This window comes from Nocardia sp. GTS18 (assembly GCF_013839555.1).
Lineage (GTDB): Bacteria > Actinomycetota > Actinomycetes > Mycobacteriales > Mycobacteriaceae > Nocardia > Nocardia rosealba.
On record NZ_JACBIU010000022.1, the window covers coordinates 1 to 83,929 of the forward strand.

Here is an 83,929-nt window from a genome sequence, read left to right on the forward strand (position 1 = left end):
CCCCCACACCTATCCCCACAACCCCCTCACCTGGCGCGACCCCCTCGGCCTCATCCCGGACTCGTGCGACAGCGATTCGTCCGACGACGACACGCCCGATCCCAACACCGTCAACCCGCCGGACCCCACACCCACGCGACCGACCGCCGACACAGGGCAACCCCGTACCACACCGGATACAGTTCCCGATCCGAACGCCGACGCGGGCACTACGCGTCCGGGATCGAGCGACACAGGTCCGACGACTACCAACACCCCACGAGGCCATCAAGACCCGTTCGGCGACCGCCGCGATGCGGTTCGCGACCGGATCACCCCACCACGACGGGTCGTCGACGGACCCGAACTGGACCCCACCAATCCCGACCACGCGAATACGCGTGGCACGCTTCGCCCCGATGACTATCCGCTCCCCGTGCCGGACGGCCCCCCGACGCGAATTGTCAACGGAACAACCGATTCCGACACCCGGTACACCGACACGATCTACGGAGACCCACCGAACCACACAGTTGTTCGCGATTACCATCCACGCTCAGTCGAATACCCCTCGCGTGGCGGTGGCACCTTCAGAGCCCTACGCCACGAACAACACGTCATATTTCCCCGGGATGCGAACGGTGACGTCCGATCGGTCTCGCGATCCCAAGTCGGCGACAACGTGGTGCGCACCGAGTCTCATAACGGCCGCCACGTCTCCACCGAAGGTGTGATCCGCCACGACTTCTCGCGAGGAGACAGGGTCGACCGCGACAAGGACAGCGCTGAAAGTACGGCTGCTACCAACACCGGTCGTGAGGGCATCGACCCGACGGGCACAGGACTGAACTACGATGGCGGGCATGGGTCCAGCTACCGAACCACCCTGGACAGGGGGCTGGTCAATCTGTTCGCGCAAGAGCGGGTATTCAATCAACGACAATTCCGTGTGCTGGAGAACGCTATTGCTGATTGGCCGACGTCACGTCCCGGTCGAGAAGCACGCATATACTTCGAGACCGATCCACCCGGTGCCGAAACACCCGAAACTGTTGACGGAACCGTGAGATTGATCGATGCCAAGGGCAACATATTCCGGGATCTCGATATCGATTTCGACAATCGCGGCGGGAATACGTTCGAACGAAAAGATCACAAGATTCAACTCAAAGACTATCGAGCGTATCACGAATAGCAGACAGGAGTGAATATTGTCCGATTTCGATGAAGTAGAAGTCACCACTACCCTTGTGCAAGCGACTGGAGAAGCGGCCGCCGTTGCTTATCCGGATTGGACCTACGGTGTTTCGACGAGGGTCCTCCCTTCACGAGGTGTTGGAACCACGATCGTGGTCGCCTATCAAAGCAGCGAAGGAAAGGTGGCGGACCTGTGGGATCATCGCGACCTCAAACGGCTGATCCGCAAATCCTCGACCGCGCTGCTTGATGCACAAGGGGTCGAGTGCATGGGACTGAAATGTACCGTTGCACGGTCGGGCCAGTTCCGGATCGAGTATTCCTACGACATCGACGAAGCGATCAAGTGGGCGAACGAGGTCTTCAGCGGGCTTCCGCCTGCGGAACTCGTGGAAGTCCTGCGGCCACGTGACCTATGAGTGGTCGCACGAGGCCGTGCGCAGTACGCATGGTGACCGGCCGTTCCGATTCGGGGACAGTGGATGAGTGAAGTAGCGGTGGTGGCCCAGCGCATCCGGGATACGTTGGTGGACAGGGGATTCGAGCCGATATTGCGGCGCGGGTCCGGGGAAGTCGGCCGGTACCAGGAGTGGACCGGCGTGCCTGCTCCGGCCGAGGTTGCCGAGTTGTGGTCGGTTCTGGCTGGTCGGGACATTCTAGGGATGTGCCTGGAAGGCCCGGATTCCGCGGGGCAGTACGTGGCCGCGCGGGCGAACGAGGCCGAGTCCAGTGATCCGGGAGAACCTTTCGAGGAACTGGACGGCTCGACGGACGGTGCGGTGCGAAAGGTGTGGTGGGACCGCGGCTGGTGTGCCCTGTACGCGACGGCCGATCTCGCGATCGCAGTCGATTCGCATCCTGGCGCGAAAGGGCAGGTCGGGCAGGTCGTGTACTGCGAGATGGACATGTACGGCGACCGTGAAGCGGTATGGGAGTCGGTCGAGGATTTTCTCCGTGACCTGCTGGCGGTGGTTTCCTCGGACGGGTTGATCGTGGAGGACGGGTTCGGGTTGCTGGCGGGGACGGATGGTGACCGGTACCTGGTGTCGACGGCTGTCCTCGAGATGGGGCAGGCACGTCGCGATGGCCGCCCCGTTCCGCTGGTTGCGTTCGCCGACGACCGGCATTGAACAGGCGACCGCGGAACGCACGAAGGCCCCCTTCGGCACGAACCGGTGGGGGCCTTCGAACAGGTCGACTCAGAATGCTCGGCAGGAGCGGATGTCGGTGGCGAGGATCGCCTTGGCGCCGAGTTCGGCGAGGCGGTCCATCAGCTCGTTGCCCTGCTTACGGGGGACCAACGCGCGGACGGCGACCCAGTCGGGGTCGCGCATGGGCGAGACGGTCGGTGATTCCAGGCCGGGGGTGATGGCGGCGGCTTGGTCGAGCAGCGACTTGGGGCAGTCGTAGTCGAGCATCAGGTACTGCTGGGCGAACACCACGCCCTGGATGCGGTTGATGAGCTGGTTGCGGGCGCGGTCGTCGCGGTCGGCGCCCGTGCGTTCGATGAGCACGCCCTCCGAGTCGCACAGCGACTCGCCGAAGGCGACGAGGTTGTGCTGGCGCAGGGTGCGGCCGGAACCGACCACGTCGGCGATGGCGTCGGCGACGCCCAGCTGGATGGAGATCTCGACCGCGCCGTCGAGGCGGATCACCTCGGCGTCGATGCCGAAGCGTGCCAGGTCGGCGCGCACCAGGTTCGGGTAGGAGGTGGCGATGCGCTTGCCCGCGAGGTCTTCGACCTTCCAGTCCTCGCCGGCGGGGGCGGCGTAGCGGAAGGTCGAGCGGCCGAAGCCCAGGGAGAGGCGCTCGGTGACGGGGGAACCGGAGTCCAGGGCCAGGTCGCGGCCGGTGATGCCGAGGTCGAGCTCGCCGGAGCCGACGTAGATGGCGATGTCCTTGGGCCGGAGGAAGAAGAATTCGACCTGGTTGGCGAGGTCGAGGACGGTGAGGTCACGGGAGTCGGTGCGTTTGCGGTAGCCGGCCTCGCTGAGGATGGAGACGGCGGATTCCGACAGCGAGCCCTTGTTGGGAACTGCGACGCGCAACATGGAAGGTGGTCCTTTCGGGGATGACGGGAGCAGTGTCGAATCGGACGGATCAGCCGTCACAGATGTCGGTACACGTCCTCGAGCGTCAGCCCGCGACCCACCATCATCACCTGGACCCAGTACAGCAACTGGGAGATCTCCTCGGCGAGGGCCTCGTCGCTCTCGTGCTCGGCGGCCAGCCAGATCTCACCGGCCTCCTCGAGCACCTTCTTCCCCTGGAAATGCACGCCCGCGTCCAGCGCGGCCACGGTGCCCGACCCCTCGGGACGGGTCTTGGCACGCTCGGTCAGCTCGGCGAACAGGGACTCGAAGTTCTTCACGGTGACCGATTGTTTCACACCGTGCACAGCGGTTTTCCCGCGCACCACGGCCGGGGTGGGCCGGGGTGCGCGGGACACCGATCATGCCGCGAGCAACTCGCGCAGTTCACCAACCGCCGTACGCAGGTGGTCGGCGAAGGCGTACATCTGGTCGGCCACCGACTTCGGCGTGGCCAGGTAGATGTTCCAGCGGTCCGGCAACAGCACGTAGGCGATGCCGATACAGCGCGGACTGGTGGATCCGAAACCGAAGTAGCGGATGTACTGCGAGGGCGCCGAGCTGGTCGACAGGTAGTCGTCACGCATGACGGTCCAGCCGGGGCTGTCGAACAACGCGATCCGCTCACCGTCCACGCCGAGCTCGGCACCGCGGCGGCGCTGGATCCACTCGAGCTCCCACAGGTGCTGCTCGGGTGCCTGGCCCGCCTGGCATTCCTTGGCGCGGTTCACGTGCGCGGCGGCGGCGGTCCGCGCCGCGGCGAGCTTCGTCTCCTGGTCGACCTCGGGGTCGACCATGGCGTCGACGAAGGCCACCATCTCCGGCGTCACCACCCGCATGGCCTCGGTGCGGCCGTTGCGGAACTGGCGGGTGGCGATGGACTCGTAGGTCGCCCCGGTGATGCCCTTGCTGCGCCGGTGCGCGAGCTGATAGCTCAACTGCGCGAACGCGTCCGGCGAGATCCCCAGCTTCTTGGCGTCGGCGGTGCCGAAGTCGTCGAACGACACCAGCGAGGTGGCGGTGTCGGCGGCGAACTTCGCGAAATCCGCTCCGGCGGCGGCGATATCGGCCCGCGCCGCCGAGTCGAGTTCGAACTCGACCGGCTCCACGGCGGGCAGTCCCTGGGCCTTGGCGCCGCTGGTGGCGGCGTGGTCGTCGGCGCCGCGTTCGAGCAGCGCGTCGACGAACGACAGCACGGTTGTGCCGTCGAGCCCGCAGTGCTCGATATTGATGCCCGCCTGGCCGTCGGCGAAGACGATGAACGACACCGACTTGTCGAAGTAGCGGTTGCCACTGTCACCGTGCAGGAGCTGATCGCAGGCGTGCAGTTCGTCGCGGGGCGCGAAGTCCTCGAGGCACACGGAGAACAGTGCGGTCTCGATGGCGTCGAACGCCGCAACATTGGCGGGCACGGTGCGCAGGGCGGCCCGGCTGCGGGCCCATTCGGCGCGTGCCTTGGTGGTGAGATGGCCGACCGAGGTATCGGTGGCGGCGGGCTTGGTGCCCGCCTTGATCACCGCACGCAGCCCGTCGACGATGTCGGAGAACGCGTACGGCGCGCCGTCGGCCCCGACCACGTCCATCCGGAAGATGTTGCCGCGGTAGAAGACCGCGATGTGGCGGGCGTCGGAGGGCCCGGGCCATTCGTCGCTGTAGGGCTTGCGAACGGAGTCCTGCACCTCGCCCGGAATCCGGGTCTCGGAGAACAGGTACTTGTTCTGCCACATCGACAACTGCTGTCCACGCTGGGTGACCGGCGGGATCTTCTCCGCGTCCAGTGCCAGCTTGTAGTCGACAGCGGCGCCGATGAGCGCGGCGGCCCGCTCGGCCTGCTCCCCCACCGTCGACGACGCCAGCGGCGTGTCGTCGCGGAACAGGAACACGAAGTTGGCGTTGAGCGCGATCCGGTCGCGGCGGCCCAGGTAACGCGAGGGCCAGAACTCGTCGAGCCAGCTGCCGACACCGGGTGTGGCGTCGTATTCGGCCAGCGCGGCGTGCAGGGTGCGCCCGGCCCCACCGGGGCGCAGCAGCTCGGCTACCGCGCCCTCGGTGGTGGCGTATTCCTCGGCGCCGAGCAGCGGAGCACACCACTGCAGGAACCGCGCGCAACTGTCTTCCAGTGTCGGCAGCGGAACCCTGGGCAGGGTGTCTTCGGCGGCGAACGTGGGTTGGTTCAATCCAGATCCTCAGGTCTCGATGGGATGCGGGCGGGACAGGAACAGGTTGGCGTAGAGCCAGCCTTCGGCTTCGTGATCGGTGGTGTCGATTCCCTTGGCCGCCAACGCATCGAGTACCTGCTGACGTTCCTGCGCCGAGGCGAAGCGACGCTGCTGGAACATACCGGGCCGCTGCTCACTGCGATAGCCGAGCGCGGCGAGTTCGGCGGCGATGGGATCGAAGTCGAACATCCGCAACACGAAGTGCGCCATCCACGGTCGCTTGTGTGGATCGGCTTGCGCGACCCTGGACAGGGTTTTCTCGGTGATGTAGCCGACGCATCCGGTGGAGATCACCAGATCGGCGGAGGCGAGCACACGTCGCTGTGCCTCGGTGGGCTCGGTGGCCTCGAGGTCGGCGTGCACGTAGTCGTGCAGGAGTCCGGCGGCGTGGGCGTAGGTCAGCGCCGGGCGTGCGGCGTCCATCCCGATGAAGCGTACGTCGGGCATCAGGTCGATGCGTAACCGCTCCCGGTCCGCCGCGAGGAGGCCCACGCGATCGGTGTCGGCGTGGTCGCGGTAGTGCGTGGCCAGCTCGTCGACGGTGGTGTCGGTCCGCAGCAGCGCCGCGTTCACTCCGTAGGAGCAGCCCAGGTCGAGCACCGTCGGGATGCGGTCCGGGCGCGCGGCGCGCAACTGGCGCAACTGCTCGGCGAAATGCGGCTTCGCCAGTTCCGGGATCCGGTAGTCCAGCTCGTTCATCCGCGCGAAATACGCACGCGGATCCGGACTCTCGTAGATGTCGTCGAAGGATGCTTTACCGGTGGTGTGCAACGGAACGGACATGGGTTCCTCTCAGTCGAGCAGTCGGTCACCTCGGACGGCGGCGGCCGCGGCGGCCACGTGATCGGGTAGCACACGGCCGAACAGCTGCCTGGTGCGTTCGACAGTGCCGATCACCCCTGGCCGGTCCGTGTAGGCGAAGATCGCCGAATGTCGTTGTCCGGCACCGGTCACCTCGGTGACGCGGTGCAGAGAGAAGCGGCCCTTGAACAGTTGCAGGTCGCCGGGGCGCAGCTCGAGCGCCCGGATGAAGCGCCCGCCCTCGCCGGTGAGCACGGCCCGCACGTCGTCGAGATTCTCGGCGTGCGGATCGCGGATGTTCGGGCAGTACTCGAAGACACCGCCCGAGTCGGGGCGGCGGGTGAGCATGCTGACGGTGAATTCGTTGGTGTCGAAATGCCAGGGGTGCGACATGCCCGGCTCGACCACGTTCAGGCACAGCCCGGCCAGCGGGTCGGCGAATTCGTGCAGTTCGTCGAGTTCGAAGCAGTCGGCGACGAAGCGCTGGAACACCGGGTCGGTGTAGAGGCGCTGGATCAGCGTGTCGGTGGGGATGTGGTCGCGGGCGACGAAGGCGTTGCCACGGTCGAGCACGATGCGCGCCGGGTGATCGGCGGGCAGGTCGGCGTCGAGCGGGATGTTGTAGGCGTTGACCCGCTCCACCTTGTAGTGGGCGTGCGGGGCGATGGCCTCGCCCTCGGCACGCAGGGTGTCGAGCAGCTGCGGGCGGATGAATTCCCGCAGCACGGTACAGCCGTCCTCGGCGAGTTCGGCACGGGCCGCGTCGATCGCGGCCTGTCTACCCGGATCACCTGGATCGGTGAGTGGATACCGTGCGATGTCGACGATTTCGTCAAGCCCCCGCGTGCCTGTCATGGAAACAGTTTGCGCGAAAATTCCGTGACACGCCCGGGATTCGGTCGAATCGGCCAATCCCGAACAGATCACAGGGAGGTGAATTCATCTGCGCCACAACAGTTTTCGCACATTCCATCCCGATGACGGAATTATCACGGTAGGCTATTACGCCCTATCACGCGGTGGCAGTGGCCCGTTCGTCCCGTGCGGCGAAGGCGGCACGCAGGTCGGTCACCGACAATCCGATCAGTGACTCCCTGAATACCCGCCCGGCGACCTCGGGAACCTCGATTTCGCAGGGAATCACGATCACCGCGCAGCCGGCCCCCTGCGCGGCCAGCGCACCGGTCGGCGAGTCCTCCAGCGCGACACAGTCGGCGGGATCGACACCGAGCAGCTCGGCGGCCCGCAGGTAGACATCGGGTGCCGGCTTGCCGTGGGCCACCTCGTCACCGCAGACCGACAGGTCGAAGAAGTGCCTGCCGAGGGTGTCGAGACCGTATTCGGTGAGCGAGCGTTTGGTATTGGTCACCAGCGCGCAGCGCAGGCCCGCGGCGCGCACCATGGTCAGCGCGTCGAGCGCGCCGGGGCGCCACGGGATGGGGCCGAGCATCAGTTCGCCGACGCGGCGTTCGAGGAACTCCCCCGCCGCCGCGATCACCTGCGGGGTGGCGGTGACGCCGATGCCGTCGAAGAGCATGCGCAGGGCATTGGGTCCGGAAGCGCCGATGAGGGAGTGGCGCAGCTCGTCGCTCATCTCATGCCCGTGTTCGCGGGCCAGCTCACGCACCGCGATGTCCCACAGCTTCTCCGAATCGAGCAGCGTGCCGTCCATATCCCACAGCACCGCGGCCGGTCGCACGCTCACGTCTTCACTCGCCTCGTTCTCGTCGTCTCGCGGCCACCAGCACTCGCGGAGCCCGGTCAAGCCTAACGGGTTCGACCTATACGCCTGATCCGGCGATCTGGAGGTTGCCCGCGTCGCCGGTGACCTGGATCCACCGGTTCTCCGAGCTCACCGACCCGTTGGTGAGGTGATAGGTGAGCGAGACGACGGCCCGGTCGGGGCCGCTGGGGGTGATCGATCCGACAGTCACCGAGCGCACTGTCGACCAGAACGACGAGTACTGGCCGAAGCCGCCGGTCTCGGCCTGGTAGCCGGGGGCCAGGCGCGACCAGGCGCCGCTGGTGTTGCCGGGCAGCATCCCGTAGTAACCCGCGATGAACTGGTTGATGCGTTCGGGCGTCGGTGGGCCGACCGGTGTCGTGGTGACGGTGGTCGTGGTGGGGCGCGGGGTGGAGGTCGCGCTGCTCGTGGCCGGGGTGGAGGTGGGTGCGGTGGTGACCCCGGACGGTGCCGGCGCCGAGACGGTAATCGTCTCCTGCTCGGGCACGATCACGACGGTGCTCACCTTGCCGTCGACCATGGTGGTCACCGTGACGGGCGAGGGCGGGTCCTGCGCCTGCTGTCCGGCGTCGCCGCCGCGGTCGCGGGTGACCACCAGCACTACCAGCATCACCGTGAATGCGGCGACGGCGGCGGCAAGCAACAGCACGGCGCGGTTGTTCGACGAATCGGTCCGCGGCGGCGCGACAGGGAAGGCGGGCGGCCTGCCCGACGAATGCCCGCCGGTATCACCTACACCACCGATGAATTCGGTCGCGGCGGCGGAGTCGATGTCGTTCGCCGAGGCCTCGGCGTCCTGGACACGCGGTTCGGCCGGGGGCGGTGGTCCGACCAGGCCCCCGGTGGGGCTCGACGATCCGCCGGTGATCGCCGAGCGAGCCGCCTTCGCGAGAGCCAAACCGCTGCCGAGCAAGCCGGCGGCCTTCACTCCCCCGCTCTCGGGTGCGGGCGATTCGGCGGGCGTCGCACCGAGCGCGAGCACCTTGGTCGCGGTGGCGGGCAGGGCCGGAACACGTCCTGCCGCAACGTCTTCCAGTGCGCGCCTGGCCTGTGCCATGGTCGGGCGTTCGGCGTCGTCGGCGGTGAGCAACCACATCAGCACCGGTCCGAGCGGGCCCGCCTTCTTCGGTTCGGGCACCACCCCGCGCGCGACGGCGTGCAGGACGGCGAGGGGATTGTCGCCCTCACCGAACGGCGGCGCGCCTTCGACGGCGGCGTAGAGGGTGGAGCCGAGGGCGAACACGTCGGCGGCCGGTTTCGGGTTGTCACCGCGGGCGATCTCGGGCGCCAGATAGGCGGGCGTGCCTGCCAGGAACCCCGTCGCGGTGACGGTGACGTCGCCGGTGGCATGCGAGATGCCGAAGTCGGTGAGCTTGACGGTGCCGTCGTCACCGACGAGCAGGTTGGCCGGTTTCACATCGCGGTGCATGATCCCGGCGTCGTGCGCGGCGGACAACGCCGCCGCGGCCTGCGCACCGATCCCGGCCACCTCGATCGGTGACAGCGTCGCTCCACCGGAGATCTTCACCGCGAGGCTCGGCGCGTTCATGTATTCCATGACCAGCCAGGGCTGGCCGTCCTCTTCGGCGACATCGAAGACGGTGATGGCGTTGGGGTGGTGCAGGCGCGCGGCGATGCGACCCTCGCGCATGGCCCGCAATTTCGCTTCCAGCGCTTGGGTTCCGGTGAGGCCCGGCGCGAGCAGTACCTGCTTGACCGCGACGGTGCGCCGCAACCGGACATCGGTGGCGCGCCACACCACCCCCATCGCACCCGTGCCGATCGGGTCGGTGAGTCGATAGCGTCCCGCGATCAACCGATCCGATGTCATAACGTGTGCCCCTCCTGCTTACCGCCGAGTCGTCCAGCCCTCCGCGCCACAGCGGGATGAAACTTTCGAAAATCCTACGTGCCTCAGTGCTGCGATTCCGTTGCCAACCGTCGACCACCATGGTCTACCCATCGCGTTCGTGATCAGATTCACAACGGGCACAGGGCGAATCGGGCCGGTCCGCGGTGGACCGGCCCGATCACCGAACACCGAAGTCAGGCGTTGAAGTACTTCGCCTCGGGATGCAGCAGGACGAAGGCGTCGGTGGACTGCTCGGGATGCAGCTGCAGCTCTTCCGACAGCGTCACCCCGACCCGGCCCGCGTCGAGCAGGTCGACCAGTTTCGCCCGGTCCTCGAGGTCCGGGCAGGCACCGTAGCCGAAGGAATACCGCGCACCCCGGTAGCCGAGCTTGAAGTAGTCCTGCACATCGGCCGGATCGCTGTCGGCGACCGACTGCCCGTCGATGCTCAGTTCCTCACGCACCCGGCGGTGCCAGTACTCGGCCAGCGCCTCGGTGAGCTGCACGCCGATACCGTGCACCTCGAGGTAGTCGCGGTAGCTGTCGCCCGCGAACAGGGCGTTGGCGAAGTCGGCGATGGGCTGACCCATGGTGACCAGCTGGAAGGGCAGCACGTCGACCTGACCGGCCTCGCGAGCCTTGTCCCGCGAGCGGATGAAGTCGGCGATGCACAGGAACCGGTCGCGCTGCTGACGCGGGAAGGTGAACCGATACCGTTCGGGCGCATCGGGTTCCGGCTCGGTCAGCACGATGACCTCGTCGCCCTCCGACACCGCCGGGAAGTACCCGTACACCACGGCGGCGTGCTGCAACACGCCCTCGGTGGCCAGCCGGTCGAGCCAGTACCGCAGCCGCGGACGGCCCTCGGTCTCGACCAGTTCCTCGTAGCTCGGCCCGTCACCAGCACGCTGCCCGCGCAGACCCCACTGCCCGAGGAACAGCGCCCGCTCGTCGAGCAGACCCGAATACTCCGCCAGCGGAAGGCCTTTCACCACACGCGTGCCCCAGAACGGCGGAGTCGGAACCGGCTGATCGGCCGCCACGTCGGAACGCTCGGGCACCACGATGGGCGCCTCGGCGGCCTTGCGCTCGGCGGCGATCCGCTTGGACCGTTCGTGGCGGGCCTTGCGCTCGGCGGCTTTCTTCTTCGCCTCGATCGCCTCGGGGCTGTCGGGGTCGAGGCCACCGCCGCGCTTGACGGTCATGATCTCGTCCATCAACCGCAGACCCTCGAAAGCGTCACGCGCGTAATGCACCTCACCGTCGTAGACCTCGGTGAGGTCGTTCTCGACGTAGGAGCGGGTGAGCGCGGCACCACCGAGGAGCACCGGGAACTGCTCGGCCACGCCCTTGGCATTGAGCTCGGCCAGGTTCTCCTTCATCACCACGGTGGACTTCACCAGCAGGCCGGACATGCCGATCACGTCGGCCTTCTTGTCCTGGGCGGCGTCGAGGATGGTGGCGATGGGCTGCTTGATGCCCAGGTTCACCACCTCGTAGCCGTTGTTGGACAGGATGATGTCGACCAGGTTCTTGCCGATGTCGTGCACATCGCCCTTCACCGTGGCCAGCACGATGCGACCCTTGCCGGAGTCGTCGGTGGCCTCCATGTGCGGTTCCAGGTGCGCCACAGCGGTTTTCATCACCTCGGCCGACTGCAGCACGAACGGTAGCTGCATCTGGCCCGAACCGAACAGCTCGCCGACGGTCTTCATGCCCGACAGCAGTGTCTCGTTGATGATCTGCAACGGCGGCACCGATTTCATCGCCTCGTCCAGATCATCGCCGAGACCGTTGCGTTCACCGTCGACGATGCGGCGTTCCAGGCGTTCGAACAGCGGCAGCGCGGCCAGTTCCTCGGCGCGCGAAGCCTTCGAGGACGCGGTCGACACGCCTTCGAACATCGCCATCAGCGTCTGCAGCGGGTCGTAGTCCTCGCCGCGGCGGTCGTAGATCAGGTCGAGGGCGGTCTCGCGTTGCTCGTCGGGAATCCGGCTCATCGGCAGGATCTTGGAGGCGTGCACGATGGCCGAGTCGAGACCGGCCTCCACGCACTCGTGCATGAACACCGAGTTCAGCACCTGCCGGGCGGCCGGATTCAGGCCGAAGGAGATGTTGGACAGACCGAGGGTGGTCTGCACCTGCGGGTGGCGGCGCTTGAGTTCACGGATCGCGTTGATGGTCTCGAGACCGTCCTTGCGCGATTCCTCCTGGCCGGTGCCGAGGGTGAAGGTCAGCGTGTCGATGATGATGTCGGACTCGGCCAGCCCCCAGTTGCCGGTGATGTCGGCGATCAGCCGCTCCGCGATGGCGACCTTGTGCTCGGCGGTGCGGGCCTGGCCCTCCTCGTCGATGGTCAGCGCGACCACGGCCGCACCGTGCTCGGCGACCAGCGCCATGATCTGCTGGAATCGCGACTCGGGACCGGCACCGTCCTCGTAGTTCACCGAGTTCACCGCGCACCGGCCGCCCAGGTGCTCGAGCCCGGCCTGCAGGACCGCGACCTCGGTGGAGTCGAGCATGATCGGCAGGGTGGACGAGGTGGCCAGGCGCGAAGCCAGCTCGTTCATGTCGGCGGCGCCGTCGCGGCCCACGTAGTCGACGCACAGGTCGAGCATGTGGGCGCCGTCGCGGGTCTGGTCCTTGGCGATCTCGAGGCAGCGCTGCCAGTCGGCGGCCAGCATCGCGTCGCGGAAAGCCTTGGAGCCGTTGGCATTCGTGCGCTCACCGATCATCAGGATCGACGCGTCCTGCTCGAACGGCACGGCGGTGTACATGCTCGATACCGCGGGCTCGTGCTCCGGGTGACGGCGATCGTCGATCGGCGGCAGCGTCTTCTCGACCTCGCGCACCGCCTCGGCGACCTGACGGATGTGCTCGGGCGTGGTGCCACAGCAACCACCCACCATCGACAGCCCGAACTCGGAGACGAAACCGCTCATCGCGACGGCCAGCTCCTCGGCGGTGAGCGGGTACTCCGCCCCCTTGGCACCGAGCACCGGCAGACCCGCGTTCGGCATCACCGACACCGGAATGGTGGCGTGACGCGACAGATGGCGCAGGTGCTCGCTCATCTCGTCGGGCCCGGTGGCGCAGTTCAGGCCGATCATGTCGATACCGAGCGGTTCCAGCGCGGTGAGCGCCGCACCGATCTCGCTGCCGACGAGCATGGTGCCGGTGGTTTCCACCGTCACGTGGGTGATGATCGGGATCCGGCGACCGGCGGCGAGCATGGCCCTGCGGCTGCCGGTGATCGCGGCCTTGACCTGCAGCAGGTCCTGGCAGGTTTCGATGAGGATGGCGTCGGCGCCGCCGTCGAGCATGCCGAGCGCGGCCTCGGTGTAGGCGTCACGCAGCGCGGCGAACGGGGCGTGGCCCAGCGTCGGCAGCTTGGTGCCCGGGCCCATCGACCCGAGGACGTAGCGCGGGGTGCCGTCGGCCGAGGGGCCCATCTCGTCGGCCACCTCGCGGGCGATGCGGGTGCCACGCTCGGACAGATCGCGGATCCGGTCGGCGATGTCGTAGTCGGCGAGGTTGGGCAGGTTGCACCCGAAGGTGTTGGTCTCCACCGCGTCCGCGCCCGCCGCGAAGTACGCGCGGTGGATCTCGGCGAGCACATCGGGGCGGGTGTCGTTGAGGATCTCGTTGCAACCCTCGAGGCCGCGGAAGTCGTCGAGCGTGAGGTCCGCGGCCTGCAACATCGTGCCCATCGCACCGTCGCCGATGACGACACGGCGTCGCAGCGTGTCGAGGAGCGTGGTATCGAAAGTGGTGGGCAAGGACGCAGGCATGGTTCAAGACTAGTGGGCGCCTCCGACACACGAGACCACTGTCGGTGATCCAGTGGCCCGGGCCACACAACACGCAACCCTGCCGGTCGCCACAAAACAATTGGCACAAGACACTAGGCTGACCTGGTGGATGCCAGTGAGACCCCCGAGACGGAACTGCCGACGTTGCGCAATCCCGTGCTGGTCGCGGCCTTCGAGGGCTGGAACGACGCCGGAGATGCCGCCAGTGGCGCGGTCGAACATCTGGAGTTGCTCTGGGACTCCGAGCCGCTGGCCGAACTCGACTCCGAGGACTATTACGACTACCAGGTGAACCGGCCGACCGTGCGTCAGGTCGACGGGGTGACCAGGGAGATCCAGTGGCCCTCGACCATGCTGTCGGTGTGCTCCCCACCCGGCAGCGACCGCGACGTGGTACTGCTGCGCGGGATCGAACCCAATATGCGCTGGCGCAGCTTCTGCAACGACCTGCTCGAGTTCATCGAACAGCTGGGCGTGGAGACGGTGGTGATCCTCGGCGCGTTGCTGGCCGACACGCCGCATACCCGGCCGGTGCCGGTCACCGGTTCGGCCTACAGCCCGGAGGCCGCCGAGCGATTCAATCTGGAACAGACGCGCTACGAGGGTCCGACCGGCATCACCGGTGTCCTGCAGGACCAGTGCGTGAAGGCAGGCGTGCCCGCCGTGTCGTTCTGGGCCGCGGTGCCGCACTACGTGTCGCAACCGCCGAATCCGAAGGCGACGATCGCGCTGCTGCACCGGGTGGAGGAAGTCCTCGACATCGAGGTGCCGCTCGGCGAGCTGCCGGCTCAAGCCGAGGAGTGGGAGGCCGCGGTGAACGAGATGACCGTCGGCGACGAGGAGATCAGCGAATACGTGCGCTCGCTCGAGGAACGGGGCGACGCGGCACTCGATCTCAACGAGACGATGTCGAAGATCGACGGTGACGCGATCGCCGCGGAGTTCGAGAAGTACCTGCGCAGGCGCGGGCCGGGAAGCTTCGGGCTGTAGACCCGACGCACCGGCCCGCTCGGGCCGCTGCCGTCAGGATGGTGGTTCGGTATCGGAGGCCGCCATCTCAGCGCTCCAGGGTGAGGACTTGGGCGGCGGCCTCGTGCGCCAGCTTGGCGATCAGCATGTCGCGCGGAATCGTCTGCCCGGCAAGGTGATCGAGCGACGGGACCACCACGTGGTGCGCGTCGGCCCGCTTCAATTCCTGGGTGAGCTCGGCGAAGGCCGCACCGTCACCCGCGGTCGATTCATGGAACGTCGCGGCGAAACACATCCCCGCCGTAGCCGCGAGGCTGCGTAGCGCATCCTCCAATTGATCGCCCTGGCCCTCGGCCAGATCGTCACGCAAGTATCCATAGATCAACGCTTCCACCCGAACCTCCGTTGGATTGGGATCGCTGTTCTGTTGTCGGATCCCCCCGCGCGGCGCCAGCCGCCGCGCGGGGGTACTGCGTTGCCTCGCAAGCTCTCCTGCGGGGCGGGTGATCGGTCCGGCCGAGCACCTACTTACAGCATGCGCATTCGTGCTCCGTTGTAGCAGATGTCAAACCGATGACATCTACGTGCCCTATCCGGGACGCCGAACGTTAACTGGTGGAATACTACGGCCGTGACCGCAACTGATGATCGACCCGTCTGGGCTGTCCGGATGCGCTCGGAACGTGACGCGAGGGGATGGTCGCAAGCCGACGCCGTCCGCGCGATGCGTGCCAAGTCCTCACACAACCTGCCGACGGACAGTACTCTGCTGCGCAATTGGCGCCGCTGGGAGTCCGGTGAATCACGACCCGACGAGTTCTACGCGCCGATCATCGCGGCCGCGTTCGACACCGTCCCCGCCGCGTTCTTCCCCAAGTCCCGTCCCAACCGCGATGACGAGCTGTTATCCGCAACCGGTATGGACACACTCGAATTCATCGGCAGGCTACGCATGTCCGATGTCAACAGCGCCACCCTCGACGCGGTGCGGATCACCGCCGAACGGTTGTGCTGCGAGTACGCCTATGCCGACCCGCACGAGCTGCACGCCGAGGGAACCGCGTGGTTGCGCCGGATCACCTCGCTGCTCGACGGCCGACTCACCCTGAGCCAGCATCGGGAAATCCTCGTACTGGCCGGCTGGGTGGCGTTGCTGGTGGGTTGCGTCGACTACGACCTCGGCCACCGCGCGGGCGCGGAAGCCACTCGGCGGGCGGCGGATTCGCTCGGCCGCGAGGCGGGCAACCCCGAGATCGTCGGCTGGGCGGCGGAGATGTCGGCGTGGTTCGCGTTGACCCAGGGCAATTTTCGCGGCGCCATCGACGTCTCCGAGAAGGCGATGGCGGGGACCACGTCGATGGGTGTCGGGGTGCAGCTGGCCGCGCAACGCGCCAAGGGCTGGGCGCGCCTCGGCGATCGCCGGGCGGTACAGACCGCGCTCGACGAGGGCCGGGCGATCCTGGCGCGGATGGGCCATCCGGCCGATCTGGACAACCACTTCGTCGTCGACGCAACGAAATTCGACTTCTACGCCATGGACTGCTGCCGGGTGGCCGGGCAGGACCGGTTGGCCGAACGCTATGCCCAGCAGGTGATCAAGGATTCGACCCGGCCCGACGGCAGCGTGCGCAATCCCATGCGCGTGTCCGAAGCCCGGCTGACGCTCGCCGTGGTCGCGGTGCGTGATCGCGATCTGGAGCGGGCGGTGGAGGAAGGGATCGCGGCGTTCACGGCGGGCCGCAAGTCGCTGCCGTCGCTGGCGTGGATCGCGGGCGAGGCGGCGCGCGAGATCATCGAACGCTTCCCCGGTGATCCGCGCACCCAGTCGTTCCTCGAGCAGTTGCGCTCGCTCAACGTCGGGTGAGCGCGGCGGCGATGCCACGCCGATCCGGGACGGGTCGGACGGAGCAGGGGTCGGTCACCACTAATCTGTCTACGGTGACCGACCACCGCGCCGACGGCCTGCCCAGCGCCGTCCCTGCCCTGTGGGACGAGCGGCTGCGGTTGTTCTCGTTCGCCACCGCCGAGAAACGCGCCGACTACCTGCGGGTTCTGCGCGCCTTCGACAGTGCGCGCGCGGCATACGTGGTGTTGCTGCACGCCGATGATGTCGCCGAGTGGATCGCCAAGGCCGAGGCGGGCACGCAGGGGCCCGCTCCGGCGGGGGTGCCGCTGTCGGCGGCCGAGATCGGTCCGCTGCTCGAGCAACTGCACCGCTGGGGTGTGCTCGAGCGCAGTTACGACGGCACCCGGGCGGCCACGCTGGCCGAGTACCGCAACCGGCACTACGTGTACCAGTTCGCGCAGGCCGGTTTCCAGGCATATCAGGCAGTGGCCGGGGTGCTCACGGCCCGGATGGAGGACGCGTCGCTGTCGCGGCTGGTGCTCCCCGAACTCCTCGCGGATCTGCGCACCCTGGCGACCGCCAACCGCGAGGGCGACGCCGAGCGGGTCTACACCACGCTGCGCCGGCTCGACGCCGCGCTCACCGACATGGCGGCCCGCGCCGCGCATTTCTATCTGTCGCTGGGCGACCTGGTGCGCACCACCGAGATCACCCCCGAGTCGTTTCTCGCGCACAAGGACGCGCTGCTCGCGCACATGCGCGAGTTCAGCATGGATCTGGCCCGGTTCGCGCCACGTCTGGCCGCCGCGATCGGCGAGGTGGAGGACACGGGAGTCGACGCGCTGATCGGCCGGGCGGCCGGGTGCGACGAGCGGGTGCTGCTGAGTTCGGTGGAGCGGGAGGCGGATTGGCGAGCCCGCTGGGACGGGTTGCGCACCTGGTTCGTCGCGGGCACCGAGCCGGGCGAGTCGTGTGAGGCCGACCGGCTGCGGGAGGCGACGATGAGCGCCATCGCGGCCGTGTTGTCGCTGTTGCGCCGGGTGACCGAGACCCGCCGGGGCGGGATCAGCCGGGAATCGGCGTTGCGTCACCTGGCGGCGTGGTTCGTCGCCACCCCCACCTCGGGCAGTGCGCACGCCCTGTACGACGCGGTGTTCGGCCTCGGCAAACCACGGCACCTGTCGCTGGAACATCCCGACGCCGACCTGGTCCGCGCCGGCCGGTCCTGGTGGGAAGCACCACCTTTGGAGATCTCGCGCACACTCGCCGAGACCGGTCGCGCCCCCGCTGCGGGCGCACCCGCCCGGATCTCACGCAACGACGCCGGCGTGCGCCGCCTGCGCGAAGCGCAACTGGCCGCCCAGCGCGAACGCGCGGCAGCGGCCGCCTCGCTGGCCACCGGCAACGTGCACGAACGAGTACTCGACCAGCGCGAGACCGAGGTGCTGTTGCGTCTGCTCGACGCGGCTTCCACGGCCTGGGTGCCGGTGAGCGGGCGGGTCGAGGGCACAACGGGTTCCGACAACGGCGTCACCCTGACGGTTCGCCCGTGCGACGGATCGACCGTCATCCGCACGGCGGCGGGATTGCTCCACTTGAACAACCGCCGCCTCGAAGTACAGGGTTCGACACGGCGGGGTGGGAAGCGATGACCGCGAGCATCGGCGCCCGGCCTGGTTCACACGGTGGGGCGGACCGCGGGATGCCCTGGAAGCCTCGGCGGCTACCGGCGCCGTGCTGCGGCGTTGTTCCGGTGTTGCGGCACACCGCGCTGAGCGACGGCGGCACGACGACGGCGCGCATCGGTGTGCTGAGCCTCGGCCGATACTCGATCCCGCATCCGGAGATCGACGGCTCTTGCTGTGGTGCGGTGCGGCAGGGGGTGGCTGCGTGAAGCGGCAGCGAATCGATGCGCTCGCGCTCGACAGTTACCAGCGGGCGGTCCGGGTGATACTGGCGAATCACCTTGTCACACGGGTGTATCCGGATCGGATCGCGTTGCCGCTGATCCGGCGGTGGGCGACCGAACTGCGCGAGGACATGGCCGAGTTGTTCGGGTATCGGGTGGAGATCACCGAGACGACGGCACGGCTGTATCCGGTGCACGATCGGCTCGAGGATGCCCGGCCCGCGCGCAGTGTGAACGATCGGGTGTTCGATCGGCGGCGCTACGCCTATCTGTCGCTGGCGCTGGCCGCGTTGGGGCGGGCCGGGGATCAGATCACCCTGTCGGAACTGGCAGAGCATGTCGCCGATTACGCGAGCCGCATCGATGGGCTCGAATTGTCCACCGAGCGGGCCGCCGATCGTGACGCCTTCGTCGATGCCGTCGGCTGGCTCGGCGCGCGCGGCGCGTTGACCCTGGCCGACGGTGACGCGGGCGGGTGGGCCAGCGACCCCGACGCGGGTGAAGCGCTCTACGATATCGACCGCCCGGTGGTTTTCGCGCTGTTCCGGCCACCGCGGGCATTGCAGCACCTGCACAGCGTGCGCGGTCTGCTGGCCGAGGACACCGAGGTGGCGGCCGACGTGGCGCGTCGGGTCCGGCGGGCGCTGGTGGAGCGACCGGTCGTGTATCTCGCGGATCTGACGCCCCCAGAACGGGCGCTGCTCGGCCAGGAGCGCCTGATCGGTGAGGTGGAGTACTGCACCGGGCTGCGGGCCGAACGGCGGGCCGAGGGTGTCGCCCTCATCGACACGTCGGGTCGCCTGTCGGATACGCGGTTCCCGGGCACCGGCACTCTCGCGCAGGTGGGGCTGCTACTGATCGGTGAGATCGCGGATGCGGTGCTGGATCTGGACAACCCGCTGCCGCACCGCCCACTGCCCGACCTGGATCCGGCGGAGGAACTGCTCGACCAGCTCGACACCGCGATCCCCGAGGCAGGCGTGTTCGTCCCGCTGGCCGACGAAACACCCGACCCGGCAACGGATTCCGACGACGAGGTCACCGAGGAACCCGACACCTATCCATTCCTCGACGATGCGTGGGTGCGGACGACCGTCACCGCCCTCACCGATCGCTACGGTGCCACCTTCGCCGCGCAATGGCAGGCCGACATCGGCGGCCTCACCGCCGAGGTGCTGGCCTTGCTGACCAAGTTGCGGCTGATCCGGCCCGTCGAAGACGGTCTGCTCGTGTTGCCCGCGCTGGCCAGATACCGGGGCGCGGTCGTCACGGTACGGGTGCGCAAGACCGAGGAATTGTTCGTCACCGCCGCGGATGTCGGCACCGGAGTGGGAGGGAGCTGAGCAGATGACGCTCATTCACGGCGGAGTGCGATTCGTCCCGACCCGCGCGGGCATCGTCAACCTGTGGGACTACCGCGACCAGGAGTTCTGTTTCGCCGACGGACGCCTGGTGCTGCGCGGACCCAACGGTTCGGGCAAGACCAAGGCCCTCGAGGTGCTGTTCCCGTTCGTGCTCGACGGGCGGATCGAGCCGCGCAGGCTCAACCCGTTCGCCGGTGAGGAACGCACCATGAAGTCGAACCTGCTCTACCGCAAGCAGGAATCGGCGTACTCGTATGTGTGGATGGAATTCGCGCGCGGCAGCTGGGAGGATCCCGAGGTCGTCACGGTCGGTATCGGGATGCGTGCCACCCGGTCCTCGGACAAGGTGACGCGCTGGTATTTCGTCGCCGACGGCCGCGCGGGTGTCGATTTCTCGCTGATCGGTCCCGACGACCGCCCGCTCACCCGCAAACAGCTCGCCGAGCAGATCGGCAGCGACGCCATCGTCGACCGCCCGGTCGAATACCGGGCCGCGATCGATGCGCGCATGTTCGGGCTCGGTATGCAGCGCTACGACCAGCTCATCAACTTGATCCTCACGCTGCGCCGCCCGCAGCTGGCCAAGAACCTCGATCCGCGCGGGTTGTCGCAGGCCCTCACCGACGGTCTGCGCCCCCTCGACGAACAGCTCATCCTCGACGCGGCACGGTCGTTCAGCGATATGGAGGAGGTCGGCCGCACCCTCGACGGACTGGTCCAGGCCGATACCGCCACCCGGCGCTTCGTCGATGTGTACCGCAAATACCTTGCGGTACAGGCGAAGTCGGATGTCGATCAGGTTCGCACGCGACTCGAAGCCGTCACCAACGCCTCGACCGCACTGTTCGCCGCGACGGCCTTGCGCACCCGGCGCGACGCCGACCGCGCCACCGCCGAGGCCCGTGCCGAGGAGGCCGACCGCGCCTACGAACAGGCCATCGCCGACCGCGAGAACCTGCAGCGATCCAGCGCCTACGAGGGCAAACAGCAACTCGACGACCTCGCCGACGCCGTCCGCAGGCTCGAAACCTCCGCCGCCGTCCACCGCGACAAGGCCGCCGAAGCCGCCCAGACCTTGCAGCGGCGCGCCGAGGAAGCCGAGAAGGCAGCCGAAGCCGTGCGCACGGCCGCCGCCGCCCTGGTGCGCGGCGAAGAAGCCCTCCGATCGGCCGCCGAGGAAGCGGGCATCGAGTGGACCACGCCCGGCACCGACGGCCGCGGCGACCAGTTCACCGCAGCCGTCCGCGGCCACGCCGAGGAACGCGACGCCGACGTGCGCGCGGTCCGCAAGGCGGTGAGCAAGTGGGAATCCGCCGCCGCCGACCGAACCCGCGCCGAACGCCTCACCGAACGCGCGACAGAACTGCGCGACGCGGCAGCCGCCGAAGTCGCGCATGCGGAAGCCGCGGTCGCGTTGGCGCGCAAGGATTCTGCGGCGAACCTGCGCGCCTGGTGGAAGACCAACTCAGCCCTCCTTGCGGGCATCGCGGAATCCTCGGTGAACGCCCAAGCCGCCGAAGCAGTCATCGACGGGGGCGACCCTGCCCAAGGCATCATCGGGGCGCGAGCCGATCGGACCGGGGCTGATGACGGCGGACTGTTCGAGGCGCTGGAGACAGCCTTCGCCGGTGCCGGAGTTGAGGACATCCCCTCTGCCGCAGAGGTTTTGGCGGAGCGGATCGAGCCGCTACGCGAGCAGATCCGCACCCGTCGGCAGGAGTCGCGGGCGCGGGCTGATGCTGCGGCCGCGCGCCGCGACGCACTGACGGCCGAACGCAAGCAGATCGCTGCCGAACACGATGACGCCCCGCCGTCGTCGTCGGCCAGAACCGGTATGCGCGAGGGACTTCCGGGCGCTCCGCTGTGGAAGCTGGTGCGGTTCGGGGATGGGGTGTCCGCGCAGGAGGCGGCGGGGATCGAGGCCGCGCTTCAGGCCGGAGGTCTGCTCGACAGCTGGATCTGCGGGCCGACCCTGCCCACCGAGGTCGAGTCGGACCACTTCCTGCTCCCACTGCCCGTCGACCAGCGCCCGACCGGTCGCACCCTCGCTGATGTTCTTGTGGTGGAGGAGAATACGACGGAGGTCGAGGTCCCGAGGGACACGGTCGCTGCCGTGCTCGCCTCCATCGCCCTCGACGAACTCCGTCCTGACTCGGACAGCTCCGCCCCTACGGCAGCCGACGACCACTCAGGGTACGAAGCCGCCGAGACACACCCGGCGCCGACCACGCCGGCCCGAGCAGACTCCGCACCAGGCGCAGGCGGAGCGAAATCGACGACAGTCGCGGCGATGGGTGCGGATCGCGCCGGTGTTGCGGACGGCGGAGGCATGGGACGGACCATGCCGGGCGCCACGCTGAGTGCGCTGACCGCCGAGGCCTGCCCCGTGGTGATCGGACCAGCGGGCCACTATCGACTGGGTGTCCTGGTCGGCAGGCATCACAAGACCGAGGCCGAGTTCATCGGTGCGACCGCGCGAGCGCGCAGGCGAGCGTTGCGGCTCGCCGAGATCGAGGCGGCGATCGAGGCGGCCGGCGCGGAATACGAGGCGGCTCGGGCCGAAGAGTCTTCGGCGGCAGCACAATCGGCTGAGCTCACCGCTGCGGCGAAGTCGTTGCCACGACCTTCGGCGGTGACCGCCGCACTTCGGGCGGTCGCGGAGACCGCCGGACTGATGCGGTCGCGGGTGGAGGCGGCGGCGCAGGCCGAGCGGGAGCTCGATCAGGCCGTGGCCGAGGTGGCTGCTCAGGACAAGAAGGTGCGGGCAGCCGCGCAGGCGCACCGCACGCCGCGGGAGGCGCGTGAACTCGATGCGCTGGCCGCCGCGATCCGGCATTTCGAGAACACCGGCACCGGACTGCTGCGGTTGCGCGCCGAGCACGAACGGGAACGGGAACGCGAGCGGGAGGGCGCCGATCGGCACGACGAGGCCCGCGCCCTGGCCGAGGCGTTCGCCGAGGAGGCCGAGGCGGCCCGCGCCGGATACACCGAGCAGCAGCGCAAGCTCGAAACGCTGCGAGAAGCCTTGGGCGCCAGTGCTGCCGACATCGACCGTGAGCTGGACGCGGCGCGCGCGGCCATCGAAGCCGCCAAAGCCGAGCAGCGGGCCGCGCGCAAGGCGGCCAATGCGGCGATCGAGGCGGTGGGTGACGCGGAAGCGGCATATCGCACGGCACACGAGGCACTCGCCACGGCGCTCACCGAGGTGCTCGCCGAAGTGCGGTCGCTGGCTCCGTACGCGCGGCCCGACCTGCTGAGCCTGCTCGGCGCTTCGGTCGAACACCGGTGGCCGAGCAGCGAGGCCGCCTGGTCGACTCCCGAGCAGCTGCAGTACCGCATCGTCGCCGCCGGCCCGGAAACCGATCCGGTGGTCTTGCCGGACGAGGTCGCGGCCCTGTTCGCCGACCTGGATGCCGCCACTGCCCAGGTTCGCGCCACCGAGGCCGGGCGCAAGTCCACCCGTTCAGCGGTGACGAGCGCGCTTCAGGAGTTCGACGCCGCGCTCACCGCGTCGGGCCGCGATTACCGCCTGCACTGGGACGCCGCCGACGGGCTCACCGTGGTGGCCGTACACGACGAGAACGGTCAGACCGCACTCGCCGATTTCGCGGCGCGCATCGATGCCGCGCGCCGCGATCAGGAACTGTTGCTCACCGACGCCGAACGCCGCATCCTCGAGGACGCGCTACTCACCGGCTTGGCCCAGCAGATCCACGAACGGACAACGGACGCACGCGAACTGATCTCCCGGATGGGCGCGGAGATGAAGCAGCGGCGGATGTCGTCGGGCAACACCATCGGTGTGCACTGGGTACTGGCCGACGGCCTGTCGGAGGCGGCGCGCGCCATGTGCAAGCTGCTCGACCGCGACACCTCGGCACTGAGCCCGGACGATCTGGGTGCGGTGCGCGCGCATTTCGCGGCCGAGATCCGGGCCGCCCGCGCCGCCCACCCGGAACGCTCGTATCCCGAGATCCTCGCCGCCACCCTCGATTACCGGTCGTGGCGGGTGTTCTCGTTCACGCTGATCTCCGGGGACGGGTCCGAGGACAAGCTCACCGTCGCCCGCCACAGCGCGCTCTCCGGTGGTGAGCAGTCGGTGTCGCTGCACCTGCCGTTGTTCGCCGCCGCCCACGTGATGCTCGATTCCGCCGACCCGCAGGCACCGCGCCTGCTGGCGCTGGACGAGGCGTTCGCCGGTGTCGACGACAACGGCCGCAGCGAATTGCTCGGCCTCAGTGTGCAATTCGACCTCGACCTGTTCATGACCGGCTACGACCTGTGGATCACCTACCCGCACGTCCCCGGCTGCGCGCACTACGACCTGGCCCACTCCACCGCCGAGAACACCGTGAGCGCAACCCTTCTGGTGTGGGACAGCGGCGAACTCCTCGCCGAACACGACGGCGGCGACCTCACCACCGCCCTCGGCTCCCCCAACCGCCGCCGCCTCCCCAACACCATCGAGGGCGGCCTCACACTGGAAGGGATGCCAGGGGAACCAGCACCGGTCGGCTGAGATCACCGCCGGGGCGCCGACCGGCTGAGGCCTCGAGCTCCATGAGGCACCACTGGCCGCGCGGGAGCGGAGGGCAGCCGGTGCGATCGTCGGCATGGGATGCACCCGTGCTTACGGTGGGAGTTGGCTCGCAACAGCCGGCCCCGGCCGTCGCGGGGCCGACACGGTGGGCGCGCTGTGCCGCCGACCTGCCCTGAAGTGCTAGTCAGGAAGACCCTGCCCTGTGGCTGATGGTCCCGTGTCGGCCGCCCAGTACCGCACGGGCGAGTACGCGAGGATTCCGCCGGGGCATGTTGCCGGTGAATGTCTGAGCGCCTCAGGACGACCGGTAGTGAGCGGCGAGCATGGTCGCGCGGTCGCGCAGGGTGGTGCGCAGCCATTGCGGCGCAAGGATTTCCGCGTGGGTGCCGAGTTGCCAGAGTGCCCATTCGGCATGACGCGGGTCTTGGAAGGTCAGCTCGAGGCGGAGCCGGCCGTCGGCCTCGACCGTTTCGGAGCTGAGTGTCACCGCCGTGCCGATGAGTTCCGCACGGCGGGTGGGGTTCACCCGGACCTCGACGGCTACCTGGTCGCTGCCGGCACGGAACCGGGTGCTGCGTTCCTTCCAGGCCTGATTCAGGTCGATGTGCTCCGGTCGCTGCGCGGGTTCGGGCAGTTCCTCTGCGTCGAGGATGCGCGACAGGCGGTATGTGCGGTCCTCCCCTGACCTGGTCGCAAGCAAATAGCTCTGGTCGGCGACGGTGACCAGGCCGATCGGGTCCACGGTTCGCCACTGCGCGGACTGGTCGACGGCGGCGTAGTTGATGCGCAATCGGTGACCGGTCAGCACCGCGCGACGGACCTCGGCCACTACGGCGTCGGGCAGGTCCTCGGGCACGACGCGACGCGACAGGAGGTCGGTCTCGGGGTCGACGAGCAGTCGACGGGCGGCGCCGGTCGCGGTGTCGCGATAGCTCTCGGGCAGTGCGTCGACGACCTTGCGCATGGCCGAGGACAGGGCGCCGCCGAGGCCGAAAGCTTGTGCCCCGCGCCGTGATCCGGCCACCAGTAGCGCCAGCGCCTCGTCGTGATTCAGCCCGGTGAGTTCGGTTTGGAAACCTGGGAGCAGGGCGAATCCACCGTGCCTGCCGCGTTCTGCGTACACCGGCACGCCGGCTGCGGAGAGCGCCTCGATATCGCGCAGCACAGTGCGAGTGGAGACCTCCAGCTCGCGGGCCAGCACGTCCGCGGTCAGTCGGCCGTGTCTGCGCAGCAGCAGCACGAGGGAGACAAGCCGGTCGGCGCGCACTCGCGAAAGATTACCCGCAATACACGACAGAGGATGTCGTGTATTGCTGACAGGCTCATCTGCGTCACGACAATCCATCACAGGAAAGGTGCCTGAACATGGCGCACACCATCGTCAACCCCGACGGCCTGCACAACCCGGTTCCGTTCGGCTACAGCCATACCGCCGCCGTCCCGGCGGGCACCGATCTGGTCTTCGTCTCTGGCCAGTACGGTTCCGACACCGACGGCGCGGTCGTCTCCGGCGACTTCGCCGACCAGGTGAAGCGGACATTCGACAACATCGCCACCGCCCTGGCAGCCCACGACCTGGAGCTCAGCCACGTCGTCGCGCTGCGCACCTATGTGGTGAACCACGATGTCACGAAACTCGGCCCGATCGCCGGTGCCGTCGCCGAGCACTGGGGCACCACCCCGCCCACCCAGACGCTCATCGGTGTCGCGGCGCTGGCCACCCCCGATGTGCTGTTCGAGGTGGAAGCGGTCGCGGCCCGACCCTGACGCGCCTCTCACCCCACTGCGTGCCCGATGCGCTCCGCCATCGCACGCAGTCGCGCGGACAGTTCGGGCGAGTCGTGTACCCGGAACGCGACTCCGAGCGAAACCAATTGCCGGGCAAGCCAATCGGGGTCGTCATCGCGGACACCGGTGAGGCGGCAGGTGGTGGCACCGGTGGAGTGCAGGGTGGCGGGGTCCTCGCCGAGTCGGCCGGTGACCCGGGTACGCGGGGCGTCGATGGTGACATCGGCCCGGTACGGGGCGGTGGGCCAGTCGGTTCGACGTCCCGCCACATAGTCGGCGGCGTCGGCCGCGGGTAGCTCACGCGCGATGATCCGGGCACCGGTCGGGTGCGGGTGGGCGATACGGTCGGCGCGGTAGGTGCGCCAGGCATCTCGGTCGAGGTCGTAGGCGACGAGGTACCAGCGCCGGCCGGACGCGACGACGCCGACCGGTTCGACATGGCGACGTGACTCGGCGCCGTCGGCGTCGAAATAGCCGAAGCGCAGTCGTTCCCGGTTGGTGACGGCCGCGGCGAGGGTGGTGAGCACCTCCGGCTCCACGGTGGGCCCCTCACCCACCCGGACCGCGACCGCCGCGCCCACCACCCGCACGCGCCTTCGGAGCTTCGCGGGTAGAACCTGCTCGAGTTTGGTCAACGCCCGCACCGACGCCTCCTCGATTCCACCGACCGCCTGCCCGGTGGCGACCCGCAGGCCGACGGCCACCGCCACCGCTTCGTCTTCGTCGAGCACCAGCGGCGGCAGCGCCGACCCGGCGGTGAGGCGGTAGCCGCCGCTCGCACCCAGCGCGGCGAGCACCGGGTAGCCGAGCTCGCGCAACCGGTCGATATCGCGGCGCACGGTGCGGTCGGTGACGCCGAGCCGGTCGGCGAGTTCGCTGCCGGGCCATTCGCGTGGCATCTGCAGCAGTGCGAGCAATCGGAGCAGCCGCGCGGCGGTGTCGGTCATGATTTCGATTCTCGCGCAAATCTAGGACCGATCCTGTCCTATATGGCTCGTAGCGTCGGGTTCACACCGATCACGAGGAGTTCCGAATGACTGTCCGCCCCTTCCACATCGACATCCCGCAGGCCGATCTCGACGACCTGCGCGACCGGCTGGCCCGAGCCCGATGGACGCCCGAACTGCCGGGCGACGGCTGGGAGCGTGGCGTGCCTGCCGCGTATCTGCGCGAGCTCGCCACCTACTGGGCCGACGAATTCGATTGGCGGGCACAGGAAACCGCACTCAATGCCTTCCCCCAGTTCCAGACGACCATCGACGGCCTCGACGTGCACTTCGTCCACGTCCGCTCCCCCGAACCCGATGCGGTGCCCCTGCTGCTCACGCACGGGTGGCCCAACACCTTCGCCGAATTCACCCGTGTGATCGGTCCGCTGACCGATCCACGCGCTCACGGTCTCGATCCCGCCCTCGCCTTCGACGTGGTTGTCCCGTCGGTCCCCGGCTTCGCCTTCTCCCAGGCTCCGCGCGAGATCGGAATGACCACCGCACGGGTGGCCCGGATGTGGACCGAGCTCATGGACCGGCTCGGCTACCAGCGCTACGGGACCCAGGGCGGCGACCTGGGCGCCTACATCGCACCGGAGATGGCGCTCGCGGCGCCGGAGCACGTGATCGGGGTGCATCTCGACGGCGGTATCGGCATGCCGACCGAGGCCGACGTGCCCGCGATGTCGGACGAGGACCGCGCCGAGTGGGACCAGATGCAACTGTGGATGACCGGTGGCATCGACCACCACACCCTGCTGCGCGCCGCACCGCAGACCTTCGCGCTGGGCTGGAACGATTCACCGGTCGCGCTGCTGGCGTGGATGATGCAGAAGTTCCAGGAGTTCACGCCGATGGCCGACCTCGCCGAGGACGTGATCGACCGCGACCACCTGCTCACCACGGTGTCGCTGTACTGGTTCACCCAGACCACCGGCACCTCCTCGTGGCCCATGTACAACGGGCTGCGCAACGGCGGTTTCGGCTGGCCGACCGGCCAGAATCTGGTGCCGACGGGCGTCTACGGTGGCGGCTCACCGCTCATGCGCAAGCTTGCCGAACGCGACAACAAGATCACCCACTGGCCGTCGGGCAACCCCGGCAACCACTTCGTGGCGATGGAGGAACCGGCGGCACATGTCGCCGACATCCGGACGTTCTTCGCAGCCCTGCACTGAGAGACAAGACCGCGCCGGTCGACCTAGCGCATGCTCGCGTCGGGCACGGTCGGCGGGCACGGCGCTCCCGGCACCGTCACCAACTCGAAGTGCCACCATTCGTTGTCGAAAGTCCGGCACAGCCCCCAGCGGTTGCCGTTGGTCTCGAGCCACTGGGCGCCGATCTGCGGGCCGACGTCGACGGCATGGCCGGAAACGTGGGTCGATTCGGCGGGTGGGAGGACCCAGCGGCGGGCCTCCTCCGGGGTGCCGTGGGTGGCCAGGCCGTCCTGCCACAGCGCTTCCTGCTGTTCGGGGGTGCGGTAGCCAGAGGTGACCGACAGCGGCACGCCCTCGGCGTGGGCCTGCTGTTCGGCCAGGGTGTAGGCCAGGGCGAGCGGTGGGTCGAGGCCCTCGGTGCCCGCGGCGGACTGGACCTGTTCGCGCTGATCGGGGTCGGCCGTGGCGGTACCGGTGGCCGTCATCGCGGCGACCGCGCTCACGCCGACCAGGATGCGGAGAACAGAGTGCATGCCGGAATCCTATCGACCCCGGCTCGGCGCGGTTCGGCTCACCCGGATCGGCGCCACCGGTCGATCTCGCGGCCGACCTCGGTGACGGGTGGCTCGTGGTAGAGCCATTCGCGGGCCAGCAGGTGCCAGTTCGCGGTGGCCCGCAACTGGCCGAGGGTGGCGAAGGTGAACAGGTCGGCCCGGCGGGAGAACACGTGCTCCGGCGGCAGCAGCTGTCGGTGCATGCCGTGGAATTGCGACGAACGCGGGTCGACCGCGAGCAGCAGTGCGCCGGTGGCCAATTCGGGGGTGATGGTGACGTCCTCGTCCAGCAGGTGCCACCCCGTGGCGGCCCACACGTAGGCCAGGCTCTCCTCGACCGACACCCCGGCGCTGGGGTCGATGATTCCCCGGTCGACCCACGCGGCGTACAGGTCCTCACCGCGCCCCTCGGCGGCCGCACGCAGCACGTCGCGCTCGAAATCGACATGCGCCGGGTCCATCCGCTTGTACAGGCCGAAGTCGACGAAGGCGAGCTTCCCGTCGGCGGCCAGCAGCATATTGCCCGGATGCGGGTCGCCGCAGAACTCGTTGTCGACGAACAGGCTGGAGATGTAGAACCGGTAGATCAGTTCGCCCAGGTGGTCGCGGTCGGCGTCGGGCAGCGTTCGCATGTGCGAAAAGGGTTGCGACTCGACGTATTCGGTGACGAGCACATTGTGCGAGCAGTGTTCGACGATCGCGTCGGGCACGGTGATGAACGGGTGACCGCGATACCGCCGCGCCACCCGATGCTGGGTGCGGGCCTCGCGTTCGTAGTCCAGTTCGCTGCGCAGGTTGTCGGCGATCTCCTCGAGCACGCCGGTGTCGGCCATGCTCGGCAGCACGGATCTGCCCATCTTGCTGAGGAATTCGAGATTGCCGATATCGGCGTGGACGGCGCGCTCCACCCCGGGGTACTTCACCTTCACCGCGACCACGCGCCCGTCGCGCAGGGTGGCCCGGTGCACCTGACCGATCGACGCGGCCGCGATGGCGGTCTCGTCGAAGTCGGCGAAGACGCCGCCGAGCGGTCCGAGATCCTCCTCGATCACCGCACGCATGGTCGGGAACGCGACCGCGGGCGCCTTGTCCTGCAGTGCGGCCAACTGGGCCCGGAAATGTTCGCGATGCGATTCGGGCACGAAGTCGAGGTCGAGCACCGAGGCCATCTGCCCCAGCTTCATCGCCGACCCCTTCATGCTGCCGAGGACCGTGACGATCTGCTGCGCGGTCGTCATCGCCGAGCGCTCGGCCAGGACTTGCCTGGCCTCCTCGGTGCGACCGATCATCGACAGTCGTCTGCCGACCCCGCGCACCGCTTGGCCCGCGGCGAACTGTCCGAGCTTGGCGCCGCGCGCCACCCGGCCCCCAGGAATTCCAGCGGGCATAGCCACCCCGTTCACCGTATGTCGCCGGTCACGTTACACCGCGACGGCTGGACGCACGACCAGAAGACCCGGGGAGCGGGTCTCTACACCCGTTCCTTGGAGCGGGTGCGCACGCGCAGGGCGATCGGCTTGGAGGTCTCGGCGAAGAAGTCGTTGCCCTTGTCGTCGACGACGATGAAGGCCGGGAAGTCCTCGACATCGATCTTCCAGACCGCCTCCATGCCCAGTTCGGGGTACTCGAGCACCTCGACGTTCTTGATGCAGTCCAGAGCCAGACGCGCGGCCGGGCCGCCGATGGAACCGAGGTAGAAACCGCCGTGTTCCTTGCACGCCTTGGTGACCTGAGCGGAGCGGTTACCCTTGGCCAGCATGATCATCGAGCCGCCCGCAGCCTGGAACTGGTCGACGTAGGAGTCCATGCGACCGGCGGTGGTCGGACCGAACGAGCCGGAGGCGTAGCCCTCGGGGGTCTTGGCCGGGCCCGCGTAGTACACGGCCATGTCGCGCAGGTACTGCGGCATCGGCTCGCCCGCGTCGAGGCGTTCCTTGATCTTGGCGTGCGCGATGTCGCGGGCCACGACCAGCGGGCCGGTGAGCGAAAGCCGGGTCTTCACCGGGTATTTCGACAGCTCGGCGCGGATCTCGTCCATCGGGCGGTTCAGGTCGATCTGCACCACGTCGCCGCCGAGGATGTCCTCGGTCTGCTCCGGAAGGTACTGCGCCGGTTCGGTTTCCAGCTGCTCGAGGAAGATGCCGTCCTTGGTGATCTTGGCAAGGGCCTGGCGGTCGGCCGAGCACGACACGGCGATGGCGACCGGGCAGGAGGCGCCGTGGCGGGGCAGGCGCACCACGCGCACGTCGTGGCAGAAGTACTTGCCACCGAACTGGGCGCCGATGCCGAACTCACGGGTGAGCTGGAACACCTCTTCCTCGAGCTCGAGATCACGGAAGGCGTGACCGGTGATGGAACCCTCGGTCGGCAGGTTGTCCAGGTAGTGCGCCGACGCGTATTTCGCCGTCTTCAAAGCGAATTCGGCGCTGGTGCCACCGATGACAACGGCCAGGTGGTACGGCGGGCAGGCCGCGGTGCCGAGCGAGCGGATCTTCTCGTCGAGGAACTCGAGCATGCGCTCGGGGTTCAGGACGGCCTTGGTCTCCTGGTACAGGAACGACTTGTTGGCCGAACCGCCGCCCTTGGCCATGAACAGGAACTTGTAGACCGGGTTGTCGGCGTCGCCCTCGGTGGAGTACAGCTCGATCTGGGCGGGCAGGTTGGAACCGGTGTTCTTCTCCTCCCACATGGTGATCGGCGCGAGCTGGGAGTAGCGCAGGTTCAGCCGGGAGTAGGCGTCGAACACGCCGCGGCTGATCCACTCGGCGTCGTCGGCGCCGGTGAGCACGCCCTCGCTCTTCTTGCCCATCACGATCGCGGTGCCGGTGTCCTGGCACATCGGCAGCACGCCGCCCGCGGAGATGTTGAGGTTCTTGAGCAGGTCCAGCGCCACGAAACGGTCGTTGCCCGAGGACTCCGGGTCGTCGATGATCTTGCGCAGCTGACGCAGGTGGGCCGGGCGCAGGTAGTGGCTGATGTCGTGGATCGCCGTCTCGGTGAGCAGGCGCAGGGCTTCGGGCTCGACCTGCAGGAAGGTGCGGCCGTTGTGCTCGAAGGTGCTGACCCCCTCGGTGGTCAGCAGGCGGTACGGCGTGTCGTCCGCGCCGATCGGCAGCAGATCGGAATAGCGGAACTCCGGCGCGGTCACGGATCGCACTCCTTCAGGCAGGTGGGCAGAGCATCGCAGAGCCTATCCACCACCGGGCGCCGACCTGGAGATTAGGCAATCCTTACTCAAGATGAAGTAATGTCGAGGTTGCACGTTCAACACAAACGGTGCTACCCATTCTCCCGGGCGGTGGTGGGCGTGCGCCGTTCAATCCGAAGCTTGCACCGGCGAATCTGGAGCTCGATCGTGACCGATCCACAGTGGCTCGATGATGTCGAAATGCGCGCCTGGCTGGGCTATGTCCGTACCCGCGACCTGATCGCCGCGGCGATCGGGCGTGACGCCGGCCGGGCGGCGAATCTCAGTTATGTCGAATATTCCGTGCTGGTGTACCTAGCCGACGCACCGGGCCAGCGTTTGACCTTCGCTGACCTGGCGGGTGCGCTGGAATGGTCGCAGAGCCGACTCTCACACCAGATCACGCGCATGCAGAAGCGTGGACTCGTGGTGCGCGAAACCATGCCGCACGACCAGCGCCGCACCGTCGCCCGGCTGACGAGCGCGGGCGGCCAGTTGCTCACCACGGCGGCCCCGGCCCACGTGCGCAGCGTGCGGCGGCACATGATCGACGTCCTCGACCGCGCGCAACTCGCCGCGCTCGCCGAGATCTACGACGTCCTGATCGACCACCACCGCAGTGCGGCACGGGAACTCGGCCCTCGCATGCCGACCAAGGAACCGACTCCCGCCGCGGACCTGGCGTGAGTCAGGACCCCGAACTGCCACCACCGCTCGAGTCGGGCCGCTGGCCCAGCCCACCGCGCAGGACCGTTCCGCCCGCGACCGGTGCGCCACGGTCGTAGACGTCGCCGGTACTCGGCCGGAGGAAACTGCCCGCCGCCAGCACGATCGCGGCACCGACCGCCGGGTACACCAGCGTGTCGGTGTGCTTGTACCAGAACCGTTTATAGCTCGCGTCGGACGTGTCGCAGCGGTCGTCGGCCACCCGCTTGTTCGTCGCCGTCTCCACGCAGACACCCACCGAGGCCGGGCGGGCGGCGGTGCTGGTGGTGGTGGTCCGCGGGGTGGTGGTCACCGACGCGCGGGTGGTGGTCGTCGGGCGCTGAGCGGTGCTCGGGGCACTGCAGCCGGCCGACACCAGCGCCACCGCGACCAGGGCAGGCAGGGTGAAAGTCACACGGCGCGAGCGCATTACCCGAACATCCACGACTTCCCCCTCCGACGACCACAGGTCAACGCTCGACCATAGCGACCGGTCCCCGCCCGGACAACCCGTGCGGCCAAGGTGAAATACCGCTTACCGCAATACCTTTTCGGCGATGTGGGCGGTGTCGGGGATGCCGAGGGCGCGTTCGAAACCTTCCGGGACCACGATGTCGTCGCGGGTCAGATCGGTGACCGAGGTCTTGCGCAGCCCGAGCAGGGCGGAGTCGATGCCGCCACGCAGAATGTCGAGGACATTCTCGACGCCCGCCTGGCCGTTGGCCGCCAGACCCCACAGGTAGGCGCGGCCGATGAGGACCGCGCGGGCACCGAGCGCGACAGCCTTCACGACATCGCTGCCGCGCCGGATACCACCGTCGAGCAGGACCTCGATCTGGTCGCCCACGGCGTCGGCCAGTACCGGCAGCGCACGGATGGCGGCAGGGGTGCCGTCGAGGTTGTTGCCGCCGTGATTCGACACCGAGATGCCCGCGACGCCCGCGTCGACCGCGCGCAGCGCGTCGTCGACCCGCATCACGCCCTTCAGCAGCACCGGACCGTCCCACTGGGCGCAGATCCAGGCCACGTCGTCCCAGTCGGGGGCGGGCGTCTGCATCCACTCGCCGTAGGCGCCGAAGAAGCCGGGCGCGGCGCCGCCGCCGACGGACATGTTGGGTGCGGTGAGGTCGGGGATGGAACCGGAGCGCAGGTAGGTGGCCAGCCAGCGCGGGCGGGCGAGGGTCTGCGGTGCGAATTTCATCATGGTGCGCAGGTTCAGCGATTCGGGGATCTGCGGGCTGCCCCAGTCGCGACCGTGCGAGAAGGACCAGTCGAGGGTGAGGATCAGCCCGACCGCACCGGCGTTCTTCGCCCGTTCCATCCGTTCCAGGATCTGGTCCTTGCTGCCGCACCAGTACAGCTGGAAGAAGGTGGCGGGGTTGGCCGCGATCACCTCTTCGACCGGCTTGCTCGCGAAGGAGCTCAGGCCCATGGCGATGCCGCGGGCGGCCGCGGCCCGTGCCACGGCGACCTCACCGTCGGGGTGCACCGCCTGCACGCCGGTCGGCGAGATCAGCACGGGCATCGAAACCTGTTGCCCCAGCACGGTTGTCGATTGGTCACGGTCCCCGATGGGGCCCGCGCAGTGCGGTGCGAAACCGAGTTCGGTGAACGCGGCCTGGTTGTCCTCGATGGTCTGGCCCCGTTCGGAACCGGCGATCAGCGCGCCGTACACCGACTTCGGCAGTCGCTTACGGGCGCGACGCTGCGCCTCGGCGACGGTCTCGAACCAGGGGTTCATCGACGTGGTCCTTCCTCGTTGTCACCCGGCCACCAACGGCCGAGGTCGTGCAGGAGCGCGGCGGTCGCCGCACTCAGCAGTTCGGCGCCCGCGGCGGCATTCGCCCCGGTCGGGTCGCCGAGAATTCCGTTGTGGCTCACCGCGGCCACCCCGCCCGTGCGCAGCAGCGGCAGCACCTCGGCGAGCGGGCGGGTGTCCCCCGGTTCGGCCAGCTCGGTGCGCACCCGGTCGGGCGCGAGGGCGAGCTGGAGGGAGGTTTCGGTGTGGCCCGCGTGCGCGTCGCCGCCGTAGCCCGGGCAGAACAGGCGCACATCGCGTGATTCCGAGCGCAGCAGGGTGACGGCCCGGCGCAGCGCCTCGACATTGCCGCCGTGGGCGTTGACCAGCGCGATCCGCTCGAAAGTCGCGGTGGCCGAACGACACAGCTCGACCACGAGCAGCTCCAGCGCGGCCTGCCCGATCGACAGCGTGCCCGCGAATCCGGCGTGTTCACCGCTGGCGCCGTAGGGCACGGCGGGTGCGACGAGCACGTCGTCGCGCGCGGCGGCGGCCCGCGCGCACAGCGCCGAGGCGATGTCGAGATCGGTCGACAGCGGCAGGTGCGGTCCGTGCTGCTCGATAGCACCCAGCGGCACCAACAGGATCGACGCGCGACAGGCGTCGACCTCCGGCGATGTGAGCTGGGCCACGAACATGACCGAACATTAACGTCAGTCACTGACATAATCAAGACCCGGCTCCACCGGGCGGCCCACTCCCTACGCTGTATCCATGTCAGCCCCGACCCAGCGCGGCCGCCCACCGCGCACCACGCGCCGCGCCCTGGAACTCATCGCGATGCGCCTGTTCACCGAGCACGGCTTCGAGGAGGTGACCGTCGGGCAGATCGCGGCCGAGGCGGGCGTCAGCGAACGCACCTTCTTCCGCTACTTCCCGAGCAAGGGCGAGGTGCTGTGGCACCAGTTCGACGACGAGGTGGCCGACCTGCGCGCGGCCTTCGCCGCCGTCGCCGACGACGAACCGATGATGACGGCCGTGCGGCGCATCGTGGTGGCGGCCAACAGATATCGCGCCGAGGACATCCCCGAACTGCGCACCAGGATGCGACTGATCTCGGGGATCCCCGCCCTGTCGGCGGGCGCGGGCGCGCACTACGACGCCTGGGAACGCGCGGTCGGCGAATTCGCCGCGCGCAGGCTCGGCACCAGCGCCGACGACCTCATCCCCCTGGCGGTGGGCCGCACCACCCTGGCCGCCGCCCGTGCGGCCTTCGACGCCTGGCTCGAACGCGGTGACGCCGATCTCACCGTGTACCTGGATCGGGCCCTGGCGGCGCTGTCACGTGGCTTCACCCCCGAATAGCCGGTTACCGGCAGGTTTGGACAGCACCGTGAATGGGGTATGAGTAGGCTTCGGTCAACGTGTGCAGTGCGCGCCAGGTGAAAACGTCGAAAGGGGCAGGAGCTTCCATGTCCGAGGTGTCAACGAGTCTTTCCGCGGATGCGCCACCGGCGCGCCCGGTGGACAACAACCTGCTCCCCCAGTTGGTCGAGCACCTCCGGCAGAACCGCACCGGCCTGCGTGAGGAATGGGCGCGGCGCATCACCGAGGCCGAACTGCTCACCGCGATGACCCCGGAGGAGATCTTCTCCGAGGCCACCTCCATGTACGACAACTACGTCGAGGTGCTGGTCACCGGTAGCGTCGAGGCCCTGCAGGCCTACGCCCGCGACCTGTCCGAGCGCATCATTCCCCGAGGCGTCGAGACCGACGAGGTCCTCGGAATCGTGCTCCTGCTGCGCGACGTGCTCGCCCGCTCGCTGTTCTCGAAGTACCAGTCCAACTTCGAGATGCTCAACCAGGTGCTCGACGCCTACGAGCCCGCCGCCAACCGCATCGCCAACACCGTCGGCGTGTCGTTCGTGCAGGAGCGCGAGCGCGTCATCAGCCGCCAGCAGGAAGCCATCCGCGAGCTGTCCACCCCGGTGCTGCAGGTGCGCGAGCAGCTGCTCATCCTGCCCATCATCGGTGTGCTCGACTCCCAGCGCGCCCGTCAGCTCACCGAGCAGCTGCTGCGCGCCATCCGGGCCAATCGCGCCAAGGTGGTCGTCATCGACATCACCGGTGTGCCCGCCATCGACTCCGTGGTCGCCAACCACCTCGTGCAGACCGTCGACGCCTCGGGCCTGATGGGCGCCAGCGTCATCATCACCGGTCTGTCCTCCGAGATCGCGCTCACCCTGGTGACCATCGGCCTCGACCTGTCCAAGATGAACGCGGTCGGCGACCTGCAGGGTGGTATCGAAGAGGCCGAGCGGCTGCTCGGGTACGAGGTCACCCGGGTCACCGAGCGGCTGAGCGAGCGGGACGGGCGCTAGCAGTCCGCCATGCCGGTACCCATCCTGAAACAGGGCACATTCCTGATCGCCTCGGTCCAGTCGGCGCTGACCGACGCCGACACCGAGCGGCTGCAGGACGATCTCATGACGCAGGTCAGCCGCTATCGCGCGACCGGCATCATCGTCGACGTCACGGCCATCGACGTGATGGACTCCTTCGCCGCCCGTTCGCTGCGCACCATCGCCCACATGACCCAGCTGCGCGGCGCGGAAACGGTGATCGTCGGTCTACAGCCCGAGGTCGCGTTCGCGATGGTGCAGCTCGGGCTCACCTTCGAGGACATGCAGACGGCCCTCGACCTCGAAGAAGGTCTCGCCTGGCTGAACCGTCACCCGCGCAGCCGACGAGATGGTCGTGACAGTGGCCGCTGAGCAGGTCGCGATCGCAGTCAAGGTGTCCGAGGACATCGTAACCGCACGCCAGGCCGGGCACGAGCTGGCGGCTCACCTCGGCTTCACCCTCACCGACCGCACCATGATCTCCACCGCCATCTCCGAGATCGCCCGCAACATCACCAGTTACGCGGGCAGTGGCGAGATCCGCCTGCTCGTCGACATCCGCGACGGCCGCCAGAGCCTCGTGGTCCAAGCCGAGGACCAGGGTCCCGGCATCCGGGACATCCCGCGCGCGCTCGAGGACGGATACTCCACCGGTCGCGGCCTCGGTCTCGGCCTGCCGGGCGCACGCAGGCTGATGGACGGCATCACCATCGATTCCGCCCCCGGCCGAGGGACGTTGATCGAAATGTGGAAGTGGGTACCCGACGGTGCATGAAGACGGGATCACCGGCCGCACGGAATGGTCGACGGCCGGCCGGGCACTACCCGGCCAGGATGTCTCCGGTGACCGTGGCGTCGTCCTCGACACCGGCGACGGCGGCGTGCTCTTCGGCGTGCTCGACGGTCTCGGCCACGGCGCCGCGGCCGCCGACGCGGCCGATCGCGCCACCCTCGTGCTGTCGGAGAACCGTGGCGAACCACTGGATGTGCTGATGGTGCTGTGCCATCGGGCGATGGCCGAAACCCGCGGCGCCGCAATGTCGTTGGCTCTTATCGGGCCGGGCGACACCCTGCAATGGATCGGCGTGGGCAATGTGGAGTCGCGGCTGCTCACGCTCGGTCCGGCGGGCCCGGAGCTGCGGGCGACCATGCTGCTCACCGGTGGCATCGTCGGCTACCGGCTGCCCGCGCATCTACAGCCGCAGACCTTGCCGATCAAACAGGGTGACCTGCTGTTGATGGCCACCGACGGTCTCGTCACCGCCGACGCCGACAAGATCGACCTGGCCAGGCCCGCGGCCGCCATCGCGGGCGACCTGCTCGCCCGCGACGCCAAGGACACCGACGACGCGCTGGTCCTGGCGGCCCGCTTCCGGGGAGCAGGATCATGAGAGGGTGCCGATGAGTGCTGTCCTGGCCGCGTTCCTCGACGACTATTCGGCTGCCCTGCGCCGCCATGTCGCCGCGCCGGGCCAGACAGGCCTGAGCGAAGGCTACGACCTCGGCAGGCGCGCCCTCGTCGAGGGCATCAGTTTGCTCGATCTCACCGAGCACCACTTCCGCACCGTCGCCGAACTCGCGGGCAGCGAGGCGTATTCGCGCGGGGCGGAGGTGGCGCTGGAATTCCTGCTGCAGACGATGGCCGCGCTCGACATCGCCACCCGCGGCTACCTCGACGGCACCAAGCGCTACGAGCAACAGCGTTCACGCGCCGAGGATCTGGCGGGTCGTGACGCGTTCCGCACCGCGCTGGTCGAGTCGCTGCAGGACGGGTTCTTCGTCGCCGACGAGCACGGGACCATCGTCGAGGTGAACTCGGCGTTCGGGGTGCTCACCGGGTACGGGCCCGAGGAGGTGCCGTTCGCGCTGCCGCATCCGTGGGCCCTCACCGATCGCAAGGGCTATCCCCAGATCGGTACGGAGGCTTCACGTTTCGTGATGCCGGTGTGTCACCGCGACGGCCGCGAACGCTGGCTGGCGGTGAGCGCGAGTTCGCTGGTGAAGCAGGAGAACAACGAGCGGATCTTCGTCGGCACCGTGCGCGACGTCACCGCCGAGCACGACGCGCAGGCCCGCGATCAGGCGGCCTCGCGGCTGGCGACCGCGGTCGGCGCAGCCACCAGCATGGTGGAGGTCCTCGCCGTCGGGCTCGACGAACTGCGGCGGACCATGGGCGCGCGCACGGCACTCGTGGCGGTATGGCCGAGCCGCACCGGCCGCCCCGACCTCTACTCCTGCGGCGAGTCACCCACCGCCGCTCAGGCGCCACCGGAACCCGAATTCGTCTCCGCCAACAGCAGATTCGTCGCCACGCCGGTGCAGCAGCCGAGTTCGCGCGGTGAGGCTCCGGTGGTACTCGACGAGCAGACCAACGAACTGCTCGACCGGGCGCGCAGGCAGTCCGCGCGCGGCCTGTCGGCCATCACCGGCGACGAGGGTGGTGTGGACGCCGTCGTCGCACCGCTCGGCGAGACCGGTGACGCGGCGCTGTGGGTGCGCTTCGGCGCACCCCGCGCGGTGAGTGCCGCCGACTGGGCGCTGTATTCGCTGCTGGTCGGCCATCTCAGTGTCGCGTTGCAGCGTGCCCGCAACTTCGATCAGGCGCGCGCCACCTCGCTCACCCTGCAGCGTGCCATGCTCGGCCCGATCGAACTGCCGCCGCGATTCTCGGTGCACTACGAACCCGCCCTGCCGCCGCTCGAAATCGGTGGCGACTGGTACGACGTGGTCCCGCTGCGCGACGGCACCATCGGTGTGGTCGTCGGCGACTGCGTCGGCCGAGGACTGTCCGCGGCGGTGGTGATGGGCCAATTGCGCACTGCCGCACGGGCTCTGCTGCTACGTGGTGCCGGACCCGCCCAGCTGCTCGCCGAGCTCGACGCGGTCGCCGCACGGATTCCCGGCGCCATGTGCACCACGGTGTGCGCCGCCGTGCTCGACCCCGAGCGCGGCGTGGTTCGCTACTCCAACGCCGGCCACATGCCGCCGATCCTGGCCGCACCCGGTGGGCCCGGCCGGATCCTCGAGGGCGGCCGGGCGGTCCCGCTGGCCACCTTCGACACACCGCGCCGCCCCGAGGCGACCACTGCGCTGCCCGCGGGCTCCTCGCTGGTGCTGTTCACCGACGGACTGGTGGAACAGCGCGGTTACGACATCGAGGAGGGCTTCGTGAAGATCGCGGACGTCCTCAGCGAAACCGGCGGCGCGCTCCCCCGCGATGTGGCCGACGCGGTGCTGTCACGACTGTGCCCGCCCGCGGGCTACGACGACGACGTGGCGATGGTCGTCTACCGTCAGCCACCGGAACCGCTGCACGTCGACATTCCCGCCGCCGCAGTCGAATTGACCGGCCTGCGGCGCACGCTCTACCGCTGGTTCGCCACCGCCGCCGTACCGCACGACCTGGCCGCCGACCTCGTCGCCGCCGCCAACGAGGCGTGTAGCAACAGCGTCGAACATGCCTACCGCGACACCGAACCCGGCCGTGTCGTCCTCACCGCCACCTGCGAGGGCGACCGGGTGGTCATCGAGGTCACCGACACCGGCCGCTGGGTGCCCACCCCCACCGACCCCGGCTATCGAGGCCGTGGTGTGGAGATGATGCGGGTACTCACCGAGGACCTCGAATTCACCCACGACGAAAAGGGCACCCGGGTGCGTATGTGGGTGACGCTGCCCTCGATCACCTTCCCGACCGCGAATCCACTGCGCGCCTCGACGCGCCCGCCGGGAATGTCGTCGCTGAGCTCGTCCTGACAACTGTCAGCAAATGCGGCAGGGGACAGGAAAATCCGTGTTGACACGTCTACCCGTTGCTTGTCGGAGTCAAACTCCGTTGCTACGGTGATACCGCACTCCCACACCGAGCCAGGTGTGCATCCGGATATCCAGCGATCATCTCGCTGATTCGATGAGCTGCACAACCCTGATGACACCGACGCTGTCGGTGTCATCGCCGTGCAATTTTGCGAGACGATCCCTATCTCGAAGGAGAAACTGATGTCTGCAGCAGTTGGCGATCTGATCGACAGTATTTTGAAGATCCTCGGGTCGATCATCTGAACAACGATCCGTGAGTAAACCGTCGATTCCGGAGCCGACGACAGCTCCGGAATCGACGGGTTCAGTTCGTGGTCGTCTGATACGCCTCGAGGTCGAAAACGCGCATCTGCCTGCGGTAACGGAAACTGAAATCCGGCCACAGCACCGCGTTGTTGCCCGTGCTGTCGAGGAACCAGCTGCGGCACCCACCGGTGGCCCACACCGTTTTCGCCATCTTGCGCTGGATTCCGCGGTTGTATTCTTCCTCGGCGTCCTTACGGACTTCGACGGTGCGCAGGCCTCGCTGCTCCATGGTTTCCAGTGCCGAGACCAGGTACCGGAACTGAGATTCCATGATGTAGATCAGCGAGGTGTAATTCAGCCCGGAATTGGCACCGAGCATGAAGAACAGATTGGGAAAGTTCGCGACCGTCGTGCCCTTGTAGTTGCGATACCCTTCCGCCTCACCGATTTCCGACAGGGTACGCCCGTCGCGGCCGACATACAGGTTGTAGGTCGGGGAATCCGATACCTGGAAACCCGTGCACAGCACAATCGCATCGACTTCGCGTTCGGTGCCGTCCTCGGTGACGATCGAATTCGCCCGCACCTCCGCGATCGAATCCGTCACCAGGTCCACATTGTCGCGGTCGAGCGCCGGATAGAAACGGTTGGACACCAACATCCGTTTACAGCCGAGACGATGCGTCGGCACCACCTTTCGGCGCACCTGCGGATCCCGGATCTCGAGGAACATCTTGACCCGGCCCACCAACTCCAGCAGCACCGCCGCACGCGGATACTTGGCCTGGAAGACGACGAAGATCTCGCGCAGCAGGTAGATCATCGCCCGGACCAGCCGCTGGAAGCCGGGAATCCGCCGGAACGCGAATCGCTCGACCGCCGTATAGCGACGACCCAGATGCGGCATCACCCAGGTGGCCGTGCGCTGATACACATCCAGGCTCGCCACCTCCGGGGCGATCGACGGAATGATCTGCACCGCAGACGATCCCGTGCCGATCACCGCCACCCGCTTGCCCGCGAGGGTGGACTCGTGATCCCACCGCGCCGAATGGAAGATCTCCCCCTCGAAACTCGACATCCCCTTGATATCGGGAAGATTCGGCTCCGCGAGCACACCGGCCGCCGACACGATCACATCGGCGGTGAATTGCCCACGGCTGGTGTGGATCTCCCATCGGCCATCGGTGTCGTTCCAGCGCGCCGCCGTCATCTCGCAATCGAAGATGTGCTTGTCCCGCACCCCGAAACGCTCCGACACGTCCCGGATGTAGCGTTCGATCTCGGCCTGCGGGGAGAACGACCTCGTCCAATTCGGATTCAGCGCGAACGAATACGAATACAACTGCGAGGGCACATCACACCCGGCACCCGGGTAGGTGTTCACCCGCCAGGTGCCGCCGACATCGGGCCCACGTTCGAGCACGAGCAAATCGGTGTGCCCCTGCTGACTCAACCGGACCGCCGCGCCCACGCCCGACAGCCCGCTTCCGACAATGATGATCCTGGCGTGCCGTATGTCCGGATCGGCCACGGTCACCGAGCTTCGTAGATGCGTTTGTGACCCGACATCGCGGCCAGCCGGAACGGGCGCCGGGTTTCCTCGGCCATGGCGTGGTAGGCGCCGTCGGTGGGCAGCACCGCTTCGTGCAGGGCACGGTAGTGGTCGTAGTCGAGCATCTCGCGCGAGCTGATCGCGGCCTGGTTGGCCTCGGTGCGCAGGTGCGCACGGTAGCCGGACTGCACTGTGCCGCTGAAGAACTCGGCCACACTGCCGGAGCCGTAGCTGATCATGGCAAGGGCCTTGCCGGTGAGGTCGTCCGCGTGGTCGAGCAGCGAGGCCAGGCCGAGGTACAGCGAGGCGGTGTAGCTGTTGCCGACGGTGCGGTTGTAGGTGGTGGTAGCGCCGATGACGGCCTCGAGATCGGCGGCCTCGGCGGTCTGGCCCTGGCTCTCGAGCAGGTGCCGGTGCGCCTTGTAGGCCATCTTGGTGAAGGGCTGGTGGTAGCAGAACGCGGCGAACTCGCCGAGCTCGCGCCCGCCCTGGCGGCGGTAGTCGCTCCACGCCTCCTGGGCGGCCTTCTGGTAGGCGTTCACCGAGGTCTTACCGTCGACGATGGCCTCGGAACGGTAGTTCGGGCGCCAGAAGTCCATGATGTCGGCGCTGTAGAGCCCCGAGATCGGGTCGAGCGCGAGGATGGCCGGGTTCGCGGTGACGAGCATCGCGACCGCCGCGGCGCCCTGGGTCGGCTCGCCCGGGGTGTCGAGTTCGTACTTGGCGATGTCGGCGGCGATCACCAGCACCCGCTGCGACGGGTCACGCGCGATCAGGCCCGCGGCGAAGGCCAGCCCGGCGGTGCCGCCGTAGCAGGCCTGCTTGAGCTCGACCACCCGCGCCGCGTTGGGCAGCCCGATCAGCGAATGCAGGTACAGGGCAGCGGCTTTGGACTGGTCGACACCGGTCTCGGTGGCCAGCAGCACGGTGCGGATGTTGTCGGTGCCGTGCCGTTCCAGGATCGGCTGGGCGGCCGCGGCGGCGATGGTGACGATGTCCTCGTCGGCGGCGGCCACGCTCATGCGTTCCTGGCCGATGCCGAGGTAGAACTTGTCGCGATCCACCCCGAGTCGCTCGGCGAGGACGGCGTGATCGAGGGCGTAGTGGGTGGTGGCGAACGAAAGGTCGTGGATACCGACCGGCGTTGTGGTCATCGTTGTGTCCCGTTGCTCGTGGTTGACCGCTCGAATTGGGTATGGGCACGCATCAATTCACCGCGATTGGTCTGCGCGGCCATCAGCGACAGCTCACCGCACAGCACGGTGGCCGCACCGATCACGGCGAGGCGGCGCGCGTTCTCACCGGGCTCGCGTTCGGCCCGGCAGCCGAGGCGCACCAGGTTGTCCTCGACGAAACTGGCGTGCTTGCCGTTACCGACCGTACCGACGATCAGGTTGGGCAGGGTGCACGAGAAGTACAGATCACCGTCGCGGTCCTCGGCGTGGGTGACGCCCTGGGAGCCCTCGACGATATTGGCGGCGTCCTGACCGGTGGCCAGGTAGTAGGCCAGCAGCATGTTCGCGTAATGCGCGTTGGCGGAACGGATTCCGCCCGCGAGCAGGGTGCCGATCAGATTCTTGCGGATATTGAGCTCGACCACCTTGGCGGCGGTGGTGTGCAGCCGCGCCTCGACGACCTCGCGCGGGATCAGCAGCTCGGTGACGACGTTCTTGCCGCGACCGAGGATGCCGTTGACGGCGGTGGCCTTCTTGTCGGTGCAGTAGTTGCCCGAGATGGAGCCGTAGCGCACACCGGGCATGGTCGACAGGATGTGGTCCATCAGGTGGTCGCTGGCCAGCGTGGCCATGTTGTGGCCGGAGGCGTCGCCGGTGGTGAACTCGAAACGCAGGAACAGCAGGTTGCCCGCGATCTGATGGTTCAGGTCGATGAGCCGGGCGAAGCGGCTGCTGCCCGAGACGACCTCCTGCAGCTCGGGCATGCGGGCCGCGAGCTGCTGGACGGTGGTGTAGGCGGTGTAGGCGTCGTCGGCTTCCAGCAGGATCGACCGGGTCATCCGCTCGTCGATGAGGGTGGCGACGATGCCCTTCTCGGTGAGGGTGCTGATCCGCGCACCGCGCCCGACCGAGGGCCACAGCGGGGTCTCGTAGGTGGCCAGCGGCACATCGACGGAGTCGTCGACGACATTGCCGGTGATCCGCAGCGGACCGACCCACTGCATCGGGACAGCCGCGTACGACATGTCATTCATGGATGACTCCTTCTCGGAGGTTCGATTCGCGCCACCAGGGACTCCGGTGGGCGAGACAGGCCACATCGATGCCGCGCAGCGCACAGAAGCCGGCCAAGTCGCCGGTGACGAGCACATCGCGACCGGTGAGCTCGGCCGGAGTGGTCGCGCCGAGGACGGTCATGATGTTGCGCAGCTGATCGAGCCAGGTGGTGATCTTGGCGACGAGGGCCTCGGTGCCGTGATCGACGAGCGTTTCCAGAAACGCTCCCGCCACGCCGGTCGCCTTGGCGCCGAGTGCCAGGGCGCGGGCCATGTCCAGGGGTGAGCGGATGCCGCCGGAGGCGGAGATGTCGATGCCGGTGATACCGGTGCAGTCGAGCAGGCACGCGGCCGTCGACTGACCCCACTGTTCGATGAAGGCGAAGTCGGCGCCCGCGCGCCGGTCGTTCTCGATGCGCGCGAAATTGGTTCCGCCGCGTCCGCCCACGTCGGCCACGGCCACCCCGGCCTCGCGCAGCCAAGTGACGGTCTGCCTACTGAGGCCGAACCCGACCTCCTTGACGATCACCGGCACCGGCACGCCCGCGACGATCTCCTCGATCCGGCGCGGCCACCCGGCGAAGGCGCGGTCGCCCTCGGGCATCACGACTTCCTGCACCGAGTTCACGTGGATCTGCAGTGCGTCGGCCTCGAGCAGGTCGATCGCGCTGTGCACCTGGTCGAGGGTGGCATTGGCGTTCACATTGGCCAGGACGAATCCGTGGGGGTTCTCCTCGCGCAGCACCCGGAAGGTGCCGGCGACGGCGGGGTCGCGGAAGTAGGCGCTCATCGACCCCGACGCGATGGGAACTCCGGTCTCGCGGGCCGCGACGGCCAGCTGCCGGTTGATCTCGCCGGTGTTGGTGCTGCCACCGGTCATCGCGTTCACGTACAGCGGTGAGTTCCAGTGCTTTCCGGCGAAATCGACGCCGAGCCGCACGTCGGTCGAGTCGATACCCGCCAGGGCGTGGTGCACGAAGGCGACGGAGTCGAAATCGTTGCCGCCGCTGTGGTTGCGGCGATGGTTCACCGCGTGGCGAACGTGGTCGTCCTTGCGGTCGGCGATCATGCGCGAACTCCTTCGGACGGGTGGATCCGCAAGGGCAGCTTGCGGATTCCGGCGGCTTCCCAGCGATCGGTCAGTGCGGCGGCCTCGGCGGCGCGGCCGGTCTCGAGCAGCGCGATGCCGCAGTCGCCGCCGCCCGCGCCCGACGGTTTCGCGGCGGCGCCGGACTCGGCGGCCGCGCGGCACAGTTCGGCCAGGCGTTCGGTCATGATGCCGAGCCCCTCTGCCGCATCGAGACCGAGGAGAAGCTCGCGCGCACAGTCGATTTCGGTGCGGATGGCGGTGGGGTCGTCGGTGTCGAGGGCGGCGGCGAGGCGTTCGACGCAGGCATTGCTGTGTACCAGGAACTCGGCGCGGTCCAGGGGCGCGCCGAGCCCGGCGACCAGCGCGGGGGTGGAGGCGGGGGTGCCGGTCCAGCCGACGTGCAGGTCGAGGGTGGTCGGAGTCGGCAAGGGGCGCACCGAAAGACCCGGCCACGGCAGGCGAAGGGCCGCGTCGACGCCCTCGGTCTCGGCGGACCGGGCGATCCGCGCGCGATCCGGTGAGCTGTAGGCGATCCAACCGCCCCAGGTGCTCGCGGCGACGTCACCGCCGGAGGCGCGGGGGTTGACCTCGACGGTGGCGAGCATGGCGAGCCGGTAGCGGTCCATCAGGCTCAGGCCGAGGTCGTAGAACTCGCCGAGCGCGGCCACCGCCGCGACGGTCACCGCGGCACTGGAACCGAGCCCGAACTTGCGGCCGTCGGCGTCGCCCAGATCGGCGGTGACGGCCAAACGGTAAGGGCGCGGGGTGATTCCGCGTTCGACGATCAGCCTGTCGACGACCGATGCCGCGGCGAAAAGGTAGGAGAACGTGGCCGGAACCGAACCGGTCGCGGCGACCAGCCGACCCGGGCCCTCTGCAGGCACCACCCCGGTGGGGAGCGCGAGATCCGTGGCAACGGGATTCGCGGCGACCGGGTCCGGCGGGAGGCTCGCACCGGGGTCGGCGGTCGGGTCGACGACCGCGGCATCGGCTGCCCGGCGGCAGACGAGCGCAGTGCCACCGTCGAGGTCGGACCCGAGGACGGTGTCGCCGTCGGCGGGGCTCACGGTGGCGGTGGCGTAGCGGTCGACAGCGACCAGCACGGCCCGGTGACCCGGTTCGACGACGGCGTACTCCCCCGCGACGAACAGTTTGCCCGGGGCGCGACAGGCGATCATGAGACCCCGACCTGCGCGGTGTCCCGGAGCAGCGTGGCGCCGGGACCGATGTGCGCGGTGCGGGTGCTGACGAAATCGCCGAGGCTCTCCACGGTCGCGGCCACCCGGGCGGCGTCGGCGCGGGTGCACAGCACCTTCACATTGGGGCCCGCGTCGATGGTCGCGTAGGCGAGCACACCGTCGGCGCGCAGGGCCTGCACGGCGTCGAGCACCGCGAGCGAGTGCGGCGAGAGGTAGCGGATGCCGGGGCGGGCCGTGAGCATGGTGGCGTGCATGCCGAGCGCGTTGCGTTCGGCGATCTCGCCGATGGCGGCGAGGTCACCGCGGGCGACGGCGCGGCGCATCTCCTCGAAGTCGAGCATCGACGACTCGGCCCACGGCCGGTAGAAGGGGGAGGTCTGGGTGGTCGCCCGCATGGCGTCGCGGCTCGACACCGTTTTGGCGGTCTGGTTCACGACCGCGACGACCAGGGCGGGGTCGAGTTCGTCGCCGCCGATCGGCTCGGCATAGGAACTCAGATCGCCCGCCTCGCCGTCGCCTTCGCCCGCGTGCCACACCACGAAACCGCCGAAGATCGAGCGTGACGCCGACCCGGACCCGCGCCGGGCCAGCCGCGACAGCGCGCGCCCGTCCAGGTCCAGACCGTAGGCGGTGGCCGCGGCCGTGGCCAGCGCGGCGAAACCACTCGCCGAGGAGGCCAGCCCCGCCCCGGTCGGGCCGTCGTTGACCGTGACCACGGTGGCGCGTTCGGTACGGCCCGCCTTGACCCGCACGAGGTCGAGGAAGCGTTCGATACGGGTGTGCGCGGACCCGGTGGCGGCGGTGCCGTTGAACTCGATCTCGTCGACCGGCCCGTCGGTGACGCGCACGGTGGTGGTGGTCGCGAAGATGTCGAGCGTCATCGACAGGCTGCTCGTGACGGGCAGGAACATCGTTTCGTCGCGCTTGCCCCAGTACTTCACGAGGGCGATGTTCGGGTAGGCGAGCGCGGTGGCCTCGCCGGTGGCGGAGGTCGAAGTCATTGGTGGGTACCGGGTTCCGAAGTCGTGGCGGACAGGGGCGTGGCGCCGGCCCGCATGGCGCGAGTCGGCACCGTCCAGGTTCGCACGGCACCCGCGCGGCGCAGCGCGGCACTCACCCGGGGCGCCGAGGCGGGCTCGGTGAGAGCGAGCACACAGCCGCCGAGACCGGCGCCGGTGAGCTTGGCGCCGTGGGCACCCGCACCGAGCGCGGCGGTGACGAGAGTGTCGATGTGCGGTGTGCTCACGCCCAGCTCGGCGAGCAGTTCCTGGAAATCGAGCATGGTCTTGCCGAGAGCTTCCGCCGCACCGGCCGACAGCTCGTCGCCCGCGGCCTCGATCAGGCCCGAGGCGCGCTCGAGCAGCGACCCGGCCCGCACCGGGTCCTCGGCGAGCCTGCGCCGCACACCGGCCACCGCGTGCTGGGTGGAGCCGGGCACGCCGGTGTCGGCGATGACGAGCGCGGCATCGAGCCCGATCGGCATCGGCTCGGCCCGGCCCTGATGGAACCGGATCGGACCGTTCGCCAGGACGGCACTGGCATCGATGCCACTGGCCCGCCCGTGCGCGACCTGTTCGCCACATTGCACGAGGTCGTACAGTTCGCCGGGTTCGACGACGAGCCCGTGCAGATCCGCGACCGCGCGCACCGCGGCACCCGCGCACGCGGCGCTGGAACCGAGCCCACGAGCCAGCGGAATCCCGCACTCCACAACGACTTCGACGGTAGTATCGGTGATTCCCCACCGCCGCAACGCTTCCTCGGCCGCGACCCGTGGACCCGACAGGGCGGTGTCGGTTCCGCCGACGACGAAACGGAAGTGCCCGTCGGCCGGAACCTGCGACCCGGTGCCGGGTTCGGCCGGGCGCGCCAGGGCGCGCACCGGCAGGGCGGGCAGGGGGAACGCGATCGCGGGCGTGCCGTGCACGACCGTGTGTTCGCCCAGCAGGATCGCTTTGGCGTGGGCGCGCCCGATCCCTACGACCATGCCCGTTTTCGTGGTCACATCGATTCCTCTCCCAACTCGGGCAGGTTCACCGCCCGACATCCTTCCTACCGGAACGACGCCGGGCGGTCGGCCTCGCGCTTACCGAGTCGATCGGCCGAGAATACTGCGCACGGACGGGAAGAACGCGGGCACCTGCGCGGCATAGGCGCGATAGGACGCACCGAAGCGGGCGATCAGGTCACGCTCCTCCAGGTAGGTACCGAGCAGGATGTACCCGGTCAGACCCAGCGCCCACACCAGGTGGCCGACCGTGAACTCCCTGGCGAACCAGAACGACACGAGCAGCCCGGTCATCAGCGGATGCCGCACCAGCCGGTACACACCGTTGACCTGCAACCGGTCGACGGTGGCATCCGGCACCTGGATCACGTATTGCCGGTAGGCCTGGCTGATACCGAGCAGATGGAAATGGTTCAGCAGCAGAGTCGCCGCGTAGACCAGCACGAACCCGATCCAGAACCCGATATCGAGCGCGATACCCACCGCACCTTCAGCAGACCAGAGTACGTGTGGTATGGGCTGCCAGGCCAGCATGATGACCCACATCACCAGGCAGACGCCGATGATGTAGACCGTCCGCTCGAGCGCTTCGGGCACCCAGCGGGTGATGAAGGCCTTGAAGGCGGGCCGGGCCATGCCCGAGTGCTGCAGGGCGAACAGGGCCAGCAGCACCAGGTCGATCGCGACGGCGGGCACCGCGGACAGGTGCGGTCCCTTGTCGACGGTCTTGGGCAGGAACCAGCCACCGGCGAACAACAGCATCAGCGGCACCGTGATACCCGCGAAGGCGTACACGGCGAAGGAGAACAGGAACGGGACGAGCCGACCGGGCGTGCTCAGCACGCCCCGCGCCTGCTGGGGTGTCATCAGATCCATGCGAACCACGGCAGGTAGCGGTTGCGGACGGTGCCCGATTCCAGGCGCTGCTCGAGGCGCGCCTTCCACTTGTTGCCGTAGCGCTCGTTGAGGAAGCCACCGGGCACGACCAGGCGCCAGCCCGACTGCGCGACCATCCAGTACGGCACGATGACACCGGGGTTGACATCACGCATGTAGTCGAGCTTGTCGGGGATCTGGCTCCAGTGGATACCGGGGTAGCGGTGGTGCACGCTGTGGTAGCCCTGGTTGAAGATGAGGAAGTTGAGGATGTTGCCCGCGTTGTTGAGCGAGGTGCTCGGTTCGTCCTCGAACTGGCGCGCCGGCGCGTGGCTCAGCCAGGCGAAGTAGCCGGCGTTGACCTGGGTGATGAGGAACGGCACCCAGTAGAACAGCACGAACCGTTCGGTGCCCGCCGCGTACCAGACCGCGCCCATGACCAGGAAGTACACCGCCAGGTCGAAGATGAACTGGTGGCGGGTGCGGCGGCGGCGCGGGGCCGGGTTCGCGGCGAACACCGTGCGCACGGTGTGGATCTTGACGATGGTTCCGTAGCGGATCCAGTACCAGATGGCGCCGAGACCCTTTTCCATTCCGGTGGTGGCGGTGACGTCACCCGGGCCGTCGTTGAACCGGTGATGGTTGAGGACGTGCACCTCGCGCATCTCGGCGGCGGTCAGGTTGCCCGGCAGGCAGCACAGGATGTCGACCACCCGGTTGGGCAGCTTCGAGACGAACAGCGGCCGATGGGTGTGCATGTGCATCACGCCGATGGTGAGCGAGAGGTTGAGCAGCGACAGCACGATGATGAGCGGGATCGCGATGTACCAGTTGCCAGCGGCGGGGACGAACAGGGCGGCCGCGGTCATCCCCATCCACAGTGCGATGTGCACGAGCGGACCGACATTGGAGGCGTGCTCGAGTTTGAGGACCCGCCGGCTGAACGGCGGTTTCTCGGTAGGCGCGACGGGCGTTGGGGTGCTCACGGGCGAGCTCCTTCGCTAGTAGTGACGATGCTCATGAACGAATTGCGTCGGTGGCGAGCGCTGCCTGTTGCAGGCGCTCGGCGAGGTCGCGCAGGGCGTCGGGCCGGTTGCCCGGCACCCGCTCCATGGCCCCGAAGGCCAGGTGGTCGGCGATCATCATGGTGCGCACCGTCGAGCCGGCCGGTTCGCCGGTCATCGGTTCCTCGGGCAGGGCCCGCACGAGGGCGAAGGTGGTGTCGACGATCAGCGGGACCAGCGAGGTCGCGGCCGAGTTCTCACCACCGGCGCGCAGCACGTCGGTCTTGGGGACGTGGCGCTCGGCCGCGAAGTCCGGGGCGGCGTCGAGCATGGTGTGGATGGCGCCGTCGGCACCCGCGCGTACCCGCTCGAGCATCCGGGTCCAGTACTTCGACGAACCCGCGGCCAGCACGGACGCCGTGAGCGGACGCCGGTACGGCTTGGGCGCGCCGACCGCCCCGCACAGGAACGCCGAGGTGGTGATGGTCATATAGGCCATGGCCGCGCGGGCACCGAATCCCGGCGTGCCGGGGCCGAGCCGGGCGAGCAGCGCGAAGCCGCCGAGGGTCGGGGCGAGCTGCCGCAGCATCACCATGCGGGTGAGTTCCTCGCGGTCGGCGGCGCCGTAGAGCTCGAGTTCGCCGTCGCGCAGGTCGTTGGCCGACTGGGCGATCACCGCGATACAGCCGGTGAGCTCGCGCAGGTCGTCTTCGGGCAGTACGCCGTCGGCGACCAGGGTGCACGCGTAGTGGGTGACGCGGCCGAGCACGCCCTCGCTGTAGGTGACGCGCGGCAGCGGCTTGTCGAGGTTGCGGGCCATCACCGCGGCCATGTCGGTGAGCACGCTCGCCACTCGTTCGCGCGCCTGTGGCGACAATCCGGCGACCAGCGCGCGGATGTCGGCGATGCGCTCGGCGAGCAACAGGTCCAGCGCCTCGCTGTCGCGCACGACGCCGGTGGTCGGCGGCAGCGCGGGCGGTGCGGAATCGCTTGTGCCGTTCAGGTATTCGGCCGCGGCCAGTACGGCCGAACCCGCGTAGTCGCGGTCGGCGAGGTCTTCGTAGGCGTCGAGCACCCGGCACGCGAGCAGGGCCGCGGCGGCTTCGGCCCGCTGGTGGGCCGGCAGGAAACTCACCGCGATACCGAGGTTGCGCCCGGCCGGAACGAGGGCCAGGCGGGCCAGTTCCTCGGGCGTGCGCGCGGCGCGCATGGCGGCCAGGTCGGGGGCGCGGCGCAGGACACGCAGGCCGCGGACCAGCTGGAGGAGTCGGACATCGCTCATCGGGAGATCACCTGCCGCAGAAGTTCGCGCAGGTCGTCCCGCGCCGGAGAGGGGCCGAACACGTCGAGCGCGTCGGTGGCGGTTTCGGTGGCGGTTACCGCGACCACGCGGGCGGCCTTGGTCGCGCCGCTGTCGACCAGGTCGGTGCGCAGGGTCTCGCTCGGTGTGGCTGGGTCGAGCCACAGGTCGCGGGCACCCTCACGCAGGTCGAGCCACTCGATGACCGGCCAGGTCGGCACGCGACGTTCGAGATCACCGCCGGCGTCCTTGCCGAGGCCGGGGCCACCTTCGATATCGCGGACGTCGTCCATGATCTGGAAGGCCAGGGCGAGCTGGTCGGCGTACACCATCAGCGCGTGCAGCCGGTCCAGGTCGACGCCACCCGCGGTGCCGCCGTAGGCGCACGACAGCCGGAACAAGGTGCCGGTCTTGGCGATGGCGACCAGTTCGTAGTGCCTGCGCAGCGCGGGCACGTCGATGGCGGGTGGCATGGTTTCGATGAGCTGGCCGAACGACAGCTCCGAGAGCCGGTCGGCGAAGGTGATGCCGGGCGCGTCGGTGATGCGCTCGGCCATCGCCGGGTTGTCGGCGAGCACACGGGCCACGACCTTCATCGCGGCGCCCGCCATGTGGAAACCGGCGCGGGCGGCCTGGCGGACACCGAAGGCTGCGGGGACCGACGGCGCGTCGCGGCGCAGCAGGGAGCCGTCGCAGATGTCGTCGTGGATCAGCGAGGATTCGTGCAGCATCTCCATGGCGCAGGCCAGGTCGACCGCGTCGGCCGGCGATACCGCATCGCCCGGCGCATCCGGGAGCAGGGTGGCGCAGGCCAGGACGAGCCTGGCCCGCACCCGCTTGCCGGGCGCGGCGAGCACATGGCGGTAGATGTCGTCGAAATCCTCACCGGTGAGCAGGATTTCGGGCAGGCGCGTGGCGACGAGCGGGAGCTGCTCGACCGGGCCTGCCGGTCGCGGCAGGACCCTCACCTGGTCACCGGGGTGCTCCACGTGCACCGCCTGGGGAACCTCGGGGCGATGGGCTGAGGCTAGCGCGGAGTTGTCCATAGCGCTGAACTCCTTTGGTGTGGTCACGATGGCGGCAGGGCTCATTGCGCCTGGTGGACAGGGGTTTTCGAGGAATCGCCTCGGAGGAGTCGGAGGGGCGTCGCCACCGGCGGGCGTCGGGGCCGTGTTGTCCCGATCACTGGCTACCGACGGGTAGTTTTGTAGACGTCTGTCCCAATTGTCAAGCATTAGTGCAGGTTTCGCTCTGACGTGCACGAATAGCGTTGTCACACAACGTTTTTGAGCAGAAGTAACGACGGGCAGAGTTACGGCGAGTGTCTGGATGTAAGCACCGGAGTGACGTGAAACACGCTGTAGCACAAGCGATTACCGGCGGCGCGATCTGCCGTGTAGTGAGCGGTCAGCGCGCGACCAACGATCGCGGGTACGGGTTTCACGAAGGGTTGCCACGACACTGTGGGCTTGCGCAGCTGCGCTGGGAGGTCGGCGGAAGACGTCCGGAGGCCGGCGACTTCGACGGCCGAGAAGTGTTACGTTCGCGACTCTACAATCGGCGACGCGGTCGCGCGAATCGAAAACCACAGCCGCACAGCCCCGAAATGGGCTGTGCGGCAGCGAAACACCGGTTCAGGGGACTTCCGTTGCGATGACACGCCACAGGCGCGGACCCCGTGGCGCGGCGCGCCGGTTGGTTACCGGGGGCGCGAACCGAAGGGACGATGACCGCGCTGCCAAGCCAGCCGGAACGACCACACGGCGGCGAGGATCGATCCGACGACCACCACCGCGATCGCCGAAAGGACGAGCCCCCCGGACCAGCCGACGCCCGCGTGGCGCGCGATCATCGCCGAGGCGGCGATCGGGCCCGCAGTGAGCAGTACCGGGATCAAGAGGATCAAACCGAGAGTTACCAGAGTCGAGGGCGCCATCGTCGCCCCGGAGCGTCGCGTGATCGTAGCCATTTCCGCCCTCTCCATGGATGGAACTCAGCGAACGTCGAACTCAGCGATCCATAAACAAAGCTACAGCCCGGTGAACGCCATTCGCCCGATTGTCACGAAATGGTGATAACTCGGTTTGCGAAATATTTGCTCATGGGTCATGTTAATTCAGCGACGCCGATGAACGCCGTCACCGAGACGCGCGAGTCGCGCTCAGCCCGGCTCGGTACCGAAAGTACCTTCGAGACGATTGCGTGACCCGGGATGAATCAGCCGGGCCGCACTCACCAAGCCGCCGGAGGACCAGGTGCGCCGCCGGATCAGCAGACACGGTTCGTCACCGGCGATGCCGAGCAGCGCGCACTCGTCCTTGCTCGCCCGCACGGCTTCGACGATGTGTTCGCCACGCAGCAGCGGGGCGACCTCGCTCAGATAGGTGTTGGGGGTGACGGTGGTGAAGTCCTGGGTGAGATAGTCGGGCGCCTGGGCCGGATTGACGTAACGATCCTCGAGCTGGATCGGCACGTCGTCCTCGCGGTGCACCAGCAGCGAGTGGAACACCGTGCCGCTCAGGTCGTTTCCGAGGATCGGATGACCCTCGTCGATCCGCTCGGCGCGCACGAAGACGACCTCGGTGCGATGCCGGTGCCCGCGCTGCGCGATCTCGTCGGCGATGTTCCTGACCTCGAACAGCGGTGAGGTGGCCTTGCCCGCGGCGACGAACGTGCCGACGCCCATCACCCGGGTGAGGGCGCCGTCGGCGGTGAGGTCGCGCAGGGCGCGGTTGATCGTCATCCTCGACAGCCCGAGCGCGGCGACCAGCTGGTTCTCCGAGGGGATCTGCTCCCCCGGGCTCCATCGGCCGCCCTTGATCTGCGCCATGATGAGCTGCTTGACCCGCTCGTATGCCGCGAACTCGGTACCGAGCGCGCCGTAGAGCGCGGCCAGCTCCGCATCGACCACTTCGATCGCCACCACCGGTATTTCCCTCCGTCAGGCCAAGAGAATACGTCGCGGCCGATTCCGACAGCTACTTGTATAGACAGGACTATACCACTAATCTGGTTGTCAGTGACCCCGGACACACCCGTCTTTCGAGGAGTGAACACATGACCGACGACACCGCGCCCGCCGCAGGTCCGCGCCCCGTCCGTGCCCCGCGCGGTCCCCAGCTGCACACCAAGGGGTGGCAGCAGGAGGGCGCCCTGCGGATGCTGATGAACAATCTCGACCCCGAGGTCGCCGAACGCCCCGACGATCTGGTCGTCTACGGCGGTACCGGGCGCGCGGCCCGCAGCTGGGCGGCCTACGACGCCATCGTGCGGACCCTGGAAACCCTCGAGTCCGACGAAACACTGCTCGTGCAATCGGGGAAACCGGTCGGCGTATTCCGCACCAATGAATGGTCGCCGCGGGTGTTGCTGGCCAATTCGAATCTGGTCGGCGACTGGGCCAACTGGGAGAAGTTCCGCGAACTCGAACAGGCGGGCCTGATGATGTACGGGCAGATGACCGCCGGTTCGTGGATCTATATCGGTAGCCAGGGCATTCTGCAGGGCACGTACGAAACTTTCGGTGCCGTGGCGCGTAAACGTTTCGGCGGATCGCTGGCCGGCACGATCACGCTCACCGCGGGCGTCGGCGGAATGGGCGGGGCCCAGCCACTCGCGGTGACGATGAACGACGGTGTGGCCCTGTGTGTCGATGTCGACCCGGCCCGCATCGATCGCCGCATCGCGCACGGCTACCTCGACACCAAGGCCGACTCGCTCCAGCAAGCGCTGGATCTGGCCGTCGCCGCGCGCGACGAGCGCAGGCCGCTGTCGATCGGTCTGGTCGGCAATGCCGCCGAGGTGTTCCCGGCGCTGCTGGCCATGGACGCGCCGATCGATGTGGTGACCGACCAGACCTCCGCGCACGACCCGCTGTCCTACCTGCCGATCGGGGTCGCGCTCGAGGACTGGCACACCATGGCCGAGAAGGATCCCGGGTGGTTCACCACCGAGGCGCAGGCATCGATGGCCAAACATGTCGAGGCCATGGTCGGGTTCATGGACAAGGGTGCCGAGGTGTTCGACTACGGCAACTCGATCCGTGACGAGGCCCGCAAGGGCGGCTACGACCGGGCCTTCGCGTTCCCCGGTTTCGTGCCCGCCTATATCCGGCCGCTGTTCGAGGAGGGCCTCGGCCCGTTCCGCTGGGCGGCCCTCTCGGGTGACCCGGCCGATATCGCCGCCACCGACCGCGCGATTCTCGAGCTGTTCCCCGAGAACGAGCATCTGAAGCGCTGGATCACCATGGCGGGTGAGAAGGTGAAGTTCGAGGGCCTGCCCGCCCGCATCTGCTGGCTCGGGTACGGCGAACGGCACCGCGCCGGACTGCGTTTCAACGAGATGGTGGCCTCGGGCGAGCTGTCGGCGCCGCTGGCGATCGGACGCGATCACCTCGATTCCGGTTCGGTCGCCTCGCCCTACCGCGAGACCGAAGCCATGGCCGACGGCTCGGACGCCGTAGCCGACTGGCCCCTGCTCAACGCCCTGCTCAATACGGCATCGGGCGCCTCGTGGGTGTCGATCCACCACGGCGGCGGTGTCGGCATGGGCCGGTCCATCCACGCGGGCCAGGTGTGTATCGCCGACGGCACGCCCCTGGCCGCGCAGAAGCTGGAGCGGGTACTCACCAATGATCCCGGCATGGGCGTGATCCGTCACGTGGACGCGGGCTACGAGCACGCGGCCGAGGTCGCCCGGGAACGCGGTGTGCGAATCCCGATGCAGGAGAGCTGATATCGCTTACTTCGGCGCCGGGTGCGAAATGCACCCGGCGCCGAATCGTGTGATGGGTATTTTCGCGTCGGATGCCCGCAGCATCACCTAGGTGAGTAGCGGCCCCTACAGCCTCGCGCAAGCGCGACGGCCTCGGTCGCCGGCTTTCACCACGCGGAGTCAGGCATTCCACGGCGAAACGGCCCCGGGTGGCGGGAACCACCTGGGGCCGAGTCGGTTACAGCGGCGCGGTCAGTGCAGCCGGGTCAATCCAGCGGGCCGACAACGGATTCCGCGGCCGCCAGCAGTGCGCCGGACGCGGCCAGGTTCACCGCCGCCTCGATTTCGGGCGCGAGGTGACGGTCGGGGCCGGGACCGGGGACGCGGGTCCGCAGGGCATCGCGCACAGCTGCCGTGGCGGGCGACGGTGTGAGCGGCGCACGCAGGTCGAGGGCGCGGGCCGCGGTGAGCGCCTCGATGGCCAGCACGCGGGTGAGGCCGTCGATGGCGCGGCGCAGTTTGCGGGCGGCCGACCAGCCCATGGACACGTGGTCCTCCTGCATGGCCGAGGACGGGATCGAGTCGACCGATGCGGGCGCGGCGAGGCGCTTGAGCTCGGAGACGAGCGCGGCCTGGGTGTACTGGGCGATCATGTGGCCGCTGTCGACACCGGGGTCGTCGGCGAGGAACGGCGGCAGCCCGTGGTTGCGCGCCTTGTCGAGGAAACGGTCGGTGCGACGCTCGCTGATACTGGCCACGTCGGCGACGACGATGGCGAGGAAGTCGAGCACGTACGCCACGGGGGCGCCGTGGAAATTGCCGTTGGACTCGACGCGGCCGTCCAGGGTGACCACCGGATTGTCGACGGCGCTGGCCAGTTCGTACCCCGCGACCCGCTCGGCGTGGGCGAGGGTGTCGCGGGCGCCACCGGCCACCTGCGGTGCGCAGCGCAGCGAGTAGGCGTCCTGCACCACGGTGCAGTCGGGGGTGGCATGACTGGCGACGATCGCCGAATCGGCCAGCAGCCGGGTCATGTTCGCGGCGGCGACCGCCTGGCCCGGCTGCGGGCGCAGCGCCTGCAGGTCGGCGGCGAACACCTTGTCGGTACCGAGCAGGCCTTCGACGCTCATGGCGGCGGTGACATCGGCCAGCCGCAGCAGCGCGCGCAGATCGTGACAGGCGAGCAGCAGCATCCCGAGCATGCCGTCGGTGCCGTTGATGAGGGCGAGCCCCTCCTTCTCCGCCAGCTCCACCGGTGCGATCCCGGCGGCGGCGAGCGCCTGAGCGGCGGGCATCGCGGTGCCGCTCGCGTCGCGGACCGTGCCCTCCCCGATGACGGCGAGGGCCACATGGGCCAGCGGTGCGAGATCACCGGAGCAGCCGAGGCTGCCGTATTCGTGGACCACCGGTGTGATTCCCGCCGACAACAGCGCGGCGTAGGTCTCGGCGACCACCGGTCGCACCCCGGTGCGGCCGGTGGCCAGCGTCGAGAGACGGAGCAGCATGAGGGCGCGCACGACCTCCCGCTCCACTTCGGCCCCCGATCCGGCGGCATGCGAGCGGATGAGGCTGCGCTGCAATTGCTTACGCGACTCCTGCGGGATGTGGCGCACGGCGAGCGCACCGAACCCGGTCGACACCCCGTACACCGGTCGCGGGTCGGCGGCCAGCGCCTCGATGCGCTCGCGGCTTTCGCCCATGGCGGCCAGCGCCTCCTCGGCCAGCCGCACCGCGGCGCCCTCCCGTGCCACCCGCACCACGTCGGCGGGTGACACCGGACCGGTGCCGACGACGACCGGTTCCAGCGTGACCGACCGGTTCGAGTCGATACCCACGATATTTCTCCATTCCGAATAAGCGTGCAGGACAGGCAACTTCAGGCGACGTCGGCCGGTACGGCCACCGGTTCGGGTTCGGCGGTCGCCGGCCGCACCCACAGGCGGTAGGCGATGCCGAGCAGCGCGAGCCACGCCACGCCGACCACGAGGGCCACCCGGCTGTCGGCGTCGAAGGCGATCACCCCGATCACGAACACCAGGAACGCGATGGTGATCAGCTGGCCGTAGGGCCACAGCGGCACCGGGAATTTCAGTGCGGCGACCTGTTCGGGGCTCATCCCGCGCCGCGAGCGCAGGTGCGCGAGCAGGATCATCAGCCAGACGAAGATGGTGGCGAAGGTGGCGATCGAGGCGATCACCAGGAACACCTTGTCGGGAATCAGGTAGTTCAGCAGCACGCCCACCAGCAGGGTGACGGTCATGATGACCACCGTCATCCACGGCACCCCGTTGCGCGAGACCCGCTTCATCGCCGCGGGCGCCTGGCCGCGCTGGGCCATGCCGTACATCATCCGGCCCGCACCGAAGATGTCACTGTTGACCGCCGACAGCGCGGCCGTGATGACGACGACGTTGAGCACCGCCGCGGCAGGTCCGAGGCCGAGGCTCTGGAAAATCTGCACGAACGGGCTGCCCTCGTCGCCGATCGTGCGCCAGGAGTCGATCGCCATGATCACCGCGAGGGTGAGCACGTAGAACACGATGATGCGCACGGGCACGGTGTTGATCGCGCGCGGGATGGTGCGCTGTGGGTTCTCGGCCTCGCCCGCGGTGATGCCGATGATCTCGGTACCGCCGAAGGCGAACATCACGATGGCGAAGCAGGCGATGAAGCCGCCGATTCCGGTGGCGAAGAAGCCGCCGTCGGCCCACAGGTTCTGCACGCCCGCGCTGGTGTCGTGGAGGCCGAAGCCGAAGATCAGCACGGCGATACCGCCGGCGATCATCGCCACGATGGCAACGATCTTGACCAGGCTGAACCAGAACTCCACCTCACCGAAGACCTTCACGCTGAGCAGGTTGATCGCGCCGATGAAGAAGATGACCGAGAGCACCCAGATCCAGCGTGGCACGTCCGGGTACCAGAACCCCATGTACACACCGAACGCGGTGACGTCGGCCAGGCACACGATGAGCATTTCGAAGGTGTAGGTCCAGCCGGTGAAAAAGCCCGCGAGCGGGCCGAGGTGCTGGCTGGCGTATTCACCGAACGAGCCCGCGACCGGGTTGCTCACCGCCATCTCGCCCAGCGCGCGCAGCACGAGGAACACGGCGGCGCCGCCGATCAGATACGCCAGCAGCACCGAGGGACCGGCCCGGTGGATCGCCTCCGCGGACCCGTAGAACAGGCCGGTGCCGATGGCCGAGCCGAGCGCGATGAAACGGATGTGGCGGGCGGTGAGGCCGCGGGTGAGCGCGGCGGCGGGCTTGTTCAAACCATTCTCCCGGGATCGGAAAGGGCGCAGGGTCGCCGGTGATGCCCGGTCTCTTCGCCTGTGGGGCCGGTCACAACGACCCCTACATGTATATGCCTGTCTATACAGCCATGTCAATGGCCAGTTATCGTCTGGCACCGTAGCGCTTGACTATCCTGTATAGACAGGCATATACATAGCAGGCGTGATCCGCCGCACAGCCCGCCGCCAGGAGGACAACCCGTGCCAACCACCGTGCTGCGCGATATCGGCACCCTCGTCACCAACGACCCGGCCCTCGGGGACGGCCCGCTCGGATTGCGCCGCGACGCGGCCGTCGTCTTCGACGACGCGCAGGTGGTGTGGGTGGGTGACAGCGCCGACGCCCCGGCCGCCGATCAGGCGGTCGACCTCGACGGTCGTGCGGTGCTGCCCGGTTTCGTCGAATCGCATTCGCACCTGGTCTTCGCCGGTGACCGCGCCGAGGAGTTCGCCGCACGCATGTCCGGCCGCCCCTACGGCGCGGGCGGCATCCGCACGACGATCGCGGCGACGCGCGCGGCGACCGACGAGCAACTCGATGCGACTGTGCGGCGTCTGCTCGCCGAGTCGCTGCGGGCGGGCAGCACGACGGTCGAGATCAAGAGCGGCTACGGGCAGACCGTGGACGACGAATGGCGCAGCGTGCGCATCGCGGGTCGCCACACCGACGAGGTGACCCTGCTGGCCGCGCATGTTCCGCCACCCGAATACGCCGGGCGCGCGGACGATTACGTGGCCATGGTGTGCGCGCAGATGATTCCGCGCTGTGCGCCCGAGGCCCGGTGGATCGATGTGTTCTGCGAGCAGGGCGCCTTCGACCGGGACCAGTCGCATGCCGTGCTCAGCGCCGGCATCGCGCACGGGTTGGTGCCGCGGGTGCACGGCAATCAGCTGCACCAGGGGCCGGGCGTGCAGCTCGCCGTCGAACTCGGGGCCGCGTCGGTCGATCACGTCGCCCATGTCAGCGGTGCCGATATCGACGCGCTCGCGAACAGCGACACCGTGGCGACGCTGCTGCCCAGCGCCGACTTCTGCACGCGCAACAGCTATCCCGATGCGCGGGCGCTGCTCGACGCCGGGATCACCGTGGCCCTCGGCGCCGACTGCAACCCGGGTACGAGCTACACCACCAGCCTGCCGTTCTGTATCGCCTTGGCCGTGCGTGAGCTGCACATGACGCCGGACGAGGCGGTCTGGGCGGCGACCGCGGGTGGAGCGAAAGCGTTGCGGCGCGGCGATATCGGCGCCCTCTCCCCCGGCAGGCGGGCCGACGCCGTCGCGTTGGACGCGCCGTCACATCTGCATCTGGCCTACCGTCCCGGCGTTCCGCTCGTGCGCCAGGTGTGGCGCGGCGGCGTGCTCGCATCGAACTGAGGTGTCCCCCATGACTTCCTGGACCGGCCGCGTCGACGGCACGTCACCCGAGCATCTGCGCTGGCATCAGGCCGTCGCACCCTATGAACCCGGCGCCGACCCCGGCGCGTGCGTGTTCGTCGGCTTCGCCAGCGACGAAGGCGTGCGCCGCAACAAGGGACGGCCGGGCGCCGCCGACGGACCCGACGCCCTGCGCCGCGCGCTGTCGCCGATGGCACTGCCCGGCCCGCTGCGCGCGTTCGACGCGGGCACGATCGCGGTCACCGATCAGCGGCTCGAGGACGGCCAGCGCAGGCTCGGCGACACCGTGACCGCGCTGCTGGACGCGGGTGCCTTCCCGATCGTCCTCGGGGGCGGGCACGAGGTCGCCTTCGGCACCTACCTCGGCCTCGCAGGCGCCGAGCGCGCCAGGGACGCCACGATCGGAATACTGAACCTCGACGCACATTTCGATCTGCGCCCCGATCCGGTACCGAGCTCGGGAACCCCGTTCCGGCAGATCCTCGAATCCGGCGACGACGTGCGGTACGCGGTGCTCGGGATCAGCCAGCCGGCCAACACGACGATCCTGTTCGACACGGCCGAATGGTTCGGCGTGCGCTATCTGCTCGACGACGACTGCACCGCCGAGCGTGCGCGATCCTTCGTCGCGGACTTCCTCGCCGGCATCGACCTGCTGTACCTCACCATCGACCTCGACGTCCTGCCCGCCGCGGTAGCGCCGGGTGTCAGCGCGCCCGCCGCGTTCGGTGTCGCGCTGCCCATCGTGCAGGCCGTCTGCGACCAGGCCGCCGCGAGCGGCAAACTCGTGGTCGCCGATGTCGCCGAACTCAACCCGGCTCTCGACATCGACAACCGCACCGCCCGCACCGCCGCCCGGCTCCTGCACCGCCTCGTCACCCGGCACGTCCCTCAGAAGTAGCGCACACCGACGTAGACCCAGGCGACGACGCAGCTGAACACAGTGACGACCGCACCGTATTTCGTGAACTGCCAGAAGCTGATTCGCTGGCCTGCCCGGGCGGCGATACCGAGCGCGACGACATTCGCGCTCGCCGCGACCGCCGTGCCGTTGCCGCCGAAGTCGGCGCCGAGCGCGAACGCCCACCACAGCGACCGGGCGGTCTCGGGGTCGGGAGCGTCCGCCACGATGCCCTCCACGACCGGTGCCATGGTCGCCGTGTAGGGGATGTTGTCCACGAACGCGCCGAGCAGCGCGGAGCCGAAGACGAGTGCGGTGGCGGCGAGGAAATAGTCGTCGCCCACCCAGGTGCTCGCCGCCGCCCCGACCGCGGCGATCACCCCGGTGTGCACCAGGCCGGCGACCATCACGAACAGGCCCATGAAGAACACCAGCGTCGGCCATTCCACTTCGTGCAGGACATCCCCGATGTCGAGCCCGGACACCAGCACCATCACCCCCGCGCCCACCAGTGCGATCACCGACGGGGCCACGTGCACCACACTGTGCAGGCAGAACCCGGCCACCACCGCGGCCAGCACGATCAGCGACCGCACGAGCAGTTTCGGGTCGCGGATCGCGCGCCGCTCCCGCAGGGCGAGCACGGCCTCGACCGAGTCCGGGTCGGTACGCAGCGCCGAACGGAACAACACACGCGTGAACAGCACGAACAGCGCGAAGACCAGCACCACGATCGGGGCCATGTGCACCAGGAAGTCGTTGAAGCTCAGGCCCGCCCGGCTGGCGATGATGATGTTGGGTGGGTCGCCGATCAGCGTCGCCGCGCCACCGATGTTCGCGGCGAGCACCTCCGCGATCAGGAAGGGCTGCGCGCCGAGGCCGAGCCTGCGGCACACCACCAGCGTCACCGGGGCGATCAGCATGATGATGGTGACGTTGTCGAGGAATGGTGAGGCCACGGCGGTGATCAGCATCAGCATCACCATCAACCGGTAGGGATTGCCGCGAGAACGTTTCGCCGACCAGATCGCCAGGTAGTCGAACAGACCCGTCTGCTTGACGACGCCGACGATGATCATCATGCCGAGCAGCAGGAAGATGACGTTCCAGTCGATGCCCGCGTGCGGTGAGAAGAACACCTGCTCGCCGGGGATCAGCCCGAGGACCGCCATCAGGCCGGCGGCGATCAGCACGGTCTTCACCTTGTCGACACGCTCCGTGGCGATGAAGAAGAACGCCACCACGAAGATGGTCACGGCGAGGACGGCGGCCATCGTCGGCGCCGATCAGTCGCCGGGGCCGGCGAGGGCGAGGCTGGTCAGCAGCCGTTCGAGGGTGATCGCCCCGCACAGGGTGCGGGCCCGGTCGACGACCGCGATGAGCGGACTGTGCTTGCGCGCCATCAGGATCGCGATCTCGAGCAAGGTGGCATCGGGGGTCACCGTGGCCGGTCGCGGTGCGCCGTCGGCCAGGCAGTCGCCGACGGTGAGGCTGCCGGGTTCCTGCCAGAACAGGTCGGCGTGCACCTCGTCGATGGTGCGGACCAGGGTGGTGTCGTCCTGATACGACGCCGGGATGGCCAGGCGCAGCACCTGGGTGCCGGGCAATACGGCCACCGGCCGGTCCTCGGCGTCGACCACGACCAGACCGGGCAAACGGTTGACGACCATCACCCGCACCGCGCGGGCCACCGGGTCGGTGGTGCGGACGGTCGGCAGGTTCATCGCGATATCGCGTGCGCGCATGGCTCGGCTCCGGGGTGATTCGACGGTGCTCACGACTCGGCCCGCTGTCCGGCGAGCCGCTCGACCCGCTGCTCGAGCCGGCGCAGCCGCTCGGCGAGGGGGCTGGTTTGCATCAGCTCGGCCACGTGGTCGGCTTCCTCGGGTTCGAGCGCGAGGTCGACGCTCGGCTCGTCACTGCCGGGGGCGTACACGAGCAGCCTGCGCCCGCCTGCCGACTCGGTGAGCAGTGCGAAGTCGATGCCGCGACCGGTGCGGAAATGGTGCAGCACCCCGGTTCCGGGGATCGTCGTCCTGTCGGTATCCATCCGGGCGGTCCTTCCCCTGACACGGTCGAATGCGTGCGGATTCGAGTCTGGTGCGCGCGCGGGGCGGCGACCATCGGCGCCGGCACCCATTTCCGGCACCCGTCCGGCGGTCGTGCGCACGCGCGGATGGGTGTCACACCCGATGGACAGCGGCCGGGTGCGTCAGCATGCTGGGAGCTATGAAGCGTCTCGCGAGGGTGCGAGCAGGACGAGAGCAGCGCACGCCGGTGACGGCGCTGTTCTGGCGGATCTGCCTGCTCAACGGTGTGGTGTTCACGCTCGGCACGCTGATCCTCGCGCTCTCCCCCGCCACCGTGTCGGCCCGGCTGCGCTTGACCGAGGTGCCGGTGCTGGTGATCGGTCTCGCGGTGATCCTCACCGCCAACGCGCTTGCGCTGCGCACCAGCCTGGCGCCCCTCGACGAACTTGTCACGGCCATGCGCCGCGTCGACCCGCCACGACGCGCGGTGCGTTTCGACCGGCGCGCCAGTGGGGACTTCCACCGGCTGATCGAGACCTTCAACGCGATGCTCGACCGGCTCGAGGCCGAGCGATCGGCGGCCGGAGCCACGGCGCTCGCCGCACAGGAAGGTGAGCGTCAGCGGATCGCCCGCGAACTGCACGACGAGATCGGCCAGAGCCTGACCGTGGCGTTGTTGCGGCTGAAACGGGTCGTGGACCGCGCACCGGAGGAATTGCGGGACGAGGTGACCGACGCGCAGGAAACGGTGCGCGGATGTCTCGACGAGGTGCGCGGTATCGCGTCACGATTGCGGCCCGACGTGCTCGACGACCTCGGGCTGCACAGTGCCGTCACCGCGCTGTGCCACGAATTCACCCGCAGCGCGGGCATTTCCGTGCACCGCGAGGTCGACCCGTCGATCAGCAGACTCGACCCGGCGGTCGAACTCGTCTGCTACCGCATCGCCCAGGAGAGCCTGACCAACGTACTGCGCCACTCGGGTGCCGACCAGGTGAGCCTGCGGCTGGCCGGCCACGCCGACTCCGTGGTGCTTCGCGTGCGCGACAACGGGTGCGGCGGGGTGATCACCGAGGGTGCCGGAATCCGGGGGATGCGCGAACGCGCCATGCTCGTCGACGCGACGCTCACCATCACCACATCCGAAGACACCGGCACCGCCGTGGAGCTTGTTGTCCCGGTTCACCGCGCCGCACACGTCGGAGAACCGGTATGAGCACCCCCACCCGGATCCTGCTGGCCGACGACCACGCCTTGGTGCGCAGCGGGCTACGGCTGATCCTCGACAACGAACCCGACCTCACCGTGGTCGCCGAGGCGGCCAACGGCTACGACGCGGTGACCGCCCTGTCCGGCGAAACCGTCGACCTGGTGATCCTCGATATCGCGATGCCGAGGATGACCGGCATCCAGGCGGCGCGCGAGATCACCCGCGCGCATCCGGGCGTCCGCATGTTGATGCTGTCGATGTACGACAACGAGCAGTACTTCTTCGAGTCGCTCAAGGCGGGCGCCTCCGGGTACGTGCTCAAATCGGTCGCCGACCGCGACCTCATCGAGGCCTGCCGGGCGACGATGCGTGGCGAGCCGTTCCTGTACCCGGGTGCGGTCACCGCCCTGGTCCGCGACTATCTGCACCTGGCCCGCCAGGGTGGACGGCTGCCCGAGACCATTCTGACCGCCCGCGAAGAGGAGGTGCTCAAACTGATCGCCGAAGGGTATTCGGCGCGAGAGGTGGCGGCCGAACTGGTCATCAGTGTGAAGACCGTCGACCGCCATCGCGCCAATATCCTGCAGAAACTCGGCCTACGTGACCGGCTCGACCTGACCCGCTACGCGATCCGCTCAGGTCTGATCGAGCCGTGAGCCCCGATCATTCCGCGTTCGGGTCGATGCGCACCTTCGACTTGCGCCCGACCGTCGCCCGGACCACCGGTTCGACCACGCGTGCCGCGATCGGCCCCATCACGGCCATCAGCAGCACGTATGTGGTGGCCAGGGCGGCGAAGCTGTCGGGTACCGCGCCCGCGGCGACGGCGAGGCCGGCGATGACGATCGAGAACTCGCCGCGCGCGACCAGGGCAGCACCCGCGCGAGCCCGGCCCAGCTGGGAGGCGCCGGCCCGCTTGGCCGCCCACCAGCCGGTGTACAGCTTCGTCACCGTGGTGACCACGACCAGCAGGACCGCCCAGCCGAGGACCGGCGGAATGGTCGCCGGATCGGTGCTCAAGCCGAACAGCACGAAGAACATGGCGGCGAACAGGTCGCGCAGGGGTTCGAGAATCTTGGTCGCCTCGTGCGCGGTCGCCCCCGAGATCGCGATGCCGAGCAGGAACGCGCCGACCGCCGCCGACACCTGCACCGCCGAGGCGACACCGGCCACCAGCAGCGCCGAACCGAGCAGTTTGAGCAGGAAGATCTCGCGGTCCTCGCTGGCCACGATCGCCGACACGTACCGGCCGTACTTCAGCGCGACGATGAGCACCAGCGTCACCGCGACCAGCGCGATACCGACGGTGGTGAGCCCGGCCATGAAGCCGACACCCGCCAGCACGGCGGTGAGCACCGGCAGGTAGATCGCCATCGCCAGGTCCTCGAACACCAGGATCGACAGCACCACCGGTGTCTCGCGGTTACCGAGCCTGCCCAGGTCGTTGAGCACCTTGGCGACGATCCCCGAGGAGGAGATGTAGGTGACGCCCGCCATCGCGATGGCACCGGTCGGTCCGAGTCCCAGCCACAGCGCGACGATCACGCCCGGCGTGGCGTTGAGGACCAGGTCGAGCAGACCGGCGATCCACGACTTGCGCATGCCGGTGACCAATTCACCTGCGGTGTACTCCAAGCCGAGCAGCAACAGCAGCAGCACCACACCGATCTCGCTGGCGATGTGGATGAACTCCTCCACCTCGTGCAGCTCGATCAGCCCACCGGTGCCGAAGAGCAGACCCCCGAGCAGATAGAGCGGAATGGGTGAGAGGCCGATGCGGCCCGCGATGCGCCCGAGCACACCCAATCCGAAGAACACAGCCCCCAGCTGGATCAGCGCCAGCGTTGTTCCACTGATCTGCACGGGCTCAGCCGTCGGAGAGGATCGAAGCGGCAGCGTCGAGCCCGGCGGTCGTACCGACGATGACGACCATGTCGCCCCCGAGGAAACCGAACTCCGGTCCGGGCGAGGGGTGGACCTGACCGGCGCGCAGCACCGCGACGATGGAGGCCAGTGTCCGGGTCCGCATCTCCGTCTCGCCGAGGCGGCGGCCCGCGTAGGGCGAATCGGGCAGCACCGGCAGCGACCGGGTGCTCACACCGTCGAGATCGCGGTGTTCCTCCTGCAGTTGCGCGACGAGTCGCGGGGCACCGAGCAGGCTGGCGAGCGTGCGCGCTTCGCCGTCGGAGAGCGGGACCTGCACGGTGGTGTCGGGGTCGTCGATCTTGGTGAAGATCAGATCGGTGCCACCGTCGCGGTGGTCGACGACGCCGATGCGCCGAGCCACCTTGGTCAGCGAGAACTCTTTCCTGACACCGATTCCGGGCAGGGATGTGACTTCAACATTCATGGGATCACCTAACCTCAGCTAGGCGATACCTTACCTTCTCTTTACTATCGACACGGCCCGTCAGCCCGCGTCGAGCAATTTTCCGGCAGCCTCGAGGCCCTTGCCGGTGCCCACGACCACCACCAGGTCACCGGCGACGAAGATGAAATCGGTTCCCGGCGAAGGGGTCACCTCCCCCGCGCGGACCACCGCGACCACCGAGGCCTTGGTGCGGGTGCGCATGGCGGTGTCGCGCAGTGGACGCCCGTCGAACGGGCTGCCGCGATCGATGGCGAACTGTCTGGTCGACAGATCGTCGACACCGAGAGAGTCGGCCTTCTTCTGCACCACCTGCGGCGCACCGAGCAACCCCGCCAGGACACTGATCTCGGTGCTGGACAACGGAATCGAGGTCTTGGTCTCGGCGTCACCGGCACGGGACACGACCAGATCGACAGTGCCGTCACGGTGTTCGATCACGCCGATCCGGCGGCGGGCCTCCGCCAGCGGAAAGTCCTTGCACACGCCGATTCCCGGTAACGGCGTCACATCGATGTTCACGCCCACACAGTACGACGACCGCGCCCGTCGGTGCGGCCACCCCCGCGACGATGCTCGCCTGCCGCCGATCGTGACGCACCGCACGCCGCCGTTTCCGCCGGATCGATGGCGGTCACGACCGGGGCGCGGGCACCCGGCGGCGCACCGGTGCGGCAACAGCGATCGGCGCAACGGCTTGCGTATTCGGGCGAAGTTGTGTGTTGTTGATCGGTGACCAACACACCCGGAGACGCTTATCCACTCACGGACACGATGACCACCACGACGGCGGTACACGACGGCGTCACGGTCCTGACGGTGACCGGTGAGGTCGACCTGGCGACCGCGCCCGCCCTCGACGCCGCCATCGAGGCCATCCTCGCCGACAAGCCCGCGACCCTGGTGATCGACCTGACCGCGGTCGGGTTCCTCGCCTCGGCGGGCATGGCCACGCTGGTCGCGGCGCATCAACGCGCGGGCGAGGACACCGCCATCGCGGTGGTCGCCGACGGGCCGGCTACCAGCCGTCAGCTGAAGATGACCAGCCTCGACCAGGTGTTCGCCATGCACACCACCCTCGCCGACGCCCTGGCATCGCTGCGGTCGTGACCGCGTAGTCCACCGACGCCGACGCGCCGCATCCCGGAGTTGTCCGTGCTGCGGCGCGTCGCGTTGTGGTGGGTCAGCAGAGGCCGCGCAGCTGCTCGATCAGCTTGATCCGGCCCGCCGCGTTCTCGGCGATCGGGGTGACGTTGAGCGTGGTGACACCGGCCTCGGCGAACGCGGCGATGCGGTCCTTGACGAAGCCCTCTGACCCGATCAGCGACACATCGCGCACCAGGTCGTCGGGCACCGCGGCCGCGGCGGCCTGCTTGTCGCCGGCCAGGTAGAGCTCCTGGATGCGATCGGCGGCCTCGCCGTAGCCGTACTTGGTGGCCAGGGTGTGGTAGAAGTTCTTGCCCTTGGCGCCCATGCCGCCGATGTAGAGCGCCAGGTGCGGCTTCACGAACTCCAGCAGCGGCGTGACGTTCTCGCCGATCGCCAGCGCGGGACCCGCGTACACCTCGAGGTCGCCCAGCGACGGATCACGCTTGGCCTTGCCCGCGGCCAGCGCGTCACCCCAGACATCGTTCGCCTTCTCCGGCAGGAAGAAGATCGGCTGCCAACCCTCGGCGAGTTCGGCGGCCAGCTCAACGTTCTTGGGGCCGAGCGCGGCCAACAGCACCGGAATGTTCTCGCGCACCGGATGATTGATGAGCTTGAGCTCTTTGCCCAGGCCGGTGCCCCGGTCGGCGGGCAGCGGGATCTGGTAGTACTTGCCCTGGTAGTTCAGCTTCTCGCGCCGCCACACCTTGCGGCAGATCTCGATCAGTTCGCGGGTGCGCCCGATCGGGGCGTCGTAGGGCACGCCGTGGAAGCCCTCGATCACCTGCGGGCCGGACGCGCCGATGCCGAGGATGAACCGGCCGTCGGAGACGAAGTCCAGGCCCGCCGCCGTCATCGCGGTGAGGCTGGGGGTCCGGGTGTAGAGCTGCAGGATGCCCGAGGCCAGCTGCACCCGCTCGGTGCGCGCGGCCAGGAAGCCGAGCGCGCTCACCGCGTCGAACGAGTACGCCTCCGGCACGAAGACGACGTCGAGACCGGCCCGCTCCAGGTCGGCGACCTCGGCCGCCACCTCCTTGAAACCGCCCGAGTAGTTGATGCTCAATCCGATCCGCATGCACCCAACATAGACCCGGACCCACGGACGCACCCCGACCGGTCGGTCCGCGCCCACACCCGCTGGTCGGGCGGGGTGCGCGGGTGGGCACGCGGTAGCGTTGAGGGTGAAGCAATCCTCGTCGAAAGGCCACTCCGTCGTGTCGCAGCCCACCGTGTCACCCCAGCAGACCGCACCCTCCTTCGGTGACGTGACCCTGGAGCACTACCTGTCGGAGCTGGCCGCCAAGGTGCCCGCCCCCGGCGGTGGCGCGGTGGCCGCCCTGCACGTGGCCCAGGCCGCGGCGCTGGTCGCGATGGTCGCGCGCTACACCACCCGGGCCAAGGACGCCGAGAACCGGCCGGTGATCGACCGGATCATCGAGGCCGCCGACGCCGCCCGCGCCCGCTCGCTGGCGCTGGCCGATGCCGACGCGGCCGCGTTCACCGCCGTCGGCGCCGCCTACAAGCTGCCCAAGGACACCGACGATCAGGTCGCCGAGCGCACCGCCGCGATCAATGCCGCCCTGGTCGAGGCCGCCCGGGTGCCCGCCGCCGTGGTCGACGAGGCCGACGAGATCCTTTCCCTCGCAGGGGAACTGCTGCCGATCGGCAACCCGAACGTGGTCACCGACATCGGGGCCGCCGCCGACGCCGCCCGCGCCGCCGCGCAGAGTTCGCAGCTCAATATCGAGATCAATGTGGCCTCGCTGCCCGCCGCACTGGGTGACGATTTCGCAGCGGCACTGGTGCGGGTGGAGACCATCGCCGCACGCGCCGACGCCCTGCATGCCCAGGTCCTGCACGTCGTGCGCGGCTGAGCACAAGCCGACACTCCGATCGACCCGTAGGCCGTTACCACTTCGAGAGGTCCAGTTGATCATGGACGCCTAGACTCGGGAGACGCCTACGAGTGACCGAAGGGGTGGCGTTTATGAGAAACGCACTTCGTTTTCTGTTCGTCGCGATCATGGCGGCACTACTGGCCGCGTCCTGGTCGGGAGCCGCGTCCGCGGACCTGATCGGGGACCAGCGCACCCAGTACGGTGGCGGAACCTATGCCGAAGCGGACCTGTCCAACCACACCTTCACGGTGACCGCGAACGGCGAGACACGCGTGATGCCCGCCTCCATGGGCAAACCCGGTTTCGAGACACCCACCGGCACCTTCAGTGTGCTGGAGAAGGATCGGGCGGTGGTGTTCGATTCGCGCACCATCGGTATCCCGCTCGACGACCCGGAGGGCTACATCATCGACGGTGAGTACGCCGTGCGCCTGACCTGGGGTGGCGTGATGGTGCACTCGGCACCGTGGTCGGTGGACTCGCAGGGTAACGCCAACGTGAGCCACGGCTGCATCAATCTCTCGCCCGAGAACGCCGCCTGGTACTACGAGAACGTCGGCATCGGCGACCAGGTCTATATCCACTGGTGACGCGCTCGTCGCCCGCGCATTCGGCGAACACGGCGTCAGGGCAGTATCGTGCCCGTAATGAAATCGTTGCGGGACATTCCCTGACGGCGGATGCCTGATGAAGGTGGGGCGATGGATCGACCGGAAGCGCGCAGACCGATCGGGGCTCGACAGCAGGACCCGGGATCGGCTGGTGTTCCGCTCCGAGGTGCCCTGCCACGGCGCCGCAGCCGCGAGGCAGGCACCTCGGGAACCGGTGCCCGGCACCGGATAGAGGGTGGGCCGACCACGCCCGCGGGTATCCCGGTCGTCTCGCTGTCGGCTCCGGTGCCCGTGCGCGACGCCTTTGCCACCGATAGGCTCCCGATCGTGGGTGGGCCGATGGATCCCGGTGCGGGACAGGTAGATACGCCGTTCATCTTGCCGAACAACGGGCCCGATACCGACAAGCTGCCCATCGTCGGCGCCGGCTCCCCCGCGCCGGAACCGGCTGACGCGCAGGGCGAATGGGAGTCGTCCACTTCGGCCCGATCGGCATCGACGTGGCCCGCGTCGTCGTGGTTCGACTCGGCTCGACCGGAAACCGCTCGGCCGGAATCGGAGCGACCCGAATCGGTCCCCGAACCCGGGCGACATCGATCGGCTCGACCGGGATCGACTCCACAGGAATCGACATGGTCCGGATCGGCTCGGCCCGCGCCGGAATCGGCCTGGACCGAACCGGCGGCGCCCACGCCGGTCCGGCAGGAAGCGGCGACAGCACCGACCGAAGCTCCCGCTGCCCCGGCGCGCACGGGAGACGGCTGGGCGGATCGGTACACGGCGGAGTGGGAGCCGCGTCCGGCACCGGACTACAACGGTGACGACGAGGTCTTCGCGCGGATGATCGACCGGTCCAAGCGCAGGCGCACACCCCGGTGGGTGGCTCCGCTGGCCGCCTCGGTGGCCGGGGCGGTTCTCATCGGCGTCGGGTACTTCCAATTCGGTGGTCCCGCACCGGCTTCCACGTCGGCGAGCACCACGCTGTCCACCGTCGCCGCGCCCGCACCCGCCGTCGGGCACTGCCCGTCCGAACAGGTCGGCAGCCTCGTGCGCGGCAACGGTCCCGGCGGAACCGACAGCGGAGTATCGGCCATCATGGCCTTCCAGCACGCCTACTATGTCGCGCGGTCCGGCGATCAGGCGCGCACGCTGGTGGCCGGTGACGCCGCGCTGCCCACGGGCGCGCAGATCCAGTCGGGCATCGACACCATTCCGGTCGGCACCACGCACTGCCTCGACATCACGCCGGGCGCGTTCGCCGGACAGTACTTCGTGACGATCACCGAGTACCGGCCCGACGAGGTGCCGATCGTCTACAACCCGCAGCTGGTCGGCACGACCAAGGTGGGCGCCAAAACGCTGATCACCTCGATCGGGCCGGTCCGCTAGCTCCGGAAAGTGTTCAGGCCCTTGCCTTCTCGGCCGCGACCACCACGTGCCGCATGAGCAGCGCGGTGGTCACCGGGCCGACGCCACCGGGCACGGGGCTCAGGGCGGCGGCCTTGCCGTCGACCGAGGCGGCGTCGACATCGCCGACGATGCCACCGTCGGTTGCCTCGTTGGTGCCCACGTCGATCACCACGGCGCCCTCACGGATGTGCTTGCCGGTGACCAGGCCGATCCGGCCCGCGGCCGCGACCACGATGTCGGCGGCGGTGGTCACGGCGGCCAGGTCGGTGGTGCGCGAGTGCGCGACCGTGACGGTGGCGTTCTCGGCGAGCAGCAGCTGTGCGAGCGGCTTGCCGACGATATTGGAGCGGCCGACCACGGTGACGAGCTTGCCCTGCAACGCGATCGAGTGATGCTTCAGCAGCTCCACGACCGCCTCGGAGGTGGCGGGGACGAATCCGTCGAGGCCGGAGGCGAGCAGGCCGAGTGACAGCGGGCTCACACCGTCGACGTCCTTGCTCGCGGCGATCGCGGAGCTCACGTCGTCGAGGCTGACGCCGGCGGGCAGCGGGGTCTGCAGCATGATCGCGTCGGTGGCCGGGTCGGCGCTGCGGGCATCGAGTTCCGCGCGGATCTGCTCGGCGGTCGCGTCGGCGCCCAGATCGATCTTCTCGCAGGCGATGCCGAGCCGTTCGGCGGCCTTGCGCAGGGAGTTCACGTACCAGGCACTGGCCGGGTCGTCGTTGGCGACGACCAGCGCCAACGTGGGCGCGGTGCCCGCGTCGGTGAGCGCGGCGGCGCGCTGTTTCGAGTCGGCGTTGATGGCGGCGGCGAGTTCCTTGCCGGTCAGCGAAGCGGTATCCACGGTTGGTCAGCCTATCGGCCACCGGGTGCACCCCGAAGCGCCGGGCCGCGACGCGCCTGCCGACGGCGGGTTACCCGGACCGGACCGGCACCGGTCGTAGGGTGTCCGGCAGCTCTGCCATCAGCTCTGCCCGCATGTACGCCACCCGGAAGGTCGCGACTGTCGTGAAGATCTCGAGGCAATGGAAACAGCTCGCCGCAGCGGTCGCCGCGGTCGCGGCGGTCACGAGTGCCACGGTCGGCCCCGCCGCCGCCGAAGCGGACGTGACAGCCCTCTACAACTCGGCTCAGCGGCATTTCACCGACGGCGACCTCGACGCCGGGCGCGCCGACCTGCGCGCCCTCATCAGCGCCGACCCCGGTGATGCCGAAGCTCTTGCCCTGCACGCCATCTGGTCGCATCACGCCGGCGACGCGGCGGCGGTGAACGAGGCGATGCAGCGATTGGGCAGTCTCGATCCCGCGATGGCGGCGGGGACGCAGCGGGTGCTGCACGCGGTGACCGCCGCGGTGTCGACGCTGCCCAATCCGCTCCCCTCCCTCATCGGTCCCCAGACCGGCATCGTCGTGCTCGGGTACGGTCTGCTGCCCGACGGTGCGCTGCGCCCGGAACTGGAGAACCGGCTCACGGCCGCCTGGTTGCAGGCCGTCGCGGCGCCGTTCTCGCCGGTCGTCGTCACCGGCGGCAACCCGCAGAACGGGATCTCCGAGGCCGAGGCGATGCGGCGGTGGTTGATCGGGCGTGGGTTGCCCGCCGATCGGATCCATGTCGAGGACCGGGCCGGGTCGACGGTGCAGAACGCACTGTTCAGTACGAAGCTGCTGCGCGATCTCGGCGCGAACAGTGCGGTGGTGGTGACCTCGCCCAACCATATCCGGCGGGCGGTCGCGGACTTCATTGTCGCGGGAACGAATGTGGTGGGGGCTATGACGTCGTTGGAGCAGTTGGTCTCGCAGCTGCCGCCGCCTGACCGTGGTGCTCAGCGCGGGATCTATCTCGACGCGACGCGGACGTTCGAGCTCGACAGTTCGCGCTGACAGGCTGATCGAGGCGTACGAAACCACCTTGGTGTTTTGTGCACCACGGAGGTATTGGGCTGTATTTTTGGAGCGCTGGCGCGCTCGAGCGCGGCCCCTGGAGGGCCGCGAGTTAGCCACCGGTGCTCGCGCTTCGCGCATGCGCACCGGCGGCTAACTCGCGGCCGGGCCGCTACGCCGCTTCGCGGCGGACCCTCCTCGAGGTCGGGTCGTGCGGGGCTGGGAATGCGGTCATGGCGGACTCGAGTAGTGCCGTGTAGCTGGGTGTGCGGTAGGTGGCGGACTCGAGTGGCGCCGTGTCCTGGGAGTGCGGTAGGTGGCGCACTCGAGTAGTGCCGTGTGACCGGAATGCTGACATGGTGGATTGGGGGGATTCGCAGCTGGTTTTTGGGGCGGGCACAATCGGCGGATGGGTATTACCGGGTCTGTTGATGTAGTTGCTGCTTTGCGGCGGGCGGGATGTGTGTTCGCCGAAGAGGAGGGCGCGTTGCTGATCGAGGCGGCGGCTGCTGATTCGGCGCGGCTCGATGAGCTGGTGGCGCAGCGGGTTTCGGGGGTGCCGCTCGAATATCTGTTGGGGTGGGTGGAGTTTCGTGGGATGCGGGTCGGGGTGCGGGCGGGGGTGTTCGTGCCGCGTCAGCGGACTGCGTTCCTGGTCGAGCAGGCGCTGCGGGATGTGGCGGCGGAGTCGGTTCGTGTCGTCGATCTGTGTTGCGGTTGTGGGGCACTCGGGCTAACGGCTGCCACGGAACTGACCGGGCGTGGATGTTCGGTCGAGTTGATCGCCGCGGATATCGATCCGGTGGCGGTGGCGTGTGCGCGCGAGAATCTCGCTCCGCTGGACGCACCCGTGTACGAGGGTGACCTCTTCGACGCGCTCCCCACCGAACTGCGCGGGTGCGTCGACGTACTCCTCGCGAACACACCGTACGTGCCGAGCACCCGCATCGCCGATCTGCCGCCCGAAGCGCGCGAGCACGAGCCACTCGTCGCACTGGACGGTGGCGACGACGGTCTCGCGATCTTCCGCAGGGTCGCCGCGGGGGCGGCGCACTGGCTGGCACCCGGCGGCTCGGTATACGTGGAAACCGGGACGGGGCAGGTGGATTCGGCGCTGGCCGTGCTTCGCGAGCACGGATTGGCGCCCCGGGTCGAGCATTCCGAGGAGTACTACGCCACGGTGGTGATCGGCACCCGCCGGGACTGAGCAGACACAACGATGCCCCCGCCGACCATCGGGTCGGCGGGGGCATCGCGACGGCTACTTACGTCCGGTGAAGTGGTCCATCGAGTGGTACACGCCGACCGCGTTGAGGTACAGATCGCGGATCTTGATCGGCAGCAGACCGGTGAGCGCGCGGTTCATCCGCGAGGTCCACGGCAGCACCACCAGGGCGCCACCGTTCTTCATCTCCCGCCACGAGGTGTCGACGACGTCGTTCTGCTCGAGCATGGGGGTGAACAGGATGCCCTTGGCGCCGTCGAACATGCCGGTGTTGATGTAGGTGGGACAGACCGTTGTCACCTTCACGTGGTCGTGTCCGGCCTGCTCGAGCTCGAGCCGCACCGAATCCGACCAGCCGAGCGCCGCCCACTTCGACGCCGCGTACACCGCCATGCGCGGGTTGGCGACCAGACCGGCCGAGGACGCGATGTTGAGGATGCGGGCCTGACCGGCACCAGCCACCATGCCGGGCAGGAACTCGAGGGTGACGTACATCGGGGCCAGCGAGTTGATCGCCATGGTCTTGTCGATGTCGGCGCGGTTCTCGGTTTCCCAGAAGTAGGTGTTGCCGCGCACGATCCCGGCATTGTTGACCAGGATGTCGATGCCGCCGATCTCCTTGCGGACGGCCTCGCCGTTCTCGCGGATGGAGTCCTGCGACGACACGTCGACCACGTACTGATGCACCTTGCCGCCCTGCGCGGACAGCTGTGCGGCGGTCTCGCGCAAGGCGATCTCGTTGATGTCCCACAGCACCACCGCGTCGGCACCCTCACGCACCGCGTGCTCGGCGAACAGCTTGCCAAGACCCATGGCGGCGCCGGTGACCAGCACCCGCTTGCCCGCGACCGATTCCATCTTCATGTGCTACCTACCCCTGCTCGTTCGTGCGCGCTACTTCTGGCGCAGCGTCTTCATGGCACCGAGAACCAGCGTCATCGTCTTGGCCCACAGCTGCTCGGACATACCGGGCAGCGGCCCGATCGGCAGCACGCGCTGCACCGCGACGGTCTGGGTGTCGACGTACTTCAGCAGGCCCTCGGGGCCGTGGCGACGGCCCTGACCCGAGATCCCGAGACCACCCGAGGGTGCGTCGATGCTGCCCCAGGCGGCGGCGAAGCCGTCGTTGACGTTCACCGATCCGGCGTTGATCCGTGCCGCGACCTCGCGGGCCCGGTCCACGTCACGGCTCCACACGCTGGCGTTCAGGCCGTAGGCGGTGTCGTTGGCCGCCTCGATGGCGTCTTCATCGGAGTTCACCTTGTAGACCGAGACGACCGGACCGAAGGTCTCCTCGCGGTAGACCGTCATGCCGGGGGCCACGTCCACGAGCACGGTCGGCTCGTAGAAGTAGGGGCCGAGGTCGGGGCGGGGGCGGCCGCCGGCGAGGACCTTGGCGCCCTTGGCGACCGCGTCGTCCACGTGGGCGGTGACGGTGTCGAGCTGACGCTGGAAGGTCAGCGAACCCATGTCGCGGCTGTAGTCGAGTTCGCCGCCGAGCGACATGTTCTTGACGTTGCCGACGAATTCGGCGACGAACTGGTCGTAGACCGAGGCGTCGACGTAGATGCGTTCCATCGACTCGCACAGCTGACCGGCCGAGGAGAAGCACGCGCGCACAGCCACTTTCGCGGCCTTGGACACGTCGGCGTCGGCGAGGACGAGCAGCGGGTTCTTGCCGCCGAGCTCGAGCGAGTAGCCGATCAGGCGTTCACCCGCCTGCTGGGCGATGGTGCGGCCGGTGGCGCTGGAACCGGTGTAGTCGACGTAGTCGGCGCGCGCGATCACGTCGCCACCGATCTCGCGGCCGCGCCCGAGCACCGCCTGCCACAGCCCGCGCGGCAGACCCGCGCGCTCGGCGGCGTCGATGGCCCACAGGGCCGACAGCGCGGTCTGGTTGTCGGGGCGCGCGATCACCGCGTTGCCCGCGATCAGGGCGGGCAGGGCGTCGGAGGCCGACAACGCGAGGGGGTAGTTCCACGGCGAGATGACCGCGACGACGCCCTTGGGGCGGTTGTGCACGTCGACGGCGGTGAGCACCGGGAGCACACCGCGCGGCTTGCGGTCGGCCAGCAGTTTGGGGGCGACGGCGGCGTAGTAGCGCGAGTTCAGCGCGACGTCGGCGACCTCGTCGAAGGCGTGCGGGCGCGACTTGCCCGTCTCGGTCTGCACGATGTCGAGCACCGTCTCCTGCTCGGCGAGCACGATGTCGTGAAAGCGGCGGATGATCTCGACGCGCTGCTTGACCGGCACCTTGGCCCAGTCGCGCTGCGCGTGCCGGGCGACGGCGAACGCGCGGTCGATATCGGCGATCGAGGACTGGGGCAGGTCACCGATCTTGTGGCCGGTAGCGGGAGCGAAGACCTCGACCGACGGTGCGCCACCGGCGACGGCCCGGTCGAACAGAGGCTTGACCAGCGTTTTCGGCAGCGCGGTCGGTTCGGCGGTCAATTCGGGGGCGGTCGTCATTGTCGGCCCTTCTCCTCACCAGGTGGTCGCGCGGTGCAGGCGCGGATATTCGGCTATTTGCTGAACACTGGTGTTAGATTAATGCGTGGGCCCGGGTTCGTGTCAAGCTTTCGGCAGCGAGTTCGCCGACGGAGTGGAGGTGCGATGACCGAGGAGGCGACGTCGGTGCGTCGCGGTAGGCCACCGCAGACCCAGGAGCAGGCCGAGGAAGTGCGCGCCCGGATCGTCGAGGCGACCGCGGCGGTGTTCGCGCGCAATGGTTCGCGCGGGTTGAGTGTCGCCCAGATCATCGAGCAGGCCGGTCTGGCGCGCCCGACCTTCTACCGGTACTTCAGCAATGCCGCCGAACCGTTGCGCGCGGTGCTCGACGCGAGCAACGACGGGCTGGTCGGTGGGATCAGCGCGGCGCTGGCCGGGACCGACGAGCCGGTGCAGTTGGGCATCCGGCTCATCGACGCCTATGTGGACTGGGCGCGTGGGCACGGTGCGATGCTGCGGCCGTTGTTCGCCGAGTTGCACGATCCGGGTTCGCCGGTGTCGGCCTATCGGGAACGCGCGCTCGACGACATCCGCGATCTGGTGCGCAAGACGTTCGGCGAGCTCGGCCGTACGGTGCCCGCGCCGCTCGATCTGGACGCGGCGCTACATGTGTGCGAATACGTCGTCTACCGGCTCACGGCCGATGCCGAGCCGGGCAGCGATCCTGACCCGATCCTGGTGTCGGAGGCGAGGGTGACCATGATCCGCATCCTGCTGGTCACCCTCGGCACCCGCGACGACCTCGCCTACGCGATGGAACTGCCCGGTCTGTTCCCGGATTCCTGAGTACGCTGCGGGCGGCTCGCCGCGACGAGCGCGACCGACAGCAATGCCGCACCGAGCCAGCCCATCGGCGACAGGCGTTCGGCGAGCACCAGCACCGCCAGCAGAGTGCCGGTGAGTGGCTCGAGCAGGGCGAGCAGGGCGCCTGTTCCCGCACCGACACCGGTGAGACCGCGGAAGTACAGCGTGTATGCGATCGCGGTGGGGAACAGTCCGAGCGCGAGAATCGTCACCACCGAGCCGGGGGCGAGATCGACGGTTCGTGTGGTGAGAACGGCCGGGACTGCGAGCACAATCGCGCCGATAATGAATCCGACTCCAGTGGCGGTCACCGGGTCCAGGCCCGGCACCTCGGCCGCCGAGACCAGTGTGAGCAGCGCGAACGCCGACGCCGCGGCGACGGCGAGCGCCGCACCGAACAGCACACCGGAACCGCCCGCACCCGGAGTTCCGACGAGCAGGACGAGGCCGAGGAGTGCGAGGGCGATGCCTGCCGCGCGGCCTGTATCGAGGCGTTGTCGGCCGGTGACGTATTCGAGCCCGGCGACGATCACCGGGGACATGCCGATGGTGAGCAGGGTCGCCAGGCTCACCGACGACAGCGCCACGGCACCGAAATAGCAGCCCTGGAAAACCGGCGCGAGCAGGGCGATCGCGGCGATGCGACGCCAGGCTGGTCCACCGCGCGGTATCGCGCGCCGGGTGAGCACGCACAGCCCGAGCAGCAGCAGGCCGCCGACCGCCAGCCGCACAGCGGCGACCGCAACCGGTGACAGTCCCGTCCCGCGCTGGACCACGGTGCCGAGCAGTCCGCCGGTCCCCCACAGGACGCCCGCGAGAACGAGTTCGGTGATGCCTGCCCGGCGCAGTGCGGTGGGCCGGGACGCTCGCCCGGCAAGAAGAGAAGACATGAAAGCTCCTGCGACAGAAGGAATGAGTGGTCGCGAGAAGCGAGGTGCGGACATGCGGAACCGCTGTGCCGTCGACCCGACGGCGGGGGCCTGCCGACCCGCGCGGCGCGCGGGGGGGGGCACCTCGCTCAGGAGGTGGGCGGCGGGGTGCAGCGGAAACGCGGGTTCACCCGGCCGAGGGTACTCCACACACAATCTCCACATTTGGCGACGCAACCCTCCACACCCGGTCGCTAGGGTCGCAGCATGGAACTCAGTGGGGGTACGGCGCGGCGGGTCCTCGTCGTCGACGACGAGGTGACGATCGCCGAGTCGGTGGCGGCGCGTTTGCGCGCCGAGGGATTCACCGTCGACCTGGCGCACGACGGTCCGGCGGCAGTGGCCGCCGCGGCGGCGGGGGAACCGGATCTGGTGGTGCTCGATGTGATGCTGCCCGGCTTCGACGGTCTCGAGGTGTGCCGGCGGATTCAGGCCGAGCGTTCGGTGCCGGTGCTGATGCTCACCGCGCGCACCGACGAGACCGACCAGCTGATCGGGCTCGGTGTCGGTGCCGACGACTATCTGACCAAACCGTTCTCCATGCGGGTGCTGGCCGCCCGGGTGCACGCGCTGCTGCGGCGGGTGGACCGGGCCACCGAACGCGGCGACAGCAGCATCGTCGTCGGTGATCTGCGGATCGATCTCGCCGAGCGCCGGGTGTGGCGGGGCGAGGCCGAAGCACGGCTCACCCCACTGGAATTCGATCTGCTCACCCGGTTGGCGCAGCGGCCGCGTGCGGTGCTGGCCAGGGAGCGGTTGCTCGAGGACATCTGGGACTGGTCGGACGCGGCGGGCACCCGGGCGGTGGATTCGCATGTGAAAGCGTTGCGGCGCAAGCTCGGTGCCGACCTCATCCGCACCGTGCACGGTGTCGGCTACGCCTTGGACGCGCGATGAGCGTGCCGACCGCACTGGACCGGATCGCCGACCGGTTGCCTCGCCCGCTCGACCCACTGCGCTCGATCAAGCTCAAACTCGCTGTGCTGATGGTGTGTTCGGGTGCGGTGGCGTTCGCCTACTTCTGGTTCCGGATCGGCTGGTTGCCGACGTTCACCACCCTGACCGCCATGTTCATCGCGTTGGTCACCTCGCAGATCCTCGCGCACGGCATCACCCGGCCGCTGCGCGAGATGACGGCGGCGGCCCGGCGAATGGCCCAGGGCGACTACAGTTTCCGGGTGCGGGCGTCGTCGCGGGACGAAGTGGGCCAGCTGGCGACCGCGTTCAACCAGATGGCCGCCGATCTGGCCGCCGCCGACCGGCAGCGCCGCGATCTCATCGCGAATGTGTCGCACGAATTACGCACACCGGTCACCGCGCTGCACGCCGTACTCGAGAACATCGTCGACGGGGTGAGCGACCCCGACCCGGCCACCCTGCGCACCGCGCTGGCACAGACCGAACGGCTCGGGTTGCTCGTCGCCGAACTACTCGACCTGTCGAGCATCGAAGCGGGGGCCAGTCCCCTGGATCGCGAAACCCTCCCGCTGGCAACACTTCTGACAGAGGCCATTGCCGAGGCCGAGGTGATGACGGCCGCGCTGGGTCGCGGGGTGCGGTTCACCACGACGGTCGAACCGGCCGACGCGGTGGTCCTCGGTGACCGCTCCCGGCTGCACCAGGTGCTGTTCAACCTCCTCGACAACGCCGCCCGGCACGGGCCCGCAGGCGGTGAGGTGCGCGTGACCGCCCGCGCCGATGCCGACACGGTGGTCCTCGAGATCCAGGACGACGGCCCCGGCATCCCGGAAGCCGACCGCGCCACCGTCTTCGACCGTTTCACCCGGGGCGGGCGCACCGACGGCGGCGGTACCGGGCTCGGCCTCGCCATCGCCCGCTGGGTCGTCGACCTGCACGGCGGCACGATCGCGGTGGCCGACCCCGGCTCGCGCATCCGGGTAGTCCTGCCCACTTCCTGACTCACCCACATCACCACCCCCGACCACTGGTCACGGGGGCGGACGAGCACACCTATTTTCGAGGGGAAACATGACGAAATCGACCACGGAACATTCCGGTGAGGACAACGAACTTCCCACTGCCACGGCGAATCCGGCGGGCTCTGCCGGGGCAGGTGCGGATCGCGGAGACTCTCCCGCACCCGCCACACCCAAGGGCCGAGTCGAGCCGAGCCCAGAGGCCGGCCCCGCCGCCATCGCCGGGCCGGACACCGGCCGATCCGAGGCGACACCCGATGCCGCCCCACCCGGCGCGAAGGAGCAGAGCGGGCTCGGAGCGGCGACGCACCACGGCGCCGATTCCGGCGATTCGACCGCGAATTCTGTTGTCCCCGCGATCATCGCTCAGGCCGCCGCCACCACGGCGCTGCTCTCCCAGAAGGGCAATAAGCCGTCCGATACCGCGCAGTCCGGTGATTCGGACACTGCAACTGCCGATTCCGGCGCTGACACCACCGCCCAGGCGCGCGAACCTGTCCAGTCCGATTCGACCCCCGCACCCGATAGGGCCGCGCCCAACGGACCACCTGGCCCCCTGACCAAGCCGACGACACCGACGACGTCTCCCGCCGACCGGTCGGCATCGGGCACTTCTACTCCCCCGTCCTGGACGTCCGGCTGGCAGGCAGCCGCCGTGGAACCGATGTCGCCCATCCGGCACACGGCAGCACCACCACGTCCCCCGACCCCACCGCGCTGGCGCCGCGTCGCCCGCCCGTCCGGTGTCCTTCCGGCCGCTGCGCTCGTCGGCGTCGTCGGCGCCACGGTGATCCCCACCGACCGCCCCGGCATCGGCTGGCTCCTCACCGGCACCGCCATCACCGCCGCCCTCTGGGCCGTCGACCAGCGGGCGCGCAGAAGTACCACGCGAATGTCGGAGCGAATTCCTGCTGCGCCCGAGGGCCGTTCAGCGAATCGCGACGAGAAGCCGGCGGCAGCCGCCGACACGACGACGGCACCGAGCGTGACCGGCACCCGAGTCGCCCACGACTCCCCGACCGAGCAGACGAAGGCCATCACGCCCTCGATGCCCGCCACCGCGACGCCCAGCGCACGACCGGATACATCTACGAGCGCAGCCGCGGAATCAGAGGCCGACACCAACACGGCCGCGCGCGCGAGCACCGAGATTCCTGCGGGAGCCGGTGCGAATGCGGGCACGCGCCCGGGTGACAGCGCAGACGCCGGCCCGATTGCGAGTGCGGAATCCGGTGCGAGTCCGCGCGGAAGCGTCAGTCCGAGCATCAATGCCACACCGAACCCGGCAGCCGCCGCGAGTCCGGCAACCGGTGCGGGTGGGGTGACGGCTCCTGAGGTTGTGGCTGCTGGTGGGGACAGCGGGATTGCCGGGGCCGGTGCGGGTTTCGTTGGTGCGGGACGCTGTCTCGTATACACATATGACGCTGCCGACGAATCGTGAGGGGTACAGCGCGGTGTGAGTGGTGTGAGTGTAGGAAAAGGTGACCGGCTGAGTAGGA

General features: G+C 68.8%; 74 protein-coding genes and 2 pseudogenes. 33 read left to right on the forward strand and 43 right to left on the reverse strand.

Going from position 1 to position 83,929, the window contains the following annotated elements; translation table 11 throughout:
• The 3 genes and pseudogenes from HYG95_RS24545 to HYG95_RS17480 all read left to right on the forward strand — a co-directional run.
• Positions 1-1,174, forward strand: a pseudogene (locus HYG95_RS24545) (hypothetical protein); the annotation flags it as partial.
• A gap of 16 nt (positions 1,175-1,190) precedes the next feature.
• A complete protein-coding gene (locus tag HYG95_RS17475; protein WP_181699057.1) occupies positions 1,191-1,595 on the forward strand; it encodes a hypothetical protein in 405 nt (134 codons plus the stop codon).
• Between the two features lie 81 nt (positions 1,596-1,676).
• Positions 1,677-2,306, forward strand: coding sequence for a hypothetical protein (locus HYG95_RS17480; protein WP_181699059.1), 630 nt, complete (start codon positions 1,677-1,679; stop codon positions 2,304-2,306).
• A gap of 69 nt (positions 2,307-2,375) precedes the next feature.
• Here HYG95_RS17480 and hisG read toward each other — a convergent pair whose 3' ends face one another.
• The 8 genes from hisG to metH form a co-directional block, all read right to left on the reverse strand.
• Entirely contained in the window at positions 2,376-3,227 is an 852-nt protein-coding gene (gene hisG, locus HYG95_RS17485; protein WP_181699061.1) for an ATP phosphoribosyltransferase, read from the reverse strand.
• A 56-nt stretch (positions 3,228-3,283) separates the two neighbouring features.
• Positions 3,284-3,565 (reverse strand): phosphoribosyl-ATP diphosphatase, encoded by a 282-nt coding sequence (locus tag HYG95_RS17490; protein ID WP_308017178.1) that lies wholly within the window; start codon positions 3,563-3,565, stop codon positions 3,284-3,286.
• 63 nt (positions 3,566-3,628) lie between these two features.
• Complete coding sequence (locus HYG95_RS17495) at positions 3,629-5,443, reverse strand: choline/carnitine O-acyltransferase (protein ID WP_181699063.1); 1,815 nt, start codon at positions 5,441-5,443, stop codon at positions 3,629-3,631.
• Positions 5,444-5,452: 9 nt separating this feature from the next.
• Positions 5,453-6,268, reverse strand: a complete 816-nt coding sequence (locus tag HYG95_RS17500) for a class I SAM-dependent methyltransferase (protein WP_181699065.1) — start codon at positions 6,266-6,268, stop codon at positions 5,453-5,455.
• A gap of 9 nt (positions 6,269-6,277) precedes the next feature.
• On the reverse strand, positions 6,278-7,141 hold the full coding sequence (locus HYG95_RS17505) for an arpA protein (RefSeq protein ID WP_181699067.1): 864 nt from the start codon (positions 7,139-7,141) through the stop codon (positions 6,278-6,280).
• 157 nt (positions 7,142-7,298) lie between these two features.
• Positions 7,299-7,991: an HAD family hydrolase gene (locus tag HYG95_RS17510; RefSeq protein ID WP_370465833.1), complete on the reverse strand. Its 693-nt coding sequence runs from the start codon at positions 7,989-7,991 to the stop codon at positions 7,299-7,301.
• A gap of 76 nt (positions 7,992-8,067) precedes the next feature.
• Positions 8,068-9,861, reverse strand: coding sequence for a serine/threonine-protein kinase (locus HYG95_RS17515; protein ID WP_181699069.1), 1,794 nt, complete (start codon positions 9,859-9,861; stop codon positions 8,068-8,070).
• A gap of 215 nt (positions 9,862-10,076) precedes the next feature.
• Positions 10,077-13,673: a methionine synthase gene (metH, locus tag HYG95_RS17520; protein WP_181699071.1), complete on the reverse strand. Its 3,597-nt coding sequence runs from the start codon at positions 13,671-13,673 to the stop codon at positions 10,077-10,079.
• A gap of 126 nt (positions 13,674-13,799) precedes the next feature.
• Between metH and HYG95_RS17525 the strand changes: the two genes are divergently transcribed.
• Entirely contained in the window at positions 13,800-14,684 is an 885-nt protein-coding gene (locus tag HYG95_RS17525) for a PAC2 family protein (RefSeq protein ID WP_067492062.1), read from the forward strand.
• A 67-nt stretch (positions 14,685-14,751) separates the two neighbouring features.
• Here HYG95_RS17525 and HYG95_RS17530 read toward each other — a convergent pair whose 3' ends face one another.
• A complete protein-coding gene (locus HYG95_RS17530) occupies positions 14,752-15,057 on the reverse strand; it encodes a hypothetical protein (protein ID WP_067492061.1) in 306 nt (101 codons plus the stop codon).
• Positions 15,058-15,294: 237 nt separating this feature from the next.
• Here HYG95_RS17530 and HYG95_RS17535 point away from each other — a divergent pair, with 237 nt between their 5' ends.
• The 5 genes from HYG95_RS17535 (at position 15,295) to HYG95_RS17555 (ending at position 24,301) form a co-directional block, all read left to right on the forward strand.
• A complete protein-coding gene (locus HYG95_RS17535) occupies positions 15,295-16,527 on the forward strand; it encodes an XRE family transcriptional regulator (RefSeq protein WP_225282360.1) in 1,233 nt (410 codons plus the stop codon).
• Positions 16,528-16,661: 134 nt separating this feature from the next.
• Positions 16,662-18,161: a TIGR02677 family protein gene (locus tag HYG95_RS17540; RefSeq protein WP_181699166.1), complete on the forward strand. Its 1,500-nt coding sequence runs from the start codon at positions 16,662-16,664 to the stop codon at positions 18,159-18,161.
• Positions 18,158-18,403: a hypothetical protein gene (locus HYG95_RS17545; protein WP_181699073.1), complete on the forward strand. Its 246-nt coding sequence runs from the start codon at positions 18,158-18,160 to the stop codon at positions 18,401-18,403. The genes HYG95_RS17540 and HYG95_RS17545 overlap by 4 nt, the downstream gene beginning before the upstream one ends.
• On the forward strand, positions 18,400-19,761 hold the full coding sequence (locus HYG95_RS17550) for a DUF2398 family protein (RefSeq protein WP_181699075.1): 1,362 nt from the start codon (positions 18,400-18,402) through the stop codon (positions 19,759-19,761). The genes HYG95_RS17545 and HYG95_RS17550 overlap by 4 nt, the downstream gene beginning before the upstream one ends.
• A 4-nt stretch (positions 19,762-19,765) precedes the next feature.
• Positions 19,766-24,301, forward strand: a complete 4,536-nt coding sequence (locus tag HYG95_RS17555) for an SbcC/MukB-like Walker B domain-containing protein (RefSeq protein ID WP_181699077.1) — start codon at positions 19,766-19,768, stop codon at positions 24,299-24,301.
• 316 nt (positions 24,302-24,617) lie between these two features.
• On the opposite strand, the gene HYG95_RS17560 is transcribed toward HYG95_RS17555, so the two are convergent.
• The gene (locus HYG95_RS17560; RefSeq protein WP_181699079.1) at positions 24,618-25,589 is read right to left on the reverse strand and encodes a WYL domain-containing protein; all 972 of its coding nucleotides are present in this window, start codon (positions 25,587-25,589) and stop codon (positions 24,618-24,620) included.
• A gap of 98 nt (positions 25,590-25,687) precedes the next feature.
• On the opposite strand from HYG95_RS17560, the gene HYG95_RS17565 reads away from it, so the two are divergent.
• Entirely contained in the window at positions 25,688-26,089 is a 402-nt protein-coding gene (locus tag HYG95_RS17565; protein WP_181699081.1) for a RidA family protein, read from the forward strand.
• Between the two features lie 8 nt (positions 26,090-26,097).
• Here the strand turns inward: HYG95_RS17565 and HYG95_RS17570 are convergent, their stop codons facing one another.
• Entirely contained in the window at positions 26,098-27,057 is a 960-nt protein-coding gene (locus HYG95_RS17570) for a YafY family protein (protein WP_181699083.1), read from the reverse strand.
• Between the two features lie 86 nt (positions 27,058-27,143).
• Between HYG95_RS17570 and HYG95_RS17575 the strand changes: the two genes are divergently transcribed.
• The gene (locus tag HYG95_RS17575) at positions 27,144-28,277 is read left to right on the forward strand and encodes an epoxide hydrolase family protein (protein WP_181699085.1); all 1,134 of its coding nucleotides are present in this window, start codon (positions 27,144-27,146) and stop codon (positions 28,275-28,277) included.
• A 23-nt stretch (positions 28,278-28,300) separates the two neighbouring features.
• Here the strand turns inward: HYG95_RS17575 and HYG95_RS17580 are convergent, their stop codons facing one another.
• The 3 genes from HYG95_RS17580 to HYG95_RS17590 form a co-directional block, all read right to left on the reverse strand.
• Positions 28,301-28,789, reverse strand: a complete 489-nt coding sequence (locus HYG95_RS17580; protein ID WP_255495463.1) for a M15 family metallopeptidase — start codon at positions 28,787-28,789, stop codon at positions 28,301-28,303.
• 38 nt (positions 28,790-28,827) lie between these two features.
• Positions 28,828-30,198, reverse strand: coding sequence for an AarF/ABC1/UbiB kinase family protein (locus tag HYG95_RS17585; protein ID WP_181699170.1), 1,371 nt, complete (start codon positions 30,196-30,198; stop codon positions 28,828-28,830).
• Between the two features lie 83 nt (positions 30,199-30,281).
• Positions 30,282-31,958, reverse strand: coding sequence for a fumarate hydratase (locus HYG95_RS17590; protein WP_174550282.1), 1,677 nt, complete (start codon positions 31,956-31,958; stop codon positions 30,282-30,284).
• A gap of 207 nt (positions 31,959-32,165) precedes the next feature.
• On the opposite strand from HYG95_RS17590, the gene HYG95_RS17595 reads away from it, so the two are divergent.
• Positions 32,166-32,684, forward strand: coding sequence for a MarR family winged helix-turn-helix transcriptional regulator (locus HYG95_RS17595; protein ID WP_181699087.1), 519 nt, complete (start codon positions 32,166-32,168; stop codon positions 32,682-32,684).
• Between the two features lies 1 nt (position 32,685).
• Here the strand turns inward: HYG95_RS17595 and HYG95_RS17600 are convergent, their stop codons facing one another.
• The 3 genes from HYG95_RS17600 to mftE all read right to left on the reverse strand — a co-directional run bounded on the left by HYG95_RS17600 (position 32,686) and on the right by mftE (position 35,138).
• The gene (locus HYG95_RS17600) at positions 32,686-33,132 is read right to left on the reverse strand and encodes a hypothetical protein (RefSeq protein ID WP_181699089.1); all 447 of its coding nucleotides are present in this window, start codon (positions 33,130-33,132) and stop codon (positions 32,686-32,688) included.
• Between the two features lie 105 nt (positions 33,133-33,237).
• Entirely contained in the window at positions 33,238-34,443 is a 1,206-nt protein-coding gene (mftD, locus tag HYG95_RS17605) for a pre-mycofactocin synthase MftD (RefSeq protein ID WP_181699091.1), read from the reverse strand.
• Positions 34,440-35,138 (reverse strand): mycofactocin biosynthesis peptidyl-dipeptidase MftE, encoded by a 699-nt coding sequence (mftE, locus tag HYG95_RS17610; RefSeq protein WP_181699093.1) that lies wholly within the window; start codon positions 35,136-35,138, stop codon positions 34,440-34,442. The genes mftD and mftE overlap by 4 nt, the downstream gene beginning before the upstream one ends.
• A 76-nt stretch (positions 35,139-35,214) precedes the next feature.
• On the opposite strand from mftE, the gene mftR reads away from it, so the two are divergent.
• From mftR to HYG95_RS17640, 6 genes are all read left to right on the forward strand, one after another.
• Entirely contained in the window at positions 35,215-35,805 is a 591-nt protein-coding gene (gene mftR, locus HYG95_RS17615) for a mycofactocin system transcriptional regulator (protein WP_181699095.1), read from the forward strand.
• A 107-nt stretch (positions 35,806-35,912) separates the two neighbouring features.
• The gene (locus HYG95_RS17620; protein WP_067492043.1) at positions 35,913-36,821 is read left to right on the forward strand and encodes an STAS domain-containing protein; all 909 of its coding nucleotides are present in this window, start codon (positions 35,913-35,915) and stop codon (positions 36,819-36,821) included.
• Between the two features lie 9 nt (positions 36,822-36,830).
• The gene (locus HYG95_RS17625; RefSeq protein ID WP_067492042.1) at positions 36,831-37,214 is read left to right on the forward strand and encodes an STAS domain-containing protein; all 384 of its coding nucleotides are present in this window, start codon (positions 36,831-36,833) and stop codon (positions 37,212-37,214) included.
• Positions 37,192-37,617: an ATP-binding protein gene (locus HYG95_RS17630; RefSeq protein WP_067492040.1), complete on the forward strand. Its 426-nt coding sequence runs from the start codon at positions 37,192-37,194 to the stop codon at positions 37,615-37,617. Before HYG95_RS17625 ends, HYG95_RS17630 begins: the two co-directional genes overlap by 23 nt.
• Positions 37,610-38,233, forward strand: a complete 624-nt coding sequence (locus HYG95_RS17635) for a SpoIIE family protein phosphatase (RefSeq protein ID WP_181699097.1) — start codon at positions 37,610-37,612, stop codon at positions 38,231-38,233. Before HYG95_RS17630 ends, HYG95_RS17635 begins: the two co-directional genes overlap by 8 nt.
• A 10-nt stretch (positions 38,234-38,243) precedes the next feature.
• Positions 38,244-40,598, forward strand: coding sequence for a SpoIIE family protein phosphatase (locus HYG95_RS17640; protein WP_181699099.1), 2,355 nt, complete (start codon positions 38,244-38,246; stop codon positions 40,596-40,598).
• Between the two features lie 367 nt (positions 40,599-40,965).
• Here HYG95_RS17640 and HYG95_RS17645 read toward each other — a convergent pair whose 3' ends face one another.
• From HYG95_RS17645 to hutC, 13 genes are all read right to left on the reverse strand, one after another.
• Positions 40,966-42,441, reverse strand: a complete 1,476-nt coding sequence (locus HYG95_RS17645) for a flavin-containing monooxygenase (protein ID WP_370465834.1) — start codon at positions 42,439-42,441, stop codon at positions 40,966-40,968.
• A 2-nt stretch (positions 42,442-42,443) separates the two neighbouring features.
• On the reverse strand, positions 42,444-43,616 hold the full coding sequence (locus HYG95_RS17650; RefSeq protein ID WP_181699103.1) for a hydroxymethylglutaryl-CoA synthase: 1,173 nt from the start codon (positions 43,614-43,616) through the stop codon (positions 42,444-42,446).
• A complete protein-coding gene (locus tag HYG95_RS17655; protein WP_220139540.1) occupies positions 43,613-44,671 on the reverse strand; it encodes a hydroxymethylglutaryl-CoA reductase in 1,059 nt (352 codons plus the stop codon). The genes HYG95_RS17650 and HYG95_RS17655 overlap by 4 nt, the downstream gene beginning before the upstream one ends.
• Positions 44,664-45,761 (reverse strand): type 2 isopentenyl-diphosphate Delta-isomerase, encoded by a 1,098-nt coding sequence (gene fni, locus HYG95_RS17660; RefSeq protein ID WP_181699105.1) that lies wholly within the window; start codon positions 45,759-45,761, stop codon positions 44,664-44,666. Before fni ends, HYG95_RS17655 begins: the two co-directional genes overlap by 8 nt.
• Positions 45,758-46,960 (reverse strand): phosphomevalonate kinase, encoded by a 1,203-nt coding sequence (locus tag HYG95_RS17665; protein WP_181699107.1) that lies wholly within the window; start codon positions 46,958-46,960, stop codon positions 45,758-45,760. The genes fni and HYG95_RS17665 overlap by 4 nt, the downstream gene beginning before the upstream one ends.
• Positions 46,957-47,982 (reverse strand): diphosphomevalonate decarboxylase, encoded by a 1,026-nt coding sequence (mvaD, locus tag HYG95_RS17670; protein WP_181699109.1) that lies wholly within the window; start codon positions 47,980-47,982, stop codon positions 46,957-46,959. Before mvaD ends, HYG95_RS17665 begins: the two co-directional genes overlap by 4 nt.
• Positions 47,979-48,986 carry a mevalonate kinase gene (gene mvk / locus HYG95_RS17675; protein WP_370465835.1) on the reverse strand — a complete coding sequence of 336 codons (1,008 nt, stop codon included), beginning with the start codon at positions 48,984-48,986 and terminating at the stop codon, positions 47,979-47,981. Before mvk ends, mvaD begins: the two co-directional genes overlap by 4 nt.
• Before the next feature lie 81 nt (positions 48,987-49,067).
• The gene (locus tag HYG95_RS17680) at positions 49,068-49,865 is read right to left on the reverse strand and encodes an isoprenylcysteine carboxylmethyltransferase family protein (RefSeq protein ID WP_181699111.1); all 798 of its coding nucleotides are present in this window, start codon (positions 49,863-49,865) and stop codon (positions 49,068-49,070) included.
• Positions 49,856-50,851: a fatty acid desaturase gene (locus HYG95_RS17685; RefSeq protein WP_181699113.1), complete on the reverse strand. Its 996-nt coding sequence runs from the start codon at positions 50,849-50,851 to the stop codon at positions 49,856-49,858. The genes HYG95_RS17680 and HYG95_RS17685 overlap by 10 nt, the downstream gene beginning before the upstream one ends.
• 31 nt (positions 50,852-50,882) lie before the next feature.
• Entirely contained in the window at positions 50,883-52,151 is a 1,269-nt protein-coding gene (locus HYG95_RS17690; protein WP_181699115.1) for a hypothetical protein, read from the reverse strand.
• A complete protein-coding gene (locus HYG95_RS17695; protein WP_225282339.1) occupies positions 52,148-53,215 on the reverse strand; it encodes a polyprenyl synthetase family protein in 1,068 nt (355 codons plus the stop codon). Before HYG95_RS17695 ends, HYG95_RS17690 begins: the two co-directional genes overlap by 4 nt.
• Before the next feature lie 653 nt (positions 53,216-53,868).
• A complete protein-coding gene (locus HYG95_RS17700) occupies positions 53,869-54,138 on the reverse strand; it encodes a hypothetical protein (RefSeq protein ID WP_181699118.1) in 270 nt (89 codons plus the stop codon).
• 192 nt (positions 54,139-54,330) lie between these two features.
• Positions 54,331-55,101 (reverse strand): histidine utilization repressor, encoded by a 771-nt coding sequence (hutC, locus tag HYG95_RS17705; protein ID WP_181699178.1) that lies wholly within the window; start codon positions 55,099-55,101, stop codon positions 54,331-54,333.
• A 125-nt stretch (positions 55,102-55,226) separates the two neighbouring features.
• Here hutC and hutU point away from each other — a divergent pair, with 125 nt between their 5' ends.
• A complete protein-coding gene (hutU, locus tag HYG95_RS17710; protein WP_181699119.1) occupies positions 55,227-56,903 on the forward strand; it encodes a urocanate hydratase in 1,677 nt (558 codons plus the stop codon).
• Between the two features lie 245 nt (positions 56,904-57,148).
• Here the strand turns inward: hutU and hutH are convergent, their stop codons facing one another.
• A complete protein-coding gene (gene hutH, locus HYG95_RS17715) occupies positions 57,149-58,717 on the reverse strand; it encodes a histidine ammonia-lyase (protein ID WP_181699121.1) in 1,569 nt (522 codons plus the stop codon).
• A 41-nt stretch (positions 58,718-58,758) separates the two neighbouring features.
• The gene (locus HYG95_RS17720; RefSeq protein WP_181699122.1) at positions 58,759-60,156 is read right to left on the reverse strand and encodes an amino acid permease; all 1,398 of its coding nucleotides are present in this window, start codon (positions 60,154-60,156) and stop codon (positions 58,759-58,761) included.
• 222 nt (positions 60,157-60,378) lie between these two features.
• Here HYG95_RS17720 and hutI point away from each other — a divergent pair, with 222 nt between their 5' ends.
• Complete coding sequence (hutI, locus tag HYG95_RS17725; RefSeq protein WP_181699124.1) at positions 60,379-61,551, forward strand: imidazolonepropionase; 1,173 nt, start codon at positions 60,379-60,381, stop codon at positions 61,549-61,551.
• Positions 61,552-61,561: 10 nt separating this feature from the next.
• Positions 61,562-62,473 carry a formimidoylglutamase gene (gene hutG / locus HYG95_RS17730; RefSeq protein ID WP_181699125.1) on the forward strand — a complete coding sequence of 304 codons (912 nt, stop codon included), beginning with the start codon at positions 61,562-61,564 and terminating at the stop codon, positions 62,471-62,473.
• On the opposite strand, the gene HYG95_RS17735 is transcribed toward hutG, so the two are convergent.
• The 3 genes from HYG95_RS17735 to HYG95_RS17745 are packed head-to-tail and all read right to left on the reverse strand — an operon-like array spanning position 62,464 to position 64,523.
• Entirely contained in the window at positions 62,464-63,747 is a 1,284-nt protein-coding gene (locus HYG95_RS17735; protein ID WP_181699127.1) for an SLC13 family permease, read from the reverse strand. The genes hutG and HYG95_RS17735 overlap by 10 nt on opposite strands.
• Positions 63,748-63,759: 12 nt before the next feature.
• Entirely contained in the window at positions 63,760-64,218 is a 459-nt protein-coding gene (locus tag HYG95_RS17740; protein ID WP_067981335.1) for a CBS domain-containing protein, read from the reverse strand.
• 29 nt (positions 64,219-64,247) lie between these two features.
• Positions 64,248-64,523, reverse strand: coding sequence for a hypothetical protein (locus tag HYG95_RS17745; protein ID WP_181699129.1), 276 nt, complete (start codon positions 64,521-64,523; stop codon positions 64,248-64,250).
• A gap of 179 nt (positions 64,524-64,702) precedes the next feature.
• Between HYG95_RS17745 and HYG95_RS17750 the strand changes: the two genes are divergently transcribed.
• Positions 64,703-65,719, forward strand: coding sequence for a sensor histidine kinase (locus HYG95_RS17750; protein WP_181699130.1), 1,017 nt, complete (start codon positions 64,703-64,705; stop codon positions 65,717-65,719).
• Positions 65,716-66,369, forward strand: coding sequence for a response regulator transcription factor (locus HYG95_RS17755; protein ID WP_181699132.1), 654 nt, complete (start codon positions 65,716-65,718; stop codon positions 66,367-66,369). The genes HYG95_RS17750 and HYG95_RS17755 overlap by 4 nt, the downstream gene beginning before the upstream one ends.
• Before the next feature lie 7 nt (positions 66,370-66,376).
• Here HYG95_RS17755 and HYG95_RS17760 read toward each other — a convergent pair whose 3' ends face one another.
• Genes HYG95_RS17760 through HYG95_RS17770 form a run of 3 tightly spaced genes read right to left on the reverse strand, consistent with a single transcriptional unit; the run spans position 66,377 to position 68,603 of the window.
• Positions 66,377-67,570: a cation:proton antiporter gene (locus HYG95_RS17760; RefSeq protein ID WP_157104744.1), complete on the reverse strand. Its 1,194-nt coding sequence runs from the start codon at positions 67,568-67,570 to the stop codon at positions 66,377-66,379.
• A gap of 10 nt (positions 67,571-67,580) precedes the next feature.
• Complete coding sequence (locus HYG95_RS17765; protein ID WP_067491996.1) at positions 67,581-68,063, reverse strand: cation:proton antiporter regulatory subunit; 483 nt, start codon at positions 68,061-68,063, stop codon at positions 67,581-67,583.
• A 60-nt stretch (positions 68,064-68,123) separates the two neighbouring features.
• The gene (locus tag HYG95_RS17770; RefSeq protein WP_181699134.1) at positions 68,124-68,603 is read right to left on the reverse strand and encodes a TrkA C-terminal domain-containing protein; all 480 of its coding nucleotides are present in this window, start codon (positions 68,601-68,603) and stop codon (positions 68,124-68,126) included.
• Between the two features lie 252 nt (positions 68,604-68,855).
• Between HYG95_RS17770 and HYG95_RS17775 the strand changes: the two genes are divergently transcribed.
• A complete protein-coding gene (locus HYG95_RS17775; RefSeq protein WP_181699136.1) occupies positions 68,856-69,191 on the forward strand; it encodes an STAS domain-containing protein in 336 nt (111 codons plus the stop codon).
• Between the two features lie 73 nt (positions 69,192-69,264).
• Here HYG95_RS17775 and HYG95_RS17780 read toward each other — a convergent pair whose 3' ends face one another.
• The gene (locus HYG95_RS17780; RefSeq protein WP_181699137.1) at positions 69,265-70,302 is read right to left on the reverse strand and encodes an LLM class F420-dependent oxidoreductase; all 1,038 of its coding nucleotides are present in this window, start codon (positions 70,300-70,302) and stop codon (positions 69,265-69,267) included.
• A gap of 139 nt (positions 70,303-70,441) precedes the next feature.
• Here HYG95_RS17780 and HYG95_RS17785 point away from each other — a divergent pair, with 139 nt between their 5' ends.
• From HYG95_RS17785 to HYG95_RS17795, 3 genes and pseudogenes are all read left to right on the forward strand, one after another.
• Positions 70,442-71,101, forward strand: a complete 660-nt coding sequence (locus HYG95_RS17785; protein WP_181699139.1) for a cyclodeaminase/cyclohydrolase family protein — start codon at positions 70,442-70,444, stop codon at positions 71,099-71,101.
• A gap of 203 nt (positions 71,102-71,304) precedes the next feature.
• Positions 71,305-71,715, forward strand: a pseudogene (locus HYG95_RS17790) (L,D-transpeptidase); the annotation flags it as partial.
• A gap of 111 nt (positions 71,716-71,826) precedes the next feature.
• Positions 71,827-73,125, forward strand: coding sequence for a hypothetical protein (locus HYG95_RS17795; protein WP_181699141.1), 1,299 nt, complete (start codon positions 71,827-71,829; stop codon positions 73,123-73,125).
• 13 nt (positions 73,126-73,138) lie between these two features.
• On the opposite strand, the gene HYG95_RS17800 is transcribed toward HYG95_RS17795, so the two are convergent.
• Positions 73,139-73,990 (reverse strand): bifunctional 5,10-methylenetetrahydrofolate dehydrogenase/5,10-methenyltetrahydrofolate cyclohydrolase, encoded by an 852-nt coding sequence (locus HYG95_RS17800; protein ID WP_181699143.1) that lies wholly within the window; start codon positions 73,988-73,990, stop codon positions 73,139-73,141.
• A gap of 164 nt (positions 73,991-74,154) precedes the next feature.
• On the opposite strand from HYG95_RS17800, the gene HYG95_RS17805 reads away from it, so the two are divergent.
• Together HYG95_RS17805 and HYG95_RS17810 are read left to right on the forward strand one after the other, a co-directional pair.
• On the forward strand, positions 74,155-75,027 hold the full coding sequence (locus HYG95_RS17805) for a YdcF family protein (RefSeq protein ID WP_225282325.1): 873 nt from the start codon (positions 74,155-74,157) through the stop codon (positions 75,025-75,027).
• A gap of 409 nt (positions 75,028-75,436) precedes the next feature.
• On the forward strand, positions 75,437-76,234 hold the full coding sequence (locus HYG95_RS17810; protein ID WP_181699148.1) for a putative protein N(5)-glutamine methyltransferase: 798 nt from the start codon (positions 75,437-75,439) through the stop codon (positions 76,232-76,234).
• Positions 76,235-76,288: 54 nt separating this feature from the next.
• Here the strand turns inward: HYG95_RS17810 and HYG95_RS17815 are convergent, their stop codons facing one another.
• Together HYG95_RS17815 and HYG95_RS17820 are read right to left on the reverse strand one after the other, a co-directional pair.
• A complete protein-coding gene (locus tag HYG95_RS17815; RefSeq protein WP_181699150.1) occupies positions 76,289-77,116 on the reverse strand; it encodes an SDR family NAD(P)-dependent oxidoreductase in 828 nt (275 codons plus the stop codon).
• Positions 77,117-77,146: 30 nt separating this feature from the next.
• The gene (locus HYG95_RS17820) at positions 77,147-78,721 is read right to left on the reverse strand and encodes a succinic semialdehyde dehydrogenase (protein ID WP_181699152.1); all 1,575 of its coding nucleotides are present in this window, start codon (positions 78,719-78,721) and stop codon (positions 77,147-77,149) included.
• A gap of 144 nt (positions 78,722-78,865) precedes the next feature.
• Here HYG95_RS17820 and HYG95_RS17825 point away from each other — a divergent pair, with 144 nt between their 5' ends.
• Positions 78,866-79,546 (forward strand): TetR/AcrR family transcriptional regulator, encoded by a 681-nt coding sequence (locus tag HYG95_RS17825; protein ID WP_067491967.1) that lies wholly within the window; start codon positions 78,866-78,868, stop codon positions 79,544-79,546.
• On the opposite strand, the gene HYG95_RS17830 is transcribed toward HYG95_RS17825, so the two are convergent.
• On the reverse strand, positions 79,507-80,454 hold the full coding sequence (locus HYG95_RS17830; protein ID WP_181699154.1) for a DMT family transporter: 948 nt from the start codon (positions 80,452-80,454) through the stop codon (positions 79,507-79,509). The two genes, HYG95_RS17825 and HYG95_RS17830, sit on opposite strands and share 40 nt — an antisense overlap.
• A gap of 246 nt (positions 80,455-80,700) precedes the next feature.
• On the opposite strand from HYG95_RS17830, the gene HYG95_RS17835 reads away from it, so the two are divergent.
• From HYG95_RS17835 to HYG95_RS17845, 3 genes are all read left to right on the forward strand, one after another.
• Complete coding sequence (locus tag HYG95_RS17835) at positions 80,701-81,390, forward strand: response regulator transcription factor (protein ID WP_181699156.1); 690 nt, start codon at positions 80,701-80,703, stop codon at positions 81,388-81,390.
• A 14-nt stretch (positions 81,391-81,404) separates the two neighbouring features.
• A complete protein-coding gene (locus tag HYG95_RS17840) occupies positions 81,405-82,412 on the forward strand; it encodes an ATP-binding protein (RefSeq protein ID WP_220139551.1) in 1,008 nt (335 codons plus the stop codon).
• Positions 82,413-82,482: 70 nt separating this feature from the next.
• The gene (locus HYG95_RS17845) at positions 82,483-83,871 is read left to right on the forward strand and encodes a hypothetical protein (protein ID WP_181699161.1); all 1,389 of its coding nucleotides are present in this window, start codon (positions 82,483-82,485) and stop codon (positions 83,869-83,871) included.
• Positions 83,872-83,929 lie beyond the last annotated feature (58 nt).

Bases quoted from the DNA above. Each gene is read 5' to 3' on its own strand.
- hisG (WP_181699061.1), bottom strand. From the start codon at position 3,227: ATGTTGCGCGTCGCAGTTCCCAACAAGGGCTCGCTGTCGGAATCCGCC.
- HYG95_RS17500 (WP_181699065.1), bottom strand. From the start codon at position 6,268: ATGTCCGTTCCGTTGCACACCACCGGTAAAGCATCCTTCGACGACATC.
- HYG95_RS17505 (WP_181699067.1), bottom strand. From the start codon at position 7,141: ATGACAGGCACGCGGGGGCTTGACGAAATCGTCGACATCGCACGGTAT.
- HYG95_RS17515 (WP_181699069.1), bottom strand. From the start codon at position 9,861: ATGACATCGGATCGGTTGATCGCGGGACGCTATCGACTCACCGACCCG.
- metH (WP_181699071.1), bottom strand. From the start codon at position 13,673: ATGCCTGCGTCCTTGCCCACCACTTTCGATACCACGCTCCTCGACACG.
- HYG95_RS17545 (WP_181699073.1), top strand. From the start codon at position 18,158: ATGACCGCGAGCATCGGCGCCCGGCCTGGTTCACACGGTGGGGCGGAC.
- HYG95_RS17555 (WP_181699077.1), top strand. From the start codon at position 19,766: ATGACGCTCATTCACGGCGGAGTGCGATTCGTCCCGACCCGCGCGGGC.
- HYG95_RS17565 (WP_181699081.1), top strand. From the start codon at position 25,688: ATGGCGCACACCATCGTCAACCCCGACGGCCTGCACAACCCGGTTCCG.
- HYG95_RS17570 (WP_181699083.1), bottom strand. From the start codon at position 27,057: ATGACCGACACCGCCGCGCGGCTGCTCCGATTGCTCGCACTGCTGCAG.
- HYG95_RS17575 (WP_181699085.1), top strand. From the start codon at position 27,144: ATGACTGTCCGCCCCTTCCACATCGACATCCCGCAGGCCGATCTCGAC.
- HYG95_RS17580 (WP_255495463.1), bottom strand. From the start codon at position 28,789: ATGCACTCTGTTCTCCGCATCCTGGTCGGCGTGAGCGCGGTCGCCGCG.
- HYG95_RS17585 (WP_181699170.1), bottom strand. From the start codon at position 30,198: ATGCCCGCTGGAATTCCTGGGGGCCGGGTGGCGCGCGGCGCCAAGCTC.
- HYG95_RS17600 (WP_181699089.1), bottom strand. From the start codon at position 33,132: ATGCGCTCGCGCCGTGTGACTTTCACCCTGCCTGCCCTGGTCGCGGTG.
- mftD (WP_181699091.1), bottom strand. From the start codon at position 34,443: ATGAACCCCTGGTTCGAGACCGTCGCCGAGGCGCAGCGTCGCGCCCGT.
- mftE (WP_181699093.1), bottom strand. From the start codon at position 35,138: ATGTTCGTGGCCCAGCTCACATCGCCGGAGGTCGACGCCTGTCGCGCG.
- mftR (WP_181699095.1), top strand. From the start codon at position 35,215: ATGTCAGCCCCGACCCAGCGCGGCCGCCCACCGCGCACCACGCGCCGC.
- HYG95_RS17620 (WP_067492043.1), top strand. From the start codon at position 35,913: ATGTCCGAGGTGTCAACGAGTCTTTCCGCGGATGCGCCACCGGCGCGC.
- HYG95_RS17625 (WP_067492042.1), top strand. From the start codon at position 36,831: ATGCCGGTACCCATCCTGAAACAGGGCACATTCCTGATCGCCTCGGTC.
- HYG95_RS17630 (WP_067492040.1), top strand. From the start codon at position 37,192: ATGGTCGTGACAGTGGCCGCTGAGCAGGTCGCGATCGCAGTCAAGGTG.
- HYG95_RS17640 (WP_181699099.1), top strand. From the start codon at position 38,244: ATGAGTGCTGTCCTGGCCGCGTTCCTCGACGACTATTCGGCTGCCCTG.
- HYG95_RS17650 (WP_181699103.1), bottom strand. From the start codon at position 43,616: ATGACCACAACGCCGGTCGGTATCCACGACCTTTCGTTCGCCACCACC.
- HYG95_RS17655 (WP_220139540.1), bottom strand. From the start codon at position 44,671: ATGAATGACATGTCGTACGCGGCTGTCCCGATGCAGTGGGTCGGTCCG.
- fni (WP_181699105.1), bottom strand. From the start codon at position 45,761: ATGATCGCCGACCGCAAGGACGACCACGTTCGCCACGCGGTGAACCAT.
- HYG95_RS17665 (WP_181699107.1), bottom strand. From the start codon at position 46,960: ATGATCGCCTGTCGCGCCCCGGGCAAACTGTTCGTCGCGGGGGAGTAC.
- mvaD (WP_181699109.1), bottom strand. From the start codon at position 47,982: ATGACTTCGACCTCCGCCACCGGCGAGGCCACCGCGCTCGCCTACCCG.
- HYG95_RS17680 (WP_181699111.1), bottom strand. From the start codon at position 49,865: ATGGATCTGATGACACCCCAGCAGGCGCGGGGCGTGCTGAGCACGCCC.
- HYG95_RS17690 (WP_181699115.1), bottom strand. From the start codon at position 52,151: ATGAGCGATGTCCGACTCCTCCAGCTGGTCCGCGGCCTGCGTGTCCTG.
- HYG95_RS17695 (WP_225282339.1), bottom strand. From the start codon at position 53,215: ATGGACAACTCCGCGCTAGCCTCAGCCCATCGCCCCGAGGTTCCCCAG.
- HYG95_RS17700 (WP_181699118.1), bottom strand. From the start codon at position 54,138: ATGGCTACGATCACGCGACGCTCCGGGGCGACGATGGCGCCCTCGACT.
- hutU (WP_181699119.1), top strand. From the start codon at position 55,227: ATGACCGACGACACCGCGCCCGCCGCAGGTCCGCGCCCCGTCCGTGCC.
- hutG (WP_181699125.1), top strand. From the start codon at position 61,562: ATGACTTCCTGGACCGGCCGCGTCGACGGCACGTCACCCGAGCATCTG.
- HYG95_RS17735 (WP_181699127.1), bottom strand. From the start codon at position 63,747: ATGGCCGCCGTCCTCGCCGTGACCATCTTCGTGGTGGCGTTCTTCTTC.
- HYG95_RS17740 (WP_067981335.1), bottom strand. From the start codon at position 64,218: ATGCGCGCACGCGATATCGCGATGAACCTGCCGACCGTCCGCACCACC.
- HYG95_RS17745 (WP_181699129.1), bottom strand. From the start codon at position 64,523: ATGGATACCGACAGGACGACGATCCCCGGAACCGGGGTGCTGCACCAT.
- HYG95_RS17750 (WP_181699130.1), top strand. From the start codon at position 64,703: ATGAAGCGTCTCGCGAGGGTGCGAGCAGGACGAGAGCAGCGCACGCCG.
- HYG95_RS17755 (WP_181699132.1), top strand. From the start codon at position 65,716: ATGAGCACCCCCACCCGGATCCTGCTGGCCGACGACCACGCCTTGGTG.
- HYG95_RS17765 (WP_067491996.1), bottom strand. From the start codon at position 68,063: ATGAATGTTGAAGTCACATCCCTGCCCGGAATCGGTGTCAGGAAAGAG.
- HYG95_RS17775 (WP_181699136.1), top strand. From the start codon at position 68,856: ATGACCACCACGACGGCGGTACACGACGGCGTCACGGTCCTGACGGTG.
- HYG95_RS17780 (WP_181699137.1), bottom strand. From the start codon at position 70,302: ATGCGGATCGGATTGAGCATCAACTACTCGGGCGGTTTCAAGGAGGTG.
- HYG95_RS17795 (WP_181699141.1), top strand. From the start codon at position 71,827: ATGGATCGACCGGAAGCGCGCAGACCGATCGGGGCTCGACAGCAGGAC.
- HYG95_RS17810 (WP_181699148.1), top strand. From the start codon at position 75,437: ATGGGTATTACCGGGTCTGTTGATGTAGTTGCTGCTTTGCGGCGGGCG.
- HYG95_RS17815 (WP_181699150.1), bottom strand. From the start codon at position 77,116: ATGAAGATGGAATCGGTCGCGGGCAAGCGGGTGCTGGTCACCGGCGCC.
- HYG95_RS17820 (WP_181699152.1), bottom strand. From the start codon at position 78,721: ATGACGACCGCCCCCGAATTGACCGCCGAACCGACCGCGCTGCCGAAA.
- HYG95_RS17825 (WP_067491967.1), top strand. From the start codon at position 78,866: ATGACCGAGGAGGCGACGTCGGTGCGTCGCGGTAGGCCACCGCAGACC.
- HYG95_RS17830 (WP_181699154.1), bottom strand. From the start codon at position 80,454: ATGTCTTCTCTTCTTGCCGGGCGAGCGTCCCGGCCCACCGCACTGCGC.
- HYG95_RS17835 (WP_181699156.1), top strand. From the start codon at position 80,701: ATGGAACTCAGTGGGGGTACGGCGCGGCGGGTCCTCGTCGTCGACGAC.
- HYG95_RS17845 (WP_181699161.1), top strand. From the start codon at position 82,483: ATGACGAAATCGACCACGGAACATTCCGGTGAGGACAACGAACTTCCC.